A 115343-nucleotide genomic window follows, 5' to 3' on the forward strand; every position below is an offset into this window, starting at 1 on the left:
TTGAAGCAGCTCCACTTGGAACTTAAGGAGCTGGGCTATGAGGGGTCATACGACCGTGTGGCAGCGTTTGCCAGGCAGTGGAAGGTGGGTCAATCGGAGTGGGTCAATTCTGCGAGCAAACGAACATCGCACGATTTTTTGCCATCCAGATTGCATGCGCGGTCGCCTTGGCCGCGTCCAGCCCGATCTGATGGTCGTGCGTGCAGGCAGTGACCTTCGTTGCCTTAGCCAGCACGTCATCCCATGTGTCTCCCAGCATGGCTGCTGGCGACACCCGCATCGCGCCGCCGTTGCCAGCGCTCCCATATGGCTCATCATCCGGGTTATTTAGCCATACCCAAAAAATCGCGCCATACCCGCCACGCTGCGGTTTAACGCGCTGGGCCCAAGCGCGCATTGAAGTAGCAGGATCAACGTCATTCAACAACGCGTCCGCGACCGCAACGGTCATGATCGTATCGTCCGTAAACGCGCATTGGGCCGAAAACATCTCGAAGCGATCATGTTTGATCCGGTTGAACTCCCAAGGCGATCCTATGAGATCGCCAAGCAATGCTCCATACATAAACAGCCTTAACTCAGTCGAGGGGGAGGTGACCATCAAAACGCCGCCTGACGATCACCGCAACTAACGCTCACCGTGGTATTGACCATCCCCCAACCGTGCTGGCCACCTGGTTACTCTTAGACCAGATCAGAACTTGCTCGACAAGCTCATCCCAATGCTGCGTGGGTTCACGCGGTAGCCCTGCACGATCGACGCCACCTGCGGATGCTGGATCAGCGTGTCCTCATCCAGCGCATTCTTCACAAACACAGTCAAGCTGACGCGGTCGAAGCTCATGCCGGCGCTGAGGTCGACCGTGTGATAGGCCGGCCGCAGGTAATCGGTCTGGCTCGGATCGAGCGAACCATGGCTGGAACCCACCCACTGCATGCCACCCATCACGAATGCGCCGCGCTCGCCCACGGCGAAGTTATACTGCGCATTGATGGCCGCGTTGTACTTGGGTACGCCCTGGATAGGCGCGCCCTCGTGCGCGCCCACGATGCCCGACTGCAGCCCGATATCGTTCGACAGTTCCGCCTTCACATAGCCGCCCGACGCGCTCAAGGTCAGGCCGGACATCGGCTTGCCCTTGATCTCGAACTCGAAGCCCTTGCTGGTGGCATCGCCCGCGTTGGCGTTGTAGGTGTAGGCGCAGGTCGGCAGATACACGCCCTGCTGGATGTTCTTCCACTTCACATAGAACAGGTCGGCGTTGACGGTCAGGCGGCCACCCATGAAGCGCGATTTGTTGCCGACCTCGTAGCTCCACAGGCTGTCCGGCGCGTAGGTGCCCGGCGCGGCCGTGATGCCGTTGGCCGCCAGATCCGGGCCGCAGGTGGTGGGCGGCACATAGACGTTGGAGCCGCCCAGACGGAAGCCCTTGGCCACGCTGGTGTAGACCGTGTTGCTGGGGTCGATCTCCCACGTCAGCGCGTATTTCGGCGTGAACGCCTTGGACGACTGCTCGCCGCCGCCGTTGCTGCCGGCGCCGGCCAGGTAGTTGCCGTTGAGCTGGGACAGCGTCGAGGTGGCTTTCAGGTAGCGCGCGCCGACGGTCGCGTGCACGGCTGGCGTGAAGTAGTAATTGGCCTCGCCAAACACCGAGCCCTGGCGTTCGCGGTAGTGGAAGTTGCCGGAGAACGAATTATCGTTCGGGAAGTCGTTCGGGAAGGCGCCCGGCAACACATCAGGGTCCGACGTGCTCAAGCCAAACTGCTGGAACAGCGCGTTGACGCCGAAGATGGGGTCGTTCTCGGTCACGTTGGTGTGCTGGTTGGCGTAGTAGGCGCCGGCCAGCCAGGTCCACGGCGACACGGCCGCGTCGTACGGCTTGGACGCGAGCCGCACTTCCTGCGCGATCTGGCGCACCTGGTTATTCAGGTAGACGGCCGACGGCAACGCCGCCACGCCATCGATCAATTCCTGCGGCGCCGTGCCGCCATCGGCCACGGAGGTCAGGAAAGTCGACAGCGAATAGCTGTTGTAGGCCGAACCGTTCTGGGTGCGGTCGAACTTGCGCTGGAAATAGCTGGTGCTGGCCGTGAGGTCGGCCGCGCCCATGTCCCAGTTGATGGTCACGCTTGGCGCGAACAGCACGTCGTTGGACGGCTCGCGCACCTGCTTTTGTGACTGGTAGCGCGGCAGCTCCAGGTTGAAGGCGGCGATATCCTTGGCGTTGACCCGCTGGTAGTAGACCGACGGCGACACCGTCAGCGTGCGGCTCGGCATCCACTTGAGCGCCACGCGCAGTTCCTGGTCGTCGATCTTGTTGATGTTGTTGGCCAGCGTGTTGCCGGCGCCGTCGACCTGGTTGATGAAGCCGCCCGTGTGCTGCACTTGCGCACCGATGCGCAGCGCCAATTCATCCTTCACCAGCGGGAAGTTGCCGACAATGTTGGCGGCGTAATTCATGCTGCCGCCCTTGGTGCTGGACGCTTCCGTGTAGGTGGTGAATTCGCGCTCCTTCAGGTCAGGCTCGTTGGGCACGAACTTGATGGTGCCGCCCATGGAGCCGGCGCCGTACAGCGTGGCCTGCGGCCCGCGCAGCACTTCCACGCGGTCGAGGTCGAAGAATTTGGGTTCGATGTTGCCCATCGTGTAGACATTGCCCACCGTGACCGGCACTTCGCCCAGGTAGATGCCCACCGTGGCCGCGCCGGCGGCCGAGCTGATGCCGCGGATCTCGATGTTCGACGTGCCCGGCCCGGCGCCGCCGTTGCCGGTGGCGGCCGTGAAGGAGACGTTGGGCACCACGCGCGTGAGGTCGGTGATGTCGTTGACGTGTTCGTTCTGCAGTTGGGCACCGGTGACGGCGCTGATGCTCATCGCCACCTTGCTCGGGTCTTCCTTGCGCTTTTGCGCGGTGACTTTGACGACTTCGATCTGGTCGGACTGCACCTGTTGCGACCATGCGGGCGCGCCCAGGGTGGCGGCGACGGCGACGACGAGAACTTTTCTGCGTATTTTCATGCGAATTCTTTCCGAGAGTGGCGAGGTTGCTCCAAGTAACGACATCTGCGCTCTCGCATGGTGCACGAATCAGTGCAAGATTGGCAAAAAAATGCCACCAAGTGTGGCGTTTTTTCATCTTTTCCACCGAGATCATCTTGCTTGATAGATAAGCAAGAAACCTGCCACCGCCCTGCGCCGCCCTATTTGAGGATGCTGACGATGCTGCTGTAATCGTCGGTCCACGGCCGGATCGCGCTGTGGCGCGGCGCTTGCGCGGCCACGTGGCGTATCCGCTCCGGGTGGGCGATGCTGGCCGGCCGCCCCACCAGCACCCACTGCGCGCGGGCCACGCCTGTTTGCGGGTCGGAATACGAGTCGACCAGGAAGCTGTCGCGCTGGTAGTAAGCGGCCGCGCTTTGCACCACGGGCACCAGGTCCAGGTGCAGGTTGGAGACATGCACCGCCAGCACGCCCCCGCCGTTGAGGTGGCGGAAGTACTCGCCGAACGCTTCGCGCGTGAGCAGGTGGACGGGGATGGCGTCGCCGGAAAACGCATCCAGCACGATCAGGTCGAAATGCTGGGGCGGCTCCGCTTCCAGCGACAGGCGCGCGTCGCCGTGGGCGATGTCCACAGTGGCCTTGCAATCGGACAGGAAGCTGAATGCCGACCTGGCCAGCTGGCTGACCAGCGGATTGATTTCGTAAAAGCGGTAGTAATCGCCGGGCCGGCAATAGGCCGCCATGGTGCCCGCGCCCAGGCCGACCACGCCCACGCGCTGCGGCGCTTCCGTGCGGCTGGCGGCCATGCCCACGCCAGCGCCGCTGGCGGTACCGTAATACGACGTGGGCCAGCGCCGCCGGTCCGCCCGCTGATACTGGAAGCCATGCAGGATGATCCCGTGCGACAGCTGGCGCACCGCATCCTTGCCCTCGCCCACGTCGCGCACCTTGACGATGCCATAGAAGTTCCTGGCCTTGTTGATGCCACGTTCGACCAGCAATTCCTTGCCCACATACAGGCAGACGCTGAGCGTGGAGGTGAACACGATGGCCTTTTTCCACGATTCGCCGGACCAGTTGAAGGGCATGACCACGTCCGGTTCCCGCCAGACGGTGTGAAATACCAACAGCAGCGCGCCAATGGCGGCGACCGGCAGCTCGTAATTGTCATTGAACAGCCGCGGCGCCAGCAAGGCCACGAACATGCCGCCGATGGCACCGCCGGCGGCGATCATCAGGTAGTAGGCCGTCAGCCGCGCGGGGGCGGGCTTGAGCCTGGCCAACTCACCATGGCACACCATGCAGCAGACGAACAGGCCGATGCTGAAGAACAGGACTTGCAAGAGCACGTGCTCATTGAGCAGCAAGGGGAACATGCACAACACGATCATCAGCGGCACCATGGCGGCGAACGCGGGCAAATACCAGTCACGCCGGTACCAGCCACCGCCCTCGAAGCACAGGATAAAGCTCAGCAGGTACAGCACCAGCGGCAGCACCCACAGCAGCGGAATGGGGGCGATATTTTCCGTCAGGTGGCTGGTGACGGACATCAGCAGCACCGTCGGCAGCGCCGCCAGCGCCGTCCAGCGCCAGCGCGCGCCCTGCTGCACCGCCTCCTGCGCCGTGGCGGGCGCGCCCGTCGACATCGCCGCCGGCAACCGGGCGCCCCGCACGGACAGCGCCATGCAGCACAGCGCGAACACCCCATAACCAACCGACCACCCCAGCGACATGGCGCGCGTGGCCAGCCGGGGCTCGAAAAACAGGGGATAGCTGAGCAACCCGATCATGGAGCCGAAATTGGACAGCGCGAACAACCGGTAGGGAATCCGCCCCGCTTCCTCGCGCGCATACCAGGCCTGGAGCAAGGGGCCGGTGGACGACAGCAGGAAATACGGCAGGCCAATCATCGCCGCCATCAAGCCCAGGATGCGCCACGATGGGTCGGCATCGCCGGCGGGCTTCCAGCTAGCGTCCGGCACAATGGGCAGCAGCGCCACGCTAGCGGCTAGCAAAACGATATGCAGCACGGCCTGGCGGCGCGGACGCAGGTAGCGTACCGTCAGGTGGGCGTACAGATAGCCGAGCAACAGCAACAACTGAAAGAACAACATGCAGGTGCTCCAGACGGCGGCCGAGCCGCCGAACCACGGCAGGATCATCTTGCCGACGATGGGCTGGATCTGGAATAGCAGGAAGGCGCTCAGGAAGATCGTGCTGGCATAGAGTAGCGTCATCGTTGCGGTCCCGTCCCTGGACTAACTGTCGATGTGCCAGCTTAGAGTGCCGCCAGACGGGGCGCAATAGCTGATTTGTCCTGCTCCCGCCTCCCGTCACTACCGTCGCGCCACCGCGCTTCCCGCTTGCTATCGGCATTCTGGCCCGCAAAAAACGCAGTTCGTCGCATCCCGATGGTGACGTGGGCGGGCCCTGTCTATAGTTCACTCATCGCAGCACACATCCCAACGCAGCACCAACGACAAGGAGCATCAAAATGAACATCGCTAAAAACATGGAAGCCATCTTCATCATCGCCACCGTGCTGGTCGCCGGCACCAGCCTGGCCACCGCCGCCGTCCCCGCGCACCACGCTGCACCGCGCGTCGTGGCCAAGGTCGACAACGCCCCCATGCAAGTGGTGACCATCAGCGCCAAGCGCCTGACGGCTGAACAGAAAGCGGCGCTGGGCAACTAAGCGCTACCCTCACCACACCACCACATCACGACCTGACGACGACGGGAGCATCCACATGAAACGAATCTTTCGCGCCGCATTCCTGGCCACGGCACTGTGCAGCGGAGCACTCCCCGCGCTGGCCGATGAAACCGCCAGTGAACAGCGCGCCGTCGATGCCCGCACCGTCAACATCAACCTCGATGGCGTGATTAGCCTGAACGTGAAGCAGGGACCGGCCGCGCTCACCATCTACGGCGACCCGCGTTACCTGCCCAAGGTCGTGGTGGAGCAGCACGGCGACAGCCTGCACATCGGCACCGAGCTGCGCGGCCTCCACATCGGCAAGACGGACCTGCGCGCGGAACTGACCCTGCCCAACCTGCATGAACTGGTGTCGGGCGGCGTGGGCTCCACGGAGATCAGCGGTTTCAGCGGCGACACGCTACGCCTGTCCCTCGATGGCGCCGGCAGCATCAACACCAAATCCCAATACCGCAATGTGAACGTCAAGCTGGCCGGCGTAGGCAGCATCAACCTCGACGCGGGCAGCAGCGACAACATGGATCTGAACCTGCGCGGCGCGGGCAGCATGCACGTCCACGGCCAGGTCAGGAAGCTGCACGCCATCCTGAGCGGCGTGGGCAGCCTCGATGCGCGCCAGCTGCAGGCCGACAGCGTCGACGTGAGCCTGACGGGCATGGGCAGCGCGCGCCTGTTCGCGAAAGACAGCGCCAACATGAACCTGACGGGGCTCGGTTCGGCCACCGTCTACGGCAAGCCGGCCAACCGCCAGGCCAATGCGCGCGGCATGGGCAGCGTGCACTGGGAATAGCACGCCTTACTTCAGATAGCGCTGCCGCAGCACGGCAGGACTGAGCAGATCCCGCCCCAGCACGATGCGCACTTCCGCGCGCTGCTGTCCCTCACGCGGCGCCGTCACTGTCATACCCAGCCGGGTGGCCAGCGCCTCCGCCGCCTCCTGCTGGTCGGCCCGGTATTCGACCCGGCTCACGGGAACCGCAAACGGCCGCACATTCGTCAGCCGCACCACCTTTACGTCATCGCCGCGCATGGTGCGCGCCAGCGCCGCCGCCATGCCCGTCACGCCGTTGCCGTTGCTGATCTCCAGCCGGACGGGCTGGTTGCCGGCCACTGCCACCGGTGACGACGACGATGCCGCTTGCCCCATCAGCGCTGATCCCGCCGGCGCTTGCGCCGCGACGCGCCGCAGTTGCACCATCGCGCCGCCGACGGCGATCACCTCGATCCGCGCCAGCGCTTGCGGTGGATGCGGTGGCGCCTCCTCCGCGCGATTCGGCATGGACCGCTCAAGCTCCTCTCGCCGGCGGGCGGCCAGCAGCGCGTAGTCCCTTTCCAGGTCGTGCGTCCGCAGCGACTGCGCCTGCCGGCGCATCAACGCCGCCCGCTCACCTTGTCCCTGCAGTTCCAGCGCTTGCGCCAGTTGCTCCCAATGGCCAGGGTCCAGGGGATCATGCACGCAGGCCTGCTCCAGCGCCGTGACAGCCTGCTCGCCTTCGCTCGCCAGCACATGGCCAGCTGGCCCGGGCGGCGCCACGCCGGCGCTGCCGCACGCCAGCAGCGCCGTGCCGGCACAGGCGGCGCTCAACAAACGGATCGCGGTTCGCATGGTCGACTCCTCCGGTTAATTTGTGTTGGCCAGCGTCGGCAGCAGGACGCGCACGATCTGCATGGCCGCAGGTCCCAGCAACACCAGCATGAGCGTAGGGAAGATGCAGAAGATCAGGGGGAACAACAGCTTGAGCGCGATCTTGGCGGCCGACTCCTCGGCCGCCAGGCTGCGCTTGTGGCGCAGGTTATCCGAGTGCACGCGCAGCGAATCGCCCATGCTGGTGCCAAAGCGCTCGGACTGGATCAGCATGGCCACCAGCGTATCCACATCCTCCACCCCGCTGCGCAGGGCCAGGTTGCGCAAGGCCTTTTCTTTGCTGAAGCCGGCCCGCATCTCCATCAGCACCAGTTGCAGTTCCTGGGCCAGCGCCACGCTCTTGATATGGATCTCGCCGGCCACCTTGGCCAGCGCCCGTTCCAGGCTCAGGCCCGCTTCCACGCACACGGTGAGCAGATCCAGGCCGTCCGGGAAGTTCTCGAAAATCTCGCGCTGGCGATGGGCTGCGGCCCGCGCCAGGATCACGTTGGGGCTGTAGTAGCCCAGGCTGGCGCCCAGCAGCAGCAACAGCAGGAAGCCGTTCTGCATGACGCTATCGAGTGCAGCCGCACCCAGCACGGCCATCATGGCCGGCACCCCCAGCGCCAGCACCGTCTTGGCGCCGAAATACAGGGTCGGCGCGTTGGCGTTGCGCCAGCCGGCATTCATGAAGCGCGTGCGCAGCGGATGTTTTTCCCAGCCCTCCTCCGGCAGCGACAGCTTCATGAACGGCTGCGCCACCTTGGCCACCTTCTCGACCCAGCCATTATCGTCGTTATTGTCCTGCCCCTCGGGCGCCGGCGGCGCGATGAACATGCCCAGCCGCTCGCGCAACGGCACCGGGGACAGCATCAGCATGGCCAGCAGCACCAGCGCCACCACCACCGCGAATACGATCACCAGAAACAGGATCTGCCGCCCGTCCATATCGCCTCCCCGCTCACACGCGAATGCGGATCAGGCTGCGCATCCAGGCCACGCCCAGCGCGCTGATGCCGGCCGCGTACCACATCAGGCGCACCCCGGTCGGATCGTGCCACAGGGGACGCACGTATTCCGGATTCACCACCGTCATCACCAGCAGCACGCCGATCGGCAACAAGCCCAGTATCCAGGCCGACATCCTGCCTTCGGCCGACATCACCCGCACCTGGCCCAGCAGCTTGAGGCGGGCCCGTATCAGGCGGCTGATGCTGCCCAGGATCTCGGCCAGGTTGCCGCCCGATTCGCGCTGGATCAGCACCGCGATCACCAGGTAGCGCAAGTCCGTCAGCGGCACGCGGGTGGCCAGGTTGTGCAGCGCCTCATTCATCGGCACCCCATAATTGATCTCCCGGTGGGCGTAGCGGAATTCCGCGGCGATCGGATCGGGCATCTCCTCGCCCGCCATCTGCAGCACGTTGGCGAAGGAATGGCCGGCGCGCAGTGCGCGGCCCAGGAAGTCGGCCGCCTCCGGCAACTGCTGCTCGATCTTCTTCAGCCGCGCCGCGCGCGCACGCAGCAGCAGTCCGCCCGGCAGCAGCGGTCCCGCCGCCATCGCCGCCAGCGCGGCCGGTGTCGGCCAGTCCAGCAGCTGGGGCAGCACCAGCCCGGCCAACATGGTTGCCGTGGACACGCCCAGCAACTGCGCCACCGTCCACGACACCCCTGCCTGCAACAGCAGCCGGTCCAGCGCCGCCAGTTGCGGCACGCGGCGCAGCAGGCGATCCAGCGCCGGCGCGGCCGCATAGCGGCGCTGCTTGAGGATGCTGAGCTGCTCCGTGCCGCCGGCGCCGCCGCCCGACATCAGGCGCAGGCGCCGGGCGATACGGCGCGCGCCGCCACCATGGCTGCCGGACCACCACAGCCAGCTCCCTTCGATCGCCAGGATCACGGCGGCGAACAGCAGCACCGCGAAGCCGGTCATGAACATGTCCATCGCCGCCTCCTATTCGAACACCCGGTCCGGATCGAACACGGCATCCGGCACGGGCACGCCGAACATGCGCAGCCGCTCCGCGAAGCGCGGCCGCACGCCCGTCGCAAAAAACTGCCCCAGCACCTTGCCCGCCGCGTCGACCCCGGTCTGCTCGAAGCGGAAGATCTCGTGCATGGCCACCACCTCGCCCTCCATGCCAGTAATCTCCTGCAGGCTGACCAACTTGCGCGTGCCGTCCGTCAGGCGCGACACCTGCATCACCACCGTCACGGCCGAACAGATCTGCTGCCGCATGGCGCGCGGCGTCAGGTGCACGCCGGCCATACCCACCATGTTCTCCAGCCGCGACAGCGCGTCGCGCGGGGTGTTGGAGTGGATGGTGGCGAGCGAACCCTCGTGGCCCGTGTTCATGGCCTGCAGCATGTCGAGCGCCTCGGCGCCGCGCACCTCGCCCAAGATGATGCGGTCGGGCCGCATCCGCAGCGCGTTGCGCACCAGCGAACGCTGGTTGACCTCCCCCTTGCCTTCGATGTTGGGAGGCCGCGTCTCCAGCCGCACCACGTGGGCCTGGCGCAGTTGCAGTTCGGCCGCGTCCTCGATGGTGACCACACGCTCGCTGGCCGGGATGAAGCCGGACAGCACGTTGAGCAAGGTGGTCTTGCCGCTGCCCGTGCCGCCCGAGATCAGGATATTGACCTTGGCCTGGCCCAGCGCCTGCAGCACCTGCACCATGGGCGGCGTGAGGCTCTTGTATTCCAGCAGGCGCTGCACGGTGAGCGGATTGGCGGCGAAGCGGCGGATCGACAGGATGGGGCCATCGACGGCCAGCGGCGGAATGATGGCGTTCACGCGCGAGCCGTCCGGCAGCCGCGCGTCCACCATCGGGCTCGATTCGTCCACCCGCCGCCCCACGCGCGAGACGATCTTCTCGATGATCTTCATCAGGTGCGTGTTGTCGTGGAAGCTCACGTCGGTCAGCTCCAGCCGGCCGGCGCGCTCCACGTACACCTTGTCGCAGGTGTTGACGAGGATGTCGGAGACGCCGGGATCGGCCAGCAGCGGCTCCAGCGGCCCGAAGCCCAGCATCTCGTGCTGGATGTCGAGCACCAGGCTGTGGCGCTCATTCTGGTTGAGCGCGATCCGCTCATCCTCGATGATGCGCTGGACCAGCAACGCCAGCTCGTGCTTGAACTGCTCCGGCGTGAGCCGCTTGAGGCGCTCCAGGTCGATCCGGTCCAGGATGGTCTGGTGCATGCGCTTCTTCAGCTCCAGGTAGGCGCTGGCGGCCAGCGCCGGCGGGCCGCCGTGGTTCGCCCTGGGCTCGTCGGCCACGGCCAACCGTTCGCGTAGACTCATGTCGCTCTCCTTGCGGTGATATGCGGTGGTGTGCGGTGGCTGCGGCGCTGTGCGCCCTACTCCGCCTCGCTGCGCCCGAACAGGCGGTCGAACAAGCCCTTGCTCTCGGAAACGCGGCGCGCCGTGACCAGTTCCACCAGGTCGGCCAGGCTGCGCGCCACGGCGCTGCTGCGCGACAGCTGCAGCACGGGGATGCCCTGGTTGACGGAATCGGTGGCCGAGATGTAATCGTTGGGCACCGTGTGCACCACTTCCGCGCCCAGCGCGTGTTCCAGGTCGGCCAGCCGCAATTTGCCGCCCTTCTCGTAGCGGTTGACGATCAGGCGCGTGCGGTCGGTCGGATAACCGAGCGAGCGGAAGATGTCGAGCAGACGCCGGCCATCGCGGATGTCGGGCAGCGCCAGTTGCAGCACCGGGTGAATGGCGTCCGCCTGGTCCAGCGCGCGCAGCGAGATGGCGTCGATCTGGCGCCCCACGTCGAGCACGATGTAGTCGTAGTGCTGCCGTGCCACGCGCAGGATGGTGTCCATGTGCTCTGGCTTCATGTCCACCGTGTGGTTGGGGTCATCGGCGGCCGCCAGCACGCCGAAGTTGGAGGCCACGTGCACCAGGCAGGAATCGAGGAAGGCGCCATCCATGCGCGTGATCTGGGCACAGATGTCCGACAGCGTCATGGCCGGTTTCTGGTCCGACACATAGAGCGTGGCGTCGCCGAACTGGCCGTGCAGGTCGATCAGCAGCACCTTGCGTTCGGCCAGTGCCGCCAGCGCATAGCCAAAATTGGTGGACAGGAAGGTCGCGCCGCTGCCGCCCTTGCAGGAGATGAAGGCCAGCACCTTGCCATCGCGCATGTGGCTGACGCCGGCCGCCACCTCGATCCGGTCCATCGCCTCGTGGAAGGCGCGGTGCACCAGCGGCAGTTGCAGCACCTCCCGCATGCCGGCCCGCATGGCGCGGATCAGCAAATCCTGCTGGGCCTCGCGCGTGAGCAGGATGAACGAGGCGGACGGATAATGCTTGCTCAGGCGCTCGACCAGCTCGGCCTCGCCGGGCGCCACCTCGCTGGCGTCGAAGATCACCAGCGCGGGCGGCTCCGGCATCAGTCGTTCCACCGCGTCGCGCAGGCCATTGCGGGACGCCACCAGCTGCACGGGCGGCATGCGGGCCGAGCCCTGGGCGGCGATTTCCGCATGCAGCAGGCTGTCGCGGCTAATCATCAGCGCTTTCATTCCGGTTCCTTCACATCGTCGTTGGGATGGCCGTCCGCCGTCGGGCGGCTCGGTACGTCATCGGGCGCCGCTCACGCCGATGGTGAAGCTGGCCGGCTGCGGCTTGGGATCGGTGAACGATTTCTGGTAGCGGGCCTGGGCGGCGGCGGCGGCCCGCCCGTCCATGCCTGCCACCGGATCGGTGTTGCGCGCCGCCTCCGGGTGCAGCACCTGCTGCGCCAGCGTGGCGCGCGCCGCCAGGCCGAAGCGGCGGTCCCAGTCGGGCGTGGTAGCGGCGCAGCCCGACAGCAGCGCGGCGCCCAGGCACAAGGTCAGGTACATGCGCAGGTACATGCGCAGGCGTGCAGCCAGGCTGGCGCGGGATGGGATCAGGAGCGACATGGCCGGGCCTCCGTTCATTGGTGTTCGCGTACGCGCTCGCCACCGTCGCGGACGGCGGCCGGCGCGGGCGGCTTGCCTTCCATGCGCCCGCCGAGGAACAACTCGGCCCGGCCAGGCGTGCTGATGGCGTCCGTCGGCAGCGCATAGTTGGCCGGCAGCGGCTTGACCAGGTGGGCCGTGACGACGAACAGCAGCTCCGAGCGGTCGTGCTGGAAGTCGGTGCTGCGGAACAGCGCACCCAGCACGGGCAGCTCGCCCAGCACCGGCAGCGCGTGGATGTTGCTGACCTGGTTGTTCTTGATCAGGCCACCGATGGCGAAGCTCTGGCCATCCATCAGTTCCACCGTGGTGGCCGCGCGCCGGGTGGTGATCAGCGGCAGAACGGCGCCGCCCGAGAAGCCGGCCGCCGAAATGCCCACGCCCTCGCGCGACAGCTCCGACACTTCCGGCGCCACCCGCAGATTGATGCGGCCACCGGCCAGCACGGTGGGCGTGAAGCGCAGGCCGACGCCGAACTCCTTCTCCTCCAGCGTGACCTTGTTGTTGTCCTGCGCCACCGGGATGAAGATCTTGCCGCCGGCCAGGAAGCTGCCCTCCTGCCCGCTGATCGCCATCACGGTCGGTTCGGCCAGGATGCGCACCAGGCCATCCTGCTTTTCCGCCTCCACGGTGAACTGGCTGCCATTCGACTTGCTGGCATCGACCATGCCCCGGACGGTACCGCTCAGGAAATTCGACAGCAGCTTGGCGCTCCAGCTGCCGGAGGCGAAGCGCAGCGTGCTGCCCGCTTCCAGCTTGTCGAGCAGGGTCTTGGACACTTCCGCGATCTTCACCTCCAGCATCACCTGCTGCGGCGCGCTTACGCCCAGCAGGTTGACGATGCGCACCGTGCCGCTGCTGCCCCCGGACGACGCCCCCGGCGTGGCCGCAGCCGTGGCCGAACCGCTTGCCGCCTCCTCGCCCTTGCGGTTGACCAGCGGCTGCGCCGGCCGGCGCACGTAGGCCGCCGCCAGGTCCAGCACGTGGGCCAGGGTGGGGCCATCGTCCACGGTGCCGCTCAACACCAGCGTATCGGCCGCCGCGCTGACGCGGATGTTGCGCTCCTGGGGCAGCAGCGCTGCCAGCGTGGCTTGCAGCGCGCCCACGTCCATGCCCACCGTCACGTCCACCACGCTGCAGGTGCCGCTGCGGCCTTGCACGATCAAGTTGGTGCTGCCCACGTCCACGCCCGCCAGGTACAGCGTGTCGGGCGATACCAGCATGGCCTGCACCACGGCGGGATTGCCGACCGCGCGCGCGGCCACCGCCTCGGGTAGCCGCATCAGCGTGGACTTGCCCAATTGGAGCGTGAGCTGGCCCGGCGTCGCCGCCTCGCCCGTGCAGCGCAGCTGCGCCTCCGGGCGCGCCGCCGGCGCGGACGCCGTTCCGGGCGCGCCGCCGGCACGTGCCGCCGCCAGCGCCGCGATGGCGGGCCGCATGTCGGCCTGCGGCAAGCCGCCCGCCGCCGGCGCAGCGCAGGCGCCCCCGGTCAGCATAGCGAGCAGCAAGGCCGCCATGGCGTTCACCCGCAGCGCCTCCTGCGCCGGCGCGTTCACAGGCACTCCTGCGTGCTGCGCAAGCCGTCGATGACGGCGATGCAGTGGCGTTGCGCAAGGTGCTGCGCCGGTGCCAGTGCCGCGTGGATGGCCGGCATGTCGGCCGGCGCTTCGGCCGGCGCCGCGGCCACGGCGGGCATGGGCGCGGCGCGCTGGCCCAGCAGGGAGGCCTTGGTGGCGCCGTCCGTCACGCCCGGCTGCGGATCGACCTGGTTGCGCAGCACCAACGACAGCGTGCCCACGCTGCGCGCCAGGTCCAGCTTCTCAGCCTGTTCCGGCGTGACCTCCAGCGTGACGGCGTTCACCACGCGTGGCTTGGTTTCGTCGCGCCCCACCTCCTGCGCCACGGCCAGCACCAGTATCCGTTCCAGCACGATCTTGGAGATGCCCTGGTCGCGGCCCGCCGCGCCCTCGCTCTGGGTGTAGACGATGATGTCGACAAAGTTACCGGGCAGGGCGAAGCCGGCCACCCCCACCACATCGTTCACGCGGACCGTGATGGCGCGCTTGCCTTCCGCGATCAGGGCCGACAGGCCGCCCAGGGTGCCGGCCGGCGCCAGCTTCGACTCCGTCAGCGGCTCGCCCCGCAGCACGCTGCTCTTGATCACCCGGCCACTGAGCTTGGCCGGATCGCGCAGGGCGCCGCGCGGCAGGCTGTCGGCCGGCCAGTCCACCAGTTTGAGCAGCTCCGGCGCCAGGCGCTGCCCCAGGTTGACGTCGGCGGCGGCCACCACGATCTTGTTGCCGCCCCCGGCCGCCTGGTGCAGCAGCCAGCGCGACGCCATCACCACGGCGCCCAGGCCCAACAGCACGGCCAGCCCCAGCATCAATATGGCGCGCCGGTGCTTCATGCTATTTTCTCGCACAGGATGGTGTTCTCGCTGTCGGCCGCGCCACCGCAAGCGGCGAACATGCTGATCCAGGCCTGGTCCAGCGCGGCCACCGTGAGCCGGGGCGGCTCGCCGGCGAAACCGGCGAAGTCGGCGATGCGGGCCAGGATGTCGCGCGGGTAGCTGGCCAGCAGCGGTTCGCCGCTGCCCGCGTGCAGCTGCTCGATCAGGTAATCCAGCGCCGCCTCGTCCTGCGCCACGGCGGCGCTGTCGCACAGTTCACGGAACAGGCTGCGGTAGCGTGCTTCGCTCAAGGCCCCCACTTCGATCTTGTAAGCCAGCCGGCGCAGGGCGGCCGGGTCCAGCAAATGCTCGGGCGGCCGGTTGGTGGCGAACATCAACAGCAGCCGGAATGGCGCGGCGAACTTGTGGCCGCCCTGTAGCGTGACCTGGTCGCAGCCGGCGTCGAGCGGACGCAGGTAGCGGTTGAGCACATCGGCGGCCGGCATGCGCTGGCGCCCGAGGTCGTCCACCACCAGCAAGCCATTGTTGGCCTTGAAATGGGGCGGCGCGCGGTAGCTGCCGCTGCTGGCGTCCCACTGCGGTTCGAGCAGGTCGGCGCTCAGTTCCGCGCCCAGCGACACCAGCGGCCGCTGGCACAGCATCCAGCGCGAATCGCAGCTGCGCCGCTCCAGCGCCTGGCGCACGCGCGCGGCCAGCCGCGGCGGCGGCGCCTGGTGCACGGCCGCGTCGTACAACTGGATGATGTCCTGGCCCACGGCCACCGCGTGCGGCACGGCCACCACGCCCTGCAGCAGGCGCCCCAGTTTGCGCGCCAGCCAGGTCTTGCCGCTGCCGGGCAGTCCGTACAGCAGGATGGAGCGGCCCGAATACATGGCCGCCCCCAGCAGGCCATGCATGGCCGGCGCCAGGTGGTCGTCCGCCACCTCGACTGCCAGGTCGTCGGCCGTCACCGGCGGCAGCAGCGCCGCTTGCTGTTCGACCATGGCGCGGTAGGCGTCCAGCGTGACAGGCGCCGGGCCGGCGTAGGGGCAACGTTCCAGCCAGGCGGCGGCGCGCTGCTTGCCCACCGTGGTCAGCTGGTATTGCACGTCGATGTCGGACTCGCCGCGCCATGCCACTTCGGCCAGTTGCTCGGCCAGCATGAAGTCGAGCGTCTCTCGCAGCACGTTGATGGACAGGCGCAATTTGCCCGTCAGAATGGGTAGATGGGTGCGGCCACCGATGTACAGGCACTTGGCGATCAGCTCCACCAGCAACGCTTGCTCCAGCCCCGTCTCCCGTACCGATTTGGGCTGGGGCGGCAGCGGCGGCAGACCGTAGTCGGTGCTGACCTGCAGTTCAAGCTCGGACATGATGGTCCTCCTCAATCTGTCTGGCTCGCAAGATTGTTCCCACGAGCAATCGATTCTAGCGATGGGGGCGCACTGGACTTTGATCCGCAGCAAGCCCCCGGCGGCGGCACTTGGCCTGGGCCGTCATCGGCCCCACAGCACATAGCCCATGGTTCCCAGCGCGACGGCCAGGCCGTAGGGCATGCCGCCCACGCTGGCGCCCGGCGGCAGCGGCAGCGGTTGCAGCGGCACACCTAGCAGGCGCAGCAACAGCGGCTTGCCCAGCGCGGCCAGGTTGCGCCACAGTGCGCGCCAGCGACCGTTGTAGAGCAGCATCGCCAGCGCCATCAGGCCGCCGATCAGGCAAGACAGCAGGCCGATCAGCACGGCGCCCCACGGTCCTGTGAACGCGCCCACCATGGCCAGCAGCTTGACGTCGCCGGCGGCCATCCCACGCGCCAGGTACAGCGGCAGGAAAAGAAAGAAGCCGGCCAGCGCACCGGCCAGCCAGTCGGTCATGGGCGCCCAGTGGGGTCCGCCCAGCAGGTGCAGCACCAATGCCAGCAACAAGCCACTGAGCACCAGCACGTTGGGGATGCGGCGCGCCGACAGGTCCGTGTAGGCCGCCTGCGCGACCATGCAGATAAGGATCAATGCGGTGGCGTGGTTCATGGCGTCGCCTTTGCGCGATAGTCCTCCCGGCATGGCCTGCCCGGGAGGACGGACCCGTTCAAGGCGAGGTCAGCTTGTTGCCGATACCGGTGAAGGTATCGATCAGCGGCTGCTTGAGCAGCGCCACCGAGGCCAGCACGGCCGCCGCCATCACCGCCGCGATCAAGCCGTATTCGATGGCCGTGATCCCCTCGTCATCCCTGGCGAACTGCTTCGCCGCTGCAAGTAATGCATCCATGACAAACTCCCAAAAGTGATTGACATACCTACCCCTGGCGCAAGCGATACATGTAGAGGAGAAACTCTCCTTTCCTACTATCATTACCGCGCCATTGCGTTCACTATAGGGTCTGCAGCACTTCGGGAATTGACTTGACGCAAGCTTTCCATGTGGAACTATTTACATGATTTGCGGAAAATTTCAGCAGCATGTACACGCGGACGCTGGCTTATGTCAAACTGCACGGGTTTTCCGGCGGGTACGCTGGCACAGGCGATGGCCGGCCGCCGCTGTCGGGAAAAAGTTGCATGCAGTCGAGGGGAATGTTTTTTTTCGCACACATGAATTGCCTAGAATGCAAAAAGCTATTATCCTGCTTAGCTGTTCTTTGGAAAGGCCCCGTGCAAGCGTTTCACTGTGCGCCTTACTATCAAAAAAACATTGCGCTGATGCTTGATAGACGTGAACGGAATGAGGCTAGACACAAGGGTTGTGTGAAAATTTTCCAGAGACGAGAATGGATTCCCTACTGAAACACATGGTGGACATGACTGGCCACCGCGATCACACGATGCTCGACATCTCCGTGATCTCGGCGGTACAGGAGCTCGCCCATGCCACTCAGACCCGGGTCTTGTCGCTGGCGCAAGTGCGCGGCCAGCTGTTCGTGCGCCCGCGCGCCATCATCACCGATGGCTTGCCCGCCAAAATGGTGGACAACCCCGACCCCGGCAGCCCCGGTGAACCGATCAGCAACTTCCCCGCGCTGGCCGACTGCATCGCGCGCCATGAGGCGAGCGCCGACGAGGCCAACGCGGCCGGCGAACACACCCTGTGGCTGCCCATCTGGCTGGGCGACAAGGCCGACACCTGCCTGGAAATCGTCAACCCCACGCCCTACACCAGCGACACCATCCACGTGATCGGCGGTATCGTCAGCGTGTACCGCAATTTCCAGAACCTGCTCGACTACAGCGAACGCGATTCGCTGACGGGCTTGCTCAACCGCAAGACCTTCGACGACCAGCTCAGCAAGATGCTGGCCGCCAGCCCCGAACCGGAACCGGTGACCCTGCCCGGCGAACCGGAGCGGCGCCACCACCAGGAACAGGAAAAGCAATGGCTGGCCGTGGTCGATGTCGACCATTTCAAGCACGTCAACGACCGCTTCGGCCACCTGTACGGCGACGAAGTGCTGATCCTGATCGCCAACCTGATGACGTCCTCGTTCCGGGCCCAGGACCGGGTGTTCCGTTTCGGCGGCGAGGAATTCGTCGTGCTGCTGCGCTCGACCACGCTCGACAACGTCAAGAAGATCATCGACCGCTTCCGGGTGAACGTGGAATCGCACGAATTCCCGCAAGTGGGCCGGGTCACCGTCAGCGTCGGCTTCGTCAGCATCAGCGCCGTGGAGGCGCCCGTGATCATCCTCGGCAAGGCCGACCAGGCGCTGTATTACGCCAAGAGCCACGGCCGCAACCTGGCCTGCCACTACGACGAACTGGTCGAAGGCGGCTTGCTGCAAACCATAGAATCGAACGATACGGCCGAGTTCTTCTGACGCCGGCGCGCGCCAGCGTCAGGCCAGCGTGAGGAAACGCATGGGGTCGACCTTCCACTTGGACGGCGACTCGTGGCCGACGATCTTGTCGCCGCCGCCAAAGCCCAGCCCGCGCGACAAGTCGATGGTTTCCGGCTTGATGTAGAGATTTTGCTTGGTGTTGAAGAACACGTTGACCTTGGGCGCCAGCAGATTGGTCTCATGCGGTTCGATCACCACGCCCAGCCGCCCCGATTCCAGCAACACCATGGTGCCGACCGGATAAATACCCACGCAGCGCATGAATTCCTGCGCATACACGGGATTGAAGTGGAATTTGCTCCACTCATAGATCTTGCGCAAGGCGGCCGCCGCCGACATGCCCTTGTGATAGCAGCGATCTGCCGTGATCGCGTCATAAACGTCGACAATGGCCGCCATCTGCGCCAGTTCGCTGATGCCCTCGCCGGCCTGCTTGTCGGGATAGCCGCTGCCGTCGCGGCGCTCGTGGTGGTGCAACGTGATGTCGAGCGGTATCGGTCCCACCTCGGGCGACTGCAGCAGGATGTCGTAGCCATCCTTAGGATGGCGCTTGATGATGGCGAATTCCTCGTCCGTGAGCGGCCCCGGCTTGTTCAGGATGGCGTCCGGCACCAGCGCCTTGCCGGTGTCGTGCAGCAAACCGCCGAGGCCGGCCTGGTGGGTCAGCGCGGGGTCCATGCCGCGCGAACGGCAAAACGCCACCAGCAGCGCACACACGCTGACGGAATGGAGGAAGGTGTAGTCGTCCTTGGTCTTGATGCGCAGCAAGCCCACCAGCGCACCCGGGTTGCGCAGGATCGATTCCGTGATGTTCTGCACCACCGGCTGCACCTGGTCCAGCTCGATCGCCTTGCCCAGCCGCGCGTCGCGCATCACGCTGCGCACCAGGGTCGACGCCTGGTGCCGGATCTGGGTCGCGCGCGCCATTTCCTCGCCCAGCGACACGCGCGTCACCACCACCGGCTTGGCCGCCAGCTCCACCAGTTCGCGCTCCGTTTCCGCCTGCGCCTCGGCCAGCGTGGGCGCGTTTTCCACGTCCAACCCCTTGTCGCTGTCGATCACGACGTCGTGGATGCCGGACTGGATGATCTTGCGGATCTCGTCTTCGCTGCTGATCAGGAAACGGTTGCGGATAAACGGATGGGTCATCCAGTCACAACTGAGATCATGGATGTACATGCCCACTTTCAGCTGTGAGGAATCGACTTTCTTAAACATACAGAACACTCACAAAGGAAGCTGGAAGGGCAAGAAGCGTTAGAATGAGTATAACAAATAGTTTCTGTCCAGGACTATGTTTTGCAATTCCGGCAGCATTTGTATCCGGTTTTTTACATATTACGCAACACAAGTTCCATGGAATTACGCCAACTTCGCTATTTTGTCGCTATCGTCGATCATGGTTCGCTATCGCGCGCCGCACTGGTGCTCCATGTGGCCCAACCCGCCCTGACCCAGCAACTGCGCCAGCTGGAACAGGAGCTCGACGCACAACTGCTGCACCGCACGGCCCAGGGCGTGCTCAGCACCGACGCCGGCAAGGTGTTCTACCAGCACGCGCAAGCGATCCTCAAGCAGGTGGCTGACGCGCGCTCGGCCGTCACGCAATCGGCCACGCGCCCATCCGGCAGCGTCACCCTGGGACTGCCGCACAGCATCTCGGGCGCGCTGGCGCTGCCGCTGTTGATGGCCGCCCGCCAGCAGTATCCGGAAATCACACTGCAACTGACGGAGGAATTGACGGGTAACCTGAGCGAGCAGCTCAAATCGGGCCGGGTCAACCTGGCCGTGCTGTTCGACGATGGCCAGCTGACGCCGTTCGCCTGCACCGCGCTGGCGGAGGAGGAGTTGCGCTTCATTTGCCGCGCCGACGCCGCCTGTGCGCCGGAAGGCGCATCGATCACGCTGGCGCAGGCGCTGGCCGCGCCGCTGATCCTGCCGGGCCTGCAACATGGCGTGCGGCCGCGCATTGAAAGCGTGGCGCGCACGGTGGGACTGGCGCCGGGCGACGTCATCGAGATCAATTCGATCGCCATCCTCAAGTCCGCCATCCTGGCCGGCATGGGCGCCACCATCCTTCCCGTCGCCCCTGTGCTGGATGAAGTGAAACGGGGCACCATGCGCAGCTACCGCATCCACAATCCCGCCATCTCGCGCACGGTGGTGTTGTGCGCGTCGAAGAACATCCCGCTGACCAACGCGGCCGCCGCCATCAGCCGGCTCGCGGTACAAGTCACGGCCGAGCTGTGCGCCGGCGGCACCTGGCTGGGCGCCAGGGCGCTGTCCTCATAAGCGACGGCCCGGTCAGACCAGCAACATCTGCAATTCCCGCTGCAAGTGGGGTACCAGCGCGGGCGCGGCCTTGGCCAGATTGACCTGCTTGGCCGTCTCCGCCACCTCGGCCACGCCGGCGGCGACCGGGTAAGCCCCCCTGGCCAACAGCCACTTCAGCACGTCGATCAAATGCCACACGGCGATGCTGCCGTCATGCACAGGCGCCGGGAAGCTGGTGGCATGGTTGACCATCAATTTGCGCATGTTCTGGCGCGTGGTACCGACCAACTCGGCCACATCGGTCAGACCGACGAAGTCGGGACCGGCCTCGATCAGGCGGGCGCTGGGCACGGCCTGTTTGACGTCGGCCAGCGCGCTGAGCAGCGCGGCCTGTGCGCTTTCGGCCTCGCGCGTGAATTCCAGCGCGATGCGGCCCGGCTGCCCGATACCGATCAGCGCATCGTCGCAGCCCGCAGCGCCTAACCGTTCCACGATGTCTTCCTGATGGCAGTCCTGCGGGGACAATTGGTACTTGAGGATAAACAGATATTCCATAATCTCACTCCGTTTTTTTGCCGCTACAACGGTCTTATGTACTGTGCAATTGTCGACTGCGCGCCGTATGGACTTGGCGTGGTTGCCCGGGTTCTTGGGTGTGCTCCAGATACTGGTAATACAAAATTCCCCGCAGCGGCAATCATTATTGTTGAAGGGACAGTAAATGCGCCCCCAGGCGTGGCTGCCGCCCACTTTGACTGACCATCCATGCTCTTCCGCATACCGCAGCGCGGCATCAACATCTTTGTGCGGATGTGATGTTCGGTTCATTGCTGCCTCCAGATTAATCACTGCCCTCGCGGTTGTCAAGTGAAACCAATTTAACGGCGATGCACTTGCCAACCGCCCCAGTCTGCGCTTGGCCTATCGGCCAGGCTTGTGGCAGCGCAGCCGCGCACCTGATCAGCCCCATCACTTTTTCTTATGCCCCCATCCAGAAACGCTATTTCCGTTAACGTCAACTAATCTCTACACTTGCCGCACTGCGGATGGTTGAGCCCCAACGATCCGCATCGCCGCCATAACAGGCGGCCAATGGCCCGACCCTGGTGCGCCTACCCGGCGCTCCCACAGACCGGGCGCGATCTGATACCACGGAGACAACTCATGCCTGATACCACGGCCACCGGCCCTGCCACGCCCACCGGCGTCGCAGCAACCGCCACCGACCGCCTCACCACCGTCACCCTCGACGACAAGTACACCGCCACCGAAGGCGCCATCTTCCTGTCTGGCATCCAGGCCCTGGTGCGCCTGCCCATGATGCAGCGCCAGCGCGACCAGGCCGCCGGCCTGAACACGGCCGGCTTCATCTCCGGCTACCGCGGCTCGCCGCTGGGCGGCCTCGATGAAAACCTGTGGAAGGCGCAGAAACACCTGGCCAGCCACCACGTCCAGTTCGTGCCCGGCGTCAACGAAGACCTGGCCGCCACTGCCGTGTGGGGCTCGCAGCAGGTGGATCTGATCGGCGAGGCCAAGTACGACGGCGTGTTCGCCATGTGGTACGGCAAGGGCCCCGGCGTGGACCGCTGCGGCGACGTCTTCAAGCACATGAACCACGCCGGCACCTCCAAACACGGCGGCGTGCTGCTGGTGGCCGGCGACGACCACGGCGCCTATTCGTCCACGCTGCCGCACCAGTCCGACCACCTGTTCTCGGCCTCCATGATCCCCGTGCTGTATCCGTGCAATGTGCAGGAATACCTGGACCTCGGCCTGCACGGCTGGGCCATGTCGCGCTTCTCCGGCTGCACGGTGGCGTTCAAGGCGCTGGCCGACACGGTCGAGTCGTCGGCCTCGGTGGACGCCAACCCCTTCCGCGTCGACTGCAAGATCCCGCAGGACTTCCAGATGCCCGAAGGCGGCCTGAACGCGCGCCTGTCCAGCATCCCGCTGGGCCAGCAAGCGCGCAACCAGGAAGCGCTAATGCAGGACTACAAGATCTACGCAGCCCTGGCCTACGCGCGCGAAAACAAGCTCAACCATACCACCATCACCAGTCCCGACGCCAAGCTCGGCATCATCGCCTCCGGCAAGTCCTACCTGGACGTGCTGGAAGCGCTGGAGGAACTGGGCATCGACGAAGCGATGGCAGCCAAGGTCGGCCTGCGCCTGTTCAAGGTGGCCATGCCGTGGCCGCTGGAACCGGACAGCGTGCGCGAATTCGCGCAAGGCCTGGACGAGATCCTGGTGGTCGAGGAAAAGCGCCAGATCGTCGAGTACCAGCTCAAGGAACAGCTGTACAACTGGCGCGACGACGTGCGCCCGCGCGTGATCGGCAAGTTCGACGAGAAGGGCGAATGGGTGGCCCCGCGCGGCGAATGGCTGCTCACCTCCAAGGCCGACTTCTCCGTGTCGCAAGTGGCGCGCGTGATCGCCAGCCGCGTGTCGCGCCTGATCTCGGACCCCGTCACGTGCGACCACATCAAGGCGCGCCTGTCCTTCCTGGACGCCAAGGACGCCGTGCTGAAAAAAGCCATCGACACGCCGTTCCGCCCCGCGTTCTACTGCTCCGGCTGCCCGCACAACACCTCGACCAAGGTGCCCGACGGCAGCCTGGCGCTGGCCGGCATCGGCTGCCACGTGATGGCCACCTCGATCTACCCCGAGCACAACAAGCTGACCACCCACATGGGCGGTGAAGGCGCGCCGTGGATAGGCCAGGCCGCGTTCTCCAAGTTGCCGCACGTGTTCCAGAACCTGGGCGACGGCACCTACTTCCACTCCGGCTACCTGGCGATCCGCGCGGCGGTGGCGGCCAAGGTCAACATGACCTACAAGATCTTGTACAACGACGCCGTCGCCATGACGGGCGGCCAGCCGGTGGACGGCACCACCTCGGTGCCCATGATCGCCCAGCAGATGGCGGCCGAGGGCGTGAAACGCATCGCGCTGGTGACGGAAGACCTGAACCGCTACACCGACCGCTCGGCCCTGCCCGCCATCGTCAGCCTGCACGACCGCAAGGAGATGGACGCCGTGCAGCGCGAACTGCGCGAGGTGCAGGGCGTATCGGTGCTGATCTACGACCAGACCTGCGCGGCCGAGAAGCGCCGCCGCCGCAAGAAGGGCGAGTTCCCCGACCCGGCCAAGCGCATGGTGATCAACGAAGCCGTGTGCGAAGGCTGCGGCGACTGCGGCATCCAGTCCAACTGCACCTCCATCCTGCCCAAGGAGACGGAGTTCGGCCGCAAGCGCACCATCGACCAGTCCTCGTGCAACAAGGACTACTCGTGCGTGAAAGGCTTCTGCCCCAGCTTCGTGACGGTGGAAGGCGGCACGCTGAAAAAGACCAAGACCGGCGTCAGCAAGGATGACGCGGACGACGGTTTCGGCCCGCTGCCCGTGCCCTCCCTGCCCGACTGCGAACAGCCGTACAACATCCTCATCAACGGCATCGGCGGCACCGGCGTGATCACGGTCGGCGCGCTGATGGGCATGGCCGCCCACCTGGAGGGCAAGGGCGCGTCCGTGCTCGACATGACGGGCATGTCGCAGAAAAACGGCTCGGTCACCTCGCACGTGAAGATCGCCCGCACTCCGGCCCACCTGCGCGCCCAGCGCATCGCCACCGGCGAGGCCGATTTGGTGCTCGGTTGCGACATGCTGACGGCCGGCGCCGCCGACGCCGTCTCCAAGATGCGTCCGGGCCGCACCATGGCCGTGGTCAACCTGCACGAGCAGCCGCCCGGCACCTTCGCCCAGAACGCCGACTGGCAGTATCCGGTGGATGAAGTGCGCGCCCTGATCAGCGAATCCGTCGGCGCCGAGCAGTTCCACAGCGCCGATTTCATCAATGCTACCAAGCTGGCCACGGCGCTGATGGGCGACTCGATCGCCGCCAACCTGTTCATGCTCGGTTACGCATGGCAGAAGGGCCGCATCCCGCTCACCGAAGCGTCGCTGCTGCGCGCCATCGAATTGAACGGCGTGGGCATCGCCGCCAACAAGCGCAGCTTCCTGTGGGGCCGCCGCGCCGCCGTCGACTTCCGGCGCGTGGAAAAGATCGCCACGCCGACCCAGGCCGTGGTGGTGCAGATGCCGCAAAGCCTGGACACGGTCATCAAGCGCCGCGTGCAATTCCTCACCGACTACCAGGACGCGGCCTACGCGGCCCGCTACGAGCAACTGGTGGCGCAGGTGCGCGCCAGGGAAACGGCGCTGGGACTGGGCAACAAGCTGACCACGGCCGTCGCCAAGTCCTGCTTCAAGCTGATGTCGTACAAGGATGAATACGAAGTGGCGCGCCTGTACACGGATGGCCGCTTCGTCGAGCAGCTCCAGCAGCAGTTCGAAGGCGACTTCACGCTCAAGTTCAACCTGGCGCCGCCGCTGCTGGCGCGCAAGGATGCCAAGGGCCACCTGGTGAAGGCGGAATTCGGCTCGTGGATGTGGCACGCCTTCCGTCTGCTGGCCAAGGCCAAGGGCCTGCGCGGCGGCATGTTCGATATCTTCGGCTACACGGAAGAGCGTAAGATGGAACGTGCCCTGATCACGGAATACCGTGACATGACGGCCGCCATCCTCGGCAAGCTGACGGCCGAAAACTATGAAACGGCGGTGGCGCTGGCGGCGCTGCCGGAAAAAGTACGCGGCTTCGGCCACGTGAAGGAGAAGGCCGTGGCCCAGTTCCATGTCGAGAAAGCGCGCCTGATGGGCGTGCTTGACGGCGGCCACCAGCACGCGGCCTGATCCCGAAGGCGCGGCCGGCCCCGCTTTCCTGGCAATCTTGCCCGGAAATCAAGGCCGGCCCGCCGCCACCAGACACCACCCCGGCCGGGGCGTGGCTGGCGTCATACAAGCCAACGCCGAGCCAGCGATTTCGCTTGACTTGACGTTAACGTAAACGTCATATAATTTGACGACTGCCTGACCACGCCTCGCGCCCAGAATGACAAGGACACCCATGAACGACCTCTCCGCTCCGAAAATCGCCGCCGTGCCGGAACAGCCCAAGCTGGCCAACAAGGTACGCTTCGTCACCGCCGCCTCCCTGTTCGACGGCCACGACGCCTCGATCAACATCATGCGCCGCATCCTGCAATCGAACGGCGTGGAAGTGGTCCACCTGGGCCACAACCGCTCGGTCGACGAGGTGGTGACGGCGGCCCTGGCCGAAGACGTGCAAGGCATCGCCATCTCCAGCTACCAGGGCGGCCACGTCGAATACTTCAAGTACATGATCGACCTGCTGCGCCAGCGCGGCGGCGCCCACATCAAGGTGTTCGGCGGCGGCGGCGGCGTGATCGTGCCCGACGAAATCGCGGACCTGCATGCCTACGGCGTGACCCGCATCTTCAGCCCCGAAGACGGTCAGCGCATGGGCCTGGTGGGCATGATCCAGTGGATGGTGCAGCAGTGCGACATCGACCTGTCGCAGTATTCGCCCACCTCGCTGGCCCCGCTCAAGGAAGGCGACATCGCCGCGCGGCACCGCCCGCTGGCACAGCTGATCACGGCGCTGGAAAACGAAAAAGCCTCGCCCGCGCTGCGCGCCGAACTGCTGGACGCCGCCATCGGCCTGGGCGTGCCCACGTTGGGCATCACCGGCACGGGCGGCGCCGGCAAATCGTCGCTGACCGATGAACTGATCCGCCGCATCCGCCTCGACCAGGGCGACGCGCTCAACATCGCCGTGATCTCGATCGACCCGTCGCGCCGCAAATCGGGCGGCGCGCTGCTGGGCGACCGCATCCGCATGAACGCCATCAACCCGTGGGCCGGCCAATCGCGTGTGTTCATGCGCTCGCTGGCCACGCGCGAAGCGGGCTCCGAGATTTCGCAAGCGCTGCCCGACGTGATTGCCGCCTGCAAGGTGGCCGGCTTCGACCTAGTGATCGTGGAGACCTCGGGCATCGGCCAGGGCGACGCGGCCATCGTGCCGCACGTGGACGTGTCCATGTACGTGATGACGCCCGAATTCGGCGCCGCCTCGCAGCTGGAAAAAATCGACATGCTCGATTTCGCCGACTTCATCGCCATCAACAAATTCGACCGCAAAGGCGCGCAGGACGCGCTGCGCGACGTAGCCAAGCAGTACCAGCGCAACCGCGAACTATGGTCCAAGCGCCCCGACGAGATGCCCGTCTACGGCACCCAGGCGTCGCGCTTCAATGACGACGGCGTCACCGCCCTGTATCAAGGCTTGCTGCCCAAGCTGGCCCAGTTCGGCCTGCAGGCCAAGCCGGGCAAGCTGGCCGCCGTCGACGTCAAATATTCGAGCGGCAAGCACGTGATCGTGCCGCCTGCCCGCGCCCGCTACCTGGCCGAAATCGCCGACACCGTGCGCGGCTACCACAAGTTCACCGGCAAGCAGGTGACGCTGGCGCGCGAACGCCAGCAACTGACGGAAGCCAAGCGCATGCTGGCCGCCGCTAAGAAGAACCTGAACCTGGGCGCCGATTTCGACGAACTGATCTCCGACCGCGACAGCGCCATGGACGCCGGCGCCAAGAAACTGCTGGCCCAATGGCCGGACCTGCAGCAGGCCTACGCGGGCGACGATTACGTGGTCAAGATCCGCGACAAGGAAATCCGCACCCGCCTGATCCAGCACACGCTGTCGGGCACCAAGATCCGCAAGGTGGCCCTGCCCCGCTACGAGGACCACGGCGAAGTGCTGCGCTTCCTGATGCTGGAAAACGTGCCCGGCTCGTTCCCGTTCACGGCCGGCGTGTTCGCCTTCAAGCGCGAAGGCGAAGACCCGACCCGCATGTTCGCCGGCGAAGGCGACGCCTTCCGCACCAACCGCCGCTTCAAGCTGGTCTCCACCGGCATGGACGCCAAGCGCCTGTCGACCGCGTTCGACTCGGTCACCCTGTACGGCGCCGATCCGGCCGTCCGTCCCGACATCTATGGCAAGGTCGGCAACTCGGGCGTGTCCATCGCCACGCTGGACGACATGAAGGTGCTGTACGACGGCTTCAACCTGTGCAGCCCGAGCACCTCGGTGTCGATGACCATCAACGGCCCGGCGCCCACCATTCTGGCCATGTTCATGAACACCGCCATCGACCAGCAGGTCGACAAGTTCAAGGCCGAGAACCAGCGCGAGCCGAGCGCCGACGAAGCGGCCAAGATCCGCGCCTGGGTGCTGCAGAACGTGCGCGGCACGGTGCAGGCCGACATCCTCAAGGAAGACCAGGGCCAGAACACCTGCATCTTCTCCACCGAGTTCTCGCTCAAGGTGATGGGCGACATCCAGGAATACTTCGTGCACCACCAGGTGCGCAACTTCTACTCGGTGTCGATCTCCGGCTACCACATCGCCGAGGCGGGCGCGAACCCGATCTCCCAGCTGGCCTTCACGCTGTCGAACGGATTCACCTTCGTGGAAGCCTACCTGGCGCGCGGCATGCACATCGACGATTTCGCGCCCAACCTGTCGTTCTTCTTCTCCAACGGCATGGACCCGGAATACACGGTGCTGGGCCGCGTGGCACGCCGCATCTGGGCCGTGGCCATGCGCGACAAGTACGGCGCCAACGACCGCAGCCAGAAGCTCAAGTACCACGTGCAAACGTCGGGCCGCTCGCTGCACGCGCAGGAGATCGACTTCAACGACATCCGCACCACGCTGCAGGCGCTGATCGCCATCTACGACAACTGCAACTCGCTGCACACCAACGCCTACGACGAAGCCATCACCACGCCGACCGACGAATCGGTGCGCCGCGCCCTCGCGATCCAGCTGATCATCAACCGCGAATGGGGCCTGGCCAAGAACGAGAATCCGAACCAGGGCTCGTTCATCATCGACGAGCTGACCGATCTGGTGGAAGAAGCCGTGCTGCAGGAGTTCGAGCGCATCGCCGAGCGTGGCGGCGTGCTCGGTGCGATGGAGACCGGCTACCAGCGCGGCAAGATCCAGGAGGAGTCGCTGCTGTACGAGCACCAGAAGCACGACGGCACGCTGCCCATCATCGGCGTCAACACCTTCCGCAATCCGAAGGCCAGCGACGCGCCGCAGAAGATCGAACTGGCCCGTTCCACGGACGATGAAAAGCAGTCGCAGCTCACGCGCCTGGCGGACTTCCACGCCCGCAACGCGGCCGCCGCCCCGGCCGCGCTGGCCGCGCTGCAGCAGGCCGCCATCGACAACGCCAACGTGTTCGACAAGCTGATGGACGCCGTGCGCGTCTGCTCGCTGGGCCAGATCACCACCGCGCTGTTCGAGGTCGGCGGCCAGTACCGCCGCAACATGTAAAGCGCAGGCCCCAGCCAAAACCGGGGTCAGGTCATACCTTCAGGCAAGATGCGCGCATTTTGCCTGAAGGTATGACCTGACCCCGGTTTGCTTTTAAGAAGCCGGGCGCGGGCCGACCGTGGAGCCGGGCACCAGCACCGGCTGCCACATTTCCTGCAGCTCACTGGCCGGGGTGCCGTCGGTCAGCGCCAGCAGCATCTCGATCATGCGCTCGCCGGCGCGGCGCGGTTCCGGCTGGTCGATGATGGTCACGTCGGAGCAGGCCAGCGTATCGGGCATGTTGCCCCAAACGATGATGGACATTTCCTTGCCGATTTCGATGCCGGCGTCCACCAGCGCGCGCACGGCGCCCACGCCGGACAGGTGGTTGTCTACGATCACGGCTGTCGGCCGGGGTGAGCAGGCCAGCAGCTGCTGCATGGCGTGGTGGCCGCTGCGCCGGTCCAGCGTGTTGTCGATCAGGTGGCGCGGATCGGGCGTCAGCCCCGCCTCGGCCAGGATGGCCAGCAGGCTGGCTTGGCGCTCGCGCGCGAAATTGAGTTCCAGCGGCGCGCTCAGCATGGCGATGCGCTGGTGGCCATGGGCCAGCAAATGCTCGACGGCCAGCCGCATGCCGGCCTCGTGGTCATAGTCGAACCACGCGTAGGGCGCATCGAGTTCCGTGCGGCCGTGGGCCACGAACGGGAAGCCGACCTTGTTCAGGTAGGCGATGCGCTCGTCGCGCACCAGCGTGCGCGCCACCACCAGCCCGTCCACCCGGCGTCCGCGCACCACTTGCTGGTACGAACGCAGCTCGTTCTGCGGCGACACGGGCGCGATGATCAGGTTCTGGCCTTTCTGCTCCAGCGCCTCCGACATGCCGCCCACCACGTCCAGGAACATGGGGTCGCCCAGGTCGCTGGGCGCCAGCGGATAGATGATGCCAAACACATTGGTCCGTCCCAGCGCCAGGCTGCGCGCCATGGGATTGGCCTGGTAGCCGGCCTCCTTGGCCGCCTTCAGCACGCGCTCGCGCGTGCGGCGGTTCACTTCCGGATAGCCATTCAGCGCACGGCTCACCGTTGTCTTGGACATACCCAACAGATTGGCCAGACTCTTGAGATTCATACCTGCTTCATTCCATGTTGATCGTTGATTATAGCTTAATCAGCAATCTTTCTGCCGCTGCCGGCTCCGCCTTGATCTTGAAAATATGCAACGTAATCAACATGATAGCGCAGCCAGCGCGCGCGGTGATTTTGCGCGCCGGCATGATGCGATGCATGATGACATCGTGACAACCGGTCCGTTTTGACAGATACTGCTGGCATCCGGGCGCATTTTGGCCTACGCTTGAAATGTACAAGCTTGGTAGCGATGGCGCATTCGCATGCCTGAAAAATCGCTGCCGGTTTCCGTTTAAGGTGATCGAGGTGGCTACCCTTACATCCGTCAACGCGCTGCAAGCATCCGTTGCCCAGGCTCAACAGCTGGTGCAGCAGGATCAGACGCGCGTGAACCAGGATAGCAGCCGGCTGGAACAGAGCCAGAACCAGCTGACCAAGGACAAGCAGCAACTGAGCGAAGCCCAGCAGCAAAGCCGCCAGGCCTCCCAGCCGGCGCTCAAAGCCGCCACCCCGGTCCGTATCGACAACGCGATCGAGAATCCACCACCATCCCAGCAAGTGCTGCCGGCCGCGCTCACCACGGCCAAACCGCAGGTGAACACGCTGGGCCAGACCATCGGCAAGTTCATCAATACCGTCGCCTGAACGCCCGCGCCGCCCCCGGCGGCCGCCTCACTTGGCGTGCAACCACCAGTGCTCCGCCGCTTCCGGCTCAGTCAGGCTCAGCGCCTTGCCGATGGCCGGCGTGGCGATCGGCAGCGCGCGCTCGCGCGCCAGCGCGACGATGCGTTCAAACGGTTCATGCCAGGCATGCATGGCCAGGTCGAAGGTGCCGTTATGGATCGGTAACAGCACCTTGCCGCGCAAATCCACGTGGGCCTGCAGGCTCTCCTCCGGCTGCATGTGGACGTCCGGCCATTGCGGGTCATACGCTCCGGTCTCGATCATGGTCAGGTCGAACGGGCCGTACATGTCGCCGATCTCCTTGAATCCCTTGAAATAACCGCTGTCGCCGCTGAAAAAGATGCGCGTGTGGGCCGTTTCGATGACCCACGACGACCACAGCGTGCTGTTGCCATCGAACATGCCGCGGCCCGAGAAGTGCTGGGCCGGGGTGGCCACCAGTTTCACCCCGTCGAGGTGCTTGCTTTGCCACCAGTCCAGCTGGTGCACCTTGCCGGCCGGGACGCCCCAGCTCACCAGCGTGTCGCCCACGCCCAGCGGTGCGACGAAATGGGTGGTGCGCTCGGCCAATGCCAGCACGGCGGCCTTGTCCAGGTGGTCGTAATGGTCGTGCGACAGGATCACGCCATGGATGGGCGGCAAGTCGGCAATGGCGATCGGCGGCGCATGGAAACGCTGCGGGCCGGCCCACTGCACGGGCGAGGCCCGCTCGGAGAACACGGGGTCGGTCAGCCAGAACTGGCCGCCCAGCTTGAGCAGCAGGGTCGAATGGCCGAGACGGAACAAACTATTGTCATCGGCTTCAAACAATTGTTCGGCGCTGAGGGCGTGGACGGGCAAGGGTTTGCCGGGCACCGTGTTGGCCGGCTTGGCGAACAGGAAACGCAGGGCGATGCCGAGGCTTTTCAGCAGCCCGCCCCTGCGCATGCGGGCCGGATTGCGGTATTTGCCATCCTTCTGGTGATACTGGCTCAAGGTGGCGTTGAGGCGGGCGGTGACAGTCGTCATGGTGGTCGGCGCCGGGGCGTCCGGTGGTGGGTATCGTCGCTATGTGGGGGCATCCGGCCCGGCTGCAAGCGTGCCGGGCTGGACATCGATGGGCCTTCAGCCGAACGCCACCGCGTACACGGGCGGCAGGTTGTTGCCGATGGTTTGCCAGTGCTCGCCGCCATTGGCCGACAGCCACACCCCGCCCGTCGTCGAGCCCATCAGCAAGGTCTTGCCATCATCATTGACGGCCAGCCCGTGCCGGTAGATCAGGTCGTAGCAATGCTCCTGCGGCAGGCCGCTGCGCATGGCCGCCAGCGTCTGGCCGCCGTCCGTCGTGCGCGTGACGGACAGGGCCGCGTTGGGCGGGATGCGGCGCTGGTCGGCCTCGGCCGGCACGAACCAGGCCGTCTCGCCGTCCTGCGGGTGGACAGCCACGGCGAAACCGAAACCGGACAATGGCGCCGTCTGCACGGCCGTCCACAACGCGCCATTGTCCGTGCTGCGCCAGATGCCGCAGTGATGCTGGCACCACAGGGTGTCGGGCGCGCCGGCGCAGCGCACGATGCGGTGCGGGTCTTGCGCCAGTTGGTCTTCTTGCAGTTCCGGCGGCATGTAGCATGCGCGCAAGCCTTTGCCGCCGAGCGTCCAGCTGGCGCCGCCGTCGGTGGTCCGCCACACCCCGCCGGTGGACACCCCCACCAGCACCGAGCGGCTGTCGCGCGGATCGACGCAGATGCTGTGGATGCCGGGCACGTCGTAACCGCCGCCGGCCCACTGGCTGCGCCCGGGCGCGTTCCACAGCGACTCCACCAGCTGCCAGGTGGCGCCCCGGTCGGCCGAGCGGAACAGGCCGCCCGGCAGGGTGCCGGCCCACAGCACGCCCGGTTCATCCGCGCCGCCGGCCGCCAGCGACCAGATCTGTTTGAGCGTCCATTCCAGCTTGTCTTCGCTGCCGTCGGGCTTGGCCGGATAGGCGGGCACGCCCACTTCCGTCCATGTGTCGGCGCCGGCGTCGAGGCGGTGCAGCTTGGTGCCAAAATGGCCGAGGTTGAGCGCCGCGTACAGCGCCCCGTCGCGCGGATCGGCCAGCACCATGGACACGGGGTCGCCGAGGAAGTGGCTGGCGCCCAGCTGCCACACGCCATTGACGGGCGCCAGTTCGAACAAGCCCTTGCGGGTACCGAGAAACGCGCGTGCCGCCATGTCAACCTCCAGATAACGCTTGCAGGATATACACCCGGGAATCGGGACGCAGGGCATCGTCGAGCCGCTGGCGCTCGCGCGTGCGCTGGCCGTCGATGAAGATGACGACGTTTTCCCGCAGATGGCCATGCTCGTCGAGCACATAGCCGCGCAGGCGGGGCTGGCCGGCGAAGGCGTCATCGAGCGCGCCACGCAGGTCGGGCGCGGGCGTGTCCACCTCGGGCACGGGGAGGAAACGGGCCAGCTGCTGGGTGAAGATCAGGTGCGCCATCGCCGTTACGTTTTCGTCATCGGAACAGCGATTCTAACGCGGTTCGCGCCGCGCCCGGTCTACAATTGAAGCGTGCCAACCACCGGAGCGCGCCATGTCGATCACCCCGCAACAACTGGAATTGCTGATGGAGGAAGTGGAGCAGGAAGACCCGATCGATTTCGCCGACCTGCCGTTCGACGAACACGACCTGCGCGCCCTGATCGCCAACCACCTGTGCGAGATGGCCGACGCGATGGAGAGCTTCAGCGAGGAGGACCGGCAGCTGACGCTGCTGGCCGTGGCCGCCAAGCTGGTGCTGGAGAACCTGGTCCTCAATGTCCAGTTGCTGCGCCGCCATGGCCTGCCCCTGAGCGACAGCACGGCCGCCCTGCTGAGCCGGCTGCGCAAGGGCGACTGAGCAGCGGCGGCAGCGGCGGCGGTGCCAGTCCGCGCCGACGCGACCGGCGCGGCGCGGTGCTACACTGGCGGCACTTCAGCCGCCCTATCCGCTTCATGCTTGATCAACTCGACAATGTTTTCTGGCACGCGCTGAGCGGGCCGCAAGCGCACCTGGCCACCGGCGCCGGCGCCGCGCGCCGCTACGCCCCCGGCTTTTCGCCCATCATCGGTTTCGCCATCCCGGAACAACCGGACTTCGCGGCGCTGGCGCCGTTCTGCCAGCCGGGCGAACTTTTCTACTGCGCCGGCTGGTCCGGCGCGGCGCCCGACGGCTGGGCAGTGGAAGTAGAGGCCATGATGATCTGCATGGTGTGGCGCGGCGCCCTGCCCGCCGCCGACGACGCGCCCGACGCCATCGCACTCGGGCCGGAGCACGTGGAACAGGCGGTGCAACTGGCCGCGCTGACCAAACCCGGCCCGTTCGGCCCGCGCACGCTGGAACTGGGCGACTACTACGGCTATGTCGACGGCGACCGCCTGATCGCCATGGCTGGCGAGCGCAGCCGCCTTCCGGGCCTGCGCGAAATCAGCGGCGTGTGCACCCATCCCGATTACCAGGGCCGGGGCCTGGCGCGGCGCCTGATGTTCAAGCTGATCCGCAACCACATGCTGCGCGACGAACAATCGTTCCTGCACGTGATGGCGGCTAACGAAGCGGCCCACCAGCTCTACCTGCGCATGGGCTTTGCCGACTACCGGCACACGGTGGTGCGGGTGGTGGCCAGGACCGGCCAGCCGGCCCGGACCTAGCCTCAGGCGATCTTTTTGGCGGCCGGCGCGATGAGGGTCAGATCCGTCTCGGCCAGCGCCACGCAGGGCAGGATGTAGCCCTCGCGTTTTTCATCGAGGCTCAGGCCCGGCCACTCGATCTTGTAGCGCACGCTGCCGCTGCGCAGCTGGCACAGGCAGGTGCGGCAGGTGCCGTTGCGGCAAGAGCTGGGCAGCCGGATGCCGGCCTGTTCGGCCGCCACCAGCACGGTCGTCTCCGGCCCCGCGTCAAATTGCCATTGCTTGCCTTCCAGCGTGATGCGCCGCGCCGCCGTGTCCATCCTGTGCCGCCCCGTTGTCGTTGAATCGACATGATAAAGGGAAACAGCAAGCGACGGTGCAGCCCGGCCTGGCACGGCCGCAGGCCGGGCCGCAGAGGCGCAGGCCGGGCGCCCCTGCCTCAGGCCAATTGGCGTACCTGTTGCGGCTCCCGTGCGGCAGGCCGGGACGGCGCGCGGCGCGAAAGCGTGGGTGGGGATGGAGGCTGGTGCGGCGCGGCGCCGGCCGCCGCCGCGCGTGCCGCTTGCAGCTTGAACACGGCCATCGCCTGCGCCACGTGCTGCGCCTGCTGGGCCAGGTTGCCGGCGGCGGCGGCGGCCTGCTCCACCAGCGCCGCGTTTTGCTGCGTCAGATCGTCGATCTGGCCCACGGCCATGTTGACCTGGCCGATGCCGTGGCTCTGCTCGCGGGTGGCGGTGGAAATCTCGTCCATCACCTGCGTCACCTGGCACACGGACGCGATCACCTCGTGCATGGTGGCGCCGGCGCTGCTGGTCAGTTCCGCGCCCGCGTTGACTTTGGCGATCGACAGGTCGATCAGCTGCTTGATCTCGTGGGCCGCCGTGGCCGCCCGCTGGGCCAGGCTGCGCACTTCGCCCGCCACCACCGCGAAGCCGCGTCCTTCCTCGCCGGCGCGGGCTGCTTCCACCGCCGCGTTCAGGGCCAGGATATTGGTCTGGAACGCGATGCCGTCGATCAGGCCGATGATGTCCTGGATCTTGCGCGACGAGGCGCTGATCTCGTCCATCGTGTGCACCACGCGCTCGACGATCTCGCCGCCATGCTCGGCCACCTTGGAGGCGCGCCCCGCCAGTTCGTTGGCGCTGGCCACGCTGCTGGCGCTTTGCTGGAGGTTGGTGGTCAGTTGCTCCATGCTGGCCGCCGTCTGCTGCAGGCTGGACGCCTGCGACTCGGTGCGCCCCGACAAGTCCATATTGCCGGTGGCGATCTCGCCGGTGGCCACCGTGATCTCGTCGAAATTGCGGCGCACGTCGCCGATGATGCTGTGCAGGTTGACGTTGGTCTGGCGCAGCGCGGCCAGCAACTGGCCCATCTCATCGTCGCGCGGCACCTCGATCACGCCCGTCAGGTCGCCGCCCGCCATTTTGCGGGCCGCGCTGGTGGCGCGCCGCAGCGGCTCGGCCACGCTGCGGTGCAGGCTGTACCAGAACGCCAGCATCACGGCCGCCGCCACGCCGGCCGCCGCCGTCAGGAACATGCGCGCGCCATCGGTGGTGCTGGCGTCGATGCGCCAGAACGCCACCGCGAACACGGCCATCATCAGCGTGATGAAGCCGGCGTTGAGCGCCACGTGGCGGCTGAACGACAGCCGCGTGAGCGCGCGCAGCCGCGCCAGCACGCCGGTCGACACGGCGCGGCCGTTGACGATGCGCAGCCGCTGCGGATTGCCGGCCTTGAACTGGCGGTACAGCGCGTCGGCCTCGGCCACCTGCTGGCGGCTGGGCTTGCTGCGCACGGACATGTAGCCGACCGGCTTGCCCTGCTCGATCACGGGCGTCACATTGGCCAGCACCCAGTAGTAATCGCCGTTCTTGCAGCGGTTCTTGACCATGCCGGTCCACGGCATGCCGTTCTTGATGGTGCCCCACAGGTCGGCGAACGCTTCCACCGGCATGTCCGGATGGCGCACGATGTTCTGCGGCGCGCCGATCAGTTCCTCTGCCGTGAAGCCGCTCACTTCGATGAAATAGGGGTTGGCGTAGTTGATATTGCCACGCAAATCGGTGGTGGAGACGATGGTCTTGTCGTCGTCCAGCATGTATTCGTGCTGGGTGACCGGCATGTTGTTGCGCATTGTCGCTATCCTCGCAGAAGAAGAACCGTGGACAAAATGATGCACATCGAAGCCGCGAGCCGGGGATGGGGGCCGCCTGTAGATTTGCGCGGGCGATCTGGCCCGTCCGGCCGTGATACCAGCCGTATCTATGGTTTTAGTATAGTCGGTAAGTTTCGCAACAAACTCTCACATTATTGCGACATGGAAAACAAACGCCCGCCTCAGAGGGCGGGCGTTGCGCAGCGTCATGGCGGGCGTCGCGCGCCCGCCACACCGGCTCAGTCGGCGCGGAAGTTCTGGCCCAGCGACATGGGCTTGTTGAGCAGGATGGTCTGCGGATTGCGGCAAATGATCACCAGCACCACGATGGTGGCCAGGTAAGGCAGCATGGACAGGAACTCGGACGGCACGGCGAGGCCCATGCCCTGGCCATGGAACTGCAGCACCGTCACCCCGCCGAACAGGTAGGCGCCCACCAGCACGCCGCGCGGCTTCCAGGTGGCGAACACCACTTGCGCCAGCGCGATCCAGCCGCGGCCGGCCGTCATGCCCTCCACCCACATCGGCGTGAGCGCCATCGACAGGTAGGCGCCGCCCAGGCCGGCCATGGCGCCGCCGAACAGCACGGTGCCGTAGCGCAGCCCGATCACGGGGAAGCCGATGGCGTGCGCGCTGTCGGGCGACTCGCCGACGGCGCGGATCAGCAGGCCCAGCCGGGTGCGGGCCAGCATCCAGCCCACCACGGCCACCAGCGCCACCGAGGCGTACACCATGATGTCGAAGCGGAACAGCAGCGGCCCCACGAACGGCAGTTCCGACAGCACGGGGAAATGCAGGTGCGGCAGCGGATCGATGGTCTGGCCGACGAAGCCGCGCCCCATGAACGCCGACAGGCCCACCCCGAACAGGGTCAACGCCAGCCCGGTGGCCACCTGGTTGGTTTGCAGCGTGAGCACGAGGAAGCCGAAGATCAGCGCCATCGCCATGCCCACCGCCATCGCGCCGAGCAGGCCCAGCGTCATGCTGCCGGTGCCCAGGGTGACGGCGAAGCCGGTCACGGCGCCCACCAGCATCATGCCCTCCAGGCCGAGATTGAGCACGCCCGAGCGCTCCGTCACCAGTTCGCCCATGGAGGCGAGGATCAGCGGCGTGGCGGCGCCGGCGGTGCTGGCCAGGAAGGCGATCAACAACTCGGTATTCATGATGCGGTCCCTTCGGTTGGGGTGGGCGCGGCGGCGGCCACATGGGGCACGGCGCGGTGGCGCGGCTTGAAGCGGTAATGGATGAACAGGTCGGCCGCCAGCAGGTAGAACAGCAGCAAGCCCTGGAACAGGCCGGTGATGGCCGACGGCAGTTGCAGTTCGATCTGGGCCGTCTCGCCGCCGATGTAGAGCAGGGACATCAGCAGCGCCGACAGCAGCACGCCCAGCGGATGCAAGCGGCCCACGTAGGCCACGATGATGGCGGCGAAGCCGTAGCCGGGCGACACCGACGGTTGCAGCTGGCCCAGCGGACCGGCCACCTCGCCCACGCCGGCGATGCCCGACAGCGCGCCGCTGATCATGAACGCCACCCACACGTTGCGCGGCTCGCTGAAGCCGGCGTAGGCGGCGGCGGCCGGCGCCATGCCGCTCACCTGCATGCGGTAGCCGGCGAAGGTGCGGGCGCAGAAGAACCAGGCGCCGGCCGCCACCAGCAGCGACAGCGGGAACGCCGCGTTCACGCGCAAGCCTTCCATCAGCAGCGGCAGCATGGCGGCATCCTGGAACATCTTGGACTGCGGGAAGTTGAAGCCGGCCGGGTCGCGCAGCGGGCCATGCACCAGGTAGCTGAGCAGCAGGTAGGCCACATAGACCAGCATCAGGCTGACCAGGATCTCGCTGGTGTTGAAGCGGGTGCGCAGCAGCGCCGGGATGGCGGCCCAGGCCATGCCGCCCAGCGCGCCGGCCACCAGCATCAGCGGCAGCAGCCAGCCGGCCTGCACGTCGTCGAAATACAGGGCCACGCAGCCGGCCGCGATGGCGCCCACCGTGAGCTGGCCGTCGGCGCCGATGTTGGCCACGTTGGCGCGGAAGCCGAGCGCGAGGCCCACGCCGCACAGGATCAGCGGGGTGGCCTTGAGCAGCAGTTCGCCGACACCGTACAAGGTGCTGGCGGGCTTGATGAAGTAGACGAAGAAGGCGTGCAACGGGTCCTGGCCCAGGAACGAGAACAGCACGGACCCCGTGACCAGCATGGCCAGCGCCGCGATCAGCGGCGAGGCCAGCATCATGGCGCGCGAAGGTTCGGGACGTAATTCAAGCCGTGACATGGGCAGCTCCTGGTGCGGGTTGGTCGGCGGGCGGGTCGACATGATCGAAGTCGCCGCTCATCCACACGCCGATCTGGTGGATGGTGGTGGAGGCGGCCGGCACGGTGCGCGACAGCCGGCCCTGGGCCAGCACGGCCAGCCGGTCGCTCATCTGGAACAACTCGTCGAGCTCCTCCGACAGCACCAGCACGGCCGCGCCCTGGTCGCGCAGGTCGATGATGGCCTGGCGGATCAGCATGGCCGCGCCGATGTCCACGCCCCAAGTGGGCTGGGCGAACACCACCACCTTGGGCGCCAGCATGATCTCGCGCCCGACGATGAATTTCTGCAGGTTGCCGCCCGACAGGCTGGCGGCGGCCGACTCCTCGCCGCCGCACTTGACCTTGAAGCGTTCGATGACCTCGCGCGCGAAGGTGCGCACGGCGCCGAACTGGATCAGGCCGCGCTTGACCATGCCGGCGCCGCCGGCCGGGATGTAGCCGGTCAGCAGCGCGTTGTCGGCCAGCGACAGGGCCGGCGCGGCGCCGCGCCCGAGGCGCTCCTCGGGCACGAAGCCCAGGCCCAGCTGGCGGCGCTGGGCCGCGTTGAGCCGGCCCACAGGCTGGCCGTTCATGCGGATCGCGTCGCCGTGCGCCAGCAGGCGCTCGCCCGAGATAGCCTTCAACAGCTCCTGCTGGCCGTTGCCGGAGATGCCGGCGATGCCGACGATCTCGCCGCTGCGCAATTCCAGGCTGATGTCCTTCAAATGCACGCCGAACGGATCGTCGCTGGCCACGTTCAGGTGGGCTATGGCCAGCCGCACTTCGCCCGGTGCGCGCGGCAGGTGGCGGCAGGTAGGCAGCTCGCGGCCTATCATCAGCTCGGCCAGCGAACGAGCGCTTTCCTCCTTCGGCACGGCGGTGCCCGACACGCGCCCCATGCGCAGCACGGTGGCCTTGTCGCACAGCGATTGGATCTCGTCGAGCTTGTGGCTGATGTAGAGGATGCTCATGCCCTCGGCCGCCAGCCGGCGCAGCGACTCGAACAGCTTGAGCACGGCGTCCGGCGTCAGCACGGAGGTCGGTTCATCCATGATCAGCAACCGGGGCGACTGCAGCAGGCAGCGCACGATCTCGACCCGCTGGCGCTCGCCCACGGACATGCTGTGCACCAGCCGGTCCGGGTCCAGCGGCAGGCCGTATTGTTCAGATACGCTGCGGATGCGCGGCGCCAGTTGTTCCGGCGACGCCTTCTCGTCCAGCGCCAGCGAAATGTTCTGCGCCACCGTCAGCGTCTCGAACAGCGCGAAATGCTGGAACACCATGCCGATGCCCAGCTTGCGCGCGTCGTGCGGCGAGTGGATCGCCACTTCCCGGCCTTCCCACTGGATCTGGCCTTCGTCGGGTTTGGTCACGCCGTAGATGATCTTCATCAGCGTGCTCTTGCCGGCGCCGTTCTCGCCCAACACGGCGTGTATCTCGCCCGGCATCACCGTCAGGTCCACCTCGGCGTTGGCGACCACGGACGGATAAATCTTGGTTATGCCCCGCAGCTGCAGGCGCGGCTCGTGGCGCGGCGGCGTGGCCGGGGCGGCGGTGTCGTTCATCGGGCGGAACCTCCTCGTTGTATACAAATGCTTGCGAGCATAGTCATCGAACTACGCAAGCTCCGTGCCACCGCCCGGTGGCCGGCCTCTGCGCGCGATGGTTGAAAGCATACGCTCTCGCGCATGACTTCACGCACTTTTTTTGCGCAGCTTGTGGGCAAAAACGCACTATATAAAGCGTGCGGATTCACCACAAACGTGCGAAATTGTATCCACTCGCCACCAAATTGTGGCCAGTTTCGTACACAATATGAGCACGAATCCTGCTTTACATGGCGCAGACCCGCCGGGCCCGACCCGCGCACGCTACAGGAGAACCAAGATGAGCAGCCCCACCCCCGCGCCCCGCGCCACGGGCAAGCGTAAAACCCGCGCCCCGGCAGCTTCGGCCGAGACCACCGCGGCCACGGCCGTTGCAACGCCCGCGCCCGCGCCGGCCGCCCGCCTCAAGCGCGGCACCACCGCCATCGACCTGCGCATCTACCGCGCCGTCGTCAACGCCGTCATGAGCCACCGGTTGCCGCCCGGCACCCATCTGGGCGAAGCGGATTTCTGCGAGCTGTACCAGGTCAGCCGCACCACCGTGCGCAAGGCGCTGCAACGGCTGGCGCACGACCACATCATCGAACTGCGCCCCAACCGCGGCGCCGTGATCGCCTCGCCCACGCCGGAGGAGGCGCGCGACATCTTCGCCGCGCGCCGCGCCGTGGAGCGCGAGATCGTGCCGCTGGTGATCCGCAACGCCACCCCCGCCTCGCTACAGCAGATCCGCGCCGCGCTGGAGGCGGAAGACCAGGCCCGCCGCACGGGCGACCGCGCCAGCTGGATCCGGCTGGGCGGCGAATTCCACCTGCTGCTGGCCGAACTGGCCGGCAACCAGGTGCTGCTGCGCTTCATGTCGGAACTGGTGTCGCGCTGCTCGCTGATCATCGCGCTGTACGAAAGCCCGGGCGCGCCCATGTGCGAGAACGACGAGCACCAGGACCTGATGTCGCTGATCGAGCAGCGCAAGGTGGCCGAGGCCACGGCCCTGATTGACCATCATTTGCTGGAAATCGAAGGCCGGCTGCGGCTGGGCGAACCGGAACGCAAGATCAACCTGGCCGAGGCCCTGTCGGGCTTCTGAGGGCGATTGCATACACATGCGCCGCGCGCACCAGCGCGTGGCGTTTTGCCGGCCGCCGCCCACCCGTGGTGCGCCGCGCGCCCAGTCGCGAGGCGCAAAGCCAGTGGCGGCGCGGCCCGGCGCCCGCTCCGGCATGGCGTAAAAACCACAATTACATAATGAAATGCAGCATTTATTTCATTTCGATGACACTCTGGCCTACTATTTGCTAGATCACCAAAGCAAGAATCGCATCCAATTATTGCCAATGATTGGATTCAAACTGCAACACACCGGTATCATCGCTGCCGTCCGATTTTCGTTATCAACCTCTGTTCCAGGAGTTCGCATGAAGCCACTGCCATTCAAACGTACCGCCATCCTCGCCCTGCTCGCCGCCGGCGCCTGCACCGCCGCCCAGGCCGCCGACTGGAGCGACACCTCGCTCAGCTACCGCTACGGCACCAAATTCGCCGAGCCGTTCAACAACCAGGACATCAGCAAGAGCATCGTCAACCTGAGCAACGTGAGCGGCTACAAGTACGGCACCAACTTCTTCAGCGTCGACTTCCTGATGTCGGACGACAAGGACCCATCGTCGGTGGGCGCCAAGACCGGCGCGCACGAAGCCTACGCCGTCTACCGCCACACGCTGGACCTGGGCAAGGTGACGGGCGCCAACTACGCCTTCGGCCCCGTGCGCGGCATGGGCATCACGGCCGGCTTTGACGTCAACAGCAAGACCGACGCCGGCTACAACTCGAAGAAGCGCATGCTGGTGGCCGGCCCCACCCTGATGATGGACGTGCCCGGCTTCCTCAACATCAGCCTGCTGGCCCTGTGGGAAAGCAACGCGCCCTACAATGGCTACACCAACACCGCCATCGACCGCTACCGCTACAAGACCCACCCGATGCTGACGGCCGCCTGGGGCATCCCGATCGGCACCGCCATCCCGCTGTCGTTCGAAGGCTACGCCAACTTCATCGGCACCAAGGGCAAGGATGAATTCGGCGGCGACACGGCCAAGGAAACCAACATCGACATGCAGCTGATGTACGATGTGGGCGCGGCCATGGGCTCGGGCAAGAACGTGTTCAAGGTCGGCCTCGAGTACCAGTACTGGAAGAACAAGTTCGGCAACTCGGACCACAACAACCCGGGCGCCACGGCCAAGACCCCGATGATCCGCGTCGAGTACCATTTCTGATCCCCGCCCCCACTCAAGAACAGGAAACGTCATGATGAAACGTCGTACTCTGCTGGCCTACGCCACCCTGGCGGCCACCCTGGGCATGGCCGCCGCCGCGCCCGCGCAAGCGGCCGAACCGTTCAAGGTCGGCTTCGTGTATGTGGGCCCCGTCGGCGACGCCGGCTGGACCTATGCCCACGAGCAAGGCCGCCTGGCCCTGGAAAAGGAACTGGGCGACAAGGTCAAGACCACCTACGTGGAAAACGTGCCCGAGGGCGCGGACGCCGAGCGCGTGATCCGCAAGCTGGCCGCCGACGGCAACAAGCTGATCTTCACCACCTCGTTCGGCTTCATGAATCCGACGGAAAAGGTGGCCAAGGCCTTCCCCAACGTCGTGTTCGAGCACGCCACCGGCTTCAAGACCGGCAAGAACATGGGCACCTATGAAACCAAGACCTACGAAGGCGCCTACCTGCTGGGCGTGGTCGCGGGCAAGATGACCAAATCCAACGTGCTGGGCATGGTCGCCTCGTTCCCGATCCCGGAAGTGATCCGCAACATCAACGCCTTCACGCTGGGCGCGCAGAGCGTCAACCCGGCCGTCAAGACCAAGGTGATCTGGGTCAGCTCGTGGTACGACCCGGCCAAGGAACGCCAGGCCGCCGAGACCATGATCGCCCAGGGCGCCGACGTGCTGACCCAGAACACCGACTCGCCGGCCACGCTGCAAGTGGCCCAGGAAAAAGGCATCTACGCCTTCGGCTGGGACTCGGACATGGTCAAGTTCGCCCCCAAGGCGCACCTGACGGCGGTCGTCAACAACTGGGGCGGCTACTACATCGATACCGCCAAGGCCGTGATGGCGGGCACCTGGAAGCCGACCGACATCCATGGCGGCATCAAGGAAGGCATGATCAAGATGTCGCCCCTGAACGCGGCCGTCAAGCCTGACGCGGCCAAGGCCTTCGAGGAGAAAAAAGCCCTGATCGCCAGCGGCAAGTTCACTCCGTTCCAGGGCCCGATCAAGGACCAGTCGGGCGCCATCAAGGTGGCCGCCGGCGCCGTGATGCCGTTCAAGGACCTGATGTCGATGAACTTCTACGTGCAAGGCGTGGAAGGCAGCATTCCGAAGTAAGGGCCTGACGAAGTAATGGCTTCGATATACGGTATATATCGTTTATACCGTATATTTCGCCGCCTGGCCGGCATACCATGCCTGCACCAGTTGCAAGCGGCGGGGCGGATGGTCCGCCCCGCCGCAGCCATCCAGGAGAGCGCATGAGCACCGCCACCCCGCAAGACCAGCAATTCCTGACCCAGGTTCTGGCCCTGGCCCAGCGTTCGCGCGACGCGGGCCACCATCCGTTCGCCGCCATGGTGGTGGGCGCCGATGGCGCCATCATCTCGGAAGCCATGAACGCCTCCAGCAGCGACCGCACGGCGCACGCGGAAATGAACGCGCTGCGCCAGGCGTCGTCGCGCCACAGTCCGGCCGAGTTGGCCGGCGCCACCTTGTACTCGTCCGCCGAACCGTGCGCCATGTGCGCCGGCGGCACCTACTGGAGCGGCGTGGGCCGGGTGGTGTACGCGCTGTCCGAGGCGAGCCTGCTGCAACTGACGGGCAGCGATCCGGAAAACCCCACCCTGTCCCTGCCCTGCCGCGACGTGTTCGCGCGCGGCCAGCGTCCCACGGAAGTGATCGGTCCGCTACGCGAGGACGAGGCGCGCCAGGCCCACGCGGGGTTCTGGCACAAGTAATCTGAGCGCACACACAATCCGCCACGGCCGCGCTTGTCTCGGCTATCGTACAGGCTTATGCTGACCCAGTGATGACCCAACTGGCGGAGGGCACATGCTGTACGATTTCATCCAGCAACACCGCTCCTGGCTGCTCGATCACGCCAGGAAGTTGCGCGAAGCACGGGGGCAGGTGGCCCTCGATCCGAAGATGGAACAGGGTTTCTCGCTGTTCCTCGACCAGCTGGTCGACAGCCTGAAGATCGAACAGGAACGGGGCATGTACAGCAGCAGCGCGATTTCCGGCCCCGCTTCCGGCGTTCCCTCACAATCGGCAATCGGCAGCACGGCCTCTGTACAGGGCGCCCAGATGTACGACCTCGGCATCTCGCTGGACGACATGGTGCACAGCTACGGCGACCTGTGCCACTCCATTGTCGGCCTTGCCGAGGCGCATGATTTGCGGATGGAAGTGGCCGAATACCGGCTGCTCAATCATTGCCTGGACAGCGCCATCGCCAACGCCGTCTCCGAATACAGCTTCCGGCACGACTCGGCCGCGACCATCGCGTCCGAACGCGACGAGCACCGCCGGCTGACGGCGTTGAGCGAGCAATTCAGGAAACACCTGGGCACGGCCACCACAGCCATCGCCGCACTCAAGGCGCGCGAACTGACGCTCGGCGGCATCACCGGCACCATCCTCGAACGCAGCCTGTTGAACCTGGACGCCATACTCAATGAACTGCCCAGTGAAGCAGCGGCCGCCCGGCCGTCGCCGGCCTTGCTCGACCTGTTTTCGCTGGCCACGTTTCTTGAGCAGATCGCGGCAACCATGGGGCCATGCGCGGTGGCGCTGTCGCAGCACCTGACGCTGGCGCCGGTCGATCACAGCCTTGCCCTTGCCGGCAGCCCGGACATGCTCCAGGCCGCCGTCATCTGCCTGCTGCAGGCCTGCCTGGACCAGAGCCATCCCGGCGACGAGATCACCTTGCAGGGCTACCGGCGCGGCAAGTACATCATGATCGACATCCTCTGCCCCAGCCACTGGCTTGGGACCGATGACGAAGCGGCGGCGCTGCTGGTGGCGCGCCGCCTGCTGGCCGACAATAGCGGCCAGTTGCAGGTGCGCGACCATGCCGGCGAGCCATTGACGTTCTCGCTGCGCCTGCCCCGGCATCACCTGCCCACCTGACGTGCTGCGCACCGCACAGGGCGGCACCAGTCGTCGTCGCGCCACAGCCCGGCAGGGCCGTTGGCTGGCTCAGTCGGCGTGCTTGCGCAGGAAGGCTGGAATTGAGGAATCGTCGTGCTTGCGTGGCAGGAGCCTGTGCCACCAGCGCGCCCGGCGCCGCTGTGCACCATCCGTCGCGAGAAAGTGCGCCAGTACCTCCCCGACCACCTCTTGCAACGCTGGCGCCACCACCGTCTGGGCGGCAAGGCGCGCCAGCGCGCCACGCTGGGTACTGTCCAGGCCCATTTGCTCCGCCATCGGCATCAGCGCGGCCAGCAAGGCGGCGAACACGTCCGCCTCCCCGTAGCCAGCCTCCACCAGCAATTGCAGCTGCTCCCGCAACGCCCAAGGCAGCCCGGGCTGCGAAACAGCGAACGACGATGGCAGTCGCGCGCCCTCGCGCGCCCAGTCTTTCAGCAACGCAGACAAGGCGTCCGCACGCACCACCGGCTCGCTCTTGCGCAGGAAGGCCGGCACAGCGTACGCCTCCATGCCGCTGTCCATGAGGGCCCGCACCTGTTCGCTCGCCGACTCGCGCCGCCAGACCGCCACGCTGTACTGCGCGCCAGGCTGCGCGACCTGCCCCACGCCGCCCCAGCCGGCGGCCAGCATGTTGGGATTGTGTTGCAGCACCGGTAGCCGCAGCGCCTTCTCGTGGGCCTGCCGTTCATGCACGATCAGGAAGCTGGTCGCTTCCGTCACCAGCTGGTATTGGACGGCCAGCGCCAGCCGTTCACCCGCCTCCGCCTGCAGCAGTCGCAGCGAAGCGGCCATGCGCGCCAGCGTGTCGCCATCATCACAGCCACCGTCAAAGCGCAGTTGCGTGCGCTGAGTGTCATCCACGCCCGCCTCGCGCCACGTCAGCGTCGCCACCGCCGGCGGCGCGCCCTCGAATCCCGCGAACGCGTGCAGCGTCTCGCGTGCGAACAGGGCGCCGGACGGCGCCACCTGCCATCGCGCGGCTGCCGGCCACTGCACACTGACTTGATCGACACCGCTCTGGCGCATGCGCCTGAACATGCGGACGATGGCATCCTGCGCTTCCTCGCCCGACGCGACCAGCTCGCACGCGCCACGGCTCTGCTCCGCCAACTGGCGCAACAGGCTGGAGGCCGGCGCGCTGCCGACGCCAATGGCGAAGATGCGCTGGCCTTTATCGCGCGCGGTCCGGATCAACTCCTCCGTCTCCCACACTTCGCCGTCGGTGACCAGCAGCAGATCCGCCTGCGCGCCGCCATCGAGCTGGTAGACCGCGTTCAGCGCCAGGCCGATTTCCGTGCCACCCATGTCAGCGCGCAGCCGTTCGACCCAACCGGCCGCATGGCGCACCGCCCGTCCTGTGGCGCAGGTCATGCCCTCACTGTGGTGCTCGACATTGTTGCCAAACCGGGTGCAGCTGAAGCGGTCCTGCGGCTGCAAATGGGACAGCACCTCGTGCAAGGCCCGCTGCGCGCCCGCGATGCTGCCGCCAGCCATGGAACCGGAACAATCGACCACCACCTTCAACCGCAGCGGTGCAGCCACTGTCTCCCTGAGCTCCGGGCAAAAACTGGCCAGCGCCACGTAGCCATCGCCGTCGCGCCCAACCGTCGTCAAGCCCTGTCCTTGCAGGCCGTCGATGGAAAGCACGAAGTCGCGGTCCAGGTAACCGGTGCGCGACAGCGCCACTTCGGCCCTGCCATCGCCGGCCTGCAAGGTGATGGGATGGGTGGGCGAGCCTATCCTGGCACGCGCCAGCTGGCCATCGAGCGTGATGGCGATGTCGAACGGATAGGATGCCAGCGGCTCGGCGCCCGGCATCTGGTGCGGCGCCAGCATGGCGGCCGCGTCGCCGTAACGCGGCGCCACCACGGTCGGCACGGTGATGCGCACGGCGCCCTGCTCGAAGCGCAGCAACTGGGTGTAGCGATAGCGTATCGATGCCTTCTCGCCCGCCATCAGGTTACCCAGGCTGACCGTGTAGAGGCCATCGGCGGCCCGTTCGAGCAGGATGGCGGTGTCGCCTTGTTCGAGCGCGTCCTCGTAGGCGGCTTCGGCCTTGGCGCGGGGCCGGACCACGCCGCGCAGCACCTTCCCGCCCATGGACACTTCCAGGTCCAGCAGGACCGCGCCCCACGGCAACGGGAACGTATAGACCGCCTCCACGTTGTCGGCGCCGTCATTGCAATAGTGCTGCTCCACCGCCAGCTCGAACAACAGCCCGCGCACGGCGCCCGTAGCGCGCACCGACCGCAAGGTCAGCGGTGCGCCGTAGCGCCCGCGCAGCACCGCACTGCCCTGGCTGACCAGTATCTGACCGTTCATCACGCTTCCTCCCCTTTGGTAATCCGCTCATAGACGGCCAGCACACCTGCATACAGGGCGCGCGCCTGTTCCGGGTTCAAACCGGCCCGGCCCGGTTCCACATGCAGTTCCACCCCGTCGGCGAGCACCAGGTGGCTCCACACTTCCACCGTGCCGGCGGGCCGCGCCGGCAGCGCTGGCGCCTGCTCCGGCGCCTGCAGCAATGCGCCGATGCGTTCGAGCGAGAGCCCGGCCTTGCTCCATTTCCTGATCTGCAGCAGTTGCTCCATGTGCCTGGCCGTGTAGCGGGCGGCGCGCGTCTCGCCTTCGGGACGGTCGACCAGGCCCAGTTGCATGTAGTAGCGCACGGTGCGCTTGGGCAGGTCCGCAAGGTTGCATAGCTCGTCGAGGCTGAAATCGGCGCGAAATTCGGAAGACACGGCAAAGCTCCGTTGTTGCACAATATAGACACAGTAATTAATGACACTATTACTGTCAATAAATTTGTTACTATTTATTGAAGACCAGCCGGAGCGGCAATCACGCGGAGCGAACTGGAACATGACCGTGACACAGCGACCATCCCCGCCTGCACCCTGGCCAGCCCGGTTAATGGCGGCCATCGGCCTCGCCTTGCTCGCGTCCTGCGGCGGCGGCGGTGGCGGCGCGCCCGCCACGGCGCCGCAAACCCCGCCAGTCGCGCCATCCGTGCCGGGCGCCTACGCCGACGCCACGCTGTACGCCAGCGATCCCCTGGGCACGCTGGCCACCCCCAACGAGAACGCCGCCGTCATCCACAGCACCATCGAGCTGGCCGGCAAGCCGTTCAGCTACACGGCCACCACTGGCCACCTGACGGCCCGCGACCTGGGCACGGGACAGCCGGTCGCCTCGTTCTTCTACGTGGCCTACACAGCCGGCACGCCGGACGCGAAACGGCCGCTGACCTTCTTCTACAACGGCGGCCCCGGCTCCGCCTCGCTGTGGCTGCACCTGGGATCGTTCGGGCCGCGCCGCCTCGTCACGGGCATTCCCGGCACCACGGTGCCGCCGTTGCAGCTGGTCGATAACCAGGAGACCTTGCTCGACCATTCCGACCTGGTGTTCGTGGACGCCATCGGCACCGGTTACTCGGCAGCCGTGGCGCCCAACGCCAACCAGGACTTCTGGGGCGTGGACCGCGACGCGGCCGCGTTCCGCGACTTCGTGCGGCGCTACGTGGAAGTGAACCAGCGCCAGGCCTCGCCCAAGTTCCTGTTCGGCGAATCGTACGGCGCGCCGCGCACGGCGGTGCTGGCCAACCTGCTGGAGACGGCCGGCGTGCAGATCGACGGCCTGGTGCTGCAATCGTCCATCCTCGACTACAACAGCAACTGCGGCGTGTTCTCGCCCAACACCATCAGCTGCGAGGGCTACGTGCCGACCTACGCGGCCACGGGCGCCTACTTCCTGCGCAGCACACCGTTGCCCGGCGATCTGACCAGCTACGTGCAGCAGGCACGCGACTTCAGCGCGGGCCCCTACCGCAGCGCCATGAGCGGCTGGCTGAACGGCAGGCTGGCGCCCGGCGCCAGCGTGACCACCCAGCTGTTCAACTACACCGGCATCGCCACGCTGACGTGGCAACAGAATTTCGACCTCGGGCCGGACAGTTTCCAGTCCACCGTGCTGCCCGGCCAGCTGGTGGGACGTTACGACGCGCGCGTGGCGGCGCCCACCGGCAGCACACTAGCGGCCGGTGGCGATCCGTCGCTGACCGTGATCGACAACAGCTTCGTGCGCGCCATCGCCAGCTATGTGGCCGGCGAACTGCACTACACGGCGCTCTCCGCCTACGTGGCCGACAACGACATCGTCAGTCGCTGGAACTTCCAGCACGACGGCAAGGCCTTGCCCGACACCGTGCCCGACCTGTCGGCCGCGCTCACGCTGAACCCGGCCATGCAGGTGCTGGCGATGAACGGCTATTACGACCTGGCCACGCCGTTCCACCAGACCGAGCTGGACCTGGCGCGGCTGGGCAGCGATCCCGCGATCCGGCTGCGCTACTACACCAGCGGCCACATGAGCTACCTGGACGACGCCGCGCGGCGCGCCCAGTTGGCGGACCTGATCAGTTTCTACAACAGCGTGCTGGCGGCGCGCTGACCGGCCCCGCCAGCCCCCCGGAGTGACGACCATGCAAACTTCCCGCCCTTCCCGATACCGTGCCGCGCCGGCCGCCCTGCTCGCGCTATGCGCAGTGGCCGCCGCGCTGCATGCCGGCGCTGCCATCGCGGCCGGTCCGCCCGCCAGTAACGACACCAGCGGCACCAGCAGCGCCAGCAACGACGGCGCGCCCGTGGTCGCCCATCCCGATCCCTGGGTGCCGCCGGCCAAGCGCCAGCGCGCGTCGGAACCGGGCGCCGCCGGCCCGGCCCTGCAGCATCAGATATGGGAAAAAATGCGCCAGCGCTTCAAGGAGGCCGACCTCGATGCCAACGGCAGCCTCAGTGTGGACGAGGCGCGGCGCGCCGGCATGGGCTTCGTGGTCAAGCACTTCGACCAGATCGACCGCAGCCACAGCGGCCAGGTCACGTTCGACGACCTGCAAGCGTTCCTGGCCCAACGCCGCGCGGCTGCCCGCGCGCGCCGCGAGGCCGCGTCGCGGTAGGTGGTGCAGCCAGCGCCGCGTTCAGGCGTGGTGCAGCAGGTTGGCGATATCCCATTCCAGCCCGGACGATGCCTGCTCGCGCTGCGCCAGTTCGTGGCGCTTGAGCGCATCGTAGGTATCGACGAAGGGGACGCCGAACAGCGCGCGCGTCCAGTCATCGTGGCGGAACGCCTCCAGCGCCGCGTCCAGCGACAGCGGCAACGGGTCCGGCGACGATGTCGGCTCCAGCCGGCGGTCCATGCCGTCCAGCCCCGCCGCGATCATGGACGCCAGCAGCAGGTAGGGATTGGCGTCCGCGCCCGGCAGCCGGTTCTCGATGCGGCGGTTGGCCGCGTTCGAGACCGGGATGCGGAACGCCACCGAGCGGTCGTCCTGGCCCCAGCTGGCGGCGGCCGGCGCGGCCTCGTGCTTCTGGAAGCGCATGTAAGAGTTCTGATAAGGCGCGATCAGGGCCGTCGTCGCCAGCGCGTGCCGCTGCATCCCGGCCACGAACGCCAGCAGCTCCGCCGACGCCGCGCCATCGGCGCCGCTGAACACATTGCGGCCGCTGTCGCGCTGCTGCATGCTCATGTGCCAGTGCATGCCCGAACCGGGGCCTTCCACGTACGGCTTGGCCAGGAAGGTGGCGGCGAAGCCATAGCGCAGCGCCACGTCGCGCGCCAGGCGCTTGAAGCGGAACACGGCGTCGGCCTGGGCCAGCGGCGCGGCGGGCGCGAAGTTCACTTCATACTGCGACGCGGCAGCCTCGTGCGAGAAGCCGGTGACGGGGATGCGCTGCGCGCGGCAGGCCGCGAACAAGGTGGTGAAGAACGGCTCGAAGGCCGAGGTGCGCTCCAGCGAAAAAATATCGATGAAGCTTTCCCGCACGTTCAGATGGAACGGGCTTGGGGCCGGCGGCAGGCTGGTGCCCTGGCGCGCGGCGGGAATGGCGACCAGGAAGAACTCCAGCTCCGGCGCCACCAGCGCCGCCAGGCCGCGCTCGTCCAGCCGCTTGAGCACGCGCTTGAGGATACTGCGCGGCGACAGCGAGGCCGCCTCCACGGCCACGCCTTTGGGTGTGGTGAAGCCGCCGCCCACGTCGCACAGCACGGTGGCCCGGTGCGCGATCAGCGGATCGGGCGCGAAGGTCGACCAGTCCGGCGTGAGGGCCACGTCCGGATAGGTACAGGGGATCAGGTCTTCGTACACGGAGCGCGGTTCGCCGCCCACCACCGTGGTGCCGAAGATGATGGACGGCAGCCGCGTGCCGCGTTGTTCGGCAAATTCGGCGGTGGTCTGGATTTTGCCGCGCGCCACCGAGGCCAGGTCCGACAGCGCGCATTCCACGCTGCGGATGTCGCGTAACTGGCACACGTGCAGCGCCTCGTTTTCGGCATGGCCGGTGTGGGATGCGGGGAACGGTTCGGCGACGGTGATCGTTGGATAGGCTGACACGGCGGGCTTTCCAGGCTGGTGGTGGTGGAATCGATACAGGATGCCGCCAGCATAGCGGGGCCGCGCGCCCGCGCACAAGAACCACTGCGCGCCCGTTCGTGTGGACCAGTTGCGCACCGTCCCGCCACCGTGCCCCTTGACAGGATGGCCCCGGCGGCGGCACGCTGATGCCTGATTCCGCAACCGTAGGCCACCTTCCCCCATGCCCACCGCCGCAACGCAGCTCGCCCGACCCCATGTTCTCCCTGCCACTCCATGAATGGCTGAACCAGCAGCTGCCCGGCGCGCAAGCGGCCTGGCCCACGCTGTCGCGCAAGCACCTGATCATCCGCCTGATCCGGGACGCCATCCTGGACGGCACGCTGCCGGCCGCCGTGCAGCTGCCGTCCACCCGCATGCTGGCGGCCGAACTGGCCATCGCCCGCAACACCGTGGTCAGCATCTACGAAACGCTGCAGGATGAAGGCTTCGTCGTCATCGGCCACGGCTCGGGCACCTATGTGTGCCGGGTCGAGCCGGACGTGGTGGCCGGCGCGCGCCAAGAGGCGGCCACGCCCGAGGGACCGGCCTTTTCCGCGCGCGGCCGCGGCATCGTGCAGCATCCGCTGAACCGCTACTACATCAAGCGCCCGTTCTGCCCCGGCGTACATGACCTCACGCTGTTCCCGCTGAAGGTATGGAACCAGCTGCAGCAGCGCCACTGGAAACAGGCCGAGGCCTCGTCGCTGGTGGAGGGTGAGCCGGGCGGCCTGCCCGCGCTGCGGCAGGCCATCGCCGAGCACCTGCGCGTGTCGCGCGGCGTGCACTGCGAACCGGAACAGGTGATCATCACCGACGGCACCAGCCAGTCGCTGGACCTGATCGCCCGCCTGCTGGCCGACACCGGCGACGAGGTGTGGTTCGAAAGCCCCGGCCACTGGGCCGCCAGCAAGGTCTTCGACGGCAACGGCCTGCGCCTGCGCCCGGTGGACGTGGATGATCAGGGCATGCCCTGCCCCACCGAAGGCGGCACGCCGCCGCGCCTGGTGTACCTGACGCCGTCGCACCAGTTTCCGCTCGGTGGCGTGATGCCGCTGCAGCGCCGCCAGGACTGGCTGGACTTCGCCCGTCGCCACGACAGCGTGCTGCTGGAGGACGACTACGACAGCGAATACCGCTTCGGCGCGGCGCCGCTGCAATCGCTGCAAGGGCTGGACCGGCACCACCGCGTGATCTACCTGGGCACCTTCAGCAAGACGCTGTTCGTCGGCATCCGGTTGGCCTACTTCGTGGTGCCGCCGGCGCTGGCCAAGGACTTCGCCCACGCCTCGGCCGACCTGTACCGCGAAGGCGAGCAGGTGGGGCAGGCCGTGCTGGCGGCCTTCATCCGCGAAGGCCATTACGACAGCCACCTGCGGCGCACCCGCCTGATCTACGCCGAGCGGCGCCAGGTGCTGACGGACACGCTCAAGGCGGCGCTCTCGCCGTGGTTCGCTTGCGGCGCCATCGCCTTCACCGGCGAGGACGTGGGCGTGCACTGCGCGCTGCGCCTGCCCGACACGGTGGACGACCAGGTCGTGGCCCAGGCGGCGGCCGATGCCGGCATCAGCGTCATGCCGCTGTCCGGCTACTGCCTGGGCACCCGGCGCAGCGGCCTGGTGCTGTCATACGCTGCCACCACGGCCGAGGAGATCGTCCCGCTGGCACGCCGGCTGGGTGCCGTGATCGCCGCCTTATTGCCATAAACACTGGCACAAACATTGGCATAAACAGATGCCTTTTTGATAATTTTAAAGTTATAATTGGCCTTCCGAAACTTTATGTCAGGACAGGTCATGCATGTCACCAAGCCAGCGGTTCCAGCTCTCACTTTGCTCGCGCTGACGGCGCTGGCCGGATGCGGCGGCGGCGGCGGCGCCACCACTGCCGCCAGCACCACCGTGGCCAGCCCGCAAGGCGTCTACCAGGGCAGCTTCTCGACCGGCGGCACGCACAACACGCTGGTCCTGGAAAACAACCAGTTCTACACCCTCTACGGCAGCACCGTGGCCGGCGCCTTCACCGTTGAAGGTTTTCTGCAAGGGAACGGCCAGGCCAACGGCGGCAGTTTCACGGCGACCGACGTCAGGGACGCCACCGCCGCCGGCCAGTTGCTGGCCGGATCGCTGAGCGCCAGCTACACGGCCAGCAATACCCTGAACGGCACGCTGACGGAAGGGAGCAACACGGTCACCTTCACCAGCAGCGCCGTCGCCGCCTCCGTCTATGACTACAACGCCGCCGCCAACCTGAACGACATCGCCGGCACGTGGAGCATGACCTCGCTGCGGGGCTATGCCAACACCTTCAGCATCGCCGCCTCGGGCGCCTTCACGGCCACCTCGGGCGCCTGCACCTTCAGCGGCAGCTTCAAGCCGCGCGCTTCCGGCAAAAACGTGTTCGATGTGAGCATGACCTTCGGCCCCGCGCCGTGCATCCTGGCGGGACAGACACTGGCCGGCATCGGCATCGACTTCATGCTCAACAACGGCAAGCGCCAGTTGCTCGTCGCCGGACTGGATGCGAACCGCAGCAGTTCGGCCGCCTTCTTCGGCGCCCGCTGATCCGCCACCACCGCTACCACCACCACTACAAGGAGCTCACCATGAAACGCCATCTGGCGCGCAGCGCCCTGGGTCTTAGCCTGATCGTGTCCTTCCTGAACGGGGCGGCGGCCGACGAACACGCCCCCATCGCAGCGCCGCAGGTGGCCGTGGGCGACAGCTGGACCTTCCAGTACACCGACGTCTGGAAGAAACTGCCGGGCAATCTGAACCGGATGGAAGTGACGGCCGTGGACGACAGCGGCATCCATGTCGACATCAAGCGGGCCGCCAGCGGCGCCCTGTTAAGCAAACAGCGCTTCAGCAGCGATCTGAATCCCATCGACCGCGGCCGCATGCATTTCGACCCCGCGTTCCAGCGCTATGCCTTCCCGCTGGAGCCGGGCAAGGAATGGAGCAGTGATGCCACCGGCGAAAACCCGGCGGCCGGCAAGCGCTGGCGCTACCGCTTCAAAGGCAAGGCAGTGGGCTGGGAAAGGATCAAGGTGCCGGCCGGCGAATTCGACGCCATGAAGATCGAAGTGACCGGCTACTACCACGGCGAACAAGTGGGCAGCAACGGCGGCAGCGGCCAGTTGACTGAAACGGTGTGGTACGCGCCGGCCGTCAACAACTTCGTCAGGCTGGAGTACCAGGACACCGACTGGAACGGCCGCACCTTCAACCGCGACCAGTGGGAACTGGCCGCCTACCAGCACAAACAGAACGTCAGAAGCCCGGTGGAGGATTGAGCGGGATCTGGTTGCGGAAGCTGACGTTGAGCAGATTCCAGCCCGTGATGACGGCGATCGCATAACCGAGTTCCGCGATCTCGTTGTCGCTGAAGTGCTGCTGCAGTTCGGCGAAATCGGCGTCGTCGGGCGTGCGCAGCGGGATGCCCGCCACCGCCTCGGCCCAGCGCAGCGCGGCCCGTTCACGCGCGGTGAAGAACGGCGCCTCGCGCCAGGCGGCGACGGCGTTCACGTGGCGCGGCTCGGCCTCCTGGCGCATCAGGTCGCGCCAGTGCATGTCGACGCACACGCCGCAGCCGTTGATCTGCGAAACACGCAGCAGCACCAGTTCGATCAGGCGCGGCCCCAGCGCGCTTTTCTTGACGGTGGCGGACAGGTTGACCATGGCCTGCAGGCAGGTCGGAGACAGTTCGAAAAAGGCGAGGCGGGAAGCTTGGGTCATGATGAGGTCTTTCCATGTGGTGGCCGGCGCCCAGTGCGCCGTCCTTGCATGTAAGACGTGGCCGCCACGCCATTTGTGACAGATGACAGGCCGCTCAATACAGCGGCGCGATGGCCGCCAGCTTGTCCGGATTGCGGATGATGAACACGGCCACGATGCGCCCGTCATCGACGATGAACGCCTGCGCCGACTCCACCTTGCCGTCCACGTAGCGCAGCAAACCCGGTTCGCCGTTGACCAGCGCCTGCCGGTAGCCGACTTTGCCCGGGTTGGCATGTTCGAGCGACCAGTACAGGCCGGCGATGCGGCCCGCGCCGCGCAGGATGCGGCCGAACGACGGCACCTTGCCGCCGCCGTCGCTGACCAGTTGCACATCGTCGCCCAGCATCGCCTTCATGGCGGCGCGGTCGCCGCTGGCGGCGGCCTGCATGAAGCGGCCCAGCAACTGGTGATGCTGGGACCGGGGCACGTCGAAGCGCGGCTGTTCCTGCTGCACCCGGCCCTGCGCGCGGTGCACCAGCTGGCGGCAAGCCGACTCCGACTTCTCCAGCATGGCGGCGATGTCGGCGTAATCCTGCTCGAACACCTGGCGCAGCAGGAAGGCGGCCCGCTCCTCGGGCGACAGCCGCTCCAGCAGCCATAAAAACGCGACCGACACGTCGCTGGCCAGTTCGGCCACCGCTTCCGGGGTGCGCTCGTCCAGTTCCACCAGCGGCTCGGGCAGCCACCAGCCGATGTAGGTCTCGCGCTCGGCCTTGCGGCTGCGCAGGCGGTCGATGGCCAGCCGGGTGGTGACCGTCACCAGCCAGGCTTCGGCCGACTGCAACTGGCCGGCGTCGGCGCCATGCCAGCGCAGCCAGGCATCCTGCACCACGTCTTCCGCGTCGGCGCGCGTGCCCAGCATGCGGTAGGCGATCGAGAACAGCCTGGGCCGCAGGGCGGCAAAGGTGGCGAGGTCGGTGACAGGCGTGGTGGCGGTCATGGCAGTTCAAATTGTAGTACGCGAACTGCTTAGACGCAGCAGCCTGCCCATTTGTGACAGCCGCTGGCAAGGCTGGACTTACCGGACCGGCGCCGCCCCCATGGGCGCGGTCCAGTTGCGCAAGGCGGCGATGGCATCCTCGTTGCCCTCGCCGGCCGCCGCCTCGAACCACTGGCGGGCCGCTGCTTCATCCCGCGGCACGCCCCTGCCCAGATAGAGCGCACGGGCGTAATCGAGCTTGGCCAGCGTGGCGTAGCCGGAGGTGCCGCTCATGGCGGCGCGGCGCACCAGCTCAACGGCCCCTTGCAAATCAGGCGCCGCGCCGCCGGCGCCATTCTCCAGCGCGGCCGCTTTCCAGATCATCGCGCCGACATAGCCGGCCGCGATGCATTTATCGAAAATCCGGTAGGCGGAGGTGAAATCGCCGCACTTGGCCGCCTCGTAGCCGGCGCTGCAAACGACCGCGCTGGCCGGCTGGTCGACCGCGTACTCCACCGTCTGGTCGCCCACCACGTGGGCCAGGTCGGACGGCAGGTCCGAACGCTGCACCGCGCCGCCGCAAAAGCGCAAGTCCTCACCGTGCGCGCCAGCGACACCGACACTCAAACTCAGGGCCAGCAGGCCAGGTCGTGCCCATCCTCTCATGATCGTCCATCCCTTTCCATGGTTGATGACGCGTGCATTGCGCCGCATCTGTGGCCATCTTAGGCAGCCGGACGGCTTGCCGACACGGAGAATCGCCCGCCGGCGAACGGGCAATCTGCCCGGCGCCAGCCGGCCAGGCAGCACGGGCAAAACGCCCGGCCCGATGCGGGCAACGCCCCCTAGGTGCGGGCCCGGGCGGCGGGTTGTAATGACGTCGCTGTCCACACAACCCAAGGAGATATTGCAGATGACCAGTTACCTGTTCGACGACCGCGCCATCCACTGGAACCGCTTCGGCGAATTCGAGCCCCCGTTTTACTTCCACATCCAGCACCTGGACCGGCAAAGCCGCATCGCCGACGTGCTGTTCAAGTTGCCCGCCCACGGCCAGATCGTGCTGCACCGCCACCGGGCGCTGAACCACACGTTCGTGGTGCAGGGTGAACACCGCCTGTACGAAACGGACGGCAGCTTGCGCGAGATCCGCCCGGCCGGCAGCTACACCGTGTCGCCGGCCAGCGAACGGCCGCACCGGGAAGGCGGCGGCGACGAGGATGTGATCATTGCCTTCAGCATCCGGCCGGACGCCGACGACGTCCTGTACGAGCTGCTTGACGACGCCGGCCAGCCGCTGGGTTTGGTGACCTTCCCCATGCTGGCCGAGCTGTACCAGGCCCAGCTCGCCGCCGTTCCCGGCTGAGGCGGCGCACAGTCCCCTGCCCCGTGCGGCTCAGGCGATCAGCTTGAGCCGCACGGCCAGGCGGGTCAGTTCGATATCGGTTTTCACGCCCAGCTTGGCCTTGATCTGGTAGTGGCTGTTCTGCACCGTCTTCGGGCTGATATTGAGGGTATTGCCGATCTGCTCGGCGCCGTGGCCGTCGAGCAGCAGGCGCAGGATTTCGAATTCGCGCGGACTGAGCTCGTCGAGCGGATTGGCCTCGCGCTGCAACAGGCTGAGCGCGATCGCCGGCGCGATGTCGGAGCTGAGCACCTTCTCGCCGCGCGCGATGCGGTAAATGGCGTCGATCAGCACGTCCGGGCTGCTGCTCTTGGTGACGTAGCCCAGCGCGCCCGCGCGCAAGGCTTGCGCGGCGAACAGGGGATCGCGGTGCATGCTGAAGGCGAGCATGCGCAGCTGCGGATGGCGCGGCGCGATGCGCTGGATCAGCTCAATCCCGCCCATGTCCGGCAACGACAGATCGAGCACGACGACATCGACATCCAGATCGCGCAAGCGGCGCAAGGCCTCCTCCGCGCTGCCCGCTTCCGCCTCCACCCGCAGGTCGGGACGGCGTTCCAGCAGGCGCCGATAGCCTTCGCGCACGACAGCGTGGTCATCGACCAGGAAGATACGGATCATGGCTGCACCCCGCCTGCGCACGCCGGCTGCGGCTGCACCAGCGGCAGCTCGACCCGCACCATGGTGCCGCCGCCCGCGTTGGAACGCACCCGCAGGCTGCCACCCAGGGCCAGCACCCGTTCCTCCATGCCGAGCAGGCCATAGCCACCACTGCCGGTGCCGCTGGCCGTATCAGCTTGTGCGGCGCCGGTACCGCCCGCGCCGGCGGCGGCCGGCACCAGTCGCGGCACCGCGCCGCCCTGGCCGTCGTCACCGATGGACAGGCGCAGGCCGGTGTCGCCGCAATCGAGCGTGACATCCACCCGGGTCGCGCGGCCATGGCGCACGGCGTTGGTCAGGCTTTCCTGCACGATGCGGTAGACGCTCACGCCCACGTCATCCGGCATATCGGCCGGCAGGCCATCAGCCGCCAGCGTGAAGACGGTGCGGCCACGGCTGCGCGTGTTCCAGTCGGCGACCAGCTGTTGCAGGCTGGGCAGCAGGCCGAATTCCGTCAGGCCGCTGGGACGCAGCCGGTGCAGGATCTGCTGCAGCACCTCCATCATGTGGCCGCTGGTCCTGCCGATCGACTCGGCGCAGGGCAGGAGCGCCGGCACCCCCTCCAGCGCCAGCTCGCGCGCGAAGGCCGCCTCCGCGTTGAGCGAGGCCAGGTACTGGCCCAATTCGTCATGCAGCTCGCGCGCCAGGTGGGCGCGCTCCTCCTCGCGCACCGACAGCAGCCGGTGCGCCAGGCGTTGCTGGCCCCGGATCGTGTGGTCCAGCCGGTCCAGCAGGTGGTTGAAGGCGGCGCCGATGCGGTTCAACTCGATCAGGGCGAAGGCCGGCATGCGCGCGCGCAGGTCGCCCGCCTCCATGCGCGACAGGGTGTCGAGGATATCGGCCGACGGCGCAAGCGCGTTGCGCACCGGGCGGTAGATGAAAAAGCTCAACAACAGCAGCATGGCGCTCAGCGCCAGCAGCCGCGCCAGCTTACCGGCCAGGTCCAGCAATTCGCGGTCATAATCGGGCGTGACGGTCAACTGGCCGATGGCGATGCCGGGGAAGCGCCCGACCGCGCCCTGGTACACCGCGTCGGCGCCGATCACGGCGCGCATCCACTGGCGCAACGCGGCCGGCAGGCGTGGCTCGCCGGCGAAACAGCGCTGGGCCACCGGATGGGAATAGATGTCGGTCAGGCGCACGCAAACATGGACCAGTTTGGCGATCGGATGCAGCGGCGCCGAATCCAGGTCATCCTCGCTCAGCGTGCGGCTGTAGGCGTTGTCGCTGCGCCCCACGGTGTCGCTGATCAGTTGAGCGAGCAAGGGGCCAGTACGGTCGATATCGCCGCGCACCCGCTGGCGCGCTTCGAGCAGCGCGGCCGCCGTGCTCACCACCAGCAGCACCAGCGTGAACCAGCCTACCCGCAACAACAACTGCCGTTTGAGATCGAGGGGACGCGGCGGGGCGCTGGCGGGCATGGGCGGGACACGTTGGCTGACGGAGCGCCGATGATGCCATAAAAGCGGCGGGAAATTTGCCCGACGTGGCCCTGCGGCGATCCGGCGTGCGCGGAACGTGGGCGCCGCTACAACAACGCCCCCGCCGCAGGCCAGCTGTTACGGCAACGCGACCATGGCGGCCTGCCCGGGCAGCGTGAACGCGCTGACCACCTGCGCCAGCCGGGCCGATTGTTCCTCCATGGCGCCGGCGGCGGCCGTGGCCTGCTCCACCAGCGCCGCGTTCTGCTGGGTGCTCTGGTCCATCCGCACCACGGCCAGGTTGACCTGTTCGATCCCGATCGATTGCTCGCGGTTGGCGGCGCTGATGTCCGCCATGATGTCGGTCACGCTGCGGATGCTGGCCACCACGTCCTGCATGGTGGCGCCGGCCTGGCTGGCCAGTTCGGTGCCGGCCTCCACCTTGACCATCGAATCGCCGATCAGGCCCTTGATCTCCCGGGCCGCCGCCGCGGCACGTTGGGCCAGGTTGCGCACCTCGCCGGCCACCACCGCGAAGCCGCGGCCTTGCTCGCCTGCACGCGCCGCCTCCACGGCCGCGTTCAGGGCCAGGATATTGGTCTGGAACGCGATGCCGTCGATGACGCCGGTGATGTCGGCGATCTTGCCGGCGGCGGCGTGGATGCCCGTCATCGTCTCTATCACCCGTGTCACCACCACGCCGCCCTCCTGCGCCACGTGCGAGGCGGCGATCGCCAGCTGGTTGGCGTGCTGCGCGTGGTCGGCGTTGTGCCGCACGGTGCTGGTCAATTGTTCCATCGAGGCGGCCGTTTGTTCCAGCTCGCCGGCTTGCTGTTCAGTGCGCGCCGACAGGTCCTGGTTGCCGGCGGCGATCTGCGCCGAGGCGGTGGCGACGCTGTCGGCGCTGCCGCGCACCTGGCCGACAATGCGCACCAGGTTGCCGTTCATCTCGGCCAAGGCCTGCAACAGCAGGCCGACCTCATCGGCCGAGCGCGCGCCGACCCGGCTCGACAGATCGCCGCGCGCGACCGCTTGCGCCACCCCCACCGCCGCCACGATGGGGACGGTGACCGAGCGCGTCATGCGCCAGGCGGCGCCGGCGCCGAGCGCGATGGCGGCGCCGCTCAAGGCCAGCATCCACCAGCGCGCGTCGCGGTAGGCCAACGCGGCCTGTTGCGCGTCATGCCGGCTCTTTTCGCGCTGCACGGCCATGAAAGCGTCGATTTCCATGCGCCAGGTCTCCGTGGCCGGGCCTGCACGCCGCAGCAACAAGGCCACCGCGCCATCCTTGTCGTCCCACATCATCTTGTTGAACTGGTCGTTCAGTGGCTGCGCCGACGCCTGGTCACGCTTGATCCTGGCCACGAACGCCTGCCCCTCCTGGTCCAGGCCGGAGGCCTCCAGCGCGGCCAGCGCGCGACCGTATTGCTCGCGCGCGCGCACGATCTCCTTGCGCTCGGCGTCCATCGCCGCCTGGTCCGACAGCAGCGCGATGGTGCGCATGACGCGCGCCACGACGTGGGTCGAACCGGCCATCTGTTCCAGCATGCTGATGCGCTGGGCGTTGACCTGGACCACATCCTGCAAAGCCGCGTTCGAGCGGGCCATGCCGGCCAGGCCCAGGCCGGCCACGCCGGCCAGCAACAGCAGCACCAGTCCGTAGCCGAGCGCCATGCGGGTGCCGATGGTGAGATTGCCGAATTTCATCATGTCCTTGCTTGTATATGCGCCAGGGCGGCGGGCCGACCGGCCCGCCGCCATTACCATCAGAACGTGTGATGGATGCCCACGTCGACCGTGTTATTGGTCTTGCCGGCGGCCGGCTTGCGGCTGCTCACGTCGGTGTACAGGTTGGTGCGCTTGGACAGCGTGTGCCAGTAGCCCAGCGAATACTGTTTGTCCGAACCACTGCCCTCCGGCTTGATCTGGCCATAGCCGACCTTGATGGCGCCGGTCGCCACTGCGATGTCGGCGCCCACCAGCCAGTTGCGCTCGTCGACGCCCAGCACGCGGTTGAAGCGCGAGTAGGACGCCATCAGATTGGCCGTGCCCACCTTGTAGGAGCCGTTCAGGCTCAGGAAGGTGTCCTCGTTGGTGCTGCGCTCATAGCCGACCATGGCCGCCAGCGGGCCGCCCGTGTAGACGGTGGCGATCGAGTAGGGATTGGACTTGACCACCGGCACGCCGTTGAGCGGCTCCTTGGTGGCCACCGAGACATTGACCTGGAAGCCACTCATCACCGGGGTACTGTAGAACACGGCATTGGAGAAACGGTTGCCGGACGAGGCGATCGAAGTGTCGGACATGTAGTTGCCGGTGATGGCGTCGATCGCGCCCACGGTCTGGAAGCCGAACGGATCGAAATCCGAAGCCGCGTCCTGCACCGCCGTCATGTCGCGGCCAAAGCGGATCGCGCCGAAGCCACCGGACAGGCCGACCCACGAACGGCCCTGGAACAGCGGACGCTGGCCGTTCGCCTCGGTGGTGCCGGTGTCGGGCAGGAAGCGCATTTCCAGGCGGAAGTTGGCCTTCAGGCCGTCGCCCAGGTCTTCCGTGCCCCGGAAGCCGAGGCGGTTGAAGTCGCCCTTGCCCTCTTGCAGGGTGCTGCCGGTGCCTTTGATCAGGCCGACGTCGACGATGCCGTAGATGGAGACGTTCGATTGGGCTTGGGCCATGCCGGCGCAGGCGCAAAGGATGGCGACGGCAATTGCGTTCTTGTTCACTGTGTATTTCCTTCTTCTGATAGTTAAGTGCTGCGTTGGAAAGTGAGACACCTGCTGTGCTGCTTGCTGCTACACGGGTGGCTGGGCTTGAATGCCGCCCAGGCACATGTACTTGATGACCAGGTAGTCATCCATGCCGTATTTGGAACCTTCGCGGCCCAGGCCGGACTGCTTGACCCCGCCGAACGGCGCGATCTCGTTGGAGATCAGGCCGGTGTTGATGCCGACCATGCCGGACTCCAGCCCCTCGGCCACGCGCCACACCCGGCCGATATCGCGGGCGTAGAAATAGGCGGCCAGGCCGAACTCGGTGTCGTTCGCCTGCGCCAGCACCTCGGCCTCGTCGCGGAAGCGGAACAGCGGCGCCAGCGGGCCGAAGGTCTCCTCGCTCGCCACCTGCATGCCGGCGTGCACGTCGGCGATCACGGTGGGCTCGAAGAAGCTGTGGCCGAGCGCGTGGCGGCGCCCGCCCAGCAGCACGCGGCCGCCCTTGGCCAGCGCGTCCTCGACGTGCTGTTCGACCTTGCGCACCGCCTTGTCGTCGATCAGCGGGCCCTGGGTGACGCCGGCCTCGCGGCCATCGCCCACCTTGAGCGCGGCCACCGCCGCCACCAGCTTGGCGGCGAAGGCCTCGTAGACGCCGTCCTGCACATAGATGCGGTTGGCGCACACGCAGGTCTGGCCGGCGTTGCGGAATTTGGAGATCAGCGCGCCTTCCACGGCCGCGTCCAGGTCGGCGTCGTCGAACACGATGAAGGGCGCGTTGCCGCCCAGTTCCAGCGACAGCTTCTTGATGGTGGACGCCGACTGCGCCATCAGCGTGCGCCCCACTTGCGTCGAGCCCGTGAAGGACAGCTTGCGCACTACCGGGTTGCCGGTCATTTCGGCGCCGATGGCGCGCGCGTCGCCGGTCACCACGCCGAACACGCCGGCCGGCACGCCGGCCCGCTCGGCCAGCACCGCCAGTGCCAGCGCCGAATACGGCGTCGCCTCGGCCGGCTTGACGATCATCGGGCAGCCGGCGGCCAGCGCCGGCCCCACCTTGCGGGTGATCATGGCGGCCGGGAAGTTCCACGGCGTGATGGCGGCGCACACGCCGATCGGCTCCTTGGTCACGATCAGGCGCTTGTCGGCCCACGGTGACGGCAGCGTGTCGCCGCTGACCCGCTTGGCCTCCTCGGCGAACCATTCGATGAACGAGGCCGCGTAGCCGACCTCGCCCTTGGCCTCGGCCAGCGGCTTGCCCTGCTCGGCGGTCATGATGCGCGCCAGGTCGTCGGCGTTGGCCAGCATCAGCTCATACCACTTGCGCAGGATGGCGGCGCGCTCCTTGCCGGTCTTGGCGCGCCAGGCGGGGAAGGCCCGGTTGGCGGCGGCGATGGCGCGCGCCGTTTCCGCCGCGCCCATTTTCGGCACGGTGCCCAGCAGTTCGCCGGTGGCGGGATTGGTCACGTCCAGGGTGTCGCCGTTGTCGGCGGCGCACCATACGCCGTCCAGATAGGCGTGTTGACGCAACAGAGTCGAGTCTGTCAATTGCAGCATGGTTAATCTCCAAGGAAAAATTCAGGCTAGCGGCGTGGCGGCGGGTGGCGACGGGACGAGCGGGACCGCAACGCGCGCCGGGTGCCGCGCGTTGTGTGCCGCCGGCATGGCCGGCTTACGTCCTGTCGGGGTGGCCGCTGGCCGCTAGAATTTGGCGGCGGCCTTGTTGCGGCCGCGTAGCCACTCCAGCACCAGCAGCAAGCCGGTGGAAAACACGATCAGGATGGTCGCCAGCGCCGCGATGGTAGGACTGATGTTCTCGCGGATGCCGGTGAACATCTGGTACGGCAAGGTCACCTGGTTGGGGCCGGCCAGGAACTTGGTGATCACCACTTCGTCGAACGAGGTGGCGAAGGCGAACAGCGCGCCCGAGATCAGGCCGGGAGCGATCACCGGCAGCGTGACCCGGAAGAAGGTCATCAGCGGCGAGGCGCCCATGCTCAGGCTGGCACGCACCAGGTTGTGGTTAAAGCCCTGCAGGGTGGCGGACACGGTGGTGACCACGAACGGCGCGCCCAGCGCGGCGTGGACCATGATCAGGCCCAGATAGGTATCGGTCAGGCCGACCTGGGCGAACAGCAGGTAGACACCGACCCCGACCACCACCACCGGCACCACCATGGGCGCGATCAGGATCGCCATCAGCAAGCCCTTGCCCGGGAAGCTGGCCTTGTTCAGGCCCACGGCCGCCAGGGTGCCGAGCACGGTCGCCACCAGCGTCGCCAGCGGCGCGACGATGAAGCTGTTGCGCGCGGCGCGCATCCATTCGTCCGATTCGACCAGGTTCTGGTACCAGCGCAGCGACAGCCCCGGCATCGGGTAGGCCAGGAAGGTGCTGTCGGAGAACGACAGCGGGATGATCACCAGCACCGGCACCATCAGGAATACCAGCACCAGCCCGTTGAAGCCGCGCAGCAGGAAAAACCAGGCCCGTTCAGCCAGCGACAGATAGGGTGGGAAATATGGCAGATTGGTCTTCATGGTGGTCCCTTACAGGCTGACTTCGAGTTTGGCGAAACGGCGGTACACGCTGTACAGCACCAGGGTGGCGCCGAACAGCAGCGCGCCCAGGGCGCAGGCCATGCCCCAGTTGATGGTCACGTTGGTGAAATACGCCACGTAGTAGCTGACCATCTGTTCGTTCGGCCCGCCCAGCAGGGCTGGCGTGATGTAGTAGCCCAACGCCAGGATGAACACCAGCAGCGCGCCGGCGCCGATGCCGGGATAGGTCTGCGGCACATACACGCGCCAGAACGCGGCGAACGGATGGCTGCCCAGCGACACGGCGGCCCGCACATAGGTCGGCGGTATCGACTTCATCACGCTGTACAGCGGCAGGATCATGAACGGCAGCAGGATGTGGGTCATCGAGACATACACGCCGACGCGGTTGAACAGCAGTTCCAGCGGCGCCTTGGTCAGGCCCAGCGCCATCAGCGCCTGGTTGACCAGGCCTTCGGACTGCAGCAGCACGATCCAGGCCGCGATGCGCACCAGGATCGAGGTCCAGAACGGGATCAGCACCAGGATCATGAACAAGTTGGCGCGCCGTTCCGGCATGGTCGACAGCCAGTAGGCCAGCGGATAGGCGATCGCCAGCGCGGCGGCCGTGACGACCAGGCTGATCCAGAAGGTGCGGCCGAAGATCTGGATATACACCGATTGCTCGGCGTCGGCCTGGTGGACGTTGCCGAACGCATCCTGTTTCAGGTCGAGCGAGGCCAGCAGGTAATACGGCGAGTAGCGCGCGCCGTTGCTGGCGATGACTTGCCAGAATTCCGGCTGGCCCCACTGTTCATCGAGCGCGATCAGGGCCGGCTTGATGGCGGCGCCCGACAAGGGCTTGCCGTCGGCGTCCACCAGCGGCGTGGCGCGCATGGTCTTGAGCACCACCGAGCGGGCGCCCGGCAGGTCGACGTTCATGCGGCGCGCCAGGGCGCCGCCGGTGTTGGCGGCATGGGCCACCTCCAGGTCGGCCGCCAGCGCCGCGTAGGCGGCGTCGGGCGGCGCGCCGTGCCGGTCCCAGGTGGACAGCGCGGCCACGGTATGGGGCAAGGTGTCGGCGACTTCGGGATTTTCCACCGAGCGCATCAGCAGCGCGGCGATCGGCACCACGAAGGTGATCAGCAGGAAGATCGCCAGCGGCGCGATCAGCGCCAGGGCCGTGACCCGCTTGCGCAGCTGGGCGCGGTGCAGGTCGCGCTTGAGCTGGGCCTTGCTGGGCTCGGCGAGCGGCATGGAAAGCGGGGCGGTGGGGGCCAAAAAAGTCATGGCGGGAGCGTTTTCAAAAGTGTGGCTGGATAAAACGGGCGCCGCGGCGCGCGCACGGACCGCGCGGGGCGGACCGCCGCCCTGCGCGGCACCCGGAACTGAGACGGCTTACTTGACGGCCCAGGCGGTGAAGCGCTGTTCCAGGTCCTCGCCGTGGTCGGTCCAGAATTGCAGGTTGTTCTGCACCGCATCCTTGACGTTGGCCGCCGCCGTCGGCAAGCCGGACAGGGTCTTGGCATCGAGCAGCTTGAGCGTGTTCTTGTTGGTCGGGCCGTAGGCGATCTTGCCGGCGTAGACCTTCTGGGCTTCCGGCGTGCTGGCGAAAGCGATGAATTTCTCGGCCTCGGCCTTGTTCGGCGAACCTTTCGGGATCACCCAGTAGTCGAGGTCATAGATGCCGCCGGTCCAGTTCACCTGCAGGTTCTTGCCCTCGCGCTGGGCGGCGTCGATGCGGCCGTTGTAGGCGGTCGACATGACCACGTCGCCGGCCACCAGGAATTGCGCCGGCTGGGCGCCCGCCTCCCACCACTGGATGTGCGGACGCAGCGCGTCCAGCTTCTTGAACGCGCGGTCGACGCCGGCCTTGGTCGCCAGCACCTTGTAGACATCCTTGGTCGGCACGCCGTCGGCCATCAGCGCGAACTCCAGGTTGTAGCGGGCGCCCTTGCGCATGCCGCGCTTGCCGGGGAACTTGCTGACGTTCCAGAAATCGGCCCAGCTGGTAGGCGCCGTCTTCAGCTTGTCGGCGTTGTAGGCCAGCACGGTGGACCAGACGAAGGCGCCCACGCCGCATTCATTGACGGCTTCCGGCAGCAGGTCGGCCTTCTTGACGATCTTGGCCAGGTCCATTTTTTCGATCAAGCCCTCTTCGCAGGCACGGCCGATCACGCCCGATTCCACTTCGACCACGTCCCAGGTCACGTTGTGGGTCTCGACCATGGCCTTGATCTTCGACAGCTCGCCGTTGTATTCGACCATCACCACTTTCTTGCCGGTCTTCTGGAACGGTTCGATGTACGCCACCTTTTGCGCCGCGCCGTTGGCGCCGCCAAAATTAACCAGCGTGATATCGGCATGCGCGGCGCCAGCGGCCAGGAGAGTGCTCAGCAAGACAGGGGAAAACAGTTTGTTCATAGCAGTCTTTCTAGTTGGGATGAGATTTTGGAACAACGGAACAGCGCTTAAATGAAGACCCGCAAATGGGTAGGCTCGATCTCGAGCGCCACCGGCGTGCCCTCGGACAAGCCGGGCAGGGCCGGATCGTTCAGGGTCAGCTTGACGAAACATTCGTCGCTGTTGGGCAGCACGCAGCGGACCCGCACATGGTCGCCAAAGTAGATCAGGCTGGTGATGCGGGCCGCCACGCCGTTGGCGGCGGCGGCGCCGCGCGCCAGCAGGCGGATGCGTTCGGGACGGACGCAGCCGACGGCCGCGTGGCCGGCGCCCAGGCCGTTGACGTTGACACCGAGCAGCGCCGAACCATCCTGCATGCGCAGGCGGCACAGGCCGGCGTCGGGCGCCTCGACCACACCATGGAAGCGGTTGTTGTCGCCGATGAAGCCGGCCACGAACTGGTTGTCCGGCTGCTCATACAGCTGGTCGACCGGCGCCAACTGCTGGATGATGCCGTGCTCGAACACGGCAACCCGGTCCGACATGGTGAGCGCCTCGCTCTGGTCGTGGGTCACGTAGACGAAGGTCACGCCCAGCCGCTGGTGCAGGTCCTTGAGCTCGATCTGCATGCGTTCGCGCAACTGCTTGTCGAGCGCGCCCAAGGGCTCGTCCATCAACACCAGCTTGGGATCGAACACCAGCGCCCGCGCCAGCGCGATACGCTGTTGCTGGCCGCCCGACAACTGGGCCGGATAGCGGTCGGCGAACTGGCCCATCTGCACCATGTCCAGCGCACGCTTGACCTTGTCCGCACGGGTGGCGGCGTCGACCTTACGCACTTGCAATGGATAGGCCACGTTCTGGCCCACCGTCATGTGCGGGAACAGGGCGTAGTTCTGGAACACCATGCCAATGTCGCGCTTGTGCGGCGGTACCTTGTTGAGCAGCTTGCTATCGAGGCGGATCTCGCCGCCGGTGGGGAACTCGAACCCCGCCAACATCATCAGGCAGGTGGTCTTGCCGGAGCCGGAAGGCCCCAGCAAGGTGAGGAACTCGCCCCGTTCGATGTTCAGGTCCAGTTGTTTGACGACCAGGTTTTCGCCGTCGTAGGTTTTTTTGACACCCCGAAACTCCACCAGAGTCTCACGCTTGGCCGCCTGGGGGGTATTCCTGACCGCCGCCAGGGGCGGGCGCTTCGCCGTTGTGCTTTCCAAAATCTTATCTCCACAGATGTAGACTATGCCGGCCAGGAAGGCCGGCATGACACTCTTTTCTTATTTTCCCAGCAAGGCGTCGGCCAGTATCGCCAGCGCCTCGTCCATGAGGGCATCTTCAATCGTCAGCGGGAACAGGAAACGTATCGCGTTGCCGTAGACGCCGCAAGTGAGCAGGATCAAGCCCTTGGCCAATGCACGGGTCTGGACCAGCTTGGTGAATTCCGGGTCCGGCGCGCCGCTGCCGGGCTGGACGAATTCCACCGCCACCATCGCGCCCAGGCCGCGCACGTCGGCGATCTGGGGCACCACCTCGCGCAACTGGTTGAGTTTATCCTTGAGCCGCTGGCCCAGCACGCTGGCGCGCTCCACCAGTTTCTCGTCGTGCAACACGTCCAGTACCGCCAGCGCGGAGGCGATGGCCAGCGGATTGCCGGCGTACGTGCCGCCCAGCCCGCCCGGCGCCGGCGCGTCCATGATCTCGGCACGGCCCACCAGGGCCGCCAGCGGCATGCCGCCGGCCAGGCTCTTGGCCAGCGTCATCAGGTCGGGCACCACGCCGGCGTGTTCGATGGCGAACATCTTGCCGGTACGGGCGAAGCCGGTCTGCACTTCATCGACGATCAGCAGGATGCCGTGCTCGTCGCAGACCTTGCGCAGCGCCTGCATGAAGGCCGGCGGCGCGGCGTAGAAACCACCCTCGCCCTGCACCGGCTCCAGGATGATGGCGGCCACGCGCTTGGGATCGACGTCGGCCTTGAACAGCGTCTGCAAGGCCGCCAGCGAGGCCTCGGCGGTGACGCCATGCAGTTCGACCGGATACGGCACGTGGTAGACCTCGCCCGGGAAGGGACCGAAGCCGACCTTGTAGGGCACCACTTTGCCGGTCAGCGCCATGCCCATCATGGTGCGGCCATGGAAACCGCCGGCGAAGGCGATCACGGCCGAGCGGCCGGTGGCGGCGCGGGCCACCTTGATGGCGTTTTCCACCGCTTCCGCGCCGGTCGAGAACAGCGCGGTCTTCTTGGCGTGGCTGCCCGGCGTCATGGCGTTCAGGCGCTCGGCCAGTTCCACGTAACCCGCATACGGCACCACCTGGTAGCAGGTGTGGGTGAACTTGCCCAACTGCTGCTCGATCGCGGCGATCAGCCGGGGATGGCGGTGGCCGGTGTTGAGCACGGCGATACCAGCGGCGAAATCGATGTAGCGGTTGTTTTCCACATCCCAGATTTCCGCGTTCAGCGCGCGCTCGGCGTAGAACTGGCACATCACGCCCACGCCACGCGGGGTGGCGGCGTTCTTGCGCTGTTGTAGTTGAGTGTTCGTCATGAATTTACCTTTATTGTTGTTACCAGAGTGTTACGAGGACAGCGCATCTTATTGTTGAACTGGAGCATCAACGTAGAGCCACTTTCGTTTTTCTCATGGAGCCACTCCTGGCGCCACGCATGGCACCACTATCCCCGGCGGCCTATGCTGCACCGCAACCACCGGGCCCGCGCGAGGCCGCAAAAAGCAGGCGCGGCGATCGCCAACGCGCGCCGTGCCACAACGGCGCACACTGGCGCCAGATACGACCTCTTGACGTTTTTTAACAACAATTGACTACTGGTTGGCGGTCTGATGCCGCGCAAGTGGCGCTACAATGGCACGCAAATTTTTCCCACCCCACAAGGCCACTATGCGGATCGCATCCCTGTCCGATTTCCTGTTGCAGCGCATCGATCGCGGCCGCGAAGCCAATGGGGCGCGCAAGGCGGTGAACCGCCAGATCTACCAGGTGATCCGGGAGGCCATCCTGGACCAGTCGCTGCCGGCCGGGCTGCAACTGCCGTCCTCGCGCTTCCTGGCCCAGGAATTGAAGATGTCGCGCAACACGGTGACCTACGCCTACGACCAATTGCTGGCCGAAGGATTCCTGGAGTCGCGCGTCGGCGCCGGCACCTTCATCGCCAACACCGAGCCGGACCAGATCGTCACCGCGGCCGCGGCCGCGGCCCCGGCGGGGCCGCTGCAAGGGGGCGAGCTGTCCCTGTCGACGCGGGGGCAGCAACTGGTTGAGCTGGCAGGCGTCAGCAAGACGCAGTGGGGCGCCTTCATGCCGGGCGTGCCGGACGTGACGCAATTTCCCAACAAGATATGGGGCCGGCTGCAAAACAAATACTGGCGCCGTTCGCGTTCCGAGCTGCTGACCTATTCCGGCGGCGAAGGCTACCTGCCGCTGCGCGAAGCGATCGCCGACTATCTGCGCGTGGCGCGCTCGGTGAACTGCGACGCCAGCCAGATCCTGATCACCACCGGCATCCACCAGTCGCTGGACCTGGTGGCGCGCATGTTGAGCGATCACGGCGACCATGCATGGGTCGAGGACCCCTGCTATTGGGGCACGCGCAGCGTGCTGCGCTCGGTCGGCGTGCGGACGGTCGCGATTCCGGTGGACGGCGAAGGCTTGCAACTGCGTCCCGAGGACTTGCGGCATCCGCCGCGCATCATCGTCGTCACGCCCTCGCACCAGTATCCGCTGGGGATGGTGATGAGCCTGTCCCGCCGGCGCGCCCTGCTGGAATACGCGGCCGCCAACAACAGCTGGATCGTCGAGGACGACTACGACAGCGAGTTCCGTTACGGCAGCCGGCCGATCGCCTCGCTGCAGGGACTCGACGTGCATGAGCGGGTGTTATACCTGGGGACGTTCAGCAAGACCCTGTTCCCGGGCCTGCGGGTCGGTTACATGGTGGTGCCGCCGGTGCTGGCCGAATCGTTTTCCACCGGCCTGTCGGAGCTGTACCGCTGCGGACACAGCTACACCCAGGCGATCCTGACCGACTTCATGACCGAGGGCCACTTCGCCTCGCACATCCGGCGCATGCGGGTGGTGTACGCGGAGCGCCTGCGGCTGCTGCACGAAGCCATCACCTTCCATTTCGACGACCGCATCATCATCACCGGCGGCGAGGCCGGCTTGCACCTGGCGCTCGGTTTGCCCGATGCATGCGACGACATCGCGATCTGCGAAGCGGCCAGGCAACAGGGCATCATCGTGCGGCCGCTGTCGAAGTACTACAGCGACGCGGCGAGCGCGCGGCGCGGCCTGATGCTGGGCTACGGTTGCGTGCCCGACGAGCAGATCCGCCCCGCCTTCGACATCCTGGCGGGCGTGATCAAAGCGCACTGGCCGGGGGCGCACACCCAGGCCGAACGCGTGAAGTAAGCAAGCCTGCCGCGTGCGGCGACGCTCTCCAGCCAGTGCGGATATGCGCAGGCGACAGAAAGCGCGCGAAATCAATTTTCGCCAAGTACTTGAGTTGAGAGGGGAAAATGGTGCGGCTGGCGGGGATCGAACCCACGACCCTTGGCTTCGGAGGCCAATACTCTATCCACTGAGCTACAGCCGCTTGGGGGAAGATTGAATCGACACGAAGGATACCGTCTTTCGTCAAATCCGTCCATGGAAAGTGTCGTTTTAGCCGGCATTTCCGTTCCAAGGGGCAGTTTTTGAGTCTATAATCGCCCGTTTGGCGAGGGTTTGTACGGCAAGACGCAAAGACAATTCTTCGCATGGCCCACCTGCTTCGAAACTAAAAAGGACATCATGAGCGACGCACACAACGAACACGAATCCGCCATCAAGACCCCTAAACAACTGATTGTCGCCGTGATCGGCTTCTTCGCTGTGGTCATCTTTGGCATCATCCTGCTGGTGCAGTATGTGACCACCGACAAGCTGACCGGTCGTGGTTCCGACAGCCAGTCGGCTGAATCCGTCGCCGCCCGTTTGCGTCCCGTCGCCGATGACGGCTTCACCCTGAAAGATGCCAGCGGTCCCAAGCAGCTGCAAAGCGGCGAAGCCGTCTACACCGCTGTTTGCGCGGCTTGCCACGGTTCCGGCGCGGCCGGTTCGCCCAAGTTCGGCGACGCCGGCGCCTGGGGCCCACGCATCGCCCAAGGCTACGACACGCTGCTCAAGCACGCCATCGAAGGTATCCGCGCCATGCCGGCCAAGGGCGGCAACCCCGACCTGGACGACGTGGAAGTGGCGCGCGCCGTGGTGCACATGGCCAACGCCGGCGGCGCCAAGTTCAAGGAGCCTGCCGCTCCCGCCGCCGCTGCGGAAGGCGCTTCGGCTGCCTCCGCCGCCTCGGCGCAGTAAGCGCTCCGCTCGCGGCGCCGGACAATCCGGCGCCATCATTAAAACCGCTCCGTCAGACGAGCGGTTTTTTTTTGCAATGTGCGCAGGTCAAAACCAGGGTCAGACCCAAGGGTCAGACTCCAACATCGTTATAAAAAAGGGCCGCCCGCAGGCGGCCCTTCGTGTTGCCTCAGCAGGCGATTACCACATGATCACGCGGTCTTTTGGCTCCAGGTACATCTTGTCGCCCTTCTTCACGCCGAACGCGCTGTAGAAGCCGGGCTGGTTGCGCATGGTGCCGTTGGCGCGGAACTGGCCCGGCGAGTGCGGGTCGGTCTTGATCTGGACGATCTGTTGCGGTTCGCGCATCTTCATGCGCCACACTTGCGCGAAGCCCATGAAGAAGCGCTGGTCGCCCGTCAGGCCGTCGATCACCGGCGCTGGCTTGCCGTGCAGCGACAGCTTGTAGGCCTTGTACGCGATCGCCACGCCCGAGTTGTCGGCGATGTTCTCGCCCAGCGTCAGTTCGCCGTTCACATGGTAGCCAGGCAGCGGGCTGAACTGGTTGTACTGGTCGACCAGCATCTTGGTCTTGGCCGCGAAGTTCTTGTGGTCGGCCGGGGTCCACCAGTCGCGCAGGTTGCCGTCGCCGTCGTATTGGGCGCCCTGGTCGTCGAAGCCGTGGCTGATCTCGTGGCCGATCACGCCGCCGATGGCGCCGTAGTTGACGGCGTCGTCCGCGTTGGCGTCAAAGAACGGTGGCTGCAGGATCGAGGCCGGGAACACGATCTCGTTCATTTCCGGGTTGTAGTAGGCGTTCACGGTCTGCGGCGTCATGCCCCACTCGTCGCGGTCGATCGGCTTGCCCAGCTTGTTCAGTTCCTTGTCGTAGTCGAACTTATTGGAGCGCAGCACGTTGCCCACCAGGTCGTCGGCCGACACGGTCAGCTTCGAGTAGTCGCGCCATTTGTTCGGGTAGCCGATCTTGGTGGTGAACTTGGCCAGCTTCGCTTGCGCCTGCTTCTTGGTGGTCGGGCTCATCCAGTCCAGCGTCTCGATGCTGGTCTTGTAGGTGGCCAGCAGGTTCTTGACCAGCTGTTCCATGCGCGCCTTGCGCTCGGCCGGGAAGTACTGCTCCACGTACAACTTGCCCACGGACTCGCCCAGCGCACCTTCGGTCACGCTCACGCCACGCTTCCAGCGCGGACGCATTTCCGTCACGCCGCTCAGCACGGTGCCGTAGAAGGCGAAGTTCTCGTCCACGTAGGCCTTGCTCAGGTAAGGCGCGTTGGCGTGGATCACCTGCCACTGGAAGTAGGCTTTCCAGGTTTCCAGCGGGGTGGCGGCCAGCACGTCGTTGAAGCCTTGCACGTAGGTGGGCTGGCCCACGATCACGTAGCCGGTCTTGCCGGCGATGCCGGTTTCATTGAGCCAGGTGGTCCAGTCAAAGCCCGAGGCCAGGCCGCTCAGCTTGGCCAGCTCGACCTTGTTGTAGCCCTTGACCGGGTCGCGCAGTTCGACCTTGGTCCATTGCACCTTGGCCAGCGCCGTTTCCAGCGCGACGATGGCCTTGGCATCGGCGGCCGCGTTGGCGTCGCCGGCCAGCGTCAGCATCTTGGCCACGTGCAGTTCATACTTGGCCAGCGTGTCGGCCATCTTGGCGTCGTCCAGCTTCAGGTAGTAGTCGCGGTCCGGCAGGCCCAGGCCCGATTGCTGGATGTCGGCCACGTACTTGGTCGAATCCTTGTTGTCCTGGTGGATGCCGAAGTTCAGCGGCGCGCCGAAGCCAACCTGGTTGAAGTGGGCGATCAGGGCCGGGATCTGCTGCTTGTCGCTCAGGGCGGCCACTTTGGCCAGCTCGGCGTTCAGCGGGGTCAGGCCCAGTTGTTCGATCTTCGCTTCGTCCATGAAGCTGGCGTAGAAGTCGCCGATGCGCTGCGCGTCGGAACCGGCCACCTTGTTCTTGGCGTTGGCGGCGTTCTCGATGATGGCGCGCAGTTGCGGCTGGATGTCGTCGCGCAGCTTGGCGAACGTGCCCCAGCTCGACTTGTCGGCCGGGATTTCCGTGGTGGCCAGCCATTTGCCGTTCAGGTGGGTGAAGAAGTCATCCTGCGCGCGCACGGACGATTCGATGTATTCGGTGGCGATGCCCGAGGTCAGCTTGGCGCCGGCGGCCTTGGTGGAGGCGGCGGTCATGGTCTTGGCCGTGTTGGCAGGTTCGGCGGCGCCGGCGTAGCCTGCGATCAGGCTCAGGGTTAATGCACTCAACAGATAACGTTTCACGGAAATATCCTCATTGTTTGTAACGAAAAAGATCGCCCCTGGACTTTTGGCCCATCATTGACTTTATCACAAGCCCATGACCGGGAGCGAATGAAAATCGCCCTGCTTACCACATGCTCACGCGCTGCTTGGGCGGCAAATACATCTTGTCGCCGGGCTTGACCCCGAACGCCGCGTAGAACGGCGCCTGGTTGCGCACCGTGCCGTTGGCGCGGAAGCGATCCGGCGCGTGCGGGTCGCTCTTCAGGTAAACAATCTGCTGGGCGTCGCGGATCTTGCTGCGCCATACCTGGCCGAAGCCCATGTAGAAACGCTGGTCGCCCGTGAGGCCATCGATCACCGGCGCCGGCTGGCCGTTCAGCGCGATCTGGTAAGCCTTGTAGGCGATGGCGATGCCGGAATTGTCGGCGATGTTCTCGCCCAGCGTCAGCGCGCCGTTCACGTGGTAGCCCTTGACCGGACTGAACGCGCTGTATTGCTGGACCAGCATCTTGCTCTTGGCCGCGAACTGCTTGTGGTCGGCCGCCGTCCACCAATCGCGCAGGTTGCCGTCGCCGTCGTACTGGGCGCCCTGGTCGTCGAAACCGTGGCTGATCTCGTGGCCGATCACGGCGCCGATGGCGCCATAGTTGACGGCGTCGTCGGCGTCCGCGTCGAAGAACGGCGGTTGCAGGATGGCGGCCGGGAACACGATCTCGTTCATCTCCGGATTGTAGTACGCGTTCACGGTCTGCGGCGTCATGCCCCATTCCTCGCGGTCGATGGGCTGGCCCAGCTTGGCCAGCTGGCGCTCATAGGCGAACGCGTTGGCGCGCAGCACGTTGCCCACCAGGTCGTCACGCTGCACCACCAGGCTGGAATAATCGCGCCATTTGTTGGGATAGCCGATCTTGGTGGTGAACTTGGCCAGCTTCGCCTGCGCCTGTTGCTTGGTGGCCGGACTCATCCAGTCCAGGGTGGCGATGCTTTGCTTGTAGGCGGCCAGCAGGTTGGCCACCAACTGCTCCATGCGCGCCTTGCGCTCGGGCGGGAAGTGCTGTTCCACGTACAGCTTGCCCAAGCTCTCGCCGAGCGCGTTGTCGGTGGCGTTCACGGCCCGCTTCCAACGCGGCTGCTGCTCGGGCACGTCGCTCAGCACCTTGCCGTAGAAGGCGAAGTTCTCGGTGGCGAACCCTTGCGACAGGTAGGGCGCGTTGGCGTGGATCACCTGCCACTGGAAATAGGCTTGCCACGTGGCCAGCGGCGTCTGCTCCAGCAGGCGGGCCATGCCCTTCAGATAGCTGGGCTGGCTGACGATCACGTAATCGACCTTGCCGGCCAGGCCGGTCTGCTGCAAGTAACCGGCCCAGTCATAGCCGGGCAGCAGCTTGGGCAACTGGTCCAGCGCCACCTTGTTGTAGGCCTTGACGGGATCGCGCAGCTCGACCTTGGTCCACTGGATCTTCGCCATCGCCGTTTCCAGCGCCACGATGGCGCGCGCCTCGTCGACGGCTTGCGCATGGCCGGCCAGCGCCAGCATGCGCGCCACGTGCTGCTGGTATTTGGCCAGCGTGGCGGCGAGCTTGGCGTCGTGCGGCTTCAGGTAATAGTCGCGGTCGGGCAAGCCCAGGCCGTCCTGGTACAGGTCGGCCACGTACTTGGTCGAATCCTTGTTGTCCTGGTGGACGCCATAGGCATACGGCGCCGTGAAGCCCAGGCGGTTGAAATGGGCGATCAGGGCGGCGATGTCCTGCTTGCCACGCAGGGCGGTTACGCGGTCCAGCTCGGCTTGTAGCGGGGCCAGGCCCAGTTGCTCCAGTCTGGCCTCGTCCATATAACTGGCGTAGAAGTCGCCGATGCGCTGGGCGTCCGAGCCGGGCGCCCGGTTGGGGTCGGCGGCGGCCGCTTCGATGATGGCGCGCAGTTGCGGCTTGGTGTCGTCATCGAGTTTTTCGAATGCGCCCCAGCTGGCCTTGTCGGCCGGGATGGCCGTGCTGGCCAGCCATTTGCCGTTCAGGTTGGTGAAAAAGTCGTCCTGGGCCCGCACCGACGGGTCCATATTGGCGACGGCGATGCCGGAGGCGCGCAGGGCGGCCGTTCCCTGCCGCGCGGCGGTGGCGCCCTCTTCCGCTTGCGCGCAAGGCAGGCCAGAGCCGGCCATTGCTGCCATGACGGCCAGCGCGCCGGCGCTGATGACATGAATTTTCAAGGTCTCTCTCCCCCAGGTAAAGGTCATATTTCAATTTTTATGGGTAGCATGACGGGACTGTATCATGTCATCGAGACATTAGTAACAAAAAGACCACGCCGGATCGCTCGGGCATGGTCTTTTTGCTACGACATCGTGCTTTACCAGGTACGCGTTACCAGATGCGCATTACCAGATGCGCATTACCAGATGATCACGCGCTGCTCGGGCGCCAGGTACATCTTGTCACCCGGTTTCACACCGAACGCTTCATAGAAACCGGGCTGGTTGACCATGGTGCCGTTGGCGCGGAACTGGCCCGGCGAGTGCGGGTCGGTCTTGATCTGCACGATCTGCTGCGGCTCGCGCATCTTGCTGCGCCATACCTGGGCGAAGCCCATGAAGAAGCGTTGGTCGCCCGTCAGGCCGTCGATCACGGGCGCCGGCTGGCCGTTCAGCGACAGCTTGTAGGCCTTGTAGGCGATGGCCAGGCCGGAATTGTCGGCGATGTTCTCGCCCAGCGTGAGCGCGCCGTTCACGTTGTAGCCGGGCAGCGGGCTGTAGCTGGCGTACTGCTGCACCAGCACATCGGTGCGGGCCTTGAAGTTGGCGCGGTCTTCCTTGGTCCACCAGTCGCGCAGGTTGCCGTCACCGTCGGACTGGCTGCCCTTGTCGTCGAAGCCATGGCTGATCTCGTGGCCGATCACGGCGCCGATGGCGCCATAGTTGACGGCATCGTCGGCGCCAGCATCGAAGAACGGCGGCTGCAAAATGGCGGCCGGGAACACGATCTCGTTCATGGTCGGGCTGTAGTAGGCATTGATGGTCTGCGGCGTCATGCCCCACTCGGCGCGGTCGATCGGCTTGCCCAGCTTGTTGATCATGCGCTGCGAGGCGAAGGCCGCGGCGCGCATCATGTTGCCCGACAAATCAGAGGGCACGATGGCCAGCGCGCTGTAGTCGCGCCACTTGGCGGTATAGCCGATCTTGGGCGTGAACTTGGCCAGCTTGGCCTGGGCCTGCTCCTTGGTGGCCGGACTCATCCACTCCAGCGTGTCGATGCTCGATTTGTACGAGGCCAGCAGGTTGGCCACCAGCTGTTCCATGCGCGCCTTGCGCTCGGGCGGGAAATACTGGGCCACGTACAGCTTGCCCAGCGCTTCGCCCAGCGCGCCTTCGACGGCGCCCACGCCCCGCTTCCAGCGCGGCGGCTGTTCCGTCACGCCCGTCAGCACGGTGCCATAGAAGGCGAAGCTGGCATCGGCGAAGGGCTTGGACAGATACGGCGACTGGCTGCGCAGCAGTTGCCATTCGAAATACGATTTCCACGTGGCCAGGTCGGTCTGCTCCAGCACCGTGTTGAAACCGCTCAGGTAGCTGGGCTGGTTGACGATCACATAATCGACCTTGCTGGCCACGCCGGCCTCGGCCAGCGCGTGCTTCCAGTCGTAGGCGGGCGCCAGTTCGGCCAGCTTGTCGATCTGCACCTTGTTGTAGCGCTTGACGGGGTCGCGGTTCTCGACCTTGGTCCATTGCACCTTGGCCAGTGCCGTTTCCAGCGCCACGATGGCGTGGGCGGCGGCGGCGCTGTCCTTCACGCCGGCCAGCGCCAGCGTTTTGGCCACATGGGTTTCGTACTGGGCCAGCACGGCGGCCAGCTTGGCGTCGTCCTTTTTCAGGTAGTAGTCGCGGTCCGGCAGGCCCAGGCCGCTTTGCGCAACGCTGACGGCATACTTGGTCGATTCGCGCGCATCCTGGCTCACGTAGATGCCGTAGGGCGTGGCCACGCCGATCGCGTCCAGGTGCGCGATCAGGGCCGGCAGCGCCTTCTTGTCCTTGATGCTGCGAATGCGGTTCAGTTCGCCGGCCAGCGGCTTGATGCCCAGTGCGTCCAGCTTCTGTTCATCCATGTAGCTGGCGTACAGGTCGGCGATCTTCTGGGCTTCGGAACCGGGCTTGCGGCCCGCCTTGTCCTGCTGGGCCGCTTCGATCAGGCCGCGCAACTGCGGCAGCGTCGCTTCGCGCAGCTGGATGAAGGAGCCCCAGCTGGCCTTGTCGGCGGGGATTTCCGTGTTCTGCAGCCACTTGCCGTTGAGGTAGCGGAAAAAGTCATCCTGGGGCCGGACGGCGCTGTCGATGTATTGCACGTCGATGCCGGAGCGCAGGGCGGCAGTGGCCGGCTCGGCGGCGCCAGCGGAGGCGGTAGCGTTCAACAAAAGGCTCATGGTCAGGGTGCTCAGCAGATGTCGTTTCACGAAAAGTCCTTGTAGGGCAGCGATGGCGGTGGTGCCGCGCGGTTCGGTTCAGGCGGATAGCCCGGAATCCGGCAATGTAGCACGAGCTGGCGGGCACGGCACGCAAAAATCGCGCGCCGTGCCCGCCCTGCCAAAAGCGCAAAAGGGTCAGACTCCCCGCCTTGGCGCTTGGGTCTGGCCCTACGGACAAGCGACATCAGAACTTCGTTTCGAGCTTCACGCTCCAGACCGTATAAGTCTGGTAATCCGAGTCGGCCGAGGACGTCACGCCGCGCGCCGTGACGACGTTGCCGCTCAGGCTGTCGAGCGGCGCCAGGTTGCTGGCCGAGAGGCGCAACTGGTTGCGGCTGTCGATCTTCCACAGCGCGTAGGCGTCGAACGCGCGCTTGCGGCCCGTTGACACCTGCTGGGTGAGGCTGGTCTGGATCACCGTGGCCGGGGTCCAGTTGACGCTGCCGCCCACGGTCAGCGGCCATTGCTTAAGGTGGTAGTCCAGGCCCAGGTTGGCGGTCTGCTTGGCCTGCTGGTCGAGCCGGTTGTTGGGGCCGGGGATACCGTCCACGCTGGACCAGAAGCGGCTGTAGTTCGATCGGACATCGACGGCCGGCGCATCGTCGAACAACTCGACCAGCTGGAACTTGGCTTCCAGCTCGATGCCGCTGGTGCGCGCATGGCCCACGTTCGATGGCGTGGACACGTAATGCGGCCCTTGCGGCGTGTCGTAGCTGACCAGCGTGCGGCGGATCAGGTTGTCGATGTCGCGCACGAAGCCGCTGACGCTGACGATGCCGCTGCGGCCCAGGTAGTGCTCGTACGCCAGGTCCAGTCCCGTGGCCAGTTCCGGCTTGAGGTCGGGATTGCCCATGCGGTCCGGGTGGGTGGCGTTGTTCGGATGGGCCAGGTAGGGCAAGGCGATCAGGTCCTGCACATTGGCCGCCTTGTAGCTCTTGGTCAGGCTGGCGCGCACCTGGTCGCGCGCGTGGCCGGGGATGCGCCACACGCCATGCAGCAAGGGACTGAGCACGCTGCTGGTGTTGTGCACGTCGCCGCTGTCGCGCCGGCTGGTGGTGGTGATGCCTTCCCAGCGCAGGCCCGCAAAGGCCGACCATTGCGGCGTGATGTCCCACTCGTCCTGCGCGAACACGGCGTAGCGGCGCGTGTCGGCGCTCAGGTTGTCGCCGGAATCGTCGAACTGGGCCACGCCGTTCTTGTCGAGCGAGGTCTTGGTCTGCTCGCGGTGGCTTGCCTCCACGTCCCAGCCGGCGGCCAGCGTGTGGTCCTTGCCCAGCGGCGTGCTGTACTTGCCGCCGCTGCTCACGCTGCGGTCGCGCGTGCTGTCGCTGTCGGTAAAGCGGTTCGATTCCTGGCCGGCGCCGTCGTACTGCAAGCGCAGCGCGTCGCTGCTGCTGTGGCCCAGGCCGAAGCCGAATTTAACGTCCAGCTTGGCCGCGCCTTCCAGCTTGTGCACCCAGTTGCCGAAGCCGCGCATGAAGGTGGAATCGGCACGGCTGCGGGTGGCGGCCGTGGCGTACTCGGGCGGCAGCTGGCCGATGCTCTGGTCGAGCACGCTGGTGGCCGTGGTGTCGCTGTGCAGGTGCATCAGGAAGGGCTGGAAGTTCAGCTGGTCGCCGCCGTCGAACTTGTAGGACAGGCGCGGCGTCAGGTGGATGCCGCGCGCCTTGCGGTTGCTTTCATCCGTTTCCAGCTGGTCCTTGAGCACGGTGCCGGCGGCGTCCGTATCCTGGTAGGCGATGGTGTTGTGGTCGTGCTGGCGGTTCTCGAACACCGAGCCGGTCAGCAGATAGGTCAGGCTGCCGACCTTGCCCGGCACGGTCAGCGACACGTTGGGCGCGTGGCGGCCCTGCTCCACCGTATCGGTCAGCTTGAGCTGTTTGTCCTTGAGCTGGTAGCCGTCGCGCAGAATGATGTTGATGGTGCCGGCGATGGCGCGCGTGCTGTGTTCGGCCACCGGGCCGCGCATGATCTCCACCCGTTCCACCTGGTCGGGCGACAGGCTGTCCATGGAAAAACCGGCCGGCGGGCGTTCGCCATTGACGAGGACTTGCGTGTAGCCGCTGCCCAGGCCGCGCATGCGGATGTCGCCGCCACGGCCGGGGCGGCCGCCAATGGTGACGCCGGGCAGGCGCTTGAGCACGTCGGCCAGGCTGGTGTCGCCGTTGCGGTCCAGTTCCTCGCGGCCGTAGACCTGCTTGGCGGCCGTGGCGCGGCGGCGCTCGTCCATGTCGCTGGCGCGGCCGCCGCTGACCGTCACTTGCTGGATGGGATGGCCGTCCGGCCCGGCCGGTGGCCGGGTGGTGTTGGCGGAGTTGGCAGCGGCGGGGGTGGCGATGCCGGCATCGGCTGGCTGGGGGGCCGCGTTCTGGGCCTGGACGGCCGTATTGGCCACGGTGCCCAGCAAGGCCAGGCAGGCATAGGGAAACAATTTGCGCATAAAGTATCGGGGTAGCTTCGTCGCGGACGACCATCCGCGCCGGCATTCTAGCCCGGCTGCCGGGCCCGGATGGGCGCCAACAGTTGTTTTTTACTTTACGATACACACCCCGCGCATGGCGCGCGACGGGCGCACATCAACCGCCCGGCATGCCCATGCCTGCGCCGCCCTGCCGGTGATGGCCGCCACGGCTGCGCTCGCCACCCTCGTCCTTCGCGCGCGGGGCGCCGCCGCTGTGGCCGCCGTTATCTGGCATGCGCAGCAATTGTTCGGCCAGCAGGTTGGCGACCACCCGGCGCTGGGCGTCACTCAGCGCATCGTTGACGCTCAGCCACCATTCGCGCAACTGCTTTTCCTCGGCCGCCGTGGTGGCCGATTCGGCATCCACCGCACCGACCAGGTCGCGCAGCTCGACACCGGGCGCGTCGAGGCCGGCCTTGCTGGCCGCCTGCAGGCGCTCGCGGCGCGCCTGGCGTTCGCGCAGCAGCGCGCGGGTCTTGCTTTCGGTCTGCTGCCACAGGGTTTGCTGGTTGGCGTTCAGGTTCAGCGTGGTCTTCAGCTCGGCGGCCAACGGCAGCATGTCCTCGGCCTGCATCTCCATCACGGGCAGGGCAAAGACGGGCAAGGTGGCAGCGCTCAACAGCATGGCGGCCACCAGGTGACGTGGACGAAAAGGCAGCAAGGTGGACAGCATGAAGACTCCCGGGACGAAAAATGCCTGCACAAAAAAAAGCCTGCGACTTGGAGCGCAGGCAAAGAACCACTTCAGGGTAGAGAGAAATACAAGTCCAGTGTAGGCCGCGAACGGAGGCGAGGCAGGGATTCTTACAATTGCTTACCGTCGTCAACCCAGCCGTTACACGCTGCAATCAAACTGCGGCCTGGCGCAACATTTACAGTCGTACATGCTGCTATCGTGACTGCAACCGCCGCAGTGAAAAAACGTGTAAATCATTACGCATTGGATACTACGTTTGCCGGAAATCAGGTTTATACTGAATCGTAGCGTTGCCCCGGTGCCGACCGCGCCGCCGCAACGCCGGATGGATAGATTCGACAGGTGAAACATGGGCAAGAAACTCAAGAATACCGGGCTGGTAGGCCTGGGTGTCATCGCCGGCATCGCCGTATCGTTACAGTTTTCCGCGATGGCGCAAAAGCCCGTGGAGCCGGCCCTGCCGCTGGAGGAATTGCGCCAGCTGGCCGATGTGTACGGCCTCATCAAGTCGGACTATGTGGAACCGGTCGAGGACAAGAAACTGCTGACCGAAGCCATCGCCGGCATGGTCGCCTCGCTCGATCCCCATTCCGCCTACCTGGACAAGAAAGCCTATGCCGAGCTGCGTGAAGGCTCGCAAGGCAAGTTCGTCGGCCTCGGCATCGAGATCGGCCAGAGCGAGGAAGGCTATATCAAGATCGTCTCGCCGATCGAGGATTCGCCGGCCTACCGGGCCGGCATCAAGGCGGGCGACCTGATCACGCGGCTCGACGGCACGCCCGTCAAGGGCATGAGCCTGGACGACTCCGTGAAGAAGATGCGCGGCGAGCCGCACACCAAGGTCAACCTGACCGTGCTGCGCAAGGGCGAGACGGAACCGCTGGTGTTTGCCATCGCGCGCGAGGAAATCCACCAGAAAAGCGTGAAAGGCAAACTGATCGAGCCCGGCTACGCCTGGCTGCGCATCTCCCAGTTCCAGGAACCGACGGTCGACGACCTGGCCGCCAAGATTGTCGAACTGTACAAGCAAGACCCCAACATCAAGGGCCTGGTGCTCGACCTGCGCAACGATCCCGGCGGCGTGCTGCAAGGGGCGATCGGCGTGGCCGCCGCCTTCCTGCCGCGCGACTCGGCCATCGTCTCCACCAACGGCCAGTTGCCCGACTCCAAGCAGATCTTCTACGGCCGGCCCGAATACTACGCGCTGCGCAATGACAGCGACGCGCTGGCCAAGCTGCCCGACGCCGTCAAGAAGGTGCCGATGGTGGTGCTGGTCAACACCGGTTCCGCCTCGGCCTCGGAAATCGTGGCCGGCGCGCTGCAGGACTACAAGCGCGCCGCCATCATCGGCACCCAGACCTTCGGCAAGGGTTCCGTGCAGACCATCCGCCAGCTCACGCCGGACACTGCCGTCAAGCTGACCACGGCCCGCTACTACACCCCCAATGGCCGCTCGATCCAGGCCAAGGGCATCTCGCCCGACCTGCTGGTGGACGAGAACGCCGATGGCGACGGCCTGAACAGCCTGCGCACGCGCGAAGCCGACCTCGACAAGCACCTGTCCAACGACCGCGACCAGGAAGGCGCCAAGACCAACCGCGACGAGCTGGAAGAGCAGCTGCGCGTGCTGGCGATGGAAAAACAACGCAAACCGCTCGAATATGGCAGCGGCGACGATTTCCAGCTGGCCCAGGCGTTGAACCACCTGAAAGGCTTGCCGGTGCAGCTGGCCAAGACGGAATCGAAGCTGGTGCAGGTGGCCGCCCCGGCCGCCAAGAAGGACTTGAGCAAAAAATAAGCGGCGGCGCGCCGGGCCGCCCCGGCCGCGCAGGCGCGCCCCGCAAAAAAATCAAGCGGGCGATTAGAAAATACGCTGACCGGGCCCGCCATTGTGTAGAATTTGCTCACTAGCGGCGCCAGCCCATTACCATATTTGAAAGCTTACCCATGAAACAAGCCGTCATCAGCGGTACCGGCCTCTTTACGCCAGCGCAATCGATCTCCAACGAGGAGCTGGTCGCCTGCTTCAATGCCTACGCCGAAAAATTCAATGCCGACCACGCCGCCGCCATCGCGGACGGCAGCGTGACCGCGCTGGAAATGTCCAGCGTCGGCTTCATCGAAAAAGCCTCCGGCATCAAGTCGCGCTTCGTGATGGAAAAAAGCGGCATCCTCGATCCCGAGCGCATGGTGTCGCGCATCCCCGAGCGCGCCGACGATGAACTGTCGCTGCAAGCGGAAATCTGCGTGGCCGCCGCGCGCCAGGCGCTGGACCGCGCCGGCCGCACCCCGGCCGATATCGACATGGTGCTGGTCGCCTGCAGCAATATGCAGCGCGCCTATCCGGCCATGGCAGTGGAAGTGCAGCAGGCGCTGGGCATCGACGGCTACGGCTTCGACATGAACGTGGCCTGCTCGTCGGCCACCTTCGGCATCCAGACGGCCGTGGCGGCCATCAAGAGCGGCCAGGCGCGCGCCGTGCTGGTGCTCAATCCGGAAATCACCAGCGGCCACCTGAACTGGCGCGACCGCGACAGCCACTTCATCTTCGGCGACGCCTGCACGGCGATGGTGATCGAGGACGCGGACACGGCCCAGGGCCCGCACCGCTTCGAAATCCTGGAAACCCAGCTCAAGACGGCGTTCTCGAACAACATCCGCAACAACTTCGGCTTCCTGAACCGATTCGACGAGTCGGGCATCGGCCAGCCGGACAAGCTGTTCCGCCAGCAGGGCCGCAAGGTGTTCAAGGACGTGTGCCCGATGGCCGCCGAGATGATCAAGACCACCATCGCCGGCGCCGGCCTGGAAGTGCCGCAGGTGAGCCGCTACTGGCTGCACCAGGCCAACCTGAACATGAACCTGCTGATCAGCCGCATGGTGCTGGGCCGCGACGCCGAACCGGGTGAAGCGCCGGTGATCCTGGACACCTACGCCAACACCTCGTCGGCTGGTTCCATCATCGCCTTCCACAAGTATTCGGACGATCTGGCCGCCGGCCAGCTGGGCGTGATCTGCTCGTTCGGCGCCGGCTACTCGATCGGCTGCGTGGTAGTGCGCAAGCTGTAAGGACGCCCTATGATCACTGTCCAGCTATCGGCAGAAATGGAGGCGGCGGTGATCGCCGCCGCCGGTCGTCATGGCCAGTCGATCGATGACTATCTGACGACCGTGTGCGCGGAAGCCCTGCTGCTGGAACAAGACCGCGCGCGCGTCCAGTCCTATCGCGATGGCGAGCCGGCCGTCTCCCACCAACGCGCCGATGCCTGGCTGGCCGAGCTTGCGGCCGGCAAGCGAAGCGCATGCCCGCGCTAACCTGGCATCCGGACGCGCTGGCCGACGTGGGGCGGCTGTATGACTTCCTCGCACCAAACAGTCCCTCTGCTGCCCGGCGCGGCGTCAACGCAATTCGCAACGCTGCCAATCGGTTGTTGAAGGACCCGTACCTGGGTTCACCCTACGCCGAATTCCGGGAATGGCCGGCCAAATTCGGCCGGCGCGCCTACATCCTGCGCTACCTCATCCTGGAAACCGGCGACATCCTGATCGTTCGCGTCTGGCACAGCAGAGAACTGCGGCCGCGCTGACGGTAGCGCGCGTCGTCAGAGCCGCACGGCCAGCTCCGCGCCTTCCTTGATGGCACGCTTGGCGTCCAGCTCGGCCGCCAGCGCGGCACCGCCGATCTTGTGGAAACGCGGGCCGCTCTTGGCCTGCTCCTCGGTCGGCATCAGTTCCGTCAGGCTGTCCTGGCCGGCGCACACCACCACGTTGTCCACCGCCAGCAGGCGCTGCTCGCCGCCCACGGTGATGTGCAGGCCGTGGTCGTCGATGCGGTCGTACTGCACCCCGGCGATCATCACCACCCCGGCGCGCGCCAGCGTGGCGCGGTGCACCCAGCCCGACGTCTTGCCCAGGCCCGCGCCCAGCTTGGAGGTCTTGCGCTGCAGCAGATAGAGCTGGCGCACCGGCTCCGGCGCGTGCGCCGGCACCAGGCCGCCGGAGGTGTCGCCCTTCAGGTCCACGCCCCACTCGCGCGCCCATACGTCCAGCGCCAGCGGCAGCGCATGGCGCGGGTCGTGCAGCAAGTATTCGCTGACGTCGAAGCCGATGCCGCCGGCACCGATGATGGCGACGCGCTTGCCCACCGGCGCCTTGTTCTGCAACACGTCCACATAGGACAGCACCTTGGCGTGCTCGATGCCGGGAATCGGCGGCCGGCGCACCTTGATGCCGGTGGCCACCACCACGTCGTCATAGCCGCCGGCCAGCAGCTGCTCGCGCGTGACGCGCTCACCGAGCCGCAGCTTGACGCCCGTCAGTTCGATCTTGCGGCCGAAGTAGCGCACCGTCTCGGAGAATTCCTCCTTGCCGGGAATCTGCATGGCGATGCGGAACTGGCCGCCGATGCTGGTGTTCGAATCGAACAGGGTCACGTCATGGCCGCATTCGGCGGCCACGGTGGCGGCCGACAAACCGGCCGGTCCCGCGCCCACCACGGCCACCTTGCGTTTGGTGGCCGCTTTGGCGTACACCAGTTCCGTCTCGTGGCAGGCGCGCGGGTTGACCAGGCAACTGGCGCGCTTGTTGGAGAAAGTGTGGTCGAGGCAGGCCTGGTTGCAGCCGATGCAGGTGTTGATCTCGTCGGCGCGGCCCTCGGCCGCCTTGACGACGAACTGCGGGTCGGCCAGGAGCGGGCGCGCCATCGATACCAGGTCGGCCTCGCCGCGCAGCAGGATGCCTTCCGCCTCGTGCGGCATGTTGATGCGGTTGGATGCCACCACAGGGATCGTCAGTTCGCGGCGCAAACGTCCGGCCACGCCGGAGAACGCGGCGCGCGGCACCGAGGTGACGATGGTAGGCACGCGCGCCTCATGCCAGCCGAAGCCGGTGTTCAGGATGGTCACGCCGGCATGCTGCAAGGCCTTGGCGACGGTGACCACGTCATCCCAGGTATTGCCGCCGTCGACCAGGTCGAGCAGCGAGTGGCGGTACATGATGATGAAGTCCTTGCCCACTTCGGCGCGGATGCGCTTGACGATTTCCACCGGCAAGCGCATGCGGTTCTCGATGCTGCCGCCCCAGCGGTCGGTGCGCAGGTTGGTGCGCGCGCACAGGAACTGGTTGATCAGATAGCCTTCGCTGCCCATCACTTCCACGCCGTCGTAGCCGGCGTCCCTGGCCAGGCGCGCGCAGCGCACGTAGTCGCGGATGGTCGACTCGATGCCGGCCTCGGTCAGCGCGCGCGGCTTGAACGGCGAGATCGGCGACTTCTGCTCCGAGGCCGACACCACGAACGGCTGGTAGCCGTAGCGGCCCGCGTGCAGGATCTGCATCACGATCTTGCCGCCCTCCTCGTGCACTGCGCCCGTCAGGCGGCGGTGGTTGAACACGTCGGCCTTGAAGTTGACGGTGCCGCCGAACGGCAACAGCCAGCCGGCGCGGTTGGGCGAGAAACCGCCCGTGACGATCAGGCCCACGCCGCCGCGCGCCCGCTCGCGGTAGTACGCGGCCAGCTTGCCGAAATTGAAGAAGCGGTCTTCCAGCCCCGTGTGCATGGAGCCCATGATCACGCGGTTGCGCAGCGTGGTGAAGCCGAGGTCGAGGGGGGCCAGCAGGTGCGGGTAGCTAGAAGTAGTCATTATCGTTATAGGCGTGGTTGACGTGTGATGGCGGCATTAAAACCGAATTCTCTAGACCCGTGGTTCTAAACGAGTCGCCTGGGCGAGTCGCCTTGGCGCGACCGGCGCGGTGACCGGCGCGCCGGCCCGATTTGTAACCAGAACGTACCGCGCTTGTATTCTGCCACCCTTTCCCTTACGCTGGAAAGATGATGCGATTCCTTCTGTTCCTGATGCTCGGTGTGGCCGCCCCCGCGATGGCGCAAACACCAAAGCTTGAATTACCCAAGCTGGAAGTGTCGGTCAACCGGGTGGAACTGGACGTGCGCCACTTGTTCGAAGTACATGCGGTCGGCGCCGTGCAGGCTTCGCCCGCCACCGTGTGGCGCATCCTCACCGACTATGAACGGATGGCCGAATTCGTGCCCGACCTGGAGTCGTGCAAGGTGCTGGCCCGGAATGGCAATGAAGTCATCGTTGAACAATTCGGCACGGCCCGCTTTTTGTTCATGTCCAAGTCCATCCACCTGATCGTGCGCGCCACCGAGCAACCGATGACGGCTATCGACATCGCCCTGATCTCGGGCGACATGAAGCACTATGAATCACATTGGGAGCTGGTGCCCGTGCCCGAGACGGGTGGCACCAAGGTGATCTACACGGGCCGGCTGGTGCCCAACTTCTACGTGCCGGGCATCCTCGGCGCCAAGATCATCCGCCATGACATCGAACGCATGATGGCGGCCGTGCTCACGCGGCTCGACAGCAAGCGCGATTAACAGGCAGTGCGATGGCGGCGGCCGGCCGCGCGCGGGCCTTACGCCAGATAGGTGTCGCGGTCGCGCAGTTCGGCGAAATTCTCCAGGCTGCCGATCTTGATCAGGATGGGATTGAGACTGAGCTGGCTTTGCATGGCGCGCCACGCGAACAGCCATTCGTGCTCATCGGCCTCGGCGGCCGTCTTGGTGAAGGCCGCGCCCAGCGCGGCGCGGGTGCCGTATTCGACGGCGCCGTCGATGCCCGCCCAGCTGGGCAGCGCGCGCTGCACGGCGCGGTGCACGCGCTCGCCGAATTCTTCCGTGTTGTGGATGATCAGGCAGCTATCGGCGTTGAACTGCTCGAACAGCTTGCCGTCCCATACCTGGGAAAAGCTCAGCGTCAGGCAGTTCGACGCGGGACGCAGCACGAATTGCCCCTGGCGCAGGGCCAGCTCCAGGTCTTCGCGCACGCCGTAGCGGTACAGGGTGGGGGGGCGTTGATAATCGTGCATGATGGTATTCGGTTCGGTCTAAAGAGGCGGCGGCGGGGCGCCGGAGGATCAGGCTTATTCTACCGGCTGGCGCACGTGGCGGTGGGAACGCATGGCGGCCGAGGCGATAAAGATCTCGCGCAGGAACGACACCAGGCTGCCGATCAGGCACATCATGGCCAGCACGAACATGCCGGCGATGTACTTGTCGAGCGGGAGATTGGTGATATCGTCCAGGAACAACATGGCGATGATCAGGCAGATCAGCAAGGCGCACGAGGTGGCCAGCGTGATCGACACGTTGATCAGGTGCGAGCGCCGGTACAGGGTGTCGAGCTCATTGAGGTAGGTATCGTTGTAACCCACGTCCAGCCGGTCCTCCAGCACCCGCGAACGGTCGATGATGCGGGCCAGGCGGTTGATCAGCACCATCAGGAAGGTGCCCACGCCCGTCAGCAGGAAGACGGGCGCGATGGACAGCTGGATGATGTGGCCGATGTCGCCAATCTGTATGTTCATGAGAGCGATGATGGTTCCTCGATGCTGGTTGTCGCGCAGGCCGTAGTGTAGCAGGCGGCCCGCTTATTCAAAACGCCCGTGGCGACGGAACTGCTCGGTGGCCGCCACCAGCGCGCGCGCGATGCCCTGCTCCAGCGCGCCGTGGCCGGCGTCCGGGATCATCTTCAGCACGGCGCCTGGCCAGGCCCCATGCAGGCGGTGCGCCGACAGCGGCGGGCAGATCACGTCGTAGCGGCCCTGCACGATCACGGCCGGCAGGTGGGCGATGCGGCCCATGTCGCGGATCAGCTGGTCGTCCGTGAAGAAACCGAGGTTGGCCATGTAGTGCGATTCGAGCCGGCCCACGCCCAGGTCCAGCGCGTCGGACGAAGCCTCGTCCGGCTGCGGCAGCAGGAACACGCGCCGGCCCTCGAAGCGGCTCCAGGCGCGCACGGCCGGCCAGTAGACGTCGGGGTTGTCGCTCATGATGCGGTCGACATAGGCCTGCAGCAGGTTGCCGCGCTCGGCCAGCGGAATCGGCGCGATGAATTCCTCGTACAGCTCGGGATAGAACCACTGCACGCCGTGGATGAACCAGTCGATCTCGGCCTGGGTGCACAGGAAGATGCCGCGCAACACGAAGCCCAGGCAGCGCTCGGGGTGGGCCTGACCGTAGGCCAGCGCCAGCGTGGAACCCCACGAGCCGCCGAACACCAGCCACTGGCTGATGCCAAACAGCTCGCGCAGGCGCTCGATGTCCTCCACCAGCAACTGGGTGGTGTTGGCCTGGCATTCGCCGAGCGGGGTCGATTTGCCGGCGCCGCGCTGGTCGAACAGGATCACCCGGTAATGGTCGGGATCGAAGAAGCGCCGGTGCTGCGGCGACAGGCCGGCGCCCGGTCCGCCGTGCAGGAAGATCACCGGCATGCCATCCGGGTTGCCCACCTCCTCCCAGTAAATCGTGTGCAGGTCGTCGACGGCCAGCATGCCCTGGCGGCGCGGCGTGATGGGAGGGAACAGGGGCGACGTGTCGGGCATGGCGACTCCTTTGCATGAGCGGGACGGGTGATACCGCATTGTACTTGAGCCCGCCGCACATAAAAAAAGCGCTGCCCGAAGGCAGCGCTTTTGGTGTCGCGTGCGACCGCGATCAGGACATGTGCTGGCCGCCGTTGATGGCGATGTTGGCGCCGGTGACGAAAGCCGCTTCGTCCGACGACAGGTAGGCCACCAGGCCAGCCACTTCTTCCGGCTTGCCCAGGCGGGCCATCGGAATTTGCGGGATGATCTTGGTGTCCAGCACTTCCTGCGGGATCTCCATCACCATCTTGGTGCCGATGTAGCCAGGCGAGATGGTGTTGACGGTCACGCCCTTGCGGGCCACTTCCAGCGCCAGCGACTTGGTGAAGCCGTGCATGCCGGCCTTGGCGGCCGCATAGTTGGTCTGGCCGAACGCGCCCTTCTGGCCGTTGACGGAGGAAATGTTAATGATACGGCCCCAGCCGCGCTCCACCATGCCATCGCACACCGGCTTGGTCATGTTGAACACGGAATCCAGGTTGGTGGCCATGACGGCGTCCCAGTTGGTCTTGTCCATCTTCTTGAACGTCATGTCGCGCGTGATACCCGCGTTGTTGACCAGCACATCCACCGGACCGATATCCTTGGTGATGGCTGCCACGCACGCTGCCGCCGAATCGTAATCGGCCACGTCGCATGGATACGCCTTGAAGTTGAAGCCCTGGTCACGGGTGGTGGCCAGCCAGTCATTGACTTTGGTATTGCCAGGGGAATACGTTGTCACGACGGTGTAGCCCAGTGCTGCCAGCTTGAAACACACTGCTTCGCCCAGACCACCCATGCCGCCCGTTACTAATGCAACTCTTGCCATTTTTCGTCCCCTCGTTTTCAACAACTACAATAAAATCGTTGCCCGCCTACCGCGCGGGCCGCTGACTGCTTACTGCTAACCGTGCTTACTCGCGTTCGACCGCCAGCGCCACGCCCATGCCGCCGCCGATGCACAGCGAGGCCAAGCCCTTCTTGGCGTCGCGCCGCACCATCTCGTGCAACAGCGTGACCAGGATGCGGGCGCCGGAGGCGCCGATCGGGTGGCCGATGGCGATGGCGCCACCGTTGACGTTGATCTTGCTGGTGTCCCAGCCCATCTCCTTGTTGACGGCGATGGCCTGGGCCGCGAACGCTTCGTTGATCTCCATCAGGTCCAGGTCCTGCGGCGTCCAGCCGGCCTTTTTCAGGCACAGGCGGGCGGCCGACACGGGGCCCATGCCCATCACGGACGGGTCGATGCCGGACGAGGCGTAGGCTTTCACGCGCGCCAGCGGGGTCAGGCCCAGCGACTTGGCTTGCGAGGCCGGCATCATGATCACGGCGGCGGCGCCGTCGTTGATGCCCGAGGCGTTGCCGGCCGTGACCGTGCCATCCTTGGCGAACGCGGGGCGCAGGCCCTGCAGCGATTCGAGCGTGGAACCGGGTTTCACGTATTCATCGTTGTCGAACACGATGGTGCCCTTCTTCTGGGCGATTTCCAGCGGCAGGATTTCATCCTTGAACTTGCCGGCCTTTTGCGCCGCTTCCGCCTTCAGTTGCGACTGCAGCGCGAACTCGTCCTGCTCGGCGCGCGAAATCTCGTATTTCTTGGCCACGTTCTCAGCCGTGATGCCCATGTGGTACTGGTTGTAGACGTCCCACAGGCCGTCCACGATCATGGTGTCGACCATCTTGAAGTCGCCCATGCGGAAACCGTCGCGCGAGCCGTTCATGGCGTGCGGCGCAGCGCTCATGTTCTCCTGGCCGCCGGCGATGATGATGCTGGCGTCGCCGCACTTGATGGCCTGGGCCGCCAGGTGGGTCGCCTTCAGGCCACTGCCGCACACCTTGTTGATGGTGTAGGCGGGCACGCTGTTGGGCAGGCCGGCCTTGATCACGGCCTGACGGGCCGGGTTCTGGCCCACGGCGGCCGTCAGCACTTGTCCCAGGATGGCTTCGCTGATCAGTTCTGGCGCAATGCCAGTCTTGGCCAGCAAGCCCTTGATCACGTGCGCGCCCAATTCCGAGGCGGGGATTTTCGCCAGACTGCCACCGAACTTGCCGACTGCGGTGCGGCCTGCGGCCACGATAACTACATCTTCCATGTGTTTCTCCAATGCGCCGGTGGGAACCGGCTTAGTTATGCCACAAACTTCAAGACTCCATCAAGCAACTGGTTGCTCAATTACAAAATGCATTGTCGTTGCGTCTCGTGCATGTCATATCGACAAGCCCGCGCTTCGATCATACGCCGGCCGTGCGAACGGCGGCGCCCGCTTCTAGCGCTTGGAATCAACTGGCGCCCACAAAATCTGTCTAGCAGCAACCGTGCCAGTGGCTAAGGTGCTGCGGTAAACATCGGCCTGGCGCTCTGCGCACAACAGGCCGCCGTCCAGCATCGCTTGCGTGTAAGCGCGCAGCGCGGCCAGCTGCGCGTGCATCAATGTGGTGCCTGCTTCGGAACATTGTTGTGCAATATCAAACATGGTGACCTTTCGTTCTCACTGTTGAGCTGAGCCCCACATCGTATGCGGCGGGCGCCAGTGAGCGTTGATCTGTATCAAAGCTACTTAATCATTCTGAAGAACGGATGCCAATTTGTCACGATAATAATTTGATACCATCAAGGCTGGCCGCACACTGCTCCCGTATCACATTGACGAAGTCCAGCACGTAGGCTTTCTGCCGCAGCGCCTCGGGCACGGACACGAACAAATCACTCCACAAGCCCAGCTCGCCCACCGGCTTGGCGATCACATAGTCGTAATCGACATAGTTCTTGATGGCCCAGTTGGGCAGGGCCGCCACGCCGCGGCGGCTGGCCACCAGTTGCAGGATGGCCACCGTCAGCTCGGCCGTGCGGCGCTCGAAATGGATGCCGGCCGGGCGCAGCACTTCGCGGATCAGGTCGATACGCTCCTCGGGCACGGGATAGGTGATCAGGGTCTCGCCCTCGAAATCGGCGGCGGCCAGCCGGCGCGCGCCCTGCAAGCGGTGCTTCTGCGCCATTACCACCAGGATCTCAAAGCGGAACAGGGGGAAGGTGGCGAACTCGCTGCTGTAGTCGGAACCGATCACGAGGTCGGCCGCGCCGCTGCGCAGCAGCTCGGCCGGCTCGCTGTGGAAGCCCGACACCAGGTCGATCTCCACGTCCGGCCAGCGCTGGCGGAACTCATCCATCACCGGCATCAGCCAGTCGAAACAGGTGTGGCATTCCAGCGCCACGCGCAGCTGGCCCTGGTCGCCCTGCGACAGCCGGGCCACGTCGCGCTCGGCCTGTTCAATTTCCGGCAGCAGCAGATCAGCCAGCTTGAGCAGGCGCGAACCGGTGGCCGTGAAACCGATGGGCACCGACTTGCGTTCGAACAAGGGACCGCCGTAGCGGTCCTCCAGCAGCTTGATTTGGTGCGACAGGGCCGATTGCGTGAGGTTCAGCAGCTGGGCCGCACGCACCAGGCTGCCTGCGGAGCGCAGCGCGCTCAGGGTTCGGAGGTGGCGAATTTCGAGCATGGTCTATATATGAAACTTTTTCATGTGAAGCCGCAAAATCTTTCGTTTTGATTATAGACCGGAATGCCGCACACTTTATCGCACCATTATGAAATGTAGATGACAAAACATGACAAACATACAAATTCACATCCCCGGCTTCCCCCGCATCGGCGCAGCACGCGAACTCAAGACGGCGCTCGAACGCCACTGGCGCGGCGAACTGCCGGCCGCCGCACTGGAGCAGACCGGGCGCGACCTGCGCGCCCGCCACTGGGCCGTGCAGCGCTTGGCCGGCCTGGACCACGTGACCGTGGGCGACTTCGCGTGGTACGACCACGTGGCCAACCACATCCAGCTGCTCGGTTGCGAGCCAGCCCGCTTCGGCTTCACGCCCGGGCAGGACGCCTTGCAGCGCTACTTCACCATGGCGCGCGGCGATACCGGCCACCATGCCCATGCCGGCTGCGCGCACGGCCACGCGTGCCAGCAAGGCGCAGCGCTGGAGATGACCAAATGGTTTGACACCAACTACCACTACCTGGTGCCCGAATTCGCGGCGGATACCGCATTTTCCCTGCACGCCGAACGACTGCTGGCGGAAGTGGCGGAAGCGCAGGCGCTGGGCCACCCGGTCAAGGCCGTGCTGCTGGGCCCGCTCACTTTCCTGTGGCTGGGCAAGGAAAAAGGCGAACCCGGTTTCGACCGGCTGGACCTGCTGGAACGCCTGCTGCCCGTGTATGGCGCGCTGCTGGCGCAACTGAAGCGCGCCGGCGCAGCCTGGGTCCAGATCGACGAACCCATCCTGGGCCTGGACTTGCCGGCAGCGTGGCGCAACGCGTTCGAACCGGCGTACTGGCAATTGAGCCAGGCCGGCGCGCCCTTGCTGCTGGCCACCTATTTCTCGCCGCTCGAAGAAAACCTGGGACTGGCCTGCCGCCTGTCCGTGGCCGGCCTGCACGTGGACGGCGTGCGCGCCGCCCACGAACTGACCAGCGTGGCCGACTGGCTGCCCGGCCACAAGGTGCTGTCGGTCGGCATCGTCGACGGCCGCAATGTATGGCGCACCGACCTCGACGCGGCGTTGGCCGTGCTGCGCCCCCTGTGCGCGAAACGCTCAGGCCAGTTGTGGCTGTCGACCTCGTGCTCGCTGCTGCACGTGCCCTACAGCCTGCAGCAGGAATCGGCGCTGGACCCGGAGATCCGCTCGTGGCTGGCATTCGCGACGGAAAAACTGGACGAACTGGCCCTGCTGCGCACCGCCCTGGCCGGCGCTGATGCAGCCAACGCAGCCGACACAGCCGGCACAGCTGATACTGCTGACATAGCCGCCCCAGTTGGCACAACCGGCACCGCTGACACCGCCGACCTGACTGCCGCACTGGCGGCAGCGCGGGCCGCCGTGGCCAGCCGCCGCGCCAGCCCACGCGTCCACAACGCCGCCGTGGCGGCCCGCCTGGCCGACCTGGCGCAGGGGGAACGCTGCGCCGACCGCCGCGCCTCGCCGTTCCCGCAGCGCCAGGTGGCGCAGCGCGAACGGCTGGGCTTGCCCTCCTTCCCCACCACCACCATCGGCTCGTTCCCGCAGACGGCCGACATCCGCGCCGCGCGCGCCGCGCACAAACGCGGCGAACTCGACGCGGCCAGCTACGAACGCGCCATGCTGGCGCACATCGCCGACGCCGTGCACCGCCAGGAACTGCTGGGCCTGGACGTGCTGGTGCACGGCGAGGCCGAGCGCAACGACATGGTCGAGTATTTCGGCGAACAGCTCGATGGTTTCACCTTCACGCAGCATGGCTGGGTGCAATCGTACGGTTCGCGCTGCGTCAAGCCGCCGCTGATCTATGGCGACGTGTCCCGCCCGCAGCCGATGACGGTGGCCTGGACCGCGCACGCCCAGCGCCTGACCAAGCGCCCGATGAAGGGCATGCTGACGGGGCCGGTGACCATCCTGCAATGGTCGTTCGTGCGCGACGACCAGCCGCGCGCCACCACGGCACGCCAGATCGCGCTGGCCATCCGCGACGAAGTGGCGGACCTGGAGCAAGCCGGCATCGCCATCATCCAGATCGACGAACCGGCGCTGCGCGAAGGCTTGCCGCTGCGGCGCGCGCGCTGGGACGACTATCTCGACTGGGCCACGGGCGCGTTCCGCCTGACGGCGGCCGTGGCGAGCGACAGCACCCAGATCCACACCCACATGTGCTATGCCGAGTTCAACGACATCCTGCCGCAGATCGCGGCCATGGACGCGGACGTGATCACGATCGAGACCAGCCGCTCGGACATGGAGTTGCTGGCCGGCTTCGGCCAGTTCCGCTACCCCAACGAAATCGGGCCGGGCGTGTACGACATCCACTCGCCGCGCGTGCCGGACCAGGAACAGATGGTGCGGCTGCTGCGCAAGGCCAGCGCCGTGATCGCGCCCGACCAGCTGTGGGTCAACCCCGACTGCGGCCTGAAAACGCGCGGCTGGGATGAGACGGAAGCGGCCCTGCGCAACATGGTGGCCGCCGCCCGCCAGTTGCGCGAGGAGCACGCGATCTACTAAACACCACAACGAAAACCGGGGTCAGGTCATGCGATAGGGCAAAATTGCTTGATCGCATGACCTGACCCCGGTTTTGGCATTGCGCATGCCAACCGGCCCGCAAGCCGCGCCAACAGCCGCTTTGATGTCGTGCGGCCCTCCCATTTCCGGACTTTCCACAGTAAAATGTGTGCGCCTGCGCATGCGCGCGGGCTAACCCTTACCCTGTCGCCCATGTCCAACAGCCTGTTCCAGAAGCCTATCGAAATCAAGATTTCCACCGTGGTCGCCGTGTCCGCCATCCTGTCCACCGCGGACCGCATCGCCTTGGGCGCGGCGCTCAACGATATGACGGGTGGCTCGGCCGACTTTTTCGAAGATGACCTGACCGTGATCGACATCGGCGCGCTGCCACCGGGCGGCGAGGCCATCGACTGGGAAGCCATCATCGCTCTGCTGAAAAAATACCGGCTCAATCCCGTGGCCGTGCGCAACGCGCCGCCCGAGATGGCCGACGCCATCCTGGCCCACGGCCTGAGCCTGGAAACGGCCGCCAAGCCGCGCAAGGAAGCGGAGGCGCCAGCCGCCGCCGCCCCGGCCGCGATCGCACCAGCGCCAGCACCGGCGCCGGCCGCCGCGCCCGCCCCGGTGGCGGCCCCGGCCACGGCCGTGGTCAGCCCCGGCACCCTGATCATCGACACCCCGGTGCGGGCCGGCCAGCGTATCTACGCGCGCGGCTGCGACCTGATCGTCACGGCCGTCGTCAACAATGGCGCCGAACTGATCGCCGACGGCAGCATCCACGTCTACAACACCCTGAACGGGCGCGCGCTGGCGGGCGCCTCGGGCAATGCCGACGCGCGCATCTTCGCCATGGCGATGGCGCCGGAACTGCTGTCGATCGCCGGCGTGTACCGTACCTTCGAGGACGGTTTCCCGGCCGAATATGCACGTGCGCCGGCACAAATTCGCCTGGTGGGCGACCGAATCGATATACTATCTGTCAACTCCGCATCCCGCGCTTAAGCACCGGGCTCTCTGAAAAGGATTATTTGTGGCAAGAATTATTGTTGTAACGTCCGGTAAGGGCGGTGTCGGTAAGACGACTTCCAGCGCCAGCTTCTCCACGGGGCTGGCCCAGCGCGGCCACAAGACGGCCGTGATCGACTTCGACGTCGGCCTGCGTAACCTGGACCTGATCATGGGCTGCGAACGGCGCGTGGTCTACGACCTGATCAACGTGATCAACCAGGAAGCGTCGCTGACCCAGGCCCTGATCAAGGACAAGCACTGCGACAACCTGTTCATCCTGCCCGCGTCGCAAACGCGCGACAAGGATGCGCTGTCGGAAGACGGCGTGGAACGCGTGCTCAACGAGCTCATCAACATGGGCTTCGAGTACATCATCTGCGATTCGCCGGCCGGCATCGAGCACGGCGCGCTGATGGCGCTGACCTTCGCCGACGAGGCCATCATCGTCACCAACCCGGAAGTGTCGTCCGTGCGCGATTCGGACCGCATCCTGGGCATCCTCCAGGCCAAGTCGCGCCGCGCCCAGACGGGCGGCGAGCCGGTCAAGGAACACCTGTTGATCACGCGCTATTCACCGAAACGGGTGGAGGCGGACGAGATGCTGTCGCACGAGGACGTGCAGGAAATCCTGCGCATCCCCCTGATCGGCATCATTCCAGAGTCGGAGTCGGTGCTGCACGCGTCCAACCAGGGCAACCCGGCCATCCACTTCAAGGGCACGGACGTGGCGGAAGCTTACGAAGACGTGGTGTCGCGCTTCCTCGGCCAGCAGATGCCGCTGCGTTTCACCACCTACGAAAAGCCCGGCCTGCTGCAGCGCATTTTTGGGGGCAAGTGACATGGCTCTGCTTTCCTTCCTGTTCCCGTCCAAACCCAAGACCGCGTCAGCGGCCAAGGAACGGTTGCAGATCATCATCGCGCGCGAGCGCAACGGCCGCGGCGGGCCCGACTTCCTGCCGGCCCTGCACCGGGAACTGATCGAGGTGATCTCCAAGTACACCAAGGTCAACGCCGACGACATCAAGATCTCGCTGGACCGCCAGGGCAACCTGGAGGTGCTGGACGTGAACGTGGTGCTGCCGGACGCTTAATTCCCTAGGCTGTCCTCAGTTGGCGGCCGCCATGCGGCCCGCCAGCAGTTGCTGCGCCACCTCGGCGCACGCTTCCACGTGCTGGTAGCCGAGCTGGCGGAATACGGCGAAGCCGATCGCGGCCGACGCCAGCTGGCCGGCGATCGGCACCAGCTTGCCCGCCTGGCGCGCCAGCAGCTTGCCGCCGCTGCGCCGCAGCAGCGCCGTCACCAGGTCGCGCGTGACAATTTTTCCCACTAGCATGCCTCCGGCGCCCATGGCCGCCTCGTAGGCCAGCATGCGCCATTGCGGCTGCAGCCGGGCGATCTGGTCGGCGCTCAGGCCGAATTCCTGGTTGACGTCCTCGATCAGCAACGCGAACAGGCGCAAGTCCGACACCACGTCCACGCCCGGAATCGGCACCGCCGCCATGCCGGCCGACCACACGGCGCGCCGCCGCACCAGGCGCCGGCAACGCTCGCGCACGGCGGCGATGTCGCGCGCCGAACCGGGCACCAGCACCCATTCCGACTCAATGTTGCCCGCCATTACGTCCTCCTCCAGGCTTGCTTCCCGTCATCTTGCGTATTGAAATCAGGGTGATGTAAGTGTACCGTGTAATCGTGCAGGAGACGCACGGACTGAAAATAGTTATATCCAATCGGAAATATTTAGCTTTTTTACTAACTATTTTTGTAAATCTCTGTTATATTCAATGTGACTTCTCCTTAACATTCAAGGACGGGCGGCGCATGCCGACGCCACCGGCCAGACACGCCCTGCACAACCATGAGAATCGCCGTACTTGACAACGACCGCAGCCAGGCCGATCTGATCTGCCAGGTTCTCACTTCCGCCGGTCATGCCTGCCACAGTTTCCAGACCAGCCGCGAGCTGCTCAACCACGTGCGCAAGGACAGTTACGACATGCTCATCATGGACTGGCAGGTGGCCGACCTCAGCGGCACCGAGGTCATGCGGCGCGCCCGCGAAAAGCTGCCCGACAACGCCCCCGTGCTGTTCCTCACCACTACCTCGGGCGAGGACGACATCGTGGCCGGCCTGGCCGCCGGCGCCGACGACTACATGATCAAGCCGCTGCGGCGCAGCGAGCTGGTGGCCCGGGTGCAGGCGCTGCTGCGGCGCGCCTACCCGTCCCAGAACGGCGCCGAGCAGTTGCAATTCGGACAATACACGTTCGAAACCCGCCCCGGCCGCCTGCTCAAGGATGGCATCGTGCTGGACGTCACGCACAAGGAGTTCTACCTCGCGTTGTTATTTTTCCGCAACATCGGCCGCCCGCTGTCGCGCGCCTACATCCACGAGGCGGTCTGGATACGCGAGACCGACGTGCCCTCGCGCACCATGGACACCCACGTCTCGCGCGTGCGCAACAAGCTGCAGCTGAAGCCGGAAAACGGCTACCGGCTGGTGCCCGTGTACAGCTATGGTTACCGGCTGGAAAAACTTGGCGCCTGACGCGGCACGCCGCCCGGCGCCCCGCCCGCCCGGCTAGCCTATAGTGCGTAGATCAAGCTCGTTCGGATGACGGGGGCGCGCCCCGGGCAGAATACGGACACAACACGCTATAATGTCGGCTAACAACCAATCGTCCCGCTCCGAAATGCAACTGCTTGCCGTCGGCCTCAACCACAACACCGCGCCGGTCGCCTTGCGCGAACGGCTGGCGTTCGCGCCCGACCAGTTGGGGCAGGCAGTGGTGGCGGCGCGCGCGTGGTTCGACCGCCTCGCGCCCAGCGGCACGGACGAGGCGGCCATCCTGTCGACCTGCAACCGCACCGAACTGTACGCGGCCAGCCCGGCCCCCAATCCGCTCGACGCGGGCGCCCACTTCCTGGCCGACTTCCACCAGCTCAACTACAGCGAACTGCGGCCGCACCTGTACATGCTGCCCCAGCACGACGCCGTGCGCCACACGTTCCGGGTCGCCTCCGGGCTGGACTCGATGGTGCTGGGCGAAACCCAGATCCTGGGCCAGATCAAGGACGCCATCCGCACGGCCGACGAGGCCGGCGGCCTGGGCACCTATCTGCACCAGTTGTTCCAGCGCAGTTTTTCCGTCGCCAAGGAAGTGCGCAGCACCACCGAGATCGGCGCCCACAGCGTGTCGATGGCGGCCGCCGCCGTGCGGCTGTCGCAGCGCATCTTCGACAAGGTGGCCGAGCAGCACGTGCTGTTCATCGGCGCCGGCGAGATGATCGAACTGTGCGCCACCCACTTCGCGGCCCAGAACCCGAAAAGCATCACCATCGCCAACCGCACGCTGGAACGCGGCGAAGTGCTGGCCCACCGCTTCGGCGGCAAGGCGATCCGGCTGGCCGAACTGCCCGACAAGCTGCACCAGTACGACATCATCATTTCCTGCACCGCCTCCTCGCTGCCGCTGATCGGGCTGGGGTTGGTGGAGCGGGCCATCAAGGCGCGCCGCCACAAGCCCATCTTCATGGTCGACCTGGCCGTGCCGCGCGACATCGAACCGGAAGTGGCGCGCCTGAACGACGTGTTCCTGTACACGGTGGACGATTTGGGCAAGGTGGTGCAGACCGGCCTGGAAAACCGCCAGGCGGCCGTGGCCCAGGCCGAGGCCATCATCGAGACCCGGGTCCAGTCCTTCATGCACTGGATCGACGACCGCGCCGTCGTGCCCGTGATCCAGAGCCTGCATGAAAGCGGCGAAGCGCTGCGCCAGCTGGAACTGGAACGGGCGCGCAAGATGCTGGCCAAGGGCGAGGATATCGACGCCGTGCTCGAAGCCCTGTCCAAGGGCCTGACGGCCAAATTCATGCACGGGCCGCAGCAGGCGCTGCACCGCGCCCAGGGCGACGAGCGGGCCCAGCTCGCCACGCTGCTGCCCCAGCTGTTCCGCGGCCGCCGTTAGCGTTCCCGCCGCAGCATCCCGTCCGGCCCGCGGGCCGCGACCGCCCGGCCCCGCGCCGGTCCCTCCCCGATCACTTAAGACATACACGCTATGAAACCATCAATGCTGGCCAAGCTGGACCAACTGGCCAACCGCCTGGCCGAACTCGACGAACTGCTGATGTCCGAAGGCGCCACGGCCAACATGGACAGCTACCGCAAGATGACGCGCGAACACGCCGAGCTGGGCCCGCTGGTGGCGCTGTACCACGATTACCAGCAAGCCAACGGCGACATCGCGGCGGCCCAGGAAATGCTGGCCGATCCCGACATGAAGGAGTTCGCCCAGGACGAGATCGAGGCGGCCAAGGGACGCATGGCAGCGCTGGAACTGGAGCTGCAGAAGATGCTGCTGCCCAAGGACGCCAACGACGAGCGCAACATCTTCCTGGAGATCCGCGCCGGCACCGGCGGCGACGAATCGGCCCTGTTCGCCGGCGACCTGCTGCGCATGTACACCCGCTTCGCCGAGCGCAACCGCTGGCAGGTGGAGATGGTGTCCGAGTCGCCGTCCGACCTGGGCGGCTACCGCGAAGTGATCGTGCGCCTGATCGGCCATGGCGTGTATTCCAAGCTCAAGTTCGAATCGGGCGGCCACCGCGTGCAGCGCGTGCCGGCCACGGAAACCCAGGGCCGCATCCACACCTCAGCCTGCACGGTGGCCGTGATGCCGGAGGCCGACGAGGTCGAGGACGTCAACATCAACCCGGCCGATCTGCGCATCGACACCTTCCGCGCCTCGGGCGCCGGCGGCCAGCACATCAACAAAACGGATTCGGCCGTGCGACTGACCCACCTGCCGACCGGCATCGTGGTCGAATGCCAGGACGACCGCAGCCAGCACAAGAACAAGGCCCAGGCCATGAAGGTGCTGGCGGCCCGCATCAAGGACGTGCAGCTGCGCGAGCAGCAATCGAAGGAGGCGGCCACGCGCAAGAGCCTGATCGGTTCGGGCGACCGCAGCGAGCGCATCCGCACCTACAACTACCCGCAGGGCCGCATGACGGACCACCGCATCAACCTCACGCTGTACAAGCTGGACTTCATCATGGACGGCGACCTGACGGAGCTGACCAACGCCCTGGCCGCCGAGCACCAGGCCGAGCAGCTGGCGGCGCTCGGCGAATAAGGCCGGAGGCCCGTCTCCGGGGTTTAACCCCACGCTAAGATTGAAACAACAACTTGTGCGAGAATGGCCCGCACATCGCTTTTGACCGGATTTCCCCATGACATCAACCCGCAACCTGCTGCTGTCCATCGCCATCGCCTGCTTCGGCCTGATCGGGGTCGCGCTCTACCTGCAACACGGACTGGACATGCTGCCCTGCCCGCTGTGCGTGATCCAGCGCTACCTGTTCCTGGGCGTCGCCTTCAGCTGCCTGCTGGGCGCGTGGTCCGGCAAGCCCGTGCTGGGCGCCGGCCTGGGCTTGGCCAGCGCGCTGGGCGGCATGGGCGTGGCCGGCAAGCACCTGTGGGTGCTGGCCCACCCCGGCCTGTCGTGCGGCATCGATCCGATGGAAACGGCGCTCAACAAGATTTTCCTGGCCGAGTACCTGCCCTCCATCTTCCGCGCCGACGGCCTGTGCGAGGACGCGCTGGCGCCATGGTTCGGCCTGTCCATCCCGCAGTGGTCGTTCCTGTGGTTCGGCCTGTTCGCGATTGCGCTGGGCTGGCTGCTGATCCGCCGCCGCCGCGCATGAGCACGGCCCCCAACCAGGCCGAGAATCAGGCCGGGAATCAGGTCGAGATTCGGCCCGAGGTTCAGGCCGCGATCCGCACCGGCGTGACACTAGCCGAGCTGCAGCGCCTGCCGCTACTGGACGCCGTCGACCGCCGCATCCTGCTGTGCCACGCGCTGGGCCTGTCGCGCGTGGGCCTGATCACGCAATCGGAGCGGGCCCTGACGCAAGACGAGGCGCAACGGCTGGCCGCGCTGGTGCAGCGCCGCCTCGATGGCGAGCCGGTGGCCTACCTGATCGGCCAGCGTGAATTCTTCGGCCTACCATTCGAAGTGAGCCCAGCCGTGCTGATTCCCCGGCCGGAAACGGAATTATTGGTGGAACTGACGCTGGAACGCTTGCCCCCGCAGGGCAGCGTACTCGACATGGGCACCGGCAGCGGCGCCATCGCCGTCGCGCTGGCCCACAGCCGGCCCGACGCGGCCGTCATGGCGCTCGACGTGTCGGCCGACGCGCTGGCCGTGGCGCGCCGCAACGCCAGCGCCAACGGCGCCCGCGTCACCTTCCTGCAAAGCGACTGGTATGGCGCGCTGGCGCACGAACGCTACGATCTGATCGTCTCCAACCCGCCCTACATCGCCAGCGGCGACCGCCACCTGGGCGAGGGCGATTTGCGCTTCGAACCGGCCGGCGCGCTGACCGACCACGCCGATGGCCTGTCGGCGCTGCGCACCATCGTGGCCGGCGCCGCGCGCCATCTGGCGCCGCAAGGCTGGCTGCTGATGGAGCACGGCTACGACCAGTCCTCGGCCGTGCAACAATTGTTGAGTGCTCAAGGATATAGCGACGTGCAAAGCTGGGCCGACCTGGCCGGCATCGCGCGCGTCACGGGCGGGCGCGCGCCGTGAGCCCGGCCATGCGCCGTTAAGAACGCGCCGGCGGCGCTTTGATAAAATAAACACCGATCTTTGCAGTGCTGGCGGTGCGGCGTACCGCTCCCGATCAAGGGTGCGCCAACCGCTTTTGACGGTCCCCGGCGCGGTTTGCCGTTTTCGGTTACTCTCGCACCCATCATTGTGTGCTGCACGAAAGGAAGATCCAATTGTCCAATCTCTTGACACGCCGCCTGGCCCTGCTGGGACAGGACACGCACCGCGCGGTGCTGACCGGCCTGCGCGGCATCGAACGGGAAACGCTGCGCGTGGACGCCACCGGTCACCTGGCCAGCACGCCCCATCCGGCGGCGCTGGGCTCGGCCCTCACGCACCCGCAGATCACGACGGATTACGCCGAAACGCTGCTCGAATTCATCACGCCGGCCGAAGCCGACATCGCCACCACGCTCGTCAAGCTGGATGGCATCCACCGCTACGCCTACAGCAAGCTGGGCAACGAACTGCTGTGGAGCGAATCGATGCCGTGCCAGTTGCCGGCCGAGGAAGACATCGCCATCGCCTGGTATGGCAGCTCCAACATGGGCATGCTCAAGCACGTGTACCGGCGCGGCCTGGCGCTGCGCTACGGCAAGGCCATGCAATGCATCGCCGGCATCCACTACAACTACTCGCTGAGCGAAGACCTGTGGCGCGTGCTGGCCGGGCATGAGGGCAAGCCGGCGCGCCAGTCCGCCATGGCCTACCAGTCGGAAGCCTACCTGGCCACGATCCGCAACTTCCGCCGCTACAGCTGGCTGTTGATGTATCTGTTCGGCGCCTCGCCCGCGCTGTCGAGCAGCTTCCTGCGCGGCCGCCCGCACAAGCTCGAACGCCTGTCGGACGACACGCTGTACCTGCCCTATGCCACCAGCCTGCGCATGAGCGACCTCGGTTACCAGAACGACGCCCAGTCCGGCCTCTCGCCGCGCGAGAACTGCCTCGACAGCTACGTGGCCGCGCTGACCAAGGCCGTCAACCAGCCGTATGAGCCGTATGCCAAGCTGGGCACCAAGCAGAACGGCCAGTGGGTGCAGCTGAGCACCAACGTGCTGCAGATCGAAAACGAGTACTACGCCACCATCCGTCCCAAGCGCGTGATCCGCACGGGCGAGCGGCCGATCCAGGCGCTGTGCTCGCGCGGCGTGCAATACATCGAAGTGCGTTGCATGGACGTGGACCCGTTCGAACCGGTGGGCATCAGCCTGCCGACCGGCCGTTTCCTCGACACCTTCCTGCTGTTCTGCGCGCTCGAAGAAAGCGGCCCGATCTCGGAACAGGATGGCGCGCGCTACACGGACAACTTCGCGCGCACCGTCAAGGAAGGCCGCCGTCCCGGCCTCATGCTCAACAACAGCGAAGGCGAGATCAGCCTGCAGCAATGGGGCCGGCAGATGCTGGAACGGCTGGCGCCCGTGGCCGCCCTGCTCGACCGGCACCACGGCGGCGGCGAGCACGCGGCCGCGCTGGCCGACGCGGCCCGCAAGCTCGATGACCCGGACCTGACGCCGTCGGCGCGCGTGCTGGCCGCGCTGCGCGAGCACGGCGGCTCGTTCGGCGCGTTCGGCCTGGCGCAAAGCCAGAAGCACGCGGCCTACTTCCGCAGCCACGCGCCGTCGGCGGCCGAGGCGGCGTATTTCGACCAGCTGGCCACCGCCTCGCTGGCCGAGCAGGCCGAGATGGAGCGCACCTCGACCGGGAATTTCGATGACTACGTGGCGGCCTACCGCGCCAGCAACCTGTGCCACTCCACGCCGGACTGCGACTGACGCCTTGCTGACCTTCTACAACGAACAGCATAGCCAGCACCAGGGGCGCGACCGATCGGTCAACGGCCAGCCGGTGCCATGCGCCGAAGCGCCGCTGCGCGCCGACGCCGTGCTGGCCGAGCTGGGCCGGCGTGGCCTGGGCCGCATCGTCACGCCGCACGGCGTACCGCTGATGTCGCTCGAACGCATCCACACGCCGCGCTACCTGCACTTCCTGCGCAACGCGTGGAGCGAATGGGTGGCGCTCGATCCTGCCAACGCAGGCAAGGATGCGTTCCCGTCCGTGTGGCCGGTGCGCACGCTGCGCTCGGACGTGGAGCCGGATAACCTTCGTGCCAAACTGGGCCTGTATTCGATGGACAGCGGCACCCCGCTCACGGCCGGCACCTGGAGCGCGGCCAAGACCGGCGCCGATTGCGCCGTGAACGCGGCCCATGCGCTGCGCCTGGGCGAACGCAGCGCCTTCGTGCTGAGCCGCCCGCCCGGCCACCACGCGGGCGCCGACTTCTACGGCGGCTACTGCTTCCTCAACAACGCCGCGCTGGCGGCCCAGCACATGCTCGACGATGGCGCGCGCAAGGTCGCCATCCTGGACCTCGACTACCACCACGGCAACGGTACCCAGAGCATCTTCTATCAGCGCGACGACGTGCTGTTCATCTCGCTGCACGCCGACCCGCGCTTCGAATTCCCGTTCTACCTGGGCCACGCGGATGAACGCGGCGAAGGGCCGGGACTCGGCTACAACCTGAACCTGCCGCTGCCGGCCGGCACCACGGCCACGGCCTGGCTGGCCGCGCTGGAGACGGCCTGCATCCGCCTGGGCAGCTTCGGCGCCGACGCGCTGGTGGTCTCGCTGGGCGTGGACACCTTCGCCGGCGACCCGCTGTCGCGCTTCGCCCTGCACAGCGCCGATTACCTGCGCGTGGGCGAGCGGCTGGCCTGGCTGGGCCTGCCCACGGCCTTCATCTTCGAGGGTGGCTACGCCGTCAAGGAACTGGGGGTGAATGTGGTCAATGTGCTGGAAGGGTTCGAGACGGCGCTGTGAAGAGGCCGGCGCAGGCGTGCAAAAAAAATCCAATAAAAATCGCTTGCTATTTGATCGTGCACGATCTATAGTTTGGTCATGGGCGATGCAGTGCAACTTAACCAGCAAGCCCTGCCGCAGTCACGCCGGCCATTCAGGCATGAACGGGATGCATGTGTCAGATGTGGCCGAATCAAATAAGTAGCACACGATTTAATCGAACGCACTTTAACTCTCGCTAAAAGGAACCATCATCATGTCGATCAAACAAGTTCTGTACCGTGCCAACGCCAAAGCCACCGGTGGCCGTGAAGGCCGCGCCGTCTCGTCGGACGGCGTGCTGGACGTTAAACTGACCACGCCCAAGGAACTGGGCGGCGCCGGCGCCGTGGGCACCAACCCGGAACAACTGTTCGCCGCCGGCTACTCGGCCTGCTTCATCGGCGCGCTGAAATTCGTCGGTGGCCGCGACAAGATCGCCGTGCCGGCCGACGTGTCGGTGGAAGGCACGGTGGGCATCGGCGCCATCGAAACCGGCTTCGGCATCGAAGTGGAACTGAAGATTTCGCTGCCGGGCCTGGAGCGCGAACAAGCAGAAAAGCTGGTGGCAGCAGCCCACATCGTGTGCCCGTACTCGAACGCCACGCGCGGCAACATCGACGTCACGCTGACGCTGGTCTAAGCCACGCCCTCACCCGCCGCACGGCCACGCCGGCCGTGCGGCCTCTTCCCCTTCCCTGCCGGAATCGCCGCGCTGCCGTACAATCGTTGTCTTCTTCAACGAACGAGGCACACATGATCGACTGGCAATGGCTTGCATTCAACGATATTCCCGGCGCTGACCTGTACGAGGTGCTGTACCAGCGCCAGCAAGTGTTCGTGCTGGAGCAGCAATGCCTGTATTCCGATATCGATGGCTACGACCTGGCCGCCCACCACCTGCTGGGCTGGCGCACGGCCGACGGCAAGCGCGAGCTGGTGGCCTATCTGCGCTGCCTGGCGCCCGGCGCCAAGTACACGGAAATGTCGCTGGGCCGGGTGCTGACGACGCAGGCGGCGCGCGGCGGCGGCATCGGCCGCCAGTTGGTGGAGCAAGGCATACGGCTGGCCGAGCAACTGCATCCGGGCCACCGCTTCCGCATCGGCGCCCAGGCCAGGCTGGAGAAGTTCTACGCCAGCCTCGGCTTCGAGACCGTCACCGCGCCATATGACGAGGACGGTATCCTGCACATCGACATGGTGCGCTAACCCCGCAGACGACGGGCGGCGCTCCAAAAAAACAAAGGCGGCCTCGCGGGCCGCCCTGTTCGCATGACCGCGTGACGCGGCCAGCCCTTATTTCACCGCCACCAGTTCGATGTCGAAAATCAGCGTGGAATTGGCGGGAATGCCCACGAAGCTATAGCCATTCACGACGCCCTGCGAAGGCTGCGCCGTGCTGCCATAACCCAGGCTTGGCGGAATGGTCAGCGTGCGTTTGCCGCCCACCAGCATGCCTGGCACGCCCTGGTCCCAGCCCGCGATGACCTTGCCCGCGCCCAGCACGAAGTCAAACGTGGTGCCCTTGATGACCGAGCTGTCGAACACGTCGCCCTTGCGGTCGGGACGGGTGCCGTCATACAGGTAGCCGGTGTACTTGACCGTCAGGGTCTTGCCGGCGGCGGCGGTGGCGCCGGTGCCCACCGTCGTGTCGAAGCTTTCGAGATTGACCGGCGGCGCCACGTAGACCGGGGTGACGGCCTTGGCCACGCTGACCAGTTCCACGTCGTACACCAGTGCCGAATTGGCGGGGATGGCAGCATAGGTGATGCTGCCCACGGTGGCAGCGGCTGCCTTGGCGTTGGCGCCGTAGGCCATCGAGGCGGGGATGACCAGCGTGCGCTTGCCGCCCACCTTCATGCCCAGGATGCCCTGGTCCCAGCCTGCCAGCACCTGGCCGGTGCCCAGCGTGAACGCGATCGGCGCATTGCGGTCGACCGAGCTGTCGATCTTGGCGCCCTTGAAATCGGACTTGGAGGCATCGTACAGCCAGCCCGTGTAGCTGACCACCAGCAGGTCGTTGTTGGCCGCTTCCGTGCCGGTGCCGGTCACAACGTCGCTCTTCTGGAACGCGGGCTGGGTCACGGTCGGCGTGGTGGCGGTGGTGGTGCCGGAACCGCCGCCGCAAGCCGCCAGCGTCAGGGCGACGGCGACGGCAGCGATAAATTGGAACTTCGATTTCATGGTTACCTTTGAGTTGTGGGGTCGAGTAGATGCGCGCCGCCGCGCGCCGATCGGAGCAGAAGTTTAGCAGACTGCGTCCCTTCCGCTCCGGGCCCTACATTCAGTTACATAATTGTTGGCTCAGATTTCCACCTGCGTGCCCAGCTCGATCACGCGGTTGCTGGGGATCTGGTAGTAGTCGGCCGCGCCGCGCGCATTGCGCGACATGGCCACGAACAGGTGTTCGCGCCATGGCGCCATGCCGGCGCCGGGCGTGGAGATCACGGTCTGGCGGGCGATGAAGAACGAGGTCTCCATCATCTCGAACGGCAGGCCGTGGTTGGCGCACAGCGACAGCACACGCGGGATGTCCGGCTCGTCCTTGAAGCCGTAGTGCACGTTCAACTGGAAGCAGTTGTGGCCCAGGTCGATGATCCTGATCTGTTCCGCCTCCGGCACATAGGGTTCCTCGATGATGTGGATGGTGAAGAACACCACGCGCTCGTGCAGCACCTTGTTGTGCGACAGGTTGTGCAGCATGGCGTGCGGCACGCCGTCGCTTTCGCCGCGCAGGAAGATGGCGGTGCCCGGCACGCGCGTGGGCGGCGCCACGAACAGCGAGGACAGGAAGTCTTCCAGCGGAATGGCGTGCTTCTGCAAGTTCTGGAACACCAGCGCGCGGCCGGCGCGCCAGGTCAGCATGACGATGAACAGCACCGAGCCGAGCAGCAGCGGGAACCAGCCGCCGTGGAACAGCTTGAGCGCGTTAGCCGAGAAGAACAGCACGTCGATCAGCAGGAAGAAGCCGGTGGCGGCCCAGCACAGCACCAGGTTGATCTGCCAGCGGTAGCGGATCACGAAGAAGGTCAGCACGGTGGTGGCCAGCATGGTGGCGGTGACGGCGATACCGTAGGCGGCAGCCAGGTTGTCGGACGAGCCGAAACCGATCACGGCCAGCAGCACCACCACCAGCTGCAGCCAGTTCACCATCGGCATGTAGATCTGGCCGATCTCGCTGGCCGAGGTATGCAGGATGCGCATGCGCGGCAGGAAGCCCAGTGCGATGGCTTGCTTGGTCATCGAGAAGGTGCCCGAAATGGTGGCCTGCGACGCGATCACCGTGGCCAGCGTGGACATGGCCACCAGCGGGTACACGCTCCACGCGCCCAATTGCTGGTAGAACGGATTGGAGATGGCTTCAGGATGCGCCAGCAGCAGGCCGCCCTGGCCCAGGTAGTTCAGCGCCAGCGACGGGAACACGATCAGGAACCAGGCCATGCGGATCGGCTTTTTGCCGAAGTGGCCCATGTCGGCGTACAGCGCCTCGGCGCCCGTGAACGCCAGCACCACCGCGCCCAGCGCGATAAAAGCGATGAAACGATTGGCCAGCACGAACTGCAGGGCGTGCCAGGGGTTGAGCGCGGCCAGGATTTGCGGCGCGGCGATGATATTGACCACGCCCATGGCGGCCAGCGCGCCGAACCACAACAGCATCACGGGGCCGAACCAGCGGCCGATGCCGGCCGTGCCATGCTGCTGCAGCGCGTACAGGGCCATCAGCACGGCGATGGTGAGCGGCACCACATACGGTTTCAGGGCCGGCGTGGCCACTTCCAGACCTTCAATGGCCGACAGCACGGAAATGGCGGGCGTGATCACGCTGTCGCCGTAGAACAGGGCGGCGCCGAACACGCCGCACAGCATCAGCTTGTAGTGCAGGCCGGGCGATTTGCTGACGGAATTGAGGGCCAGCGCCATCAGGGCCATGATGCCGCCCTCGCCGCGGTTGTCGGCGCGCAGCACCAGGGTCACGTACTTGAGCGAGACGATGATGGTCAGACCCCACACGATCAGCGAGATCACGCCCAGCAGGTTGTCCGGGGTGAGCTTGAGGCCATGCTCAGGCGAGAAGATGGTCTTGAGGGTGTACAGCGGGCTGGTACCGATGTCGCCATACACGATGCCGATGGCGGCCAGGGTCAGGGCGACGAGATTGCTCTTCTTGTGATGCGCGGTCAAGATTGCACCTGTTGTTGTTTTGGTGCATTGCACAATAGGATATGTATTAGCAAATAGCAAGAATATTTTGACATGCTGTGGCGTTCCAAGCGATGCGAATCCCGCAGTGTACGCTGGCCGTGACAAAGTGGAAACTGCCGCGTTAGTGGAGGCGCTCAGCGGGCTTGCACCAATTCAGGGATAATGGCAGACCGTGCCTCGCGCCCTCCCCTCTCTCACCATGAATACCGGAATAATGTACGCCGCGCTGGCGTTTCTCGTCTGGGGCCTGTTCCCCCTGTATTTCCACGCCATCGACGAAGTGACGCCGATGGAAATCCTGGCCCACCGCATGGTGTGGTCGCTGCTATTTTTGGCCATCGTGCTGGCCGTGCGGCGCCAGTGGGGCTGGTTGCCCAAGCTGCTGAACCAGCCCAAGGTGCTGGCCGGCTTCGTCGCTAGCGCCATCTTCCTTAGCAGTAACTGGTTCATTTATATCTGGGCCGTCAACAACGGCCATGTGATCGACGCCAGTCTCGGCTACTTCATCAATCCACTGGTCAATGTGCTGCTCGGCTTGCTGGTGCTGAAAGAAAAGCTGCGGCGCGGCCAGTGGCTGGCCATAGTCGTGGCAGCCTGCGGCGTAGCCTGGCTCACGTGGCAGGGCGGCCAGTTGCCGTGGATCGCGCTGCTGCTGGCGGGCACCTTCGGCGTGTACGGCCTGCTGCGCAAGACGGCCGCGCTGGCCGCGCTCGAAGGTTTGTCGCTGGAAACCATGCTGCTGTTCCCGCTGGCCGTGGCCTACCTGGGCTGGCTGAGCTGGCACGGCCAGAACACCTTCATCAACACGGCGCACGACAGCACGCGCTGGCTGCTGGTGGCGGCCGGCCCCATCACGGCCATCCCGCTGCTGCTGTTCGCGGCCGGTGCGCGCCGCATTCCGCTGTCCGTGCTGGGCCTGCTGCAATACATCGGCCCCACGCTCCAGATGCTGCTCGGCGTATGGTTCTTCCACGAAGCGTTCACGCCGGCCCGGCTGGCCGGCTTCGCCGTGATCTGGGGCGCGCTGCTGCTGTACGTGGCCGAAGGGCTGTGGCTGATGCGCCGCCCGGCGCCGCAACCGGCCTGAAAAAAACCGGGGTCAGGTCATGCGATCATGCATCATGCGTGATCGCAAGACCTGACCCCGGTTTTTGTGTATGCTGTCACCCTTCCTCGCTTTTCCACCCGTTTTACAGTTTTTTAACCGAGAGTTTCAATGGCAAATTACGTCTATACCATGAACCGCGTGGGCAAAATCGTCCCGCCCAAGCGCCAGATCCTGAAAGATATCTCGCTGTCCTTCTTCCCGGGCGCGAAGATCGGCGTGCTGGGCCTGAACGGCTCCGGTAAGTCGAGCTTGCTCAAGATCATGGCCGGCATCGACACCGACATCCAGGGCGAAGCGCGCCCCATGCCGGGCCTGAACATCGGCTACCTGCCGCAGGAACCACAACTGGACCCGGAACAGACCGTGCGCCAGGCCGTTGAAGGCGGCCTGGGCGAGGCGTTCGAGGCGCAAGCCAAGCTGGACGCCGTGTATGCCGCCTACGCCGAAGAAGACGCCGACTTCGACGCGCTGGCCGCCGAACAGGCCCGCCTTGAAGCCATCATCGCCGCCTCCGACGGCGGCAACCTGAACCTGCAGCTGGAAATGGCGGCCGACGCGCTGCGCCTGCCGCCCTGGGACGCCAAGATCGGCGTGCTGTCGGGCGGCGAGAAGCGCCGCGTGGCGCTGTGCCGTTTGCTGCTGTCCAAGCCCGACATGCTGCTGCTCGACGAGCCGACCAACCACCTGGACGCTGAATCGGTGGAATGGCTGGAGCAATTCCTGCTGCGCTTCCCCGGCACCGTGGTCGGCATCACCCACGATCGCTACTTCCTCGACAACGCCGCCGAATGGATTCTGGAACTGGACCGCGGCAGCGGCATTCCATGGAAAGGCAACTACAGCTCGTGGCTGGACCAGAAGCAAGCCCGCCTGAAGCAGGAAGAGGCGACGGAATCGGCGCGCCAGAAGGCGCTGCAGAAGGAACTGGAATGGTCGCGCCAGAATCCGAAGGCGCGCCAGGCCAAGTCCAAGGCCCGCCTGGCCCGCTTCAATGAGCTGAGCGAGCACGAATACCAGAAGCGCAATGAAACCCAGGAGATCTTCATCCCCGTGGCCGAACGCCTGGGCAATGAAGTGATCGAGTTCAAGAATGTGTCCAAGGCCTTCGGCGACCGCATGCTGATCGACAACCTGTCGTTCACCATCCCGGCCGGCGCCATCGTCGGTATCATCGGCCCCAACGGCGCCGGTAAGTCGACCCTGTTCAAGATGATCACCGGCAAGGAAACGCCGGACAGCGGCGAAGTGGTGATCGGCAAGACGGCCAAGATTTCCATGGTCGACCAGCACCGCGACGCGCTGTCGGACAGCAAGACCGTGTTCGAGGACGTGACCGGTGGCGCCGACATGCTGAGCGTGGGCCGCTTCGAAATGCCGTCGCGCGCCTACCTGGGCCGCTTCAACTTCAAGGGTGGCGACCAGCAGAAGATCGTCGGCAACCTGTCCGGCGGTGAACGCGGCCGCCTGCACCTGGCCAAGACGCTGCTGATGGGCGGCAACGTGCTGCTGCTGGACGAACCGTCGAACGACCTGGACGTGGAAACCCTGCGCGCGCTGGAAGATGCTCTGCTGGAATTCGCCGGCAGCGTAATGGTGATCTCGCACGATCGCTGGTTCCTGGACCGCATCGCCACCCACATCCTGGCGTTCGAAGGCAACTCGCAAGTGACCTTCTTCGACGGTAACTACCAGGAGTACGAAGCCGACAAGAAGAAACGCCTGGGCGAAGAAGGCGCCAAGCCCAAGCGCATCCGCTACAAGCCGCTGACGGTGTAAGCGTCTGCGTTCAAAGGAAAAAGGCACGGTGCGCAAACACCGTGCCTTTTTTTGTTACCCGGGAGGCCGAACGGCGCTCCCGTTTCCAAGTGAGATCTGCGTGAGGCGCGAGGTCGGACTTAGAAGTTGTAGCGCAGACCGCCCGTGA

At 66.0% G+C, this 115343-nt stretch carries 101 protein-coding genes, 1 tRNA gene and 1 pseudogene (1 of these 103 running past the window's edge); 42 read left to right on the plus strand and 61 right to left on the minus strand.

Annotation, left to right across the window (positions count from 1 at the left end):
* Positions 1-103: 103 nt before the first annotated feature.
* From H3H37_RS05715 to H3H37_RS05725, 3 genes are all read right to left on the minus strand, one after another.
* Complete coding sequence (locus H3H37_RS05715; RefSeq protein WP_182160697.1) at positions 104-601, minus strand: ADP-ribosylglycohydrolase family protein; 498 nt, start codon at positions 599-601, stop codon at positions 104-106.
* Between the two features lie 93 nt (positions 602-694).
* On the minus strand, positions 695-3019 hold the full coding sequence (locus tag H3H37_RS05720; RefSeq protein ID WP_182160698.1) for a TonB-dependent receptor: 2325 nt from the start codon (positions 3017-3019) through the stop codon (positions 695-697).
* Positions 3020-3201: 182 nt separating this feature from the next.
* A complete protein-coding gene (locus H3H37_RS05725) occupies positions 3202-5241 on the minus strand; it encodes a fused MFS/spermidine synthase (RefSeq protein ID WP_182160699.1) in 2040 nt (679 codons plus the stop codon).
* Positions 5242-5498: 257 nt separating this feature from the next.
* Between H3H37_RS05725 and H3H37_RS05730 the strand changes: the two genes are divergently transcribed.
* Entirely contained in the window at positions 5499-5699 is a 201-nt protein-coding gene (locus H3H37_RS05730) for a hypothetical protein (RefSeq protein WP_182160700.1), read from the plus strand.
* A gap of 55 nt (positions 5700-5754) precedes the next feature.
* Positions 5755-6513 (plus strand): GIN domain-containing protein, encoded by a 759-nt coding sequence (locus H3H37_RS05735; protein WP_182160701.1) that lies wholly within the window; start codon positions 5755-5757, stop codon positions 6511-6513.
* A gap of 6 nt (positions 6514-6519) precedes the next feature.
* On the opposite strand, the gene H3H37_RS05740 is transcribed toward H3H37_RS05735, so the two are convergent.
* The 11 genes from H3H37_RS05740 to H3H37_RS05790 all read right to left on the minus strand — a co-directional run bounded on the left by H3H37_RS05740 (position 6520) and on the right by H3H37_RS05790 (position 16942).
* Positions 6520-7329 carry a LytR C-terminal domain-containing protein gene (locus H3H37_RS05740; RefSeq protein WP_182160702.1) on the minus strand — a complete coding sequence of 270 codons (810 nt, stop codon included), beginning with the start codon at positions 7327-7329 and terminating at the stop codon, positions 6520-6522.
* A 15-nt stretch (positions 7330-7344) separates the two neighbouring features.
* On the minus strand, positions 7345-8295 hold the full coding sequence (locus H3H37_RS05745) for a type II secretion system F family protein (protein ID WP_182160703.1): 951 nt from the start codon (positions 8293-8295) through the stop codon (positions 7345-7347).
* 13 nt (positions 8296-8308) lie between these two features.
* On the minus strand, positions 8309-9286 hold the full coding sequence (locus tag H3H37_RS05750) for a type II secretion system F family protein (RefSeq protein WP_182160704.1): 978 nt from the start codon (positions 9284-9286) through the stop codon (positions 8309-8311).
* Positions 9287-9295: 9 nt separating this feature from the next.
* Positions 9296-10642 (minus strand): TadA family conjugal transfer-associated ATPase, encoded by a 1347-nt coding sequence (locus H3H37_RS05755; RefSeq protein ID WP_182160705.1) that lies wholly within the window; start codon positions 10640-10642, stop codon positions 9296-9298.
* 56 nt (positions 10643-10698) lie between these two features.
* Complete coding sequence (locus H3H37_RS05760; RefSeq protein WP_182160706.1) at positions 10699-11871, minus strand: CpaE/TadZ family protein; 1173 nt, start codon at positions 11869-11871, stop codon at positions 10699-10701.
* Positions 11872-11928: 57 nt separating this feature from the next.
* On the minus strand, positions 11929-12252 hold the full coding sequence (locus tag H3H37_RS05765) for a hypothetical protein (RefSeq protein WP_375539984.1): 324 nt from the start codon (positions 12250-12252) through the stop codon (positions 11929-11931).
* A gap of 14 nt (positions 12253-12266) precedes the next feature.
* Positions 12267-13808, minus strand: a complete 1542-nt coding sequence (locus H3H37_RS05770) for a type II and III secretion system protein family protein (RefSeq protein WP_375539988.1) — start codon at positions 13806-13808, stop codon at positions 12267-12269.
* Between the two features lie 35 nt (positions 13809-13843).
* Positions 13844-14698: a Flp pilus assembly protein CpaB gene (cpaB, locus tag H3H37_RS05775; protein WP_182160707.1), complete on the minus strand. Its 855-nt coding sequence runs from the start codon at positions 14696-14698 to the stop codon at positions 13844-13846.
* Entirely contained in the window at positions 14695-16053 is a 1359-nt protein-coding gene (locus H3H37_RS05780) for a DUF8689 domain-containing protein (protein WP_182160708.1), read from the minus strand. The genes cpaB and H3H37_RS05780 overlap by 4 nt, the downstream gene beginning before the upstream one ends.
* A 123-nt stretch (positions 16054-16176) precedes the next feature.
* On the minus strand, positions 16177-16704 hold the full coding sequence (locus tag H3H37_RS05785; protein ID WP_182160709.1) for an A24 family peptidase: 528 nt from the start codon (positions 16702-16704) through the stop codon (positions 16177-16179).
* 58 nt (positions 16705-16762) lie between these two features.
* Positions 16763-16942, minus strand: a complete 180-nt coding sequence (locus H3H37_RS05790; protein WP_182160710.1) for a Flp family type IVb pilin — start codon at positions 16940-16942, stop codon at positions 16763-16765.
* Positions 16943-17441: 499 nt separating this feature from the next.
* Here H3H37_RS05790 and H3H37_RS05795 point away from each other — a divergent pair, with 499 nt between their 5' ends.
* Positions 17442-18485, plus strand: a complete 1044-nt coding sequence (locus H3H37_RS05795) for a GGDEF domain-containing protein (protein WP_182160711.1) — start codon at positions 17442-17444, stop codon at positions 18483-18485.
* Between the two features lie 18 nt (positions 18486-18503).
* Here H3H37_RS05795 and H3H37_RS05800 read toward each other — a convergent pair whose 3' ends face one another.
* Positions 18504-19724: an HD-GYP domain-containing protein gene (locus H3H37_RS05800; protein ID WP_182160712.1), complete on the minus strand. Its 1221-nt coding sequence runs from the start codon at positions 19722-19724 to the stop codon at positions 18504-18506.
* Positions 19725-19862: 138 nt separating this feature from the next.
* Between H3H37_RS05800 and H3H37_RS05805 the strand changes: the two genes are divergently transcribed.
* Positions 19863-20798 (plus strand): LysR substrate-binding domain-containing protein, encoded by a 936-nt coding sequence (locus tag H3H37_RS05805; protein WP_182160713.1) that lies wholly within the window; start codon positions 19863-19865, stop codon positions 20796-20798.
* 12 nt (positions 20799-20810) lie between these two features.
* On the opposite strand, the gene H3H37_RS05810 is transcribed toward H3H37_RS05805, so the two are convergent.
* Together H3H37_RS05810 and H3H37_RS25720 are read right to left on the minus strand one after the other, a co-directional pair.
* Positions 20811-21335, minus strand: a complete 525-nt coding sequence (locus H3H37_RS05810) for a helix-turn-helix transcriptional regulator (RefSeq protein WP_182160714.1) — start codon at positions 21333-21335, stop codon at positions 20811-20813.
* Between the two features lie 12 nt (positions 21336-21347).
* Positions 21348-21608, minus strand: a pseudogene (locus H3H37_RS25720) (hypothetical protein); the annotation flags it as partial.
* Between the two features lie 336 nt (positions 21609-21944).
* Between H3H37_RS25720 and H3H37_RS05815 the strand changes: the two are divergent.
* Positions 21945-25529, plus strand: a complete 3585-nt coding sequence (locus tag H3H37_RS05815) for an indolepyruvate ferredoxin oxidoreductase family protein (protein ID WP_182160715.1) — start codon at positions 21945-21947, stop codon at positions 25527-25529.
* A 214-nt stretch (positions 25530-25743) separates the two neighbouring features.
* Positions 25744-29043, plus strand: coding sequence for a fused isobutyryl-CoA mutase/GTPase IcmF (gene icmF, locus H3H37_RS05820; protein ID WP_182160716.1), 3300 nt, complete (start codon positions 25744-25746; stop codon positions 29041-29043).
* 93 nt (positions 29044-29136) lie between these two features.
* Here icmF and H3H37_RS05825 read toward each other — a convergent pair whose 3' ends face one another.
* The gene (locus H3H37_RS05825; RefSeq protein WP_182160717.1) at positions 29137-30150 is read right to left on the minus strand and encodes a substrate-binding domain-containing protein; all 1014 of its coding nucleotides are present in this window, start codon (positions 30148-30150) and stop codon (positions 29137-29139) included.
* A gap of 28 nt (positions 30151-30178) precedes the next feature.
* On the minus strand, positions 30179-30307 hold the full coding sequence (locus tag H3H37_RS26030; protein WP_255459129.1) for a hypothetical protein: 129 nt from the start codon (positions 30305-30307) through the stop codon (positions 30179-30181).
* Between the two features lie 148 nt (positions 30308-30455).
* Here H3H37_RS26030 and H3H37_RS05830 point away from each other — a divergent pair, with 148 nt between their 5' ends.
* Positions 30456-30794 (plus strand): hypothetical protein, encoded by a 339-nt coding sequence (locus H3H37_RS05830; RefSeq protein ID WP_182160718.1) that lies wholly within the window; start codon positions 30456-30458, stop codon positions 30792-30794.
* A gap of 27 nt (positions 30795-30821) precedes the next feature.
* On the opposite strand, the gene H3H37_RS05835 is transcribed toward H3H37_RS05830, so the two are convergent.
* The 3 genes from H3H37_RS05835 to H3H37_RS05845 all read right to left on the minus strand — a co-directional run bounded on the left by H3H37_RS05835 (position 30822) and on the right by H3H37_RS05845 (position 33297).
* A complete protein-coding gene (locus H3H37_RS05835) occupies positions 30822-31841 on the minus strand; it encodes an MBL fold metallo-hydrolase (protein WP_182160719.1) in 1020 nt (339 codons plus the stop codon).
* Between the two features lie 96 nt (positions 31842-31937).
* Positions 31938-33026: a WD40/YVTN/BNR-like repeat-containing protein gene (locus tag H3H37_RS05840; protein WP_182160720.1), complete on the minus strand. Its 1089-nt coding sequence runs from the start codon at positions 33024-33026 to the stop codon at positions 31938-31940.
* Position 33027: 1 nt separating this feature from the next.
* On the minus strand, positions 33028-33297 hold the full coding sequence (locus H3H37_RS05845) for a ubiquitin family protein (protein ID WP_182160721.1): 270 nt from the start codon (positions 33295-33297) through the stop codon (positions 33028-33030).
* A 94-nt stretch (positions 33298-33391) separates the two neighbouring features.
* Between H3H37_RS05845 and H3H37_RS05850 the strand changes: the two genes are divergently transcribed.
* Both H3H37_RS05850 and H3H37_RS05855 read left to right on the plus strand, forming a co-directional pair.
* Positions 33392-33697, plus strand: coding sequence for a hypothetical protein (locus H3H37_RS05850; RefSeq protein WP_182160722.1), 306 nt, complete (start codon positions 33392-33394; stop codon positions 33695-33697).
* Positions 33698-33792: 95 nt separating this feature from the next.
* Entirely contained in the window at positions 33793-34488 is a 696-nt protein-coding gene (locus H3H37_RS05855; protein ID WP_182160723.1) for a GNAT family N-acetyltransferase, read from the plus strand.
* Positions 34489-34490: 2 nt separating this feature from the next.
* On the opposite strand, the gene H3H37_RS05860 is transcribed toward H3H37_RS05855, so the two are convergent.
* The 5 genes from H3H37_RS05860 to H3H37_RS05880 form a co-directional block, all read right to left on the minus strand.
* Complete coding sequence (locus H3H37_RS05860) at positions 34491-34787, minus strand: 2Fe-2S iron-sulfur cluster-binding protein (RefSeq protein ID WP_182160724.1); 297 nt, start codon at positions 34785-34787, stop codon at positions 34491-34493.
* A gap of 119 nt (positions 34788-34906) precedes the next feature.
* The gene (locus H3H37_RS05865) at positions 34907-36601 is read right to left on the minus strand and encodes a methyl-accepting chemotaxis protein (protein ID WP_182160725.1); all 1695 of its coding nucleotides are present in this window, start codon (positions 36599-36601) and stop codon (positions 34907-34909) included.
* Between the two features lie 260 nt (positions 36602-36861).
* On the minus strand, positions 36862-37785 hold the full coding sequence (locus H3H37_RS05870) for an ABC transporter permease (protein ID WP_182160726.1): 924 nt from the start codon (positions 37783-37785) through the stop codon (positions 36862-36864).
* Complete coding sequence (locus H3H37_RS05875; protein ID WP_182160727.1) at positions 37782-38894, minus strand: ABC transporter permease; 1113 nt, start codon at positions 38892-38894, stop codon at positions 37782-37784. The genes H3H37_RS05870 and H3H37_RS05875 overlap by 4 nt, the downstream gene beginning before the upstream one ends.
* On the minus strand, positions 38881-40479 hold the full coding sequence (locus H3H37_RS05880) for an ABC transporter ATP-binding protein (protein ID WP_182160728.1): 1599 nt from the start codon (positions 40477-40479) through the stop codon (positions 38881-38883). Before H3H37_RS05880 ends, H3H37_RS05875 begins: the two co-directional genes overlap by 14 nt.
* 322 nt (positions 40480-40801) lie before the next feature.
* Between H3H37_RS05880 and H3H37_RS05885 the strand changes: the two genes are divergently transcribed.
* The 5 genes from H3H37_RS05885 to H3H37_RS05905 all read left to right on the plus strand — a co-directional run bounded on the left by H3H37_RS05885 (position 40802) and on the right by H3H37_RS05905 (position 45708).
* On the plus strand, positions 40802-41605 hold the full coding sequence (locus H3H37_RS05885; protein ID WP_182160729.1) for a GntR family transcriptional regulator: 804 nt from the start codon (positions 40802-40804) through the stop codon (positions 41603-41605).
* Between the two features lie 328 nt (positions 41606-41933).
* Positions 41934-42794 carry an outer envelope protein gene (locus H3H37_RS05890; protein ID WP_182160730.1) on the plus strand — a complete coding sequence of 287 codons (861 nt, stop codon included), beginning with the start codon at positions 41934-41936 and terminating at the stop codon, positions 42792-42794.
* Between the two features lie 31 nt (positions 42795-42825).
* Positions 42826-43911: a BMP family ABC transporter substrate-binding protein gene (locus H3H37_RS05895; protein ID WP_182160731.1), complete on the plus strand. Its 1086-nt coding sequence runs from the start codon at positions 42826-42828 to the stop codon at positions 43909-43911.
* Between the two features lie 143 nt (positions 43912-44054).
* The gene (locus tag H3H37_RS05900) at positions 44055-44534 is read left to right on the plus strand and encodes a nucleoside deaminase (protein ID WP_182160732.1); all 480 of its coding nucleotides are present in this window, start codon (positions 44055-44057) and stop codon (positions 44532-44534) included.
* 94 nt (positions 44535-44628) lie between these two features.
* On the plus strand, positions 44629-45708 hold the full coding sequence (locus H3H37_RS05905) for a sensor histidine kinase family protein (protein WP_182160733.1): 1080 nt from the start codon (positions 44629-44631) through the stop codon (positions 45706-45708).
* Positions 45709-45777: 69 nt separating this feature from the next.
* On the opposite strand, the gene H3H37_RS05910 is transcribed toward H3H37_RS05905, so the two are convergent.
* Positions 45778-48051, minus strand: a complete 2274-nt coding sequence (locus tag H3H37_RS05910; protein WP_182160734.1) for a VIT domain-containing protein — start codon at positions 48049-48051, stop codon at positions 45778-45780.
* Entirely contained in the window at positions 48051-48470 is a 420-nt protein-coding gene (locus H3H37_RS05915; RefSeq protein WP_311197404.1) for a MerR family transcriptional regulator, read from the minus strand. The genes H3H37_RS05910 and H3H37_RS05915 overlap by 1 nt, the downstream gene beginning before the upstream one ends.
* A gap of 172 nt (positions 48471-48642) precedes the next feature.
* Between H3H37_RS05915 and H3H37_RS05920 the strand changes: the two genes are divergently transcribed.
* A complete protein-coding gene (locus H3H37_RS05920; protein ID WP_229218685.1) occupies positions 48643-50178 on the plus strand; it encodes a S10 family peptidase in 1536 nt (511 codons plus the stop codon).
* Between the two features lie 31 nt (positions 50179-50209).
* Positions 50210-50683 carry an EF-hand domain-containing protein gene (locus H3H37_RS05925; protein ID WP_182160736.1) on the plus strand — a complete coding sequence of 158 codons (474 nt, stop codon included), beginning with the start codon at positions 50210-50212 and terminating at the stop codon, positions 50681-50683.
* 21 nt (positions 50684-50704) lie between these two features.
* On the opposite strand, the gene H3H37_RS05930 is transcribed toward H3H37_RS05925, so the two are convergent.
* Positions 50705-52117, minus strand: a complete 1413-nt coding sequence (locus H3H37_RS05930; protein WP_182160737.1) for a glutamine synthetase family protein — start codon at positions 52115-52117, stop codon at positions 50705-50707.
* Between the two features lie 167 nt (positions 52118-52284).
* On the opposite strand from H3H37_RS05930, the gene pdxR (H3H37_RS05935) reads away from it, so the two are divergent.
* From pdxR (H3H37_RS05935) to H3H37_RS05945, 3 genes are all read left to right on the plus strand, one after another.
* Positions 52285-53841: a MocR-like pyridoxine biosynthesis transcription factor PdxR gene (gene pdxR, locus H3H37_RS05935; protein ID WP_182160738.1), complete on the plus strand. Its 1557-nt coding sequence runs from the start codon at positions 52285-52287 to the stop codon at positions 53839-53841.
* A 90-nt stretch (positions 53842-53931) separates the two neighbouring features.
* Positions 53932-54699, plus strand: a complete 768-nt coding sequence (locus H3H37_RS05940) for a hypothetical protein (protein WP_182160739.1) — start codon at positions 53932-53934, stop codon at positions 54697-54699.
* A 41-nt stretch (positions 54700-54740) separates the two neighbouring features.
* The gene (locus tag H3H37_RS05945; protein WP_229218687.1) at positions 54741-55430 is read left to right on the plus strand and encodes a hypothetical protein; all 690 of its coding nucleotides are present in this window, start codon (positions 54741-54743) and stop codon (positions 55428-55430) included.
* Here H3H37_RS05945 and H3H37_RS05950 read toward each other — a convergent pair.
* The 3 genes from H3H37_RS05950 to H3H37_RS05960 all read right to left on the minus strand — a co-directional run bounded on the left by H3H37_RS05950 (position 55408) and on the right by H3H37_RS05960 (position 57499).
* Entirely contained in the window at positions 55408-55872 is a 465-nt protein-coding gene (locus tag H3H37_RS05950; protein WP_182160740.1) for a carboxymuconolactone decarboxylase family protein, read from the minus strand. The two genes, H3H37_RS05945 and H3H37_RS05950, sit on opposite strands and share 23 nt — an antisense overlap.
* A 94-nt stretch (positions 55873-55966) precedes the next feature.
* On the minus strand, positions 55967-56854 hold the full coding sequence (locus tag H3H37_RS05955) for an RNA polymerase sigma-70 factor (RefSeq protein ID WP_182160741.1): 888 nt from the start codon (positions 56852-56854) through the stop codon (positions 55967-55969).
* A gap of 78 nt (positions 56855-56932) precedes the next feature.
* A complete protein-coding gene (locus tag H3H37_RS05960) occupies positions 56933-57499 on the minus strand; it encodes an SEL1-like repeat protein (RefSeq protein ID WP_182160742.1) in 567 nt (188 codons plus the stop codon).
* A 247-nt stretch (positions 57500-57746) separates the two neighbouring features.
* Here H3H37_RS05960 and H3H37_RS05965 point away from each other — a divergent pair, with 247 nt between their 5' ends.
* Positions 57747-58199 (plus strand): cupin domain-containing protein, encoded by a 453-nt coding sequence (locus H3H37_RS05965; protein ID WP_182160743.1) that lies wholly within the window; start codon positions 57747-57749, stop codon positions 58197-58199.
* Positions 58200-58229: 30 nt separating this feature from the next.
* On the opposite strand, the gene H3H37_RS05970 is transcribed toward H3H37_RS05965, so the two are convergent.
* The 10 genes from H3H37_RS05970 to H3H37_RS06015 form a co-directional block, all read right to left on the minus strand.
* A complete protein-coding gene (locus tag H3H37_RS05970) occupies positions 58230-58859 on the minus strand; it encodes a response regulator (protein ID WP_182160744.1) in 630 nt (209 codons plus the stop codon).
* Positions 58856-60319 carry a sensor histidine kinase gene (locus H3H37_RS05975; RefSeq protein WP_182160745.1) on the minus strand — a complete coding sequence of 488 codons (1464 nt, stop codon included), beginning with the start codon at positions 60317-60319 and terminating at the stop codon, positions 58856-58858. The genes H3H37_RS05970 and H3H37_RS05975 overlap by 4 nt, the downstream gene beginning before the upstream one ends.
* A gap of 138 nt (positions 60320-60457) precedes the next feature.
* The gene (locus H3H37_RS26090; RefSeq protein WP_311197406.1) at positions 60458-62029 is read right to left on the minus strand and encodes a methyl-accepting chemotaxis protein; all 1572 of its coding nucleotides are present in this window, start codon (positions 62027-62029) and stop codon (positions 60458-60460) included.
* Positions 62030-62085: 56 nt separating this feature from the next.
* Positions 62086-63042, minus strand: a complete 957-nt coding sequence (locus H3H37_RS05985; RefSeq protein ID WP_182160746.1) for a porin — start codon at positions 63040-63042, stop codon at positions 62086-62088.
* Between the two features lie 69 nt (positions 63043-63111).
* Positions 63112-64584: an NADP-dependent succinate-semialdehyde dehydrogenase gene (gabD, locus tag H3H37_RS05990; RefSeq protein ID WP_182160747.1), complete on the minus strand. Its 1473-nt coding sequence runs from the start codon at positions 64582-64584 to the stop codon at positions 63112-63114.
* Between the two features lie 144 nt (positions 64585-64728).
* Positions 64729-65565, minus strand: coding sequence for an ABC transporter permease (locus H3H37_RS05995; protein ID WP_182160748.1), 837 nt, complete (start codon positions 65563-65565; stop codon positions 64729-64731).
* Positions 65566-65574: 9 nt separating this feature from the next.
* On the minus strand, positions 65575-66855 hold the full coding sequence (locus H3H37_RS06000; protein ID WP_182160749.1) for an ABC transporter permease: 1281 nt from the start codon (positions 66853-66855) through the stop codon (positions 65575-65577).
* Positions 66856-66963: 108 nt separating this feature from the next.
* Positions 66964-67989, minus strand: a complete 1026-nt coding sequence (locus H3H37_RS06005) for an ABC transporter substrate-binding protein (protein ID WP_182160750.1) — start codon at positions 67987-67989, stop codon at positions 66964-66966.
* A 47-nt stretch (positions 67990-68036) separates the two neighbouring features.
* A complete protein-coding gene (locus H3H37_RS06010; RefSeq protein WP_375539985.1) occupies positions 68037-69104 on the minus strand; it encodes an ABC transporter ATP-binding protein in 1068 nt (355 codons plus the stop codon).
* Between the two features lie 138 nt (positions 69105-69242).
* Positions 69243-70511 (minus strand): 4-aminobutyrate--2-oxoglutarate transaminase, encoded by a 1269-nt coding sequence (locus tag H3H37_RS06015; RefSeq protein WP_182160752.1) that lies wholly within the window; start codon positions 70509-70511, stop codon positions 69243-69245.
* 352 nt (positions 70512-70863) lie between these two features.
* Here H3H37_RS06015 and pdxR (H3H37_RS06020) point away from each other — a divergent pair, with 352 nt between their 5' ends.
* Positions 70864-72393 carry a MocR-like pyridoxine biosynthesis transcription factor PdxR gene (pdxR, locus tag H3H37_RS06020; protein ID WP_182160753.1) on the plus strand — a complete coding sequence of 510 codons (1530 nt, stop codon included), beginning with the start codon at positions 70864-70866 and terminating at the stop codon, positions 72391-72393.
* Between the two features lie 108 nt (positions 72394-72501).
* On the opposite strand, the gene H3H37_RS06025 is transcribed toward pdxR (H3H37_RS06020), so the two are convergent.
* Positions 72502-72577 (minus strand) — tRNA-Arg (locus H3H37_RS06025).
* A 197-nt stretch (positions 72578-72774) separates the two neighbouring features.
* On the opposite strand from H3H37_RS06025, the gene H3H37_RS06030 reads away from it, so the two are divergent.
* Positions 72775-73332, plus strand: coding sequence for a c-type cytochrome (locus H3H37_RS06030; protein ID WP_182160754.1), 558 nt, complete (start codon positions 72775-72777; stop codon positions 73330-73332).
* A gap of 180 nt (positions 73333-73512) precedes the next feature.
* Here H3H37_RS06030 and H3H37_RS06035 read toward each other — a convergent pair whose 3' ends face one another.
* The 5 genes from H3H37_RS06035 to H3H37_RS06055 form a co-directional block, all read right to left on the minus strand.
* Positions 73513-75594 (minus strand): M13 family metallopeptidase, encoded by a 2082-nt coding sequence (locus H3H37_RS06035; RefSeq protein ID WP_311197407.1) that lies wholly within the window; start codon positions 75592-75594, stop codon positions 73513-73515.
* Between the two features lie 106 nt (positions 75595-75700).
* On the minus strand, positions 75701-77782 hold the full coding sequence (locus H3H37_RS06040; RefSeq protein WP_311197408.1) for a M13 family metallopeptidase: 2082 nt from the start codon (positions 77780-77782) through the stop codon (positions 75701-75703).
* A gap of 182 nt (positions 77783-77964) precedes the next feature.
* Complete coding sequence (locus tag H3H37_RS06045) at positions 77965-79986, minus strand: M13 family metallopeptidase (protein ID WP_182160996.1); 2022 nt, start codon at positions 79984-79986, stop codon at positions 77965-77967.
* Between the two features lie 226 nt (positions 79987-80212).
* Complete coding sequence (locus H3H37_RS06050; RefSeq protein ID WP_182160755.1) at positions 80213-82468, minus strand: TonB-dependent receptor plug domain-containing protein; 2256 nt, start codon at positions 82466-82468, stop codon at positions 80213-80215.
* Positions 82469-82604: 136 nt separating this feature from the next.
* Entirely contained in the window at positions 82605-83162 is a 558-nt protein-coding gene (locus H3H37_RS06055; protein WP_182160756.1) for a hypothetical protein, read from the minus strand.
* A gap of 373 nt (positions 83163-83535) precedes the next feature.
* Between H3H37_RS06055 and H3H37_RS06060 the strand changes: the two genes are divergently transcribed.
* The 4 genes from H3H37_RS06060 (at position 83536) to H3H37_RS06075 (ending at position 86773) form a co-directional block, all read left to right on the plus strand.
* On the plus strand, positions 83536-84984 hold the full coding sequence (locus H3H37_RS06060) for a S41 family peptidase (protein WP_182160757.1): 1449 nt from the start codon (positions 83536-83538) through the stop codon (positions 84982-84984).
* Positions 84985-85133: 149 nt separating this feature from the next.
* The gene (locus H3H37_RS06065) at positions 85134-86255 is read left to right on the plus strand and encodes a beta-ketoacyl-ACP synthase III (RefSeq protein ID WP_182160758.1); all 1122 of its coding nucleotides are present in this window, start codon (positions 85134-85136) and stop codon (positions 86253-86255) included.
* Positions 86256-86264: 9 nt separating this feature from the next.
* Positions 86265-86501, plus strand: coding sequence for a hypothetical protein (locus tag H3H37_RS06070; RefSeq protein WP_182160759.1), 237 nt, complete (start codon positions 86265-86267; stop codon positions 86499-86501).
* Complete coding sequence (locus H3H37_RS06075) at positions 86489-86773, plus strand: type II toxin-antitoxin system RelE/ParE family toxin (RefSeq protein WP_182160760.1); 285 nt, start codon at positions 86489-86491, stop codon at positions 86771-86773. The genes H3H37_RS06070 and H3H37_RS06075 overlap by 13 nt, the downstream gene beginning before the upstream one ends.
* Positions 86774-86788: 15 nt before the next feature.
* Here the strand turns inward: H3H37_RS06075 and H3H37_RS06080 are convergent, their stop codons facing one another.
* On the minus strand, positions 86789-88825 hold the full coding sequence (locus H3H37_RS06080; protein ID WP_182160761.1) for an NADPH-dependent 2,4-dienoyl-CoA reductase: 2037 nt from the start codon (positions 88823-88825) through the stop codon (positions 86789-86791).
* A gap of 188 nt (positions 88826-89013) precedes the next feature.
* Here H3H37_RS06080 and H3H37_RS06085 point away from each other — a divergent pair, with 188 nt between their 5' ends.
* The gene (locus tag H3H37_RS06085; protein ID WP_311197411.1) at positions 89014-89583 is read left to right on the plus strand and encodes an SRPBCC family protein; all 570 of its coding nucleotides are present in this window, start codon (positions 89014-89016) and stop codon (positions 89581-89583) included.
* A gap of 38 nt (positions 89584-89621) precedes the next feature.
* On the opposite strand, the gene H3H37_RS06090 is transcribed toward H3H37_RS06085, so the two are convergent.
* The 7 genes from H3H37_RS06090 to H3H37_RS06120 form a co-directional block, all read right to left on the minus strand.
* Entirely contained in the window at positions 89622-90074 is a 453-nt protein-coding gene (locus H3H37_RS06090) for a hypothetical protein (RefSeq protein ID WP_182160762.1), read from the minus strand.
* 54 nt (positions 90075-90128) lie between these two features.
* Positions 90129-90572 (minus strand): DUF2721 domain-containing protein, encoded by a 444-nt coding sequence (locus tag H3H37_RS06095; RefSeq protein WP_182160763.1) that lies wholly within the window; start codon positions 90570-90572, stop codon positions 90129-90131.
* 63 nt (positions 90573-90635) lie between these two features.
* Positions 90636-91589, minus strand: a complete 954-nt coding sequence (gene pip, locus H3H37_RS06100; RefSeq protein WP_182160764.1) for a prolyl aminopeptidase — start codon at positions 91587-91589, stop codon at positions 90636-90638.
* Positions 91590-91701: 112 nt separating this feature from the next.
* On the minus strand, positions 91702-92442 hold the full coding sequence (phbB, locus tag H3H37_RS06105) for an acetoacetyl-CoA reductase (protein WP_182160765.1): 741 nt from the start codon (positions 92440-92442) through the stop codon (positions 91702-91704).
* 85 nt (positions 92443-92527) lie between these two features.
* Positions 92528-93706, minus strand: coding sequence for an acetyl-CoA C-acetyltransferase (locus tag H3H37_RS06110; RefSeq protein WP_182160766.1), 1179 nt, complete (start codon positions 93704-93706; stop codon positions 92528-92530).
* Between the two features lie 174 nt (positions 93707-93880).
* Complete coding sequence (locus H3H37_RS06115) at positions 93881-94087, minus strand: hypothetical protein (protein WP_182160767.1); 207 nt, start codon at positions 94085-94087, stop codon at positions 93881-93883.
* 115 nt (positions 94088-94202) lie between these two features.
* Positions 94203-95111, minus strand: coding sequence for a LysR family transcriptional regulator (locus H3H37_RS06120; RefSeq protein ID WP_182160768.1), 909 nt, complete (start codon positions 95109-95111; stop codon positions 94203-94205).
* A gap of 109 nt (positions 95112-95220) precedes the next feature.
* Here H3H37_RS06120 and metE point away from each other — a divergent pair, with 109 nt between their 5' ends.
* From metE to minE, 4 genes are all read left to right on the plus strand, one after another.
* On the plus strand, positions 95221-97644 hold the full coding sequence (gene metE / locus H3H37_RS06125; RefSeq protein WP_182160769.1) for a 5-methyltetrahydropteroyltriglutamate--homocysteine S-methyltransferase: 2424 nt from the start codon (positions 95221-95223) through the stop codon (positions 97642-97644).
* 213 nt (positions 97645-97857) lie between these two features.
* Positions 97858-98649, plus strand: coding sequence for a septum site-determining protein MinC (gene minC, locus H3H37_RS06130; protein ID WP_182160770.1), 792 nt, complete (start codon positions 97858-97860; stop codon positions 98647-98649).
* A 28-nt stretch (positions 98650-98677) separates the two neighbouring features.
* Positions 98678-99493, plus strand: coding sequence for a septum site-determining protein MinD (minD, locus tag H3H37_RS06135; RefSeq protein WP_182160771.1), 816 nt, complete (start codon positions 98678-98680; stop codon positions 99491-99493).
* A 1-nt stretch (position 99494) separates the two neighbouring features.
* Entirely contained in the window at positions 99495-99746 is a 252-nt protein-coding gene (gene minE / locus H3H37_RS06140) for a cell division topological specificity factor MinE (protein WP_173594320.1), read from the plus strand.
* A gap of 15 nt (positions 99747-99761) precedes the next feature.
* Here the strand turns inward: minE and H3H37_RS06145 are convergent, their stop codons facing one another.
* The gene (locus H3H37_RS06145; RefSeq protein WP_182160772.1) at positions 99762-100274 is read right to left on the minus strand and encodes a hypothetical protein; all 513 of its coding nucleotides are present in this window, start codon (positions 100272-100274) and stop codon (positions 99762-99764) included.
* A 240-nt stretch (positions 100275-100514) separates the two neighbouring features.
* On the opposite strand from H3H37_RS06145, the gene H3H37_RS06150 reads away from it, so the two are divergent.
* From H3H37_RS06150 to H3H37_RS06190, 9 genes are all read left to right on the plus strand, one after another.
* Complete coding sequence (locus H3H37_RS06150; protein ID WP_182160773.1) at positions 100515-101204, plus strand: response regulator transcription factor; 690 nt, start codon at positions 100515-100517, stop codon at positions 101202-101204.
* Between the two features lie 145 nt (positions 101205-101349).
* Positions 101350-102624, plus strand: coding sequence for a glutamyl-tRNA reductase (hemA, locus tag H3H37_RS06155; RefSeq protein ID WP_182160774.1), 1275 nt, complete (start codon positions 101350-101352; stop codon positions 102622-102624).
* 90 nt (positions 102625-102714) lie between these two features.
* Complete coding sequence (gene prfA / locus H3H37_RS06160; protein WP_182160775.1) at positions 102715-103791, plus strand: peptide chain release factor 1; 1077 nt, start codon at positions 102715-102717, stop codon at positions 103789-103791.
* 97 nt (positions 103792-103888) lie between these two features.
* On the plus strand, positions 103889-104362 hold the full coding sequence (locus H3H37_RS06165) for a disulfide bond formation protein B (protein WP_182160776.1): 474 nt from the start codon (positions 103889-103891) through the stop codon (positions 104360-104362).
* A complete protein-coding gene (gene prmC / locus H3H37_RS06170; protein WP_182160777.1) occupies positions 104359-105249 on the plus strand; it encodes a peptide chain release factor N(5)-glutamine methyltransferase in 891 nt (296 codons plus the stop codon). Before H3H37_RS06165 ends, prmC begins: the two co-directional genes overlap by 4 nt.
* A gap of 194 nt (positions 105250-105443) precedes the next feature.
* Complete coding sequence (gene gshA / locus H3H37_RS06175) at positions 105444-107042, plus strand: glutamate--cysteine ligase (protein WP_182160778.1); 1599 nt, start codon at positions 105444-105446, stop codon at positions 107040-107042.
* 4 nt (positions 107043-107046) lie between these two features.
* The gene (locus H3H37_RS06180; RefSeq protein ID WP_182160779.1) at positions 107047-108090 is read left to right on the plus strand and encodes a histone deacetylase family protein; all 1044 of its coding nucleotides are present in this window, start codon (positions 107047-107049) and stop codon (positions 108088-108090) included.
* Between the two features lie 235 nt (positions 108091-108325).
* The gene (locus H3H37_RS06185) at positions 108326-108751 is read left to right on the plus strand and encodes an organic hydroperoxide resistance protein (RefSeq protein WP_182160780.1); all 426 of its coding nucleotides are present in this window, start codon (positions 108326-108328) and stop codon (positions 108749-108751) included.
* A gap of 113 nt (positions 108752-108864) precedes the next feature.
* Positions 108865-109317, plus strand: coding sequence for a GNAT family N-acetyltransferase (locus H3H37_RS06190; protein ID WP_182160781.1), 453 nt, complete (start codon positions 108865-108867; stop codon positions 109315-109317).
* 87 nt (positions 109318-109404) lie between these two features.
* On the opposite strand, the gene H3H37_RS06195 is transcribed toward H3H37_RS06190, so the two are convergent.
* Both H3H37_RS06195 and H3H37_RS06200 read right to left on the minus strand, forming a co-directional pair.
* Positions 109405-110292: an FKBP-type peptidyl-prolyl cis-trans isomerase gene (locus tag H3H37_RS06195; RefSeq protein ID WP_182160782.1), complete on the minus strand. Its 888-nt coding sequence runs from the start codon at positions 110290-110292 to the stop codon at positions 109405-109407.
* A 120-nt stretch (positions 110293-110412) separates the two neighbouring features.
* Positions 110413-112290, minus strand: a complete 1878-nt coding sequence (locus H3H37_RS06200; protein ID WP_182160783.1) for a potassium transporter Kup — start codon at positions 112288-112290, stop codon at positions 110413-110415.
* A 220-nt stretch (positions 112291-112510) separates the two neighbouring features.
* Between H3H37_RS06200 and rarD the strand changes: the two genes are divergently transcribed.
* Positions 112511-113398, plus strand: coding sequence for an EamA family transporter RarD (gene rarD, locus H3H37_RS06205; protein WP_182160784.1), 888 nt, complete (start codon positions 112511-112513; stop codon positions 113396-113398).
* Positions 113399-113527: 129 nt separating this feature from the next.
* Positions 113528-115195: an energy-dependent translational throttle protein EttA gene (gene ettA / locus H3H37_RS06210; protein ID WP_182160785.1), complete on the plus strand. Its 1668-nt coding sequence runs from the start codon at positions 113528-113530 to the stop codon at positions 115193-115195.
* A gap of 119 nt (positions 115196-115314) precedes the next feature.
* On the opposite strand, the gene H3H37_RS06215 is transcribed toward ettA, so the two are convergent.
* A protein-coding gene (locus H3H37_RS06215; protein ID WP_182160786.1) for an outer membrane beta-barrel protein crosses the window boundary here: on the minus strand, positions 115315-115343 show its 3' portion. It continues 559 nt past the right edge of the window; only the last 29 of its 588 coding nucleotides appear in the window; the start codon falls outside the window, past its right edge — the gene reads right to left on this strand; the stop codon is at positions 115315-115317.

The sequence above is a fragment of the Rugamonas brunnea genome (assembly GCF_014042345.1).
In the GTDB taxonomy this organism is placed as follows: domain Bacteria; phylum Pseudomonadota; class Gammaproteobacteria; order Burkholderiales; family Burkholderiaceae_D; genus Rugamonas; species Rugamonas brunnea.

Excerpts from the sequence above, each read along its gene's own strand:
- H3H37_RS05905 (WP_182160733.1), top strand. The coding sequence starts at position 44,629 with ATGCTGTACGATTTCATCCAGCAACACCGCTCCTGGCTGCTCGATCAC.
- H3H37_RS06085 (WP_311197411.1), top strand. The coding sequence starts at position 89,014 with ATGATGCGATTCCTTCTGTTCCTGATGCTCGGTGTGGCCGCCCCCGCG.
- icmF (WP_182160716.1), top strand. The coding sequence starts at position 25,744 with ATGAACGACCTCTCCGCTCCGAAAATCGCCGCCGTGCCGGAACAGCCC.
- H3H37_RS05855 (WP_182160723.1), top strand. The coding sequence starts at position 33,793 with ATGCTTGATCAACTCGACAATGTTTTCTGGCACGCGCTGAGCGGGCCG.
- H3H37_RS05755 (WP_182160705.1), bottom strand. The coding sequence starts at position 10,642 with ATGAGTCTACGCGAACGGTTGGCCGTGGCCGACGAGCCCAGGGCGAAC.
- hemA (WP_182160774.1), top strand. The coding sequence starts at position 101,350 with ATGCAACTGCTTGCCGTCGGCCTCAACCACAACACCGCGCCGGTCGCC.
- H3H37_RS05795 (WP_182160711.1), top strand. The coding sequence starts at position 17,442 with ATGGATTCCCTACTGAAACACATGGTGGACATGACTGGCCACCGCGAT.
- H3H37_RS05955 (WP_182160741.1), bottom strand. The coding sequence starts at position 56,854 with ATGACCGCCACCACGCCTGTCACCGACCTCGCCACCTTTGCCGCCCTG.
- H3H37_RS06060 (WP_182160757.1), top strand. The coding sequence starts at position 83,536 with ATGGGCAAGAAACTCAAGAATACCGGGCTGGTAGGCCTGGGTGTCATC.
- H3H37_RS05845 (WP_182160721.1), bottom strand. The coding sequence starts at position 33,297 with ATGGCGCACCTGATCTTCACCCAGCAGCTGGCCCGTTTCCTCCCCGTG.
- H3H37_RS06190 (WP_182160781.1), top strand. The coding sequence starts at position 108,865 with ATGATCGACTGGCAATGGCTTGCATTCAACGATATTCCCGGCGCTGAC.
- H3H37_RS05950 (WP_182160740.1), bottom strand. The coding sequence starts at position 55,872 with ATGACCCAAGCTTCCCGCCTCGCCTTTTTCGAACTGTCTCCGACCTGC.
- H3H37_RS06000 (WP_182160749.1), bottom strand. The coding sequence starts at position 66,855 with ATGACTTTTTTGGCCCCCACCGCCCCGCTTTCCATGCCGCTCGCCGAG.
- H3H37_RS05890 (WP_182160730.1), top strand. The coding sequence starts at position 41,934 with ATGAAGCCACTGCCATTCAAACGTACCGCCATCCTCGCCCTGCTCGCC.
- H3H37_RS05970 (WP_182160744.1), bottom strand. The coding sequence starts at position 58,859 with ATGATCCGTATCTTCCTGGTCGATGACCACGCTGTCGTGCGCGAAGGC.
- H3H37_RS05910 (WP_182160734.1), bottom strand. The coding sequence starts at position 48,051 with ATGAACGGTCAGATACTGGTCAGCCAGGGCAGTGCGGTGCTGCGCGGG.
- H3H37_RS06195 (WP_182160782.1), bottom strand. The coding sequence starts at position 110,292 with ATGAAATCGAAGTTCCAATTTATCGCTGCCGTCGCCGTCGCCCTGACG.
- H3H37_RS05765 (WP_375539984.1), bottom strand. The coding sequence starts at position 12,252 with ATGTCGCTCCTGATCCCATCCCGCGCCAGCCTGGCTGCACGCCTGCGC.
- H3H37_RS06075 (WP_182160760.1), top strand. The coding sequence starts at position 86,489 with ATGCCCGCGCTAACCTGGCATCCGGACGCGCTGGCCGACGTGGGGCGG.
- H3H37_RS06185 (WP_182160780.1), top strand. The coding sequence starts at position 108,326 with ATGTCGATCAAACAAGTTCTGTACCGTGCCAACGCCAAAGCCACCGGT.
- H3H37_RS05760 (WP_182160706.1), bottom strand. The coding sequence starts at position 11,871 with ATGAAAGCGCTGATGATTAGCCGCGACAGCCTGCTGCATGCGGAAATC.
- minE (WP_173594320.1), top strand. The coding sequence starts at position 99,495 with ATGGCTCTGCTTTCCTTCCTGTTCCCGTCCAAACCCAAGACCGCGTCA.
- H3H37_RS05850 (WP_182160722.1), top strand. The coding sequence starts at position 33,392 with ATGTCGATCACCCCGCAACAACTGGAATTGCTGATGGAGGAAGTGGAG.
- rarD (WP_182160784.1), top strand. The coding sequence starts at position 112,511 with ATGAATACCGGAATAATGTACGCCGCGCTGGCGTTTCTCGTCTGGGGC.
- H3H37_RS05880 (WP_182160728.1), bottom strand. The coding sequence starts at position 40,479 with ATGAACGACACCGCCGCCCCGGCCACGCCGCCGCGCCACGAGCCGCGC.
- metE (WP_182160769.1), top strand. The coding sequence starts at position 95,221 with ATGACAAACATACAAATTCACATCCCCGGCTTCCCCCGCATCGGCGCA.
- H3H37_RS06055 (WP_182160756.1), bottom strand. The coding sequence starts at position 83,162 with ATGCTGTCCACCTTGCTGCCTTTTCGTCCACGTCACCTGGTGGCCGCC.
- pdxR (WP_182160738.1), top strand. The coding sequence starts at position 52,285 with ATGCCTGATTCCGCAACCGTAGGCCACCTTCCCCCATGCCCACCGCCG.
- H3H37_RS06005 (WP_182160750.1), bottom strand. The coding sequence starts at position 67,989 with ATGAACAAACTGTTTTCCCCTGTCTTGCTGAGCACTCTCCTGGCCGCT.
- H3H37_RS05895 (WP_182160731.1), top strand. The coding sequence starts at position 42,826 with ATGATGAAACGTCGTACTCTGCTGGCCTACGCCACCCTGGCGGCCACC.
- ettA (WP_182160785.1), top strand. The coding sequence starts at position 113,528 with ATGGCAAATTACGTCTATACCATGAACCGCGTGGGCAAAATCGTCCCG.
- H3H37_RS05965 (WP_182160743.1), top strand. The coding sequence starts at position 57,747 with ATGACCAGTTACCTGTTCGACGACCGCGCCATCCACTGGAACCGCTTC.
- H3H37_RS05870 (WP_182160726.1), bottom strand. The coding sequence starts at position 37,785 with ATGAATACCGAGTTGTTGATCGCCTTCCTGGCCAGCACCGCCGGCGCC.
- H3H37_RS06070 (WP_182160759.1), top strand. The coding sequence starts at position 86,265 with ATGATCACTGTCCAGCTATCGGCAGAAATGGAGGCGGCGGTGATCGCC.
- H3H37_RS26090 (WP_311197406.1), bottom strand. The coding sequence starts at position 62,029 with ATGATGAAATTCGGCAATCTCACCATCGGCACCCGCATGGCGCTCGGC.
- H3H37_RS05975 (WP_182160745.1), bottom strand. The coding sequence starts at position 60,319 with ATGCCCGCCAGCGCCCCGCCGCGTCCCCTCGATCTCAAACGGCAGTTG.
- H3H37_RS05735 (WP_182160701.1), top strand. The coding sequence starts at position 5,755 with ATGAAACGAATCTTTCGCGCCGCATTCCTGGCCACGGCACTGTGCAGC.
- H3H37_RS26030 (WP_255459129.1), bottom strand. The coding sequence starts at position 30,307 with ATGCATCGCATCATGCCGGCGCGCAAAATCACCGCGCGCGCTGGCTGC.
- prfA (WP_182160775.1), top strand. The coding sequence starts at position 102,715 with ATGAAACCATCAATGCTGGCCAAGCTGGACCAACTGGCCAACCGCCTG.
- H3H37_RS05720 (WP_182160698.1), bottom strand. The coding sequence starts at position 3,019 with ATGAAAATACGCAGAAAAGTTCTCGTCGTCGCCGTCGCCGCCACCCTG.
- H3H37_RS05740 (WP_182160702.1), bottom strand. The coding sequence starts at position 7,329 with ATGCGAACCGCGATCCGTTTGTTGAGCGCCGCCTGTGCCGGCACGGCG.
- pdxR (WP_182160753.1), top strand. The coding sequence starts at position 70,864 with ATGCGGATCGCATCCCTGTCCGATTTCCTGTTGCAGCGCATCGATCGC.
- H3H37_RS05730 (WP_182160700.1), top strand. The coding sequence starts at position 5,499 with ATGAACATCGCTAAAAACATGGAAGCCATCTTCATCATCGCCACCGTG.
- H3H37_RS06165 (WP_182160776.1), top strand. The coding sequence starts at position 103,889 with ATGACATCAACCCGCAACCTGCTGCTGTCCATCGCCATCGCCTGCTTC.
- H3H37_RS06115 (WP_182160767.1), bottom strand. The coding sequence starts at position 94,087 with ATGTTTGATATTGCACAACAATGTTCCGAAGCAGGCACCACATTGATG.
- H3H37_RS05825 (WP_182160717.1), bottom strand. The coding sequence starts at position 30,150 with ATGAATCTCAAGAGTCTGGCCAATCTGTTGGGTATGTCCAAGACAACG.
- prmC (WP_182160777.1), top strand. The coding sequence starts at position 104,359 with ATGAGCACGGCCCCCAACCAGGCCGAGAATCAGGCCGGGAATCAGGTC.
- H3H37_RS05815 (WP_182160715.1), top strand. The coding sequence starts at position 21,945 with ATGCCTGATACCACGGCCACCGGCCCTGCCACGCCCACCGGCGTCGCA.
- phbB (WP_182160765.1), bottom strand. The coding sequence starts at position 92,442 with ATGGCAAGAGTTGCATTAGTAACGGGCGGCATGGGTGGTCTGGGCGAA.
- H3H37_RS05785 (WP_182160709.1), bottom strand. The coding sequence starts at position 16,704 with ATGAACCACGCCACCGCATTGATCCTTATCTGCATGGTCGCGCAGGCG.
- minC (WP_182160770.1), top strand. The coding sequence starts at position 97,858 with ATGTCCAACAGCCTGTTCCAGAAGCCTATCGAAATCAAGATTTCCACC.
- H3H37_RS05945 (WP_229218687.1), top strand. The coding sequence starts at position 54,741 with ATGAAACGCCATCTGGCGCGCAGCGCCCTGGGTCTTAGCCTGATCGTG.
- H3H37_RS05865 (WP_182160725.1), bottom strand. The coding sequence starts at position 36,601 with ATGCGCAACAACATGCCGGTCACCCAGCACGAATACATGCTGGACGAC.
- H3H37_RS05995 (WP_182160748.1), bottom strand. The coding sequence starts at position 65,565 with ATGAAGACCAATCTGCCATATTTCCCACCCTATCTGTCGCTGGCTGAA.
- H3H37_RS06015 (WP_182160752.1), bottom strand. The coding sequence starts at position 70,511 with ATGACGAACACTCAACTACAACAGCGCAAGAACGCCGCCACCCCGCGT.
- H3H37_RS06110 (WP_182160766.1), bottom strand. The coding sequence starts at position 93,706 with ATGGAAGATGTAGTTATCGTGGCCGCAGGCCGCACCGCAGTCGGCAAG.
- H3H37_RS05715 (WP_182160697.1), bottom strand. The coding sequence starts at position 601 with ATGGTCACCTCCCCCTCGACTGAGTTAAGGCTGTTTATGTATGGAGCA.
- H3H37_RS05920 (WP_229218685.1), top strand. The coding sequence starts at position 48,643 with ATGGCGGCCATCGGCCTCGCCTTGCTCGCGTCCTGCGGCGGCGGCGGT.
- pip (WP_182160764.1), bottom strand. The coding sequence starts at position 91,589 with ATGCCCGACACGTCGCCCCTGTTCCCTCCCATCACGCCGCGCCGCCAG.
- H3H37_RS05925 (WP_182160736.1), top strand. The coding sequence starts at position 50,210 with ATGCAAACTTCCCGCCCTTCCCGATACCGTGCCGCGCCGGCCGCCCTG.
- H3H37_RS05750 (WP_182160704.1), bottom strand. The coding sequence starts at position 9,286 with ATGGACATGTTCATGACCGGCTTCGCGGTGCTGCTGTTCGCCGCCGTG.
- H3H37_RS05875 (WP_182160727.1), bottom strand. The coding sequence starts at position 38,894 with ATGTCACGGCTTGAATTACGTCCCGAACCTTCGCGCGCCATGATGCTG.
- H3H37_RS06090 (WP_182160762.1), bottom strand. The coding sequence starts at position 90,074 with ATGCACGATTATCAACGCCCCCCCACCCTGTACCGCTACGGCGTGCGC.
- H3H37_RS06120 (WP_182160768.1), bottom strand. The coding sequence starts at position 95,111 with ATGCTCGAAATTCGCCACCTCCGAACCCTGAGCGCGCTGCGCTCCGCA.
- H3H37_RS06080 (WP_182160761.1), bottom strand. The coding sequence starts at position 88,825 with ATGACTACTTCTAGCTACCCGCACCTGCTGGCCCCCCTCGACCTCGGC.
- H3H37_RS05810 (WP_182160714.1), bottom strand. The coding sequence starts at position 21,335 with ATGGAATATCTGTTTATCCTCAAGTACCAATTGTCCCCGCAGGACTGC.
- cpaB (WP_182160707.1), bottom strand. The coding sequence starts at position 14,698 with ATGAAGCACCGGCGCGCCATATTGATGCTGGGGCTGGCCGTGCTGTTG.
- H3H37_RS05885 (WP_182160729.1), top strand. The coding sequence starts at position 40,802 with ATGAGCAGCCCCACCCCCGCGCCCCGCGCCACGGGCAAGCGTAAAACC.
- H3H37_RS05780 (WP_182160708.1), bottom strand. The coding sequence starts at position 16,053 with ATGTCCGAGCTTGAACTGCAGGTCAGCACCGACTACGGTCTGCCGCCG.
- H3H37_RS05725 (WP_182160699.1), bottom strand. The coding sequence starts at position 5,241 with ATGACGCTACTCTATGCCAGCACGATCTTCCTGAGCGCCTTCCTGCTA.
- H3H37_RS06065 (WP_182160758.1), top strand. The coding sequence starts at position 85,134 with ATGAAACAAGCCGTCATCAGCGGTACCGGCCTCTTTACGCCAGCGCAA.
- H3H37_RS06030 (WP_182160754.1), top strand. The coding sequence starts at position 72,775 with ATGAGCGACGCACACAACGAACACGAATCCGCCATCAAGACCCCTAAA.
- H3H37_RS05800 (WP_182160712.1), bottom strand. The coding sequence starts at position 19,724 with ATGTTTAAGAAAGTCGATTCCTCACAGCTGAAAGTGGGCATGTACATC.
- gabD (WP_182160747.1), bottom strand. The coding sequence starts at position 64,584 with ATGCTGCAATTGACAGACTCGACTCTGTTGCGTCAACACGCCTATCTG.
- H3H37_RS05805 (WP_182160713.1), top strand. The coding sequence starts at position 19,863 with ATGGAATTACGCCAACTTCGCTATTTTGTCGCTATCGTCGATCATGGT.
- H3H37_RS05940 (WP_182160739.1), top strand. The coding sequence starts at position 53,932 with ATGCATGTCACCAAGCCAGCGGTTCCAGCTCTCACTTTGCTCGCGCTG.
- H3H37_RS05770 (WP_375539988.1), bottom strand. The coding sequence starts at position 13,808 with ATGGCGGCCTTGCTGCTCGCTATGCTGACCGGGGGCGCCTGCGCTGCG.
- H3H37_RS06050 (WP_182160755.1), bottom strand. The coding sequence starts at position 82,468 with ATGCGCAAATTGTTTCCCTATGCCTGCCTGGCCTTGCTGGGCACCGTG.
- H3H37_RS05860 (WP_182160724.1), bottom strand. The coding sequence starts at position 34,787 with ATGGACACGGCGGCGCGGCGCATCACGCTGGAAGGCAAGCAATGGCAA.
- H3H37_RS05835 (WP_182160719.1), bottom strand. The coding sequence starts at position 31,841 with ATGACGACTGTCACCGCCCGCCTCAACGCCACCTTGAGCCAGTATCAC.
- H3H37_RS05960 (WP_182160742.1), bottom strand. The coding sequence starts at position 57,499 with ATGAGAGGATGGGCACGACCTGGCCTGCTGGCCCTGAGTTTGAGTGTC.
- H3H37_RS06145 (WP_182160772.1), bottom strand. The coding sequence starts at position 100,274 with ATGGCGGGCAACATTGAGTCGGAATGGGTGCTGGTGCCCGGTTCGGCG.
- H3H37_RS06150 (WP_182160773.1), top strand. The coding sequence starts at position 100,515 with ATGAGAATCGCCGTACTTGACAACGACCGCAGCCAGGCCGATCTGATC.
- H3H37_RS05790 (WP_182160710.1), bottom strand. The coding sequence starts at position 16,942 with ATGGATGCATTACTTGCAGCGGCGAAGCAGTTCGCCAGGGATGACGAG.
- H3H37_RS05900 (WP_182160732.1), top strand. The coding sequence starts at position 44,055 with ATGAGCACCGCCACCCCGCAAGACCAGCAATTCCTGACCCAGGTTCTG.
- H3H37_RS05840 (WP_182160720.1), bottom strand. The coding sequence starts at position 33,026 with ATGGCGGCACGCGCGTTTCTCGGTACCCGCAAGGGCTTGTTCGAACTG.
- H3H37_RS05745 (WP_182160703.1), bottom strand. The coding sequence starts at position 8,295 with ATGGACGGGCGGCAGATCCTGTTTCTGGTGATCGTATTCGCGGTGGTG.
- H3H37_RS06095 (WP_182160763.1), bottom strand. The coding sequence starts at position 90,572 with ATGAACATACAGATTGGCGACATCGGCCACATCATCCAGCTGTCCATC.
- H3H37_RS06045 (WP_182160996.1), bottom strand. The coding sequence starts at position 79,986 with ATGAGCCTTTTGTTGAACGCTACCGCCTCCGCTGGCGCCGCCGAGCCG.